The 115,343-nt window shown below is 43.3% G+C and carries 93 protein-coding genes (2 of these 93 running past the window's edge); 57 read left to right on the top strand and 36 right to left on the bottom strand.

Features of this window, described 5'->3' with window-relative positions:
• The 6 genes from RM544_RS11505 to RM544_RS11530 all read left to right on the top strand — a co-directional run.
• Window positions 1–42 carry the final stretch of a bifunctional helix-turn-helix transcriptional regulator/GNAT family N-acetyltransferase gene (locus RM544_RS11505; protein WP_311361934.1) on the top strand. The gene continues 945 nt to the left of window position 1, outside the view, so 42 of the gene's 987 nt are visible here — the last part of the coding sequence; the start codon falls outside the window, past its left edge; its stop codon occupies window positions 40–42.
• A 119-nt stretch (window positions 43–161) separates the two neighbouring features.
• A complete protein-coding gene (locus RM544_RS11510; RefSeq protein ID WP_311361935.1) occupies window positions 162–995 on the top strand; it encodes an AraC family transcriptional regulator in 834 nt (277 codons plus the stop codon).
• Window positions 996–1,042: 47 nt separating this feature from the next.
• Window positions 1,043–2,194 (top strand): 2-hydroxyacid dehydrogenase, encoded by a 1,152-nt coding sequence (locus tag RM544_RS11515; protein ID WP_311361936.1) that lies wholly within the window; start codon window positions 1,043–1,045, stop codon window positions 2,192–2,194.
• An 85-nt stretch (window positions 2,195–2,279) separates the two neighbouring features.
• The gene (locus RM544_RS11520; protein ID WP_311361937.1) at window positions 2,280–4,124 is read left to right on the top strand and encodes a GNAT family N-acetyltransferase; all 1,845 of its coding nucleotides are present in this window, start codon (window positions 2,280–2,282) and stop codon (window positions 4,122–4,124) included.
• Entirely contained in the window at window positions 4,125–5,042 is a 918-nt protein-coding gene (locus tag RM544_RS11525; RefSeq protein ID WP_311361938.1) for a histone deacetylase family protein, read from the top strand.
• Between the two features lie 123 nt (window positions 5,043–5,165).
• On the top strand, window positions 5,166–6,218 hold the full coding sequence (locus tag RM544_RS11530; protein WP_311361939.1) for an aldo/keto reductase: 1,053 nt from the start codon (window positions 5,166–5,168) through the stop codon (window positions 6,216–6,218).
• A gap of 85 nt (window positions 6,219–6,303) precedes the next feature.
• Here RM544_RS11530 and RM544_RS11535 read toward each other — a convergent pair whose 3' ends face one another.
• Window positions 6,304–7,461 carry an HDOD domain-containing protein gene (locus RM544_RS11535; protein WP_311361940.1) on the bottom strand — a complete coding sequence of 386 codons (1,158 nt, stop codon included), beginning with the start codon at window positions 7,459–7,461 and terminating at the stop codon, window positions 6,304–6,306.
• Between the two features lie 253 nt (window positions 7,462–7,714).
• Here RM544_RS11535 and RM544_RS11540 point away from each other — a divergent pair, with 253 nt between their 5' ends.
• The gene (locus RM544_RS11540) at window positions 7,715–8,875 is read left to right on the top strand and encodes a Na/Pi symporter (protein ID WP_311361941.1); all 1,161 of its coding nucleotides are present in this window, start codon (window positions 7,715–7,717) and stop codon (window positions 8,873–8,875) included.
• Window positions 8,876–9,086: 211 nt separating this feature from the next.
• On the opposite strand, the gene RM544_RS11545 is transcribed toward RM544_RS11540, so the two are convergent.
• A complete protein-coding gene (locus tag RM544_RS11545; RefSeq protein ID WP_311361942.1) occupies window positions 9,087–10,256 on the bottom strand; it encodes a DcaP family trimeric outer membrane transporter in 1,170 nt (389 codons plus the stop codon).
• Window positions 10,257–10,514: 258 nt separating this feature from the next.
• Here RM544_RS11545 and acs point away from each other — a divergent pair, with 258 nt between their 5' ends.
• The 3 genes from acs to RM544_RS11560 all read left to right on the top strand — a co-directional run bounded on the left by acs (window position 10,515) and on the right by RM544_RS11560 (window position 13,842).
• Window positions 10,515–12,458, top strand: a complete 1,944-nt coding sequence (acs, locus tag RM544_RS11550; protein WP_311361943.1) for an acetate--CoA ligase — start codon at window positions 10,515–10,517, stop codon at window positions 12,456–12,458.
• Window positions 12,459–12,469: 11 nt separating this feature from the next.
• A complete protein-coding gene (locus tag RM544_RS11555) occupies window positions 12,470–13,114 on the top strand; it encodes a response regulator transcription factor (protein WP_311361944.1) in 645 nt (214 codons plus the stop codon).
• A 98-nt stretch (window positions 13,115–13,212) separates the two neighbouring features.
• Complete coding sequence (locus RM544_RS11560; RefSeq protein ID WP_311361945.1) at window positions 13,213–13,842, top strand: hypothetical protein; 630 nt, start codon at window positions 13,213–13,215, stop codon at window positions 13,840–13,842.
• A gap of 17 nt (window positions 13,843–13,859) precedes the next feature.
• Here RM544_RS11560 and RM544_RS11565 read toward each other — a convergent pair whose 3' ends face one another.
• Window positions 13,860–17,291 (bottom strand): PAS domain-containing hybrid sensor histidine kinase/response regulator, encoded by a 3,432-nt coding sequence (locus RM544_RS11565; protein ID WP_311361946.1) that lies wholly within the window; start codon window positions 17,289–17,291, stop codon window positions 13,860–13,862.
• 256 nt (window positions 17,292–17,547) lie between these two features.
• On the opposite strand from RM544_RS11565, the gene RM544_RS11570 reads away from it, so the two are divergent.
• The 5 genes from RM544_RS11570 to RM544_RS11590 all read left to right on the top strand — a co-directional run bounded on the left by RM544_RS11570 (window position 17,548) and on the right by RM544_RS11590 (window position 23,569).
• Window positions 17,548–17,814, top strand: a complete 267-nt coding sequence (locus tag RM544_RS11570) for a DUF4212 domain-containing protein (protein ID WP_311361947.1) — start codon at window positions 17,548–17,550, stop codon at window positions 17,812–17,814.
• A gap of 3 nt (window positions 17,815–17,817) precedes the next feature.
• A complete protein-coding gene (locus RM544_RS11575) occupies window positions 17,818–19,521 on the top strand; it encodes a sodium:solute symporter family protein (RefSeq protein WP_311361948.1) in 1,704 nt (567 codons plus the stop codon).
• 206 nt (window positions 19,522–19,727) lie between these two features.
• The gene (locus RM544_RS11580; protein ID WP_311361949.1) at window positions 19,728–21,560 is read left to right on the top strand and encodes a DUF294 nucleotidyltransferase-like domain-containing protein; all 1,833 of its coding nucleotides are present in this window, start codon (window positions 19,728–19,730) and stop codon (window positions 21,558–21,560) included.
• Window positions 21,560–22,276, top strand: a complete 717-nt coding sequence (locus RM544_RS11585) for a 3'-5' exonuclease (RefSeq protein ID WP_311361950.1) — start codon at window positions 21,560–21,562, stop codon at window positions 22,274–22,276. Before RM544_RS11580 ends, RM544_RS11585 begins: the two co-directional genes overlap by 1 nt.
• Before the next feature lie 147 nt (window positions 22,277–22,423).
• Window positions 22,424–23,569, top strand: coding sequence for a tetratricopeptide repeat protein (locus RM544_RS11590; RefSeq protein ID WP_311361951.1), 1,146 nt, complete (start codon window positions 22,424–22,426; stop codon window positions 23,567–23,569).
• A 74-nt stretch (window positions 23,570–23,643) separates the two neighbouring features.
• Here RM544_RS11590 and RM544_RS11595 read toward each other — a convergent pair whose 3' ends face one another.
• The 3 genes from RM544_RS11595 to udk form a co-directional block, all read right to left on the bottom strand.
• Complete coding sequence (locus RM544_RS11595) at window positions 23,644–24,483, bottom strand: 2OG-Fe(II) oxygenase family protein (RefSeq protein WP_311361952.1); 840 nt, start codon at window positions 24,481–24,483, stop codon at window positions 23,644–23,646.
• A gap of 42 nt (window positions 24,484–24,525) precedes the next feature.
• On the bottom strand, window positions 24,526–25,743 hold the full coding sequence (locus tag RM544_RS11600) for a NupC/NupG family nucleoside CNT transporter (protein ID WP_311361953.1): 1,218 nt from the start codon (window positions 25,741–25,743) through the stop codon (window positions 24,526–24,528).
• An 81-nt stretch (window positions 25,744–25,824) separates the two neighbouring features.
• A complete protein-coding gene (udk, locus tag RM544_RS11605; RefSeq protein WP_311361954.1) occupies window positions 25,825–26,454 on the bottom strand; it encodes a uridine kinase in 630 nt (209 codons plus the stop codon).
• Between the two features lie 310 nt (window positions 26,455–26,764).
• Here udk and RM544_RS11610 point away from each other — a divergent pair, with 310 nt between their 5' ends.
• Entirely contained in the window at window positions 26,765–29,938 is a 3,174-nt protein-coding gene (locus RM544_RS11610; RefSeq protein WP_311361955.1) for a TonB-dependent receptor, read from the top strand.
• 132 nt (window positions 29,939–30,070) lie between these two features.
• On the opposite strand, the gene nspC is transcribed toward RM544_RS11610, so the two are convergent.
• The 4 genes from nspC to RM544_RS11630 all read right to left on the bottom strand — a co-directional run bounded on the left by nspC (window position 30,071) and on the right by RM544_RS11630 (window position 34,183).
• Window positions 30,071–31,210: a carboxynorspermidine decarboxylase gene (gene nspC, locus RM544_RS11615; protein ID WP_311361956.1), complete on the bottom strand. Its 1,140-nt coding sequence runs from the start codon at window positions 31,208–31,210 to the stop codon at window positions 30,071–30,073.
• 36 nt (window positions 31,211–31,246) lie between these two features.
• The gene (locus RM544_RS11620; RefSeq protein ID WP_311361957.1) at window positions 31,247–32,449 is read right to left on the bottom strand and encodes a saccharopine dehydrogenase family protein; all 1,203 of its coding nucleotides are present in this window, start codon (window positions 32,447–32,449) and stop codon (window positions 31,247–31,249) included.
• A gap of 202 nt (window positions 32,450–32,651) precedes the next feature.
• Entirely contained in the window at window positions 32,652–33,086 is a 435-nt protein-coding gene (locus tag RM544_RS11625; protein ID WP_311361958.1) for a hypothetical protein, read from the bottom strand.
• A 134-nt stretch (window positions 33,087–33,220) separates the two neighbouring features.
• The gene (locus RM544_RS11630; protein WP_311361959.1) at window positions 33,221–34,183 is read right to left on the bottom strand and encodes a 1-aminocyclopropane-1-carboxylate deaminase/D-cysteine desulfhydrase; all 963 of its coding nucleotides are present in this window, start codon (window positions 34,181–34,183) and stop codon (window positions 33,221–33,223) included.
• Window positions 34,184–34,624: 441 nt separating this feature from the next.
• Here RM544_RS11630 and RM544_RS11635 point away from each other — a divergent pair, with 441 nt between their 5' ends.
• The gene (locus tag RM544_RS11635; RefSeq protein WP_311361960.1) at window positions 34,625–35,266 is read left to right on the top strand and encodes a chalcone isomerase family protein; all 642 of its coding nucleotides are present in this window, start codon (window positions 34,625–34,627) and stop codon (window positions 35,264–35,266) included.
• Window positions 35,267–35,283: 17 nt separating this feature from the next.
• Window positions 35,284–35,829 carry a DUF3833 domain-containing protein gene (locus RM544_RS11640; protein ID WP_311361961.1) on the top strand — a complete coding sequence of 182 codons (546 nt, stop codon included), beginning with the start codon at window positions 35,284–35,286 and terminating at the stop codon, window positions 35,827–35,829.
• A gap of 39 nt (window positions 35,830–35,868) precedes the next feature.
• Here the strand turns inward: RM544_RS11640 and RM544_RS11645 are convergent, their stop codons facing one another.
• The 3 genes from RM544_RS11645 to RM544_RS11655 all read right to left on the bottom strand — a co-directional run bounded on the left by RM544_RS11645 (window position 35,869) and on the right by RM544_RS11655 (window position 38,977).
• Window positions 35,869–36,774: an SDR family NAD(P)-dependent oxidoreductase gene (locus RM544_RS11645; RefSeq protein ID WP_311361962.1), complete on the bottom strand. Its 906-nt coding sequence runs from the start codon at window positions 36,772–36,774 to the stop codon at window positions 35,869–35,871.
• Window positions 36,775–36,884: 110 nt separating this feature from the next.
• Window positions 36,885–38,282, bottom strand: a complete 1,398-nt coding sequence (locus RM544_RS11650) for a sensor histidine kinase (RefSeq protein ID WP_311361963.1) — start codon at window positions 38,280–38,282, stop codon at window positions 36,885–36,887.
• A gap of 8 nt (window positions 38,283–38,290) precedes the next feature.
• Window positions 38,291–38,977, bottom strand: a complete 687-nt coding sequence (locus RM544_RS11655; RefSeq protein WP_311361964.1) for a response regulator transcription factor — start codon at window positions 38,975–38,977, stop codon at window positions 38,291–38,293.
• Window positions 38,978–39,155: 178 nt separating this feature from the next.
• On the opposite strand from RM544_RS11655, the gene RM544_RS11660 reads away from it, so the two are divergent.
• The gene (locus RM544_RS11660; RefSeq protein ID WP_409220051.1) at window positions 39,156–39,503 is read left to right on the top strand and encodes an MAPEG family protein; all 348 of its coding nucleotides are present in this window, start codon (window positions 39,156–39,158) and stop codon (window positions 39,501–39,503) included.
• Window positions 39,504–39,532: 29 nt separating this feature from the next.
• Here RM544_RS11660 and aceK read toward each other — a convergent pair whose 3' ends face one another.
• Window positions 39,533–41,272, bottom strand: a complete 1,740-nt coding sequence (aceK, locus tag RM544_RS11665) for a bifunctional isocitrate dehydrogenase kinase/phosphatase (protein ID WP_311361966.1) — start codon at window positions 41,270–41,272, stop codon at window positions 39,533–39,535.
• Window positions 41,273–41,417: 145 nt separating this feature from the next.
• Between aceK and RM544_RS11670 the strand changes: the two genes are divergently transcribed.
• From RM544_RS11670 to ung, 5 genes are all read left to right on the top strand, one after another.
• Window positions 41,418–41,957, top strand: coding sequence for a DUF2937 family protein (locus tag RM544_RS11670; RefSeq protein WP_311361967.1), 540 nt, complete (start codon window positions 41,418–41,420; stop codon window positions 41,955–41,957).
• A gap of 331 nt (window positions 41,958–42,288) precedes the next feature.
• Window positions 42,289–44,754: a bifunctional aspartate kinase/homoserine dehydrogenase I gene (thrA, locus tag RM544_RS11675; protein ID WP_311361968.1), complete on the top strand. Its 2,466-nt coding sequence runs from the start codon at window positions 42,289–42,291 to the stop codon at window positions 44,752–44,754.
• The gene (gene thrB, locus RM544_RS11680; protein WP_311361969.1) at window positions 44,754–45,734 is read left to right on the top strand and encodes a homoserine kinase; all 981 of its coding nucleotides are present in this window, start codon (window positions 44,754–44,756) and stop codon (window positions 45,732–45,734) included. The genes thrA and thrB overlap by 1 nt, the downstream gene beginning before the upstream one ends.
• Window positions 45,735–45,750: 16 nt before the next feature.
• The gene (thrC, locus tag RM544_RS11685) at window positions 45,751–47,034 is read left to right on the top strand and encodes a threonine synthase (protein WP_311361970.1); all 1,284 of its coding nucleotides are present in this window, start codon (window positions 45,751–45,753) and stop codon (window positions 47,032–47,034) included.
• 20 nt (window positions 47,035–47,054) lie between these two features.
• Window positions 47,055–47,714, top strand: a complete 660-nt coding sequence (gene ung, locus RM544_RS11690) for a uracil-DNA glycosylase (protein WP_311361971.1) — start codon at window positions 47,055–47,057, stop codon at window positions 47,712–47,714.
• Window positions 47,715–48,193: 479 nt separating this feature from the next.
• Here ung and RM544_RS11695 read toward each other — a convergent pair whose 3' ends face one another.
• The 3 genes from RM544_RS11695 to tal form a co-directional block, all read right to left on the bottom strand.
• Window positions 48,194–48,370: a DUF3545 family protein gene (locus tag RM544_RS11695; protein WP_311361972.1), complete on the bottom strand. Its 177-nt coding sequence runs from the start codon at window positions 48,368–48,370 to the stop codon at window positions 48,194–48,196.
• 169 nt (window positions 48,371–48,539) lie between these two features.
• The gene (pgi, locus tag RM544_RS11700; RefSeq protein ID WP_311361973.1) at window positions 48,540–50,198 is read right to left on the bottom strand and encodes a glucose-6-phosphate isomerase; all 1,659 of its coding nucleotides are present in this window, start codon (window positions 50,196–50,198) and stop codon (window positions 48,540–48,542) included.
• Window positions 50,199–50,219: 21 nt separating this feature from the next.
• A complete protein-coding gene (gene tal, locus RM544_RS11705; protein ID WP_311361974.1) occupies window positions 50,220–51,173 on the bottom strand; it encodes a transaldolase in 954 nt (317 codons plus the stop codon).
• 602 nt (window positions 51,174–51,775) lie between these two features.
• Between tal and yaaA the strand changes: the two genes are divergently transcribed.
• Complete coding sequence (gene yaaA, locus RM544_RS11710) at window positions 51,776–52,552, top strand: peroxide stress protein YaaA (protein ID WP_311361975.1); 777 nt, start codon at window positions 51,776–51,778, stop codon at window positions 52,550–52,552.
• Between the two features lie 20 nt (window positions 52,553–52,572).
• Here yaaA and RM544_RS11715 read toward each other — a convergent pair whose 3' ends face one another.
• From RM544_RS11715 to RM544_RS11730, 4 genes are all read right to left on the bottom strand, one after another.
• Window positions 52,573–53,007 carry a DUF4426 domain-containing protein gene (locus tag RM544_RS11715; protein ID WP_311361976.1) on the bottom strand — a complete coding sequence of 145 codons (435 nt, stop codon included), beginning with the start codon at window positions 53,005–53,007 and terminating at the stop codon, window positions 52,573–52,575.
• A gap of 260 nt (window positions 53,008–53,267) precedes the next feature.
• The gene (locus tag RM544_RS11720) at window positions 53,268–53,807 is read right to left on the bottom strand and encodes a YggT family protein (protein WP_311361977.1); all 540 of its coding nucleotides are present in this window, start codon (window positions 53,805–53,807) and stop codon (window positions 53,268–53,270) included.
• A gap of 35 nt (window positions 53,808–53,842) precedes the next feature.
• Complete coding sequence (gene proC / locus RM544_RS11725; protein ID WP_311361978.1) at window positions 53,843–54,664, bottom strand: pyrroline-5-carboxylate reductase; 822 nt, start codon at window positions 54,662–54,664, stop codon at window positions 53,843–53,845.
• Window positions 54,665–54,699: 35 nt separating this feature from the next.
• Entirely contained in the window at window positions 54,700–55,389 is a 690-nt protein-coding gene (locus tag RM544_RS11730; RefSeq protein ID WP_311361979.1) for a YggS family pyridoxal phosphate-dependent enzyme, read from the bottom strand.
• Between the two features lie 82 nt (window positions 55,390–55,471).
• Between RM544_RS11730 and RM544_RS11735 the strand changes: the two genes are divergently transcribed.
• Both RM544_RS11735 and RM544_RS11740 read left to right on the top strand, forming a co-directional pair.
• Window positions 55,472–56,515, top strand: coding sequence for a type IV pilus twitching motility protein PilT (locus tag RM544_RS11735; RefSeq protein WP_311361980.1), 1,044 nt, complete (start codon window positions 55,472–55,474; stop codon window positions 56,513–56,515).
• A 24-nt stretch (window positions 56,516–56,539) separates the two neighbouring features.
• Window positions 56,540–57,652, top strand: a complete 1,113-nt coding sequence (locus RM544_RS11740) for a PilT/PilU family type 4a pilus ATPase (RefSeq protein WP_409220052.1) — start codon at window positions 56,540–56,542, stop codon at window positions 57,650–57,652.
• 43 nt (window positions 57,653–57,695) lie between these two features.
• Here the strand turns inward: RM544_RS11740 and RM544_RS11745 are convergent, their stop codons facing one another.
• Window positions 57,696–57,845: a hypothetical protein gene (locus RM544_RS11745; protein ID WP_311361982.1), complete on the bottom strand. Its 150-nt coding sequence runs from the start codon at window positions 57,843–57,845 to the stop codon at window positions 57,696–57,698.
• Window positions 57,846–58,063: 218 nt separating this feature from the next.
• On the opposite strand from RM544_RS11745, the gene RM544_RS11750 reads away from it, so the two are divergent.
• Together RM544_RS11750 and RM544_RS11755 are read left to right on the top strand one after the other, a co-directional pair.
• Window positions 58,064–60,139, top strand: coding sequence for a hypothetical protein (locus tag RM544_RS11750; protein WP_311361983.1), 2,076 nt, complete (start codon window positions 58,064–58,066; stop codon window positions 60,137–60,139).
• Window positions 60,140–60,154: 15 nt separating this feature from the next.
• Window positions 60,155–62,185, top strand: coding sequence for a TonB-dependent receptor plug domain-containing protein (locus RM544_RS11755; RefSeq protein WP_311361984.1), 2,031 nt, complete (start codon window positions 60,155–60,157; stop codon window positions 62,183–62,185).
• A 12-nt stretch (window positions 62,186–62,197) separates the two neighbouring features.
• Here RM544_RS11755 and RM544_RS11760 read toward each other — a convergent pair whose 3' ends face one another.
• From RM544_RS11760 to RM544_RS11785, 6 genes are all read right to left on the bottom strand, one after another.
• A complete protein-coding gene (locus RM544_RS11760) occupies window positions 62,198–64,888 on the bottom strand; it encodes an alpha-amylase family glycosyl hydrolase (RefSeq protein WP_311361985.1) in 2,691 nt (896 codons plus the stop codon).
• A 154-nt stretch (window positions 64,889–65,042) separates the two neighbouring features.
• On the bottom strand, window positions 65,043–65,945 hold the full coding sequence (locus RM544_RS11765; RefSeq protein ID WP_311361986.1) for a GGDEF domain-containing response regulator: 903 nt from the start codon (window positions 65,943–65,945) through the stop codon (window positions 65,043–65,045).
• A 207-nt stretch (window positions 65,946–66,152) separates the two neighbouring features.
• Complete coding sequence (ruvX, locus tag RM544_RS11770; RefSeq protein WP_311361987.1) at window positions 66,153–66,572, bottom strand: Holliday junction resolvase RuvX; 420 nt, start codon at window positions 66,570–66,572, stop codon at window positions 66,153–66,155.
• Window positions 66,573–67,139, bottom strand: a complete 567-nt coding sequence (locus tag RM544_RS11775; protein WP_311361988.1) for a YqgE/AlgH family protein — start codon at window positions 67,137–67,139, stop codon at window positions 66,573–66,575.
• Between the two features lie 16 nt (window positions 67,140–67,155).
• Window positions 67,156–68,118, bottom strand: coding sequence for a glutathione synthase (gshB, locus tag RM544_RS11780; RefSeq protein WP_311361989.1), 963 nt, complete (start codon window positions 68,116–68,118; stop codon window positions 67,156–67,158).
• A 59-nt stretch (window positions 68,119–68,177) separates the two neighbouring features.
• Window positions 68,178–68,906 (bottom strand): 16S rRNA (uracil(1498)-N(3))-methyltransferase, encoded by a 729-nt coding sequence (locus RM544_RS11785; RefSeq protein ID WP_311361990.1) that lies wholly within the window; start codon window positions 68,904–68,906, stop codon window positions 68,178–68,180.
• Between the two features lie 686 nt (window positions 68,907–69,592).
• Between RM544_RS11785 and RM544_RS11790 the strand changes: the two genes are divergently transcribed.
• Window positions 69,593–70,417, top strand: a complete 825-nt coding sequence (locus tag RM544_RS11790; RefSeq protein WP_311361991.1) for a mechanosensitive ion channel family protein — start codon at window positions 69,593–69,595, stop codon at window positions 70,415–70,417.
• A 101-nt stretch (window positions 70,418–70,518) separates the two neighbouring features.
• Here the strand turns inward: RM544_RS11790 and RM544_RS11795 are convergent, their stop codons facing one another.
• From RM544_RS11795 to metK, 3 genes are all read right to left on the bottom strand, one after another.
• Complete coding sequence (locus RM544_RS11795; protein ID WP_311361992.1) at window positions 70,519–71,466, bottom strand: chemotaxis protein CheV; 948 nt, start codon at window positions 71,464–71,466, stop codon at window positions 70,519–70,521.
• Window positions 71,467–71,621: 155 nt separating this feature from the next.
• Window positions 71,622–72,425, bottom strand: coding sequence for a M48 family metallopeptidase (locus RM544_RS11800; protein ID WP_311361993.1), 804 nt, complete (start codon window positions 72,423–72,425; stop codon window positions 71,622–71,624).
• A gap of 93 nt (window positions 72,426–72,518) precedes the next feature.
• Window positions 72,519–73,670: a methionine adenosyltransferase gene (gene metK, locus RM544_RS11805; RefSeq protein WP_311361994.1), complete on the bottom strand. Its 1,152-nt coding sequence runs from the start codon at window positions 73,668–73,670 to the stop codon at window positions 72,519–72,521.
• A 350-nt stretch (window positions 73,671–74,020) separates the two neighbouring features.
• On the opposite strand from metK, the gene tkt reads away from it, so the two are divergent.
• The 4 genes from tkt to RM544_RS11825 all read left to right on the top strand — a co-directional run bounded on the left by tkt (window position 74,021) and on the right by RM544_RS11825 (window position 79,392).
• A complete protein-coding gene (gene tkt, locus RM544_RS11810; protein ID WP_311361995.1) occupies window positions 74,021–76,015 on the top strand; it encodes a transketolase in 1,995 nt (664 codons plus the stop codon).
• 80 nt (window positions 76,016–76,095) lie between these two features.
• Window positions 76,096–77,115, top strand: a complete 1,020-nt coding sequence (epd, locus tag RM544_RS11815) for an erythrose-4-phosphate dehydrogenase (RefSeq protein WP_311361996.1) — start codon at window positions 76,096–76,098, stop codon at window positions 77,113–77,115.
• A gap of 64 nt (window positions 77,116–77,179) precedes the next feature.
• Window positions 77,180–78,349: a phosphoglycerate kinase gene (locus RM544_RS11820; protein WP_311362101.1), complete on the top strand. Its 1,170-nt coding sequence runs from the start codon at window positions 77,180–77,182 to the stop codon at window positions 78,347–78,349.
• A gap of 143 nt (window positions 78,350–78,492) precedes the next feature.
• Window positions 78,493–79,392, top strand: a complete 900-nt coding sequence (locus RM544_RS11825; protein ID WP_311361997.1) for a fructose bisphosphate aldolase — start codon at window positions 78,493–78,495, stop codon at window positions 79,390–79,392.
• Window positions 79,393–79,443: 51 nt separating this feature from the next.
• Here the strand turns inward: RM544_RS11825 and ppx are convergent, their stop codons facing one another.
• From ppx to RM544_RS11840, 3 genes are all read right to left on the bottom strand, one after another.
• On the bottom strand, window positions 79,444–80,973 hold the full coding sequence (ppx, locus tag RM544_RS11830) for an exopolyphosphatase (protein ID WP_311361998.1): 1,530 nt from the start codon (window positions 80,971–80,973) through the stop codon (window positions 79,444–79,446).
• Window position 80,974: 1 nt separating this feature from the next.
• A complete protein-coding gene (gene ppk1, locus RM544_RS11835) occupies window positions 80,975–83,044 on the bottom strand; it encodes a polyphosphate kinase 1 (RefSeq protein WP_311362102.1) in 2,070 nt (689 codons plus the stop codon).
• 106 nt (window positions 83,045–83,150) lie between these two features.
• Entirely contained in the window at window positions 83,151–83,675 is a 525-nt protein-coding gene (locus RM544_RS11840) for a glycine cleavage system transcriptional repressor (protein WP_311361999.1), read from the bottom strand.
• 93 nt (window positions 83,676–83,768) lie between these two features.
• On the opposite strand from RM544_RS11840, the gene RM544_RS11845 reads away from it, so the two are divergent.
• From RM544_RS11845 to prsR, 10 genes are all read left to right on the top strand, one after another.
• Window positions 83,769–85,979 (top strand): ABC transporter permease subunit, encoded by a 2,211-nt coding sequence (locus tag RM544_RS11845; protein WP_311362000.1) that lies wholly within the window; start codon window positions 83,769–83,771, stop codon window positions 85,977–85,979.
• A complete protein-coding gene (gene pstA / locus RM544_RS11850; protein ID WP_311362001.1) occupies window positions 85,972–87,522 on the top strand; it encodes a phosphate ABC transporter permease PstA in 1,551 nt (516 codons plus the stop codon). The genes RM544_RS11845 and pstA overlap by 8 nt, the downstream gene beginning before the upstream one ends.
• A gap of 40 nt (window positions 87,523–87,562) precedes the next feature.
• A complete protein-coding gene (pstB, locus tag RM544_RS11855) occupies window positions 87,563–88,369 on the top strand; it encodes a phosphate ABC transporter ATP-binding protein PstB (protein ID WP_311362002.1) in 807 nt (268 codons plus the stop codon).
• Between the two features lie 21 nt (window positions 88,370–88,390).
• Window positions 88,391–89,104 (top strand): phosphate signaling complex protein PhoU, encoded by a 714-nt coding sequence (gene phoU, locus RM544_RS11860; RefSeq protein ID WP_311362003.1) that lies wholly within the window; start codon window positions 88,391–88,393, stop codon window positions 89,102–89,104.
• 212 nt (window positions 89,105–89,316) lie between these two features.
• Window positions 89,317–90,585, top strand: a complete 1,269-nt coding sequence (locus RM544_RS11865) for an inorganic phosphate transporter (RefSeq protein ID WP_311362004.1) — start codon at window positions 89,317–89,319, stop codon at window positions 90,583–90,585.
• 17 nt (window positions 90,586–90,602) lie between these two features.
• Complete coding sequence (locus tag RM544_RS11870) at window positions 90,603–91,514, top strand: hydrogen peroxide-inducible genes activator (RefSeq protein WP_311362005.1); 912 nt, start codon at window positions 90,603–90,605, stop codon at window positions 91,512–91,514.
• Between the two features lie 367 nt (window positions 91,515–91,881).
• On the top strand, window positions 91,882–93,708 hold the full coding sequence (locus RM544_RS11875) for a choice-of-anchor I family protein (RefSeq protein WP_311362006.1): 1,827 nt from the start codon (window positions 91,882–91,884) through the stop codon (window positions 93,706–93,708).
• Window positions 93,709–93,934: 226 nt separating this feature from the next.
• On the top strand, window positions 93,935–95,059 hold the full coding sequence (locus RM544_RS11880) for a beta-ketoacyl-ACP synthase III (RefSeq protein WP_311362007.1): 1,125 nt from the start codon (window positions 93,935–93,937) through the stop codon (window positions 95,057–95,059).
• Between the two features lie 6 nt (window positions 95,060–95,065).
• Window positions 95,066–97,117 (top strand): XrtA/PEP-CTERM system histidine kinase PrsK, encoded by a 2,052-nt coding sequence (prsK, locus tag RM544_RS11885; protein ID WP_311362008.1) that lies wholly within the window; start codon window positions 95,066–95,068, stop codon window positions 97,115–97,117.
• Entirely contained in the window at window positions 97,117–98,475 is a 1,359-nt protein-coding gene (gene prsR, locus RM544_RS11890) for a PEP-CTERM-box response regulator transcription factor (RefSeq protein ID WP_311362009.1), read from the top strand. Before prsK ends, prsR begins: the two co-directional genes overlap by 1 nt.
• 28 nt (window positions 98,476–98,503) lie before the next feature.
• Here the strand turns inward: prsR and RM544_RS11895 are convergent, their stop codons facing one another.
• Complete coding sequence (locus RM544_RS11895) at window positions 98,504–99,184, bottom strand: AAA family ATPase (protein ID WP_311362010.1); 681 nt, start codon at window positions 99,182–99,184, stop codon at window positions 98,504–98,506.
• 179 nt (window positions 99,185–99,363) lie between these two features.
• Here RM544_RS11895 and RM544_RS11900 point away from each other — a divergent pair, with 179 nt between their 5' ends.
• On the top strand, window positions 99,364–100,110 hold the full coding sequence (locus RM544_RS11900; protein ID WP_311362011.1) for a glutathione peroxidase: 747 nt from the start codon (window positions 99,364–99,366) through the stop codon (window positions 100,108–100,110).
• A gap of 156 nt (window positions 100,111–100,266) precedes the next feature.
• Entirely contained in the window at window positions 100,267–101,412 is a 1,146-nt protein-coding gene (locus RM544_RS11905) for an alpha/beta hydrolase (protein WP_311362012.1), read from the top strand.
• An 18-nt stretch (window positions 101,413–101,430) separates the two neighbouring features.
• Here the strand turns inward: RM544_RS11905 and RM544_RS11910 are convergent, their stop codons facing one another.
• Window positions 101,431–102,639 carry a dipeptidase gene (locus RM544_RS11910; protein ID WP_432264484.1) on the bottom strand — a complete coding sequence of 403 codons (1,209 nt, stop codon included), beginning with the start codon at window positions 102,637–102,639 and terminating at the stop codon, window positions 101,431–101,433.
• A 373-nt stretch (window positions 102,640–103,012) separates the two neighbouring features.
• Between RM544_RS11910 and RM544_RS11915 the strand changes: the two genes are divergently transcribed.
• The 11 genes from RM544_RS11915 to murG form a co-directional block, all read left to right on the top strand.
• Entirely contained in the window at window positions 103,013–103,777 is a 765-nt protein-coding gene (locus RM544_RS11915) for a SapC family protein (protein ID WP_311362013.1), read from the top strand.
• 272 nt (window positions 103,778–104,049) lie between these two features.
• The gene (mraZ, locus tag RM544_RS11920) at window positions 104,050–104,508 is read left to right on the top strand and encodes a division/cell wall cluster transcriptional repressor MraZ (protein ID WP_311362014.1); all 459 of its coding nucleotides are present in this window, start codon (window positions 104,050–104,052) and stop codon (window positions 104,506–104,508) included.
• Complete coding sequence (gene rsmH / locus RM544_RS11925; protein ID WP_311362015.1) at window positions 104,505–105,443, top strand: 16S rRNA (cytosine(1402)-N(4))-methyltransferase RsmH; 939 nt, start codon at window positions 104,505–104,507, stop codon at window positions 105,441–105,443. The genes mraZ and rsmH overlap by 4 nt, the downstream gene beginning before the upstream one ends.
• Complete coding sequence (gene ftsL / locus RM544_RS11930) at window positions 105,440–105,772, top strand: cell division protein FtsL (RefSeq protein ID WP_311362016.1); 333 nt, start codon at window positions 105,440–105,442, stop codon at window positions 105,770–105,772. The genes rsmH and ftsL overlap by 4 nt, the downstream gene beginning before the upstream one ends.
• On the top strand, window positions 105,762–107,567 hold the full coding sequence (locus tag RM544_RS11935; RefSeq protein WP_311362017.1) for a peptidoglycan D,D-transpeptidase FtsI family protein: 1,806 nt from the start codon (window positions 105,762–105,764) through the stop codon (window positions 107,565–107,567). Before ftsL ends, RM544_RS11935 begins: the two co-directional genes overlap by 11 nt.
• A complete protein-coding gene (locus RM544_RS11940; protein ID WP_311362018.1) occupies window positions 107,554–109,149 on the top strand; it encodes a UDP-N-acetylmuramoyl-L-alanyl-D-glutamate--2,6-diaminopimelate ligase in 1,596 nt (531 codons plus the stop codon). The genes RM544_RS11935 and RM544_RS11940 overlap by 14 nt, the downstream gene beginning before the upstream one ends.
• Window positions 109,146–110,555, top strand: coding sequence for a UDP-N-acetylmuramoyl-tripeptide--D-alanyl-D-alanine ligase (locus RM544_RS11945; protein WP_311362019.1), 1,410 nt, complete (start codon window positions 109,146–109,148; stop codon window positions 110,553–110,555). The genes RM544_RS11940 and RM544_RS11945 overlap by 4 nt, the downstream gene beginning before the upstream one ends.
• Window positions 110,549–111,637, top strand: coding sequence for a phospho-N-acetylmuramoyl-pentapeptide-transferase (gene mraY / locus RM544_RS11950; RefSeq protein ID WP_311362020.1), 1,089 nt, complete (start codon window positions 110,549–110,551; stop codon window positions 111,635–111,637). The genes RM544_RS11945 and mraY overlap by 7 nt, the downstream gene beginning before the upstream one ends.
• Window positions 111,638–113,038 (top strand): UDP-N-acetylmuramoyl-L-alanine--D-glutamate ligase, encoded by a 1,401-nt coding sequence (gene murD, locus RM544_RS11955; RefSeq protein ID WP_311362021.1) that lies wholly within the window; start codon window positions 111,638–111,640, stop codon window positions 113,036–113,038.
• On the top strand, window positions 113,031–114,326 hold the full coding sequence (ftsW, locus tag RM544_RS11960; RefSeq protein WP_311362022.1) for a cell division protein FtsW: 1,296 nt from the start codon (window positions 113,031–113,033) through the stop codon (window positions 114,324–114,326). The genes murD and ftsW overlap by 8 nt, the downstream gene beginning before the upstream one ends.
• Window positions 114,319–115,343, top strand: the 5' portion of a protein-coding gene (gene murG / locus RM544_RS11965; protein ID WP_311362023.1) for an undecaprenyldiphospho-muramoylpentapeptide beta-N-acetylglucosaminyltransferase. 85 nt of this gene lie beyond the right edge of the window; only the first 1,025 of its 1,110 coding nucleotides appear in the window; it begins with the start codon at window positions 114,319–114,321; its stop codon lies beyond the right edge, outside the window. Before ftsW ends, murG begins: the two co-directional genes overlap by 8 nt.

Here is a 115,343-nt window from a genome sequence, read left to right on the forward strand (position 1 = left end):
GTGGCCATGCGCTATGTGAAAAAAACGCCGCAAGCAAATTGAGAAAGAAACCAAACAAACTCTGCTGCGGCAATAGTGAATAAATTCATAATAGAATACTTGTAGGCACGTTTTGATTGTTATAATCTGTATTTTCGTTCATATCGTCCAATTTGAAGTCTATGGATCGTTTGTCAGATATTTTAAATCGCTTCTCGATGGATGCTGGTGTGTTTTTTACCGGCAACCTTTGTGGCATGTCTTCTTTTGAATTAGACAAAGAAGAACCAGTACATGGACATTTGCATCTCTTACGTGCAGGTAAACTTAAAATTGTTCGTCCAGGCTTGGCACCGATTATTTTAGATGAACCGAGTGTGATGTACTTTCCTCGCGGCAATACTCATCGCTTCGAGACGGATCCAGAATTAGGGGCTGATTTGGTTTGCGCCACTATTCACTATCAAACGGTCGCCAGCAACCCTATCGTGAGTGCTTTACCTGAGTTAGTCCACTATCCTTTGTCTGAGCATCCCAGTTTGGGCCGCTCTGCTGCGTGGTTATTTGAAGAAGCCTTTGCAAGCAAGTGTGGTCGACAACCTATGATCAACCGTTTGTGTGACATTTTTATTATTCAAATTTTACGCGAAGTGCTGGCGCAAGATAGCGTATCACAAGGCTTATTATCGGGCTTGTCTCACCCCCAATTAAGTCGGGTATTAACCAAAATCCATGAAGCGCCAGAAGCCAATTGGACATTAGACAATATGGCATCAGATGCGGGCATGTCGCGTTCAAAATTTGCTGCTATATTTAAAGAATTACTGGGGCAAACACCCGGTGACTATGTCGCAGATTGGCGCATGAGCATTGCACAAACGCTGTTGAAGAAAGAGCAATCGGTTGGTATTGTGGCTCACACTTTAGGATATGAAAATGGCTCTGCATTTGCTCGTGTTTTCCGCAAACGCGTTGGGATGTCTCCAAAGGAATGGCTAAAATCCTTGGTCCAATAGGCCACTATGTAGCATCAGCCGATTCACATCAAAGCAAGGAAACGACAATGACTGACAAGCCATTTAACGGCAAACAACGACTTGAGTTTATTAACCGTTTGCTCGAACACCATCAGTCGATAACACCGGCAGCGTATCAGCAAATTCTTGATGCTTTGGAAACTCAAAAAGAGAACTTTGGCTATAATAACAAAGGAAAGCTTAAGGTTGCCTGTTTTGATACCCATTCTTACGATAAAGCCGCTTTTGAAGACTTAGGTGATACACCTGTCGACCTCATCTATATAAATACCTCATTGAATCTAGTGTCAGCAGCACAAGCGAAGGGCTGCCTGGCCATTTGTGTTTTTGTGAATGATGATTGTAGTGAAGCGGTCATTGAGCGACTCGCTGGCTTCGGCGTTAAAATAATCGCTTTGCGCTGTGCAGGATATAATAACGTTGATTTAGCCGCCTGTGAAAAACATCAGATCGACGTGGTGCGCGTGCCTGAATATAGTCCCTACGCTGTCGCCGAGCACAGCGTGGCATTGATGTTAATGCTAAACCGCAAGCTTCATCGGGCTTACATGCGCAATCGAAACGGACAGTTTGTACTCGATGGTTTAGTTGGTTTTGACATGCATGGCAGAACAGTCGGTATTGTTGGTGCTGGTAAAATTGGCAAAGTACTCATTGATATTCTGAGCGGATTTGGTTGCCAAATATTAGTTTATGATTTGAACATGGATGCTGAGTTGCAAGCGAAGAAAAATGTGAGTTATGTGGATTTGGAAACGCTATTGTCAAACAGCGATATTATAAGTTTGCATGCCCCGTTAAATAAAGATACCTACCATATGATTGGTATGGCTGCGATTGAGCTTATGAAATCAGGCGTCATGTTGATCAACACCGGCAGAGGCGCATTGATCGATACCAAAGCGCTAATCAAAGGGCTTAAATCTCAGAAAATTGGGGCCGCGGGTATTGATGTGTATGAAGAAGAAGCCGACATTTTCTTCAAAGATAGCAGTGGGGAAGTGCTCACAGATGATGTCTTTGCGCGTTTAACCACGTTTAGTAATGTCGTGATTACGTCACATCAGGGCTTTCTTACTCGCGAGGCACTGCATAATATTGCGCAAACGACTCTCGACAATTTAAATGAATTTCGGGCTGGCAAAAAAGGAGCGCAGTTAAGCAATTATGTAAGCTAGATCAATGTATAGGTGAACATAGTTGTCTATATTATGGTGAAGCTTTCAGTATTTTCCGTTTTCAACAACACCTCTTGGAGCGCGCATGCAATCGGTGGTTTCCCAGTTTAATAATAAAATAACGTGGCATGACTTACTACAATCCGGTAACCGGATTTTCTTAGGGTCGAATGCCGGTATTCCAAACGCATTAGTTGATAGCCTTATCCAAGATGGCAAAGGCATTAAGGATATTGAAGTTACCCATATTGGCACTCTATCAGATGAGCGCTGGGCGCTGCCAGAACATCAAGGCCAATTTAAAGTGAATACTTTCTTTATTCATGGAAAGGTTATTCGGCAAGCTGTGGACGAAGGTCGCGCCGACTATACGCCAGTTTTTTTATCAGAAATTTCGAGTTTGTTTTCGGATGATATTCTCCCTTTAGATGCAGCCTTAATTATGGTTAGTCCTCCTGATGAGCTGGGTTATTGTTCACTCGGCGTCTCGGTTGATGTGGTGATGTCAGCTGCTCGTTCTGCCAAAAAAATAATCGCCCAGATCAATCCAAAAATGCCGCGAACAGCGGGCCATTCTTTTCTGCATATTTCTGAGTTTGCTGCCTGTTTAACTCATGAGCAGGCTTTGCCTGAAGTGCATCAAGCCCCGAAAACCGATATCTATGAACGTATTGGTCAATATGTAGCGATGTTGGTTAACGATGGGGCAACCTTACAACTCGGCATCGGTAAAATTCCCGATGCTACTTTGCGATATTTGAGCAAACACAAGGATCTTGGGATCCATAGCGAGATGATCAGTGATGGAGTGATCGATCTAATCAAATCAGGGGTGATTAATAATCGTAAAAAAACCTTTCACCCGGGTAAGTCCGTGGTTAGTTTTTGCATGGGCACAGAGCGCTTATATGAGTTTGTGCATAACAACCCTCATATTGAATTCTACCCGTCAAGTTATGTCAACAAACCCACGAACATTGCCAAAAACGATAATCTGGTGTCAATCAACAGTGCGCTCGAGGTCGACTTAACAGGGCAAGTGGTCGCAGATTCGATTGGCCATGACTTTTATAGTGGCATTGGTGGGCAAGTCGATTTCGTGACTGGCGCAACAATTAGCAAAGGTGGGAAGCCTATTATCGCGTTACCTTCAACGGCGAAGAACGGCAGCGTATCGCGTATTGTTGCGAACATTACCGATGGCGCAGGTGTCGTTACTTCACGCGGTAATGTTCACTACGTGATTACCGAGTTTGGTGTGGCTAGCTTAAAAGGCAAAAGTATTCGTGAACGTGCGTTAGAGCTGATACGTGTCGCTCACCCTAAGTTTCGAGAAGAATTGCTCGCATCAGTACGTCAGCACTATTGGGTTCCTGATTATCAAACTAAATTCCCAACCGATGTGCCAGAATTGGGCGAGCTTCAACTGAAAGAAATTTCAATTCAAGGTGACACTTTTTACCTACGACCTTTAAACCCAGCAGATGAACGCCAGCTACAAGAGTTCTTTTATTCACATACCAAAGAAACGCTCCGCCTACGCTATAACTACATCCCTCAGGGCATGAGTAGACAAAATTCTTGTGATCTTGTGAGCGTTGATCAGACCAAAGATCTGGCATTAACCATTGTGAATCAGCAAGGATCTAAAATAGCCATTGAGGCAGTGGGTCGATATTACCTCAATCCAGACAATACCTGTGAAGTTGCTTTCGTGACACGCGAAAATCAACAAGGAAAGGGCATGGCATCACGCTTAATGAAGCAAATGATCGATATCGCTAAACAGCGACATATTTCTAAAATGGTCGCGTTTGTTCGCAGTGAGAATAAACCTATGATTTCTGTGTTTGAGCAGTTTGAATTTAAACGAGTGTTTAACCCAGATCCGGCAGAAGTCGAGCTAGTTCTGTTTTTGGAGGAGAAGTAAATGTCACTTACTTTTATCAGTAGTCCGAAATGTTTGTTACACGACATGGATCCAGAGCACCCTGAGCAGCCAGCTCGCTTGCATAGTATTAACGACCAATTAATCGCCTCTGGCGTTGAATTAGCACTTCAATTCATAGATGCACAACCAGCGTCGCTCGCGCAAATATGCCGCGCTCATGATCGAAAATTTGTGGATGATGTGATTCGAAAAGCACCGGAAGAGGGTCATCGTTGGCTAGATGATGACACTTTAATGATGCCACACTCACTGGATGCTGCATTATATGCCGCTGGCGCAGGAATTAATGCTGTAGATTTGGTGATGGGCGACGAAGCTGATGCTGTGTTTTGTGCAGTTAGGCCACCGGGCCATCATGCTGAATATGCAAAGTCGGGTGGCTTTTGTATTTTTAACAATGTGGCTGTCGCTGCTCGACATGCAATGGCTGAACATGGTTTGCAACGGGTCGCAATTATTGATTTTGATGTGCATCACGGGAATGGCACGGAAGATATCTTTAAAGACGATGAGCGAGTCATGTTTTGTTCGTCATTCCAGCACCCGTTCTATCCGTTTAGCGGTGACAAACCGACTAAAGCTCATATCGTCAATACACCTATTCCGGCAGGGACTAAGGGAGATGAATATCGTGAGTTAGTGCAACATTGGTTCGACAAGCTAGATAAATTTAAACCGGAATTAGTCCTTATTTCTGCTGGGTTTGACGCGCATGCAGAAGATGGACTGGGTCATTTACGGTTAGTCGAAGCAGATTACGAGTGGATTACTTTGCAAATAAAAGACATTGCTGATAAACACTGCAAGGGTCGCATTGTGTCGATGTTAGAAGGTGGATACGCCTTAAGTGCATTATCGCGCAGTGTGGTTATGCATTTAAAAGCATTATTGAATTAAGCGATTTTGGCATCATCTATATCCCTGTTACTATCGTATCCATCACATCGTCAGTGACAGATTGTCGAAGCGCTTAGAACTCAAAGCTTCAGCACATATAGAATAAAAAGGAAATGCTTAGCAATGAAATACTCACCATTAGGAAACTCGGGTTTGTCGGTTTCTCGCGTATGCTTGGGTAGCATGACGTGGGGCGTGCAAAATACTCAAGCCGATGCCGATCAACAAATTGGCTATGCACTAGACAAAGGCGTTAACTTCATTGATACCGCTGAAATGTATCCGGTACCACCTTCAGAAGCAACACATGGTGACACAGAGCGAGTCATTGGCAATTGGTTGTCACGTAATGAAAGCCAGCGAGAAAAACTGGTCATTGCGTCCAAGATTGCAGGTCCCGGTTTTCCCTATGTAAGAGATAACAGCATGATCAGTGGTGACTCAATCCAAGTCGCTCTTGATGATTCTCTCGCTCGACTACAAAGCGATTATATCGATGTGTACCAACTTCATTGGCCAAATAGAACCTCCCCTCACTTTGGTAAACACTGGCTTAATCAAGTGAAAGCAAGCACGCAAGACGTAGCGGCAGAGAAAGATAGAATGCGCGATATCGTGCTCGGTTTAGGCAAAGCCTTGTCGAGCGGCAAAATAAAACACTGGGGCTTATCTGATGATACGCCTTGGGGGATTCACACATACTTGCAATTATGTAATGAGCTGAATGTTGCTCGCCCAGTGTCGATCCAAAACGAATTTAATTTGTTGCATGTGAAAGATTGGCCCTACCTGATCGAATCTTGTGTATTTGAAGATATTGCCTACCTTCCTTGGTCACCGTTATCTGGCGGAATGTTGTCAGGTAAATATCTTGGAGGTGCACGTCCCGCAGGCAGTCGTTGGACAATGGAGCAACGACAAGGCTTATTTAGAAATACCGAGAACGCCGAGAAGGCTGTTGCCGCTTACTGCGATGTTGCGAAAAGGCACGGTATTACACCAAGCCAATTAGCGCTCGCTTGGTGCGATCAAGTTGACGGCGTGAGTTCAACTATTATTGGTGCAACAACCATGGCACAGCTTGAAGAGAATATTGCTGCGTTTGAGCTCGAGTTACCTGAGCAGTGCTTACATGAAATTGATGAGATCTTAAGGGATTATCCAATTCCGTTTTAGTCAATTAGGCAGACAATCGCGAGAATAAAAAGCCTGCTTTGTGCAGGCTTCTTTGTGCTGATTATACGTATCGCGCAGGCTGATTCTAACTATTGAGTGCTAGTCTATCCACGATGCTGGCTACGTCTTGTCTAAACTTAGCTTTTCGCAATGTACTGTTAATGCGTCCGAGACCATAGTGTTGAACTAAGGCTTCAGAGTGGAAGAATGATTCACAGCCAGTTTCAGCATAGCTAATTTCATCAATATTCACATTATCCATGGCACGTTCGAATACGATCATGTCGGTAATACGACAAATAATATAACTGAAAGCAACTACGCCTTGCTGTTCGAGACTGAGTTCAGAATCTTTTAATTTATCAACCAATGGCAGGGTATTGGCACCTAGGCTTTCAACAATCTCTTCAGGAAGTTGGGCATTTTTAGCGAATGCTTTCCCCATAATAGAAGCGTTGGTACCGAGTATGTTTTGAATATTCAGTACACGTTCAAAGAAGCTAGTGTTATTTAAATAAAATGTTGCAATTTCTGGCTTTGCTGTTAGCAAAGAAATATCGCCTAAGTAATCCAGCAAGCAACGAGTCGATAATTCTGCCGAGTTATCCATCTTCAAATCTTTGGCGATTAGTAATCCAATTGAGCTGGCCAAAAAGCTTGCTTTCCAAATGCGATGATAGGCTCTTTTTTGTTCTTGGCTAATAAATTCTGCACTGTGCTCAAGTGCAAACTGCATAGCGATATTCTTTGCCTGCAATACTCCTAAGTAAACGATAGCATGATTAATGGTGGTAATAGATTTACGTAAGGCGAACAGTGATGAGTTCGCAACCTTAATCACTTTCACAACTAACTCGGGGTCATTTTTAATAATGTCCATGAGTTCTTTGGGGTCATTTATATCGCGTGTTAATGACATTAACAAAGGATGTGGTTTTTTGAGGCTAGATGCGTTGTCTATAATTTTGCGTTGTTTATCATTTATCACGTCATCGAGCAGTTCAAAGCTTTTAAACTCATCGGACGGCTCAGGCACATCTTTTGGGTTACGCAGTTTGAGGCTCGGCTCTGAGTCTTCTTGAATACCACCAAACGTCGCAGTGTTGATCGTGCGTTTCTTTTTTGGGTCTTTTGTCGCAATAGTCGACTTCTTGCTGATGCGATATAAATACAGCACTAGCAAGAGGCCAGCAATTGCGATTGAATTAATGACAATGTCTAAGGGAATATCGTTTATCGACACGTAGTTACTCTGAAAATGATTGCGCTGAGCAAATAATACACTAGCTAAGAGTATATTTAATGCATAATATTTGATCTAAAGGTATGAATTACCGAACCCAATTTATTGTCCCTATTGTTGCAATACCATTTTAAAACGTCACTTTTTTACGTTGTTTACCATCGAGATAAACGACGAAAATTTCACTTTACTGTCATAGTTCTGTCATTAAATCGCTTTATCGTTTCTGTTCAAGAATTAGATAAGAAAGTGTATGCAAGAGAAAGTTGTCGTTACCGCTGTTTTACCTCCCGCAGGATTAGTGAAACTACCTAAAGCAATTAGGTGGACCCTATTGTTAGGTCTTGTTTACTGCATGCTTTTGGCTGTTGGTTTGATTGGGAATGGCTTTAAGCTAGCGACTGAAGCGCACGCAAGAGAGCTATTTGAGTATGCGGCGAATCCTGTAATGGGTTTAATCATAGGTATGGTTTGTACCGCCTTGATTCAATCATCCAGTACCGTTTCGTCAATCATTGTGGCCATGGTTGCAGGTGGTTTACCGATTAGTATTGCTATCCCTATGATGATGGGGGCGAATATCGGTACCAGTATCACTAATACGATCGTCAGCCTGGGTCATATAGGCAATAAAATAGAATTTCAACGCGCTTTCAATGCTGCAACAATCCATGATTTCTTCAATATCTTCGCTGTATTCATTTTCCTTCCCTTAGAGATAATGTTTGGCTTGTTCGAGCACATCAGTTCGGCCATGGTGAATATAGTGGCGTTAGGTGCGACGAGTGAAATGAGCTCGTTTAATCCAATAAAAGCAGTAACAAGCCCTATTGTGGACCTTGTGAAAGATGGTTTGAGTGGCATGCAGCCAACCTATAGTGGGATCATCAAAGTGCTGCTTGGTCTTGGTTTGATTATCTTTTCGATCACATGGATGGGAAAAATAATGAAGTCATTGATGATTGGAAGAGCACAAGAAGTATTAAAAAACGCTTTGGGCAGAGGTCCTATCACCGGGATCACGTCGGGCACAGTGATGACCTTACTGGTTCAATCATCCTCGACGACAACCTCATTGATGGTGCCTCTTGTGGGTAACGGTATTGTAAGTGCTCGGTCTATCTATCCATTTACGCTAGGTGCAAACATTGGAACGTGTATTACTGCGCTTATTGCGGCACTTGCAATTGTCGGCCCTAATGCGGCTTTGGCCTTGCAGATTGCCTTTGTGCATCTTAGTTACAATGTCTTGGCTGTCATTGTGATTTATGGCTTATGGTTTATTAGAGAGTGGCCACCAAGTTTATCTTATCGTCTGTCGTTAAAAGTAGCCGACCAAAAATTGTACGGCGTAGCCTACATTGCTGGCGTGTTCTTCCTCCTACCATTGGGTGCTGTGCTGCTGGTCTCCTAAATTAGTCCCAAATTGGACACACCTATTTAAATCGATAAATGGACACACCTGTTTTGAAGCGGCAAGAATGATTAGACCGATACAGTCATATCGCCGCGCACCTGAGAGCTAATAGTGAGAAATAGGTGTGTCCAATTTAGAGAAAAGGTGTGTCCAATTAAACAAAAAGGAGAGCCGAGGCTCTCCTTTTTTAGTTTGGTGCTTAAGCGGTTTAGAAAGCGTATTTCAGTGAGAACTGGAAGCGTGTCATGTCGCCATCTGCGCCTGATTCTACTTCACGAGTTGCTTGCTTAATTTCACCACCAACCGTGATTTTGCTAGTAGGTGAGTAAAGAAGGTTAGCTGTGATACTGTTCGTGCTTTCTGTTGCACCTAAGCCAGTTAGGGCAGAGTCGTTATCAACAGTCAGTTGTGAATACACAAAGCTCGAACGCATTTTACTGTTCCACACGTGGCGATAAGAGACGGCAAATGCCGTTGAATCGATGGTCTCTAAGTTACCATCAGCATCTAATACCGCGCCGTTAACGGCATTCAATGCAACATAGCGACCTAGGCCAGAGCCTGTTGTGAATGACAAACGTAAATCATCTGCATCACCCATCTTAATTTTCGAGTTAATGCTCACACCAGTTGCTGACACCGAGTCGTCAAGCGTATCGCCGATTTCAACACTTAGCTGACGAACAATACCTGCTACTGAAATGTGGCCCCAATCAGCGTTATGAGTATATCGCACTACCGCGTCAGGTATGGCGCCATCATCTGACACGATTCTACCACCGCCACCAAATGGTGTAATAGTCGATTCAGAGTTTTCTAATGCAAACTCCCATGAGCCGCTTTGGTACTTAACTAATGCTTGGCGGTTAAACGCAACACCGTCAGTTGCACCAACGAAATCTAATGTTTCTGGTAAGGTTTTCACATCTTGGAAGGTGGTCCAAGTTTGACCCACTGTCCAGCCTTTATATTTCACGAAAGCATGACGCATGCGTGGAACATAGGAATTACTCACTCTTTCGTTTCCGCCTGGTGTTACGAGAAAATCGAATTCTAATACCCCAGTGATACTATCGCCATCATCTGTTGCCGTGTTAGTTGTAAAGCGAAAGCGACTTTGTTTTACGTGAGCATCAAATTGTGTGCTTTCTTCAGTGCCACCAACCGGAGTTAAGCTTGGGATATAAAAGTCACGACCCAAGTTCTGAGCAGCAAGTGTGCCGTCAGAGTATGAGCTAAACATAGCATCTGCTTTTATATAGCCGGTAAATTTAACTTCGGTTCCTGCAAGCAGATCCGCGTGAGCATTGAGTGACAATGTCGATGCGCTAAGCGCAATAGATACCGCCAATGCAGATTTCAAGATTGAGTTTTTCATGTTCGCATCCATCTTAGTAACGTTAATTGTGTGTAAAGTTATGGTTAAGCTATGTTAATTTTACGTAAATTTGCTTGAAGTCAAATTAGCGCATGGTCTATCAGACTAAGGTCGTATATTATTTGCTGAGTCGAAAATTCGGGGGAAAGGAAGGCCAAATCGAAATGATACCAAAGTCTCATTTTTGTTTGCGCAGATAGGTCTATTGTAGATACACAGAAAGTATTTTTTCAGAATGTCAGTTACGGAGACAAGATTATGTCGGCCAAAAAATTATATCCAGTTCCAGAAGCCTTAAAACAAAATACCAATTTAACGCCTGAGCAATATAACGAGATGTACGAGCAGTCAGTGAATGACCCAGATGCGTTTTGGTCAGAGCAAATGACACAACTTGATTGGTACAAGACGCCGACGATTATCAAGAACACCACGTTTGACTCTAAAAACTTGTCAATCAAGTGGTTTGAAGATGGTGAGCTGAATGCTAGCTATAACTGTATCGACCGTCATTTAGCAACCAGAGCAAAGAAAACGGCTTTGTTGTGGGAAGGTGACTCACCTGAAGATAGCCAAGCTGTTTCTTATCAAGAGCTTCATTATGAAGTATGTAAGCTTGCAAACGGTTTGAAAAAATTAGGCGTTAAAAAGGGCGATCGTGTTGCGCTGTATATGCCAATGGTACCTCATGCCGCTTATGCAATGTTAGCGTGTGCCCGCATCGGTGCTGTCCACTCTGTTATTTTTGGCGGCTTTTCACCGAATGCGATCGCTGATCGTATTAATGATAGTCAAGCAAAGGTCGTGATCACTTGTGATGAAGGTCGCCGCGCTGGCCGTTCGGTTCCGCTGAAAGCGAATGTAGATCAAGCTTTATCAAATGACGCTTGCCCATCTATTGAAGCCGTGATTGTGCATAAATTGACGGGGGGTGATGTACCAATGAACCCTGTCGACAAATGGTGGCATGAATTAACCGAAGATTGTTCTGGTCAATGTGAACCAGAAGTCATGAATGCAGAAGACCCACTATTTATTCTCTATACCTCTGGTTCTACTGGGCAACCTAAAGGTGTTGTTCATACTACTGGCGGGTATTTGTTATGGACGACCATGACTTTCAAATATGCCTTCGACTATCGTGACGAAGATGTATTTTGGTGTTCTGCCGATGTTGGTTGGATTACTGGCCACAGTTACATTGCATATGGCCCGTTATCGAATGGCGCGACGCAAGTATTCTTCGAAGGTGTGCCGACTTACCCTGACGTTCGTCGTATTGCTCAAATAGTAGAAAAGTACAAAGTGACTTCTTTATATACCGCTCCAACGGCCATTCGTGCCTTGATGGCGCATGGTGACAAACCTGTAGAAGGCTGTGATTTATCTTCACTTCGCATCCTAGGTTCGGTAGGGGAGCCTATCAATCCAGAAGCATGGGATTGGTACTATCGCACTATCGGCCAGAGTCGCTGCCCAATTATTGATACTTGGTGGCAAACAGAAACGGGTGGCATGATGATTACCCCAATGCCGACCGTTCATGCGTTGAAACCAGGCTCAGCTACACGTCCTATGTTTGGTGTTCAGCCAGCGTTGTTTGATGCCGAAGGCAATGAACTAGAGGGTGCAGCTGAAGGTAACTTGGTGATTAAAGACAGCTGGCCGGCGCAAGCAAGAACGGTTTATGGCGATCATAAGCGTTTTATCGAAACCTATTTTAGCGCCTATGAAGGGGTGTACTTTACAGGTGACGGGTGTCGACGTGACGAAGATGATTACTTCTGGATCACAGGACGTGTGGATGATGTCCTTAATGTATCTGGCCACCGTTTAGGTACCGCTGAAATAGAAAGCGCCTTGGTTGCACATGCTCATGTAGCGGAAGCCGCAGTGGTAGGTTATCCTCACGATATCAAAGGCCAAGGCATCTATGTTTATGTCACACCGAATGAGGGTGTTGAGGCAAATGATGAGTTAACCGCAGAAATTCGTAAGTGGGTAAGAACAGAGCTAAGCCCAATCGCAACGCCTGATATGATCCAATGGACGAAGGGTTTACCGAAAACACGTTCGGGTAAAATCATGCGTCGAATTTTACGAAAAATAGCAGCGAATGAGCACGAGCATCTAGGTGATACTTCAACATTGGCAGATCCGTCAGTTGTTGATAAACTCATCGAGGAGCGATTGAACAAATAAAAGGAATTGGTATGGTAAACCTGCTAATTGCAGACGACCATCCTCTATACCGCGACGCCCTGAAAGGGGCGTTAGGTATGGCGTTTAGTGATCTGAATATACTTGAGTCTGGTGATTTAAATGCCACCGTAAAGACACTAGAAGAAAATGATGTAGACCTACTACTTCTCGACCTTCATATGCCAGGCAGCAGTGACTTGTTTGGTCTTTTACATATTCAAAAAACCTTTTCTGATTTACCCATTGCGGTTGTGTCAGGTACCGAAGATACCTCGTTAATTTCCAAAGTTGTTGGTGTTGGTGCTATGGGCTTTATTCCAAAAACCGCCAGCGCACAAGAAATCAGTGATGCCGTTAATGCCATGTTAGAGGGCGATGTTTGGGTTCCAGAGGCGCTTCGTCAGCAAATTGAACAGGTAGATGAAAACTTCTCGGTACTCGCTGAAAACGTTGCTAGCCTTACGCCTTCACAATACAAAGTCTTGTGTTACATGCGTGACGGTCTATTAAATAAACAAATTGGTTATAACCTTGAGATTGCAGAGGCGACAGTGAAAGCGCACGTGACAGCAATCTTTCGTAAGCTGGGCATTAATAATCGTACTCAAGCGGTATTGATTGCCAGCGAGCTTCAATTGGAGCCGCCCTCTAATTAATGCGGCTTAAATTTCATCGATTCATACGAAAAGCCCATAAGTGGCTTGGGCTTGTACTTGGCATTCAAATTTTGTTTTGGATTGCTGGTGGTGTTGTAATGAGCGCAATTCCATTGGAAAAAGTGCACGGAAAACACCTTGCTACCAAAATTTTACCATCCCATTTTAGCAATAGTGACTATACTTTTAGCGTTGAATCTTTGATTGCTCGAGTGCAAACTGAAAGCAGTAGCGCTGGCTCAATTAAACACTTGGCTTATACACAATTTGCTGGACAGCCAGCTTATTTAATCGAGACGAGTGTCAAACGACATATGTTTCATGCCAAGACAGGTGAACGTTTTGAACCCCTTACAGAAAACCAAGTAGTTGAGCTTGCCTACCAACACTACCTCGGTGATGCAGAGTTGGAAAAAGTAATACTATTAGAAAAGTCGCCAGCCGAAGCGAGCAGGGCGACAGGAAGTGTGTGGCAAGTGCGTTTTTATGATACTTGGTCCACGACCTTATATTTCTCACCAACAAGTGCTGAGTTAGTTTCTATTCGCAGTGATATCTGGCGTTTGTTTGATTTTGTTTGGATGCTTCATATTATGGATTATGATGAACGGGAGGACTTCAATAACCCCTTACTGATCTCATTTTCAATCAGCGCATTGTTGTTCACTATGACTGGCTTTTTGCTTTTATTTCGCAGCTTCGTGCGCAGAAAAAGACCCGCTGTGTAGCAGGTCTTAATTACACATTACTGCGTTTTAGCTGAACGTATAAACTTAGTCATACTTTGAATCAAGGTTCTTAGCTTCGCGGGTTTTAGTGGCTTGTTGAGGTAATTAACCCCTTGTTCTTTACACATTTTTATCAAGTCTTCCCCTCGTTTTGCAGTGACTAAGCAAGCGGGCAAGACAATATTCAACTCCATTCTGATTGACTCGATAATGGCCAAGCCATCCGGACCTTTACCTAATTGGTAGTCGACTAGTAAGATCTGTGGTTCAAACGCAATTGCTTTTTCTAAGGCTTGCTCAGCATTTAACGCGGTTTCAGTATTGACTCCCCATTTCGCCAATAGCGTTTCCATGGCATCAAGGTTTTCTTGTTGGTCGTCAACGCACAAAATTCTCAAGTCGGTAAATACAGATGTGGTTGCGGAAACAATTTTACCTACAGGCTCTGGTGGTGCCATGGCATCAAACATCACTGAGAAGCAACTTCCTTTGTTTTCAACAGAGTCAACTTTTACGGTGCAGTTGAGTTGCTGAGTGAGACGTTTTACCACACCCAAACCCAATCCAATGCCCTGTTCGTTAGAGTTTTCTACCCGATAAAAATCACTAAAAATGGCCGCTTGTTGCAGTGTAGGTATGCCGATACCTGTGTCTCGCACTTCAATAAGCATACGATTACCGCGTTTGCGAGCACTCAGCAACACCTTACCTGTTTGGGTATATTTCACAGCATTGGAAACTAAGTTTTGAATAATCCGATAAACATATGTGCGGTCTGCACTTATCCAGCCATCTTGTAGTTTGTAACGGAAGTCCAAGCCCTTTTCTTTGGCTTTCATGCCCATTTCGTTAATGATTGGCGTTAAGGTTTCGACAACATTAATGGTCTCAATAAAGGGTTTGAGCTCACCTTGATCCAAACGTGAAATGTCTAGGATTGTGCCTATTAAGGCTTCGCTGGAGACGACTGAGTCATTTAATTTACTGATGATTTTCGTAGTATCGCTATCTAGCTTCGTTTCTTGCAGCGCTGATAAATAAAGTTTCGCAGCGTTAAGGGGTTGAAGAACATCATGACTAGCTAGTGCTAAGAATCGAGATTTGCTTGCGTTCGCCTCTTCTGCTTCTTTTCTAGCTCGGATAAGCTCTTTTTCAGCTTCACCCCTTCGTTCTATTTCTAGGCGCAGTTCAGCATTAATAGAGTGCACTTCTTCGGTTCTTTTGCGCACACGCTGCTCAAGATTAATATTTGTTTCTTCTAAAGCTTGTTGAATTTCTACGTGATTAGTGATGTCTTGAAAGCTGGTAACAAAGCCGCCTGCTGGCATTGGATTGCCAATTACTTCAATCACTCTGCCATCATCTCGTTGACGAGTTAATTTATGTGGTTCACCGGACTTCAAGCGATCCATACGTTTTTGTACTCTGACTTCTAATTCCCCCGGAGGGCAATTGCTATGAGCAATATTGAAGCGAATCAGATCTTCAATGGGCATCCCGACTTGCACGAGACTATCGGGGAAATGGAATAGGTCTATATATCGTTTGTTCCACGCGACCAAATTAAAGTTCTTATCTACTACGCTGATGCCCTGATCTAGGTTTTCTATAGAGGTCATCAGTGCGCTGACATTGAAATCGACGGCTTGCGCAGACTCTTCGAAGAAATTCACAACTTCAGTAATGTCGAGCTTTTTGCCTCGAACTAAACTATCAATTAAGGCCTTTGCACTGGAAGAACCTACGACACCGCCCAAGGCTCTCTCACAAAAAGAGAGAAACTCATTGTCTACCGCATCTTGCATATTCAACTCAGTGCCATTGCGCGCCGCAAAATCATCAAATAACTGTTGGCTTCTCTCAGGGCCAGTAAACTTTGTAATGAGGGTATTTAAGTCATCTACTGTCACTGTGTGTGGCTGTACAGTGAGAATCGGTGAATTGGCATCTGCAGGTGACACAAAAGCCTCTGCTTGTATACGGTCGATAAGACGAGATTTGGTGATCAGTGAAAACGTAATATAAGCAATCACGTTGGCCAGCAGGCTAACCATCGCACCTTGACTAAGCGTTTCTGATTGGTCGACGCCTGGCGAACCACCACCTAGTACCGGTAGCATAAGCCACATGGTCCAAACAACAATGCCCGCGAGTAATCCTGCATACACGCCGTGCGCATGCCCTTGCTTCCAATAAAGACCGCCAACAATAGAGGGAAGCAAATGAATAACGAGAGAAAAGGCAAGTAAACCAATTGAAGCCAAGCTTGATTGATTTGTCATTTGTTGCTGATATAAAAACGCGAGCACCAAAATAAGAAATATAATCGCTCGGCGTAAAAGCTTTATTCTGCGAATTTTATTGGCTGGTACATAGGCTGTGAATTCGAGTAGTTTAGGCAGTACCACATCGTTTGTTATCATCGTGCTCAGAGTAAGTGTCGCAACAATGATCATAGCGGTAGCAGCAGATAGCCCACCGATGAAAACAATTATTTCTAAGACTAAAGAATCCGACATCATAGCTAAACCGAGGACATAGTTGTCTGCCTTGATTTCAGAGTCAGAAAAAATAGCGTCACCCGCTGCAGCAATAATCGGGATAGTAATCGCAATGATCAATAAATAGAGTGGGAAGACCCAGCGTGCTTGCTTGAGATGCTCTAGATTTAAGTTATCAACGACGGCCACATGAAACTGACGTGGTAAGCAAATGACAGCGGCTGCTGCCATCACAGTTTGCGCCCAAAAAGTAAAGGAATAGAACGTGTCTATTGCTGCATCACTTGCAAAACTCTGCAAGTGAGTTGCTGTGGGCGATGAGGAATAATATTGATAACCGACAATGGCAACCAATACCAAAGCTAACAATTTGATGCACGATTCAAATGATATAGCCAACATCAAGCCCCGTCGATACTCTGTTACATCTGTATTTTTTGTTCCAAAGTACATCGCGAAAACAGCGATAAATAAGGTCGCTATCATGATCACGATTTGAGAGTGCTGCTCTTCTGAAATAAGTATAAAGATGGAACCAATCGCTTTGAGTTGCAGGGCGATATAAGGGATTGTTGCTAATAGTGCAATAATAGTCACTAGCAAGGCGACAATTTGTCGCTTGCCATAGCGAGCACTAATGAAATCGGCAATCGTGCTTATATGTTGCTTTTTACTCACTAGCACGAGCTTACGAATGAAGCGATGGAATATCAGATAGACAATGACAGGACCTAAGAGGATCGGTAAATACAACCAATTGTCTCGACTCGCTTGGCCAACAGCGCCAAAAAAGGTCCAAGCGGTACAATAAATACCTAAAGCCAAAGAGTAGACTAAAGGATTAGACGTCAGCCAACGTGAGGTTGGTGTGTTTCTATCCCCCCATTTTGCTATCCAAAAAAGTAAGCAAAGATACGATAGAGCCAGTGCTAGCCATCCAAATGACATAAAAATTCCTAACAAGCTTTTAACATTTATTACTGTATCACAATCCACAAGTGCTCAACGAACACTAAGACCATGGTCTCATTTTACCTTTTTTTAACACCATATAGAGTATGTACAACACTGCTAATGTAACCTTTTGCAGAGATTTAGCTCCAACTTCTATAAGAATAAACGGCTCAAATCCACCGCAAGTTAGGCACTAAGTTAGCAAATTGTTAAACACCTACATCTTATTAACTTGCTGAGGAATGCAAAGATGGCTTTTAAAAATGAAGGGGATCAGAAGGCGTATTGGAAGGATAATTTATCCCTCCTATTCAAACTTCTCATTGTATGGTTCGTCGTCTCTTTTGGCGCCGGTATTATTTTCGTTGATGCACTGAACCAAGTCCAGTTTTTTGGATTTAAATTAGGTTTCTGGTTTGCACAACAGGGATCAATTTACGTATTTGTTGTGCTCATTTTCTACTACATGAAGAAAATGAATCAACTTGATAAGAAATACGGCGTGGACGAGGAGTAAGCCATGAGTGTACAACTATTAACGTTTTTAATTGTAGGTGCATCGTTCCTACTCTACATCGGTATCGCGATTTGGGCGCGCGCTGGAACTACGAATGACTTCTATGTTGCTGGTGGTGGTGTTCATCCTGTACTAAATGGTATGGCAACCGCAGCGGATTGGATGTCTGCAGCTTCTTTCATTTCGATGGCCGGTCTGATTTCTTTCATGGGATATGATGGTGCTGTGTACTTAATGGGTTGGACCGGTGGTTATGTGCTACTTGCTTTATGTTTAGCGCCATATCTACGGAAGTTCGGTAAGTTCACGGTTCCAGACTTTATCGGTGACCGCTATTATTCTCAAACTGCACGTACCGTTGCTGTTATTTGTGCAATCTTCGTATGTTTTACTTACGTAATTGGTCAAATGCGTGGTGTTGGTGTCGTATTCAGTCGCTTCTTAGAAGTTGAATTATGGTTAGGTGTTGTGATTGGTATGGGTGTGGTTTTCTTCTACACTGTATTGGGCGGCATGAAAGGTATCACTTATACTCAGGTAGCTCAGTACTGTGTGTTGATTTTTGCTTACCTTGTTCCAGCGGTATTTATCTCGATTCTAATGACAGGTCACGTGTTACCACAAACTGGTTTTGGTGCTACCTTAGCCGATGGCTCGGTATTCTTGCTTGATAAGCTTGACACACTATCTACTGATTTAGGATTCGCTGAATACACGACAAACAAAAAATCTCTACTAGATATCTTCTGTATCACATTCGCATTGATGGTGGGTACTGCGGGTTTGCCACATGTAATTGTACGTTTCTTCACCGTACCAAAAGTACGTGATGCTCGTAAGAGTGCGGGTTGGGCATTAGCATTCATCGCTATCCTGTATACTACCGCTCCTTCTTTAGCTGCTTTTGCTCGTGTGAACATGATTGAAACAATCAATGGTCCTCAAGCAACCGGTACATCATATGCCGAAGCACCTAGCTGGATTAAAAACTGGGAAAAAACCAACCTTATCAAGCATGACGATAAGAACGGTGACGGCAAAATGTTCTACTCGGGTGATGAACGCAACGAGATGACAATTGACCGTGACATTATGGTATTGGCTAACCCTGAAATTGCTAACCTGCCAGCATGGGTAATTGCTCTTGTTGCTGCTGGTGGTGTTGCAGCGGCCTTGTCAACGTCGGCTGGTTTACTCTTGGTTATTTCGTCCTCTGTCTCGCATGACTTGTTGAAGAAGAACTTAATGCCGGATATTTCCGACAAGCAAGAGTTACTCTCGGCGCGTGTTGCAGCAGCGGTGGCTATTCTGATAGCCGGTTACTTTGGAGTTCATCCGCCAGATTTTGTTGCCGCTATCGTTGCCTTTGCGTTCGGTTTAGCTGCATCAAGTTTCTTCCCAGTAATCATTATGGGTATCTTCAGCAAACGTATGAATGACAAAGGTGCAATTGCAGGGATGGTGACTGGTATTACTTTCACTGCGGCATATATTATTTACTTCAAGTTTGTTAGCCCTGAAATGAATAAAACTGAGAATTGGTTGTTCGGTATTTCACCAGAAGGTATTGGTACAGTGGGTATGGTGATTAACTTCGCCGTAGCATACGGTGTATTCAAAATGACTGATGAAGCCCCACAAGAAATTCAAGACCTTGTAGAAAGCATCCGCTTCCCGAAAGGGGCAGGTGAAGCATCAGGTCACTAAGTTTCACTAGAAGCTAAAACACAAAAGCCCAGCTATGCTGGGCTTTTTAATTTTACTCGTTGAAAATACTAAACAAGAAAGAAAATAAACACAGCTTAGCCGCAAGGCATCAGAGCTTAATGGATGCTTATTGATATTTATCAATAAGCTGTGAAGTATGTAGGGCATAATCAAATTAGCTATTTTTCTAGCATATAGGAGTTACCATGACGGCTGTACCGCAACAGGTCACTGACTTTTTGAAGGAATCAGGTCCATTTGATTTACTTGATGAAGAGCGCTTGAATCAAATCGCAAAGCAAAGTTCGATCATTTATCTAGCGGCTGAAAATCAAGATGAAATGTTGTCTACGCATAGTGACTCACTCTATCTTATACAAAGTGGTCAGTTTTCGGTAAAGGACAGCGATGGTGCCTTGAAGCACTTAAGCGATGGCGACTATTTTGGTTATGCAGCCTTACTCGATGAAGTCAGTTACAAGCTCGATTTAACTGTTGATAGTCCGGGTTTGGTTCTCTGTATACCTAAAGCAGCTTTCGATATTGCGATGTCACATCCTAAGATCAGCCAATTTTTCAATGCGGCAAAAGATGATGTATTGCAGCATGATGCCGTGAGTGATTCCAATTCTATGTGGTTGCATAAACCGCTTTATGAAGTAGCCGAAACTTTACCCATTACGGTGGGACAAACCGATTCTATACAAAGTGCTGCCGCCTTGATGAGTCAAATGCGGATTTCGTCAGTGCTGATCATTGAAGAAAACGATTTAATTGGTATCGTCACTGATAGAGATCTACGAAATCGTGTTGTTGCGGTTGGTATGAATATGCAACTTCCGGTTAAACAAATTATGACGGAAAAACCCGCTTATTTAACCAAAAATAAAACGCTATTCGACGCTGTTGCCTTGATGAATGAGAAGTCCATCAATCACTTACCTGTGCTAGATGAGGTCACCAATGCACCGGTTGGGATGATTACCGCAACAGATATTTTCAAGCAACAACGTAATAACGTACTTTTCGTTATTAGTGATATTTCGAAAGCGAACAACTTGTACGAGTTAACGCGCTGCTCATGGCAATTGCCACATTACTTTGCGTCGAGCGCAAAACGTCCCGGCGACTTTGATATTGTTGGTAAGGTGCTTTCCCAAGCCACTGATGTCATGACACGTAAACTCATTACTTTTTTTCAGCAGCAGCATGGGCAAGCACCAATGCCTTACTGTTGGTTAGTTTATGGTTCTCAAGCCCGTGAAGACCAAACCATGGGCTCGGACCAGGACAATGCTTTATTGTTAGCTCGAGAGCCCAATTCAGAAGAAGCTGAATACTTTGAGAAAATGGCTGAATATGTCTGTCTTGGCTTAGGCAAATGCGGCATTAAGCTATGCGATGGTAATATCATGGCGTCGAATCCTGAGTTACGCCAGTCTCTTGATGCTGCTATTGAGCAGTCTAAGATATGGGTGCGTCAACCGACGCCAGAAGCAATGTTAGCATTTAATATCTTCCTAGATGCAAGGGCTGCAGCAGGGGATAGTAGTCTATTTAAGCGCTTGCAGAGTGAGCGTAAGTCTCTGTTTAAACAGTCTATGTTTTTAGCTGCATTAGCCAGGCAAGCGAATGAAAGCTCGGTACCTTTGTCGATGTTTCAAAAGTTTGTTTACACTAAGAATAGGAAAGAGAAAGACAGTATTGACCTTAAGCATACAGCGATTGCGATTATAAATAACTTGGTCAGGATCCACGCCTTAGCAAATGAAATTACGCTGCCAGGGACGATCGCAAGACTAGAAAGTTTACCCAGTGATTGCGGTATTGCTAGCACTGATATTAAAAATCTAAAAGACATTTGGTTATTCTTGAATCGTTTACGATGGCGTCATCAATTGAACAATAAAGTACAAGATAACTTTATTCGTATTAGCGACCTGTCATCAATTGAGAAGCATCAACTAAAGGCCGCATTTCAGGCGATTCATCGGGCGCAGCAAGCGGCTGTATTAAAATATAGCGGGGGGATTGGTTAATGCCTTCTGCATTCGGTAAACTGTTTGGACGTCATTCTTTTGCATCTAAGATCTTGAAAAGCAAGCAAGCGGTACCTGAAGAATGGAAAAGCTGCGCTCTGGCAGACACTCCGTTTTTATCGATAGATCTAGAATTAACGAGTCTCGATACTCAGGTTGCCAAAATCACTTCGATTGGTTGGTTGCAAGGAAAGTCTCAGCAAGTTGATTTATCCACTGCTTTTTACAAGGTGATTCGAGCATCTGGTGACTTGGCACAGAGTCCGGTCATCCATGGCCTTACAGCGAAAGACTTAGCGCAAGGCGAGCATATTGCCTCTGCTGTCGAGCAACTGAAAACATTGGCTGAGTCGCACATTTGGGTCTTGCACAACGCGAGTTTAGATATGCAAGTTATCGCGCGAGTTGCAGATGCACTCAACTTACCGAAAACCCAAATAACGACCTTGGATACCATGTTGCTTGAAATGTATTTTTTAAATAAATCTCAGGATATGGTAAAGCAAAATGCCTTGACCTTAGAGCAATGTAGACTTCGCCATCAATTACCTTCAGCCCCAAACCATAATGCCTTGGATGATGCTTTAGCAACACTTACTCTAGCATTTTCTCAATTATATCAACTCGATAAAGTTAACTCGGTGACTATTCGTGATTTACTTCAAACTAAAGCGTTCAACGTTTTTACAATAGGGCATGCTGCCGTTTCCACCTAACAAAGCCCAGGTTTTCCGCTTTCTACTGCTTTTGCTTCTTTTTTAAGCTATTCTTAAAGGTGTTCATTGTGAACGACAATGGAAGAGAGGTGAAAGATGTTGATTATCTGCAAGCTCAAAAATTGTGTTAAGCACTTGCTTTGCCTTATGATGATTTCCATATTAAGCGCTTGTGCCACAACCCCAAGTAATTCATCCGCTGAGTTAATGCCGGCGACGTCATTATTGTCAGATGATTTATTCCCGTCATTTCAAGCGTATCCTATAGAAACCCGCGAACAAATTTTCTATCTTGATGAGGCTGCGATTGCGTTTATTGATAGGCAAGGACGTGGGCTAAGAACTGAAGAGGCGAAAATACGCCGTTTTATCAAAGCGGTATTTGAACGTACGGACCTGAGCATGAACTATGCGTCTGACGCGAATACGACCGCCAGTGTGACCTTCCAACGCGCGAAAGCGAATTGTTTGTCCTTATCCATTATGACCTATGCAATGGCCAAACATGCAGGCTTAGATAGCTATTTCCAAGTCGTTGATATACCAGAGTACTGGACCAGGCGCAGTGGCTATTCAATGCTTAATGGACATATCAATTTGCGCATAAAACCAAGCACAAAAGTGGGTATACAAACGCTTTTTAATAATACCTTTGTCGTGGACTTTGACTCTGAAATCAGCGTGAAAAAGTTTCCTGCTGAACCTGTAGATGAATCTGTTGTTTTATCGATGTTCTACAACAATAAGGGGGCAGACGCCCTATTAGAGAACGATCTCGATAAAGCTTATGCTTATTTTAGAGCCTCGGTAGTGAATAACCCTACTCATGCTGGCACTTGGGTTAATTTAGGCTATTTGTATCGGCTTACAAATGATTATGACAAAGCTGAAATGGCATACAGGCAAGCAATCAATATTAATGATGACCAGCTGACTGCTTGGGAAAACTTATCTATTTTGTACAAATTGCAGGGTAAAACGAAACGGGCATCTGATATTCGGCATGAGATAGAACGGAAAAGAAAAGAAAACCCGTTTTATCACCAAATGCTTGCTGAAATTGATCGTGATTATGGTGATTTTGAAAGTAGCATTTCACATTACCTAAATGCGATCAGCTTAGACCGCAATCAGCATCAATTTTATTTTGGTATTGCGTCGGCTTATTTCGAAAAAGGTGATTTAGATAATTCGGCTAGGTATCTGAAGGTGGCAAAAAGGAAAGCTGGACGCAGCGAATTGGCTGAAGTTTATGAGAGTAAATTGTCGGCATTATCGAACTTTATGCGTTAATGCTTGGCGAACAAATGACTTGTTGGCAAAGCAAAAACTTCCTTGCCAACAAGTATTATCAATCACGCTACTAACTAAATGACACCAAGTTCGGTGAGTCGTTCATGCAAGTAAGTGCCTGCAGTGTGGCGCTCTGATAGTTTCACATCGGGACGTGGGTGCAAGAATAAAGGAAGCGATATTCTTGCCTTACTCGCATCGGTGCCTTCTGGATTGATCACGCGATGGGTCGTTGACGGAAAGTGATGACCCGATGCTTCCTGAAGCATGTCACCAATGTTCACAATTAAATTACCGAAATCACAAGGGACATCTAACCAAGAGCCATCCATTGCTTTTACTTGAAGCCCCGGTTCATTGGCAGCTGGTAAGATAGTAATTAAATTAATGTCTTCATGAGCAGCCGCTCGAATGGCATCTAACTCTTCATCACCCGCTAGCGGCGGATAATGCAGGACGCGAAGCAAGGTCTGGTCGCTACCATTGATCATTTCTGACAAAGGCATGCTGTAGTGTTTACTCACCTCTTCTGGTGACTCTTGTTCAATCCAGTTGAGTAATTCGGCAGCCAAATCAGATGTATTCTTATAATAGCTATCTAATTCTTCCTTCAACGCACTTGGACACTGACCCCAAGGGTAGAAGTGATAGTATTCTTTGATATCTTTCTTTTTAAAGCCTTTTGCTACTTCCGACACACTTTGCGGAAAGAAACCATCTTGAGTGCCTTTGTTATAGAGGTAGTCTTGTTTCTCGTCTGAGTTGAAAAACGCTTCCCAATGTTTGTAGATATCAGCAACACTTTGTTGTTTGATTGGGTGGTTTTTAAGCACACCAAAGCCCGTTTGTCTCAAAGACTCAACAAACTTTTGCGGTGCGTCTGGTGCAGTAAAATCAACAGCTTCTAATTTCATTTACGTAGTAACCTATTTCTGTCGTGTATGATCGTTAGCGCTTTACAAGCTCAGCGAGATAAATATACCAGCTAAGCTCGCGCTCATTAAGTTGGCTAAGGTTGCAGCTAGCACTGCTTTTAAGCCTAATTGCGCAATTTCTTTGCGTCTCGTTGGGGCTAAGGCGCCAATTCCACCCATAAGAATGGCGATTGAAGACAAGTTTGCAAAACCACACAAAGCAAAGGTAATGATACCTTGCGATACAGGTGACAGTTGGTCAACGGCCCCCATAAAGTCGAGGTAAGCAACAAACTCGTTCACTACAATTTTTTGGCCAATGAAACTGCCCGCTAAATTTGCTTCGCTCCAAGGCACGCCAATTAACCATGCAACTGGCTGGAAGATATATCCCAGTATCAATTGGATCGTTAAATCTTCTTGATTGAACACCGCACCGATACCACCTAACATGCCATTTAATAAGGCGATAAGTGCGATGAAAGCGAGTAGCATAGCACCCACGTTAACGGCGAGTTTTAGGCCGGAAGCGGCGCCGCTAGCAGCAGCGTCGAACACATTAGCATATTCTTCGTTATCGGATTTGACGTCAGTCAAGGTTTCGTTGGTTTTGTCTGTTTCCGGCTCTAGTAACTTGGCCATCAACAATCCCCCAGGCGCAGCCATAAAGCTAGCTGCCAACAAGTATTTTAATTCTACACCTAAGCCGGCATAACCTGCCATGATTGAGCCTGCTATAGAGGCAAGTCCGCCTACCATAACTGCAAATAATTCTGAACGCGTCATTGTCGGTAGGAAGGGTTTTATAATAAGCGGAGCTTCAGTTTGGCCTACAAATATATTGGCTGCAGCCGACATTGATTCAGGGCGACTCGTACCCAGCACCTTCTGCAATGTGCCACCGATGATCCTGATGATGTAAGACATAATGCCGAGGTGATATAAAACCGCTATCAGTGATGAGAAGAATATGATGACTGGCAACACGTTTATTGCAAAGATAAACCCGAGCGAATCGTTTTCTGTTAGTCCACCGAATAAAAAACGAATGCCGTCCGCACTGTATGAAATGATATTGGCAACATATTGAGTGAGGTTGTTTAAGAACCTAATTCCCCAAGAAGAATATAATATGAAGGCACCCAAGGCAGCTTGTATGGCAAATGCACCACCCACCGTTCGCCAATTAATACTCTTTCTAGAAGAGGAGAAAAGTATTGCAATGCCTATTAAAAAGGCAATGCCGAGTAATCCTGTCATAATATTTTCACTTATTTTTATTCTTATTATTACTTAACAACAGCGTTTTTTTGTGCCATTGCTGCGAGATTCCATGCTCATTTAAATTGGGCTTTTGCCTTCAAGCAAATATGTGCTGAGTACATCAACAGCAAGGTGATTTTCACCTCCATGCGGCACAATGAGATCGGCAAAGGTTTTACTTGGCTCAATAAATTTATGATACATCGGTTTTACCGTATCTTCATATTGTTTTGCCACTGAATTGATAGTACGGCCCCGCTCCTGGGTGTCACGCAGCATTCGGCGCATAAGACATACATCTAAAGGAGTGTCGACAAAGACTTTAATGTCAAATTGATCAAACAGTTGAATTTGGGTCAACAGCATGATGCCTTCAATAATAATAATGGGTGACGGGCTAACTACGTCAAAATCGGGTAAACGGGTATGGGTCACATAACAATAGCTGGGATATTCGATGCTATTGCCTGCATTTAGCTCTTGGAGGTGTTGATTGAGCAAATCGTGTTCAAACGCATCAGGGTGATCGTAATTTGTTTTGGCTCTATCTTCGATAGGAATATGGTCTTGGGCTTTGTAGTAATGATCTTCTTGCAACACCAACACGTCGCGTTCGTGTTGACTGAGTTTTAGCGCAAGGTTTTGTGTAAACAAAGATTTACCAGAGCCAGAAGCTCCGGAGATTGCAAGGATAATAGGCTTTTGCATGAATCGAATTCGGACCGAAGATATAATTCTGCATAGAATACCTCTTCAAGCCCTCTCAATCAATTTCTATGAGGTTGAAAGCCGCTGTTTTCAACAACTTGTTGAGATAATGCATCTAACTGTCATAAAACTGGCGATATTTTATATAAATAGTTTATAATAAATCAGCAATTATTGCTTTTTTGCTTTGAAACGTGAAATTTTAGTAAAAATACGTCAAAGAAACGTACAGTGTCATAAAACTGAAACACAAGACTAAGACAATCACACCGCAAAAAATACTCAACTAAACCAACATAGGGATTAAAATATGTTTGCTAAGATGAAATTGAATCGCATTGCACTAGCAGTTGCGGTATCAGTTGGCTTATCAACCGCTGCTATGGCTCAAGAAACTTCATCAGCGTTACGTGGAACCGTAACGACTCAAACTGGTGAAATTTTGTCAGGCGCGACTGTAACACTGATCGACACACGTACTGGTGTTGCAAGAACACTTGAAACAACAGCTAACGGTACATTCAATGCTCGCGGTTTGAGCATCGGTGGTCCGTACACTTTGATTGTTGCTGAGAGCGAAGGTTCAAGAACAATTGAAGATATTTACCTAAACCTAGGTGAATCATCAGAAGTAACTATCAGCTTGGTACCAGCCTCTGATGTAGAAAGAATTGTTGTAACAGGCTCTGCGAGCGGTTTGATTACCGAGACAGTAGGTCCATCTTCAAACTATGGTTTTGACGATTTGCAATTCCAACCTTCTGTTGACCGTGACATCAAGGATGTTCTTCAGAACGATCCACGTATCACAATCGATTCAACGAACTCTAACGCTATCCAGTGTGCCGGTGGTAACAACCGCGGTAATACAATCACTGTAGACGGTGTTCAACAAAATGATAACTTTGGTTTGAATGGTAACGGTTACCCAACTGAGCGTTTACCTTTCCCATTCGACGCAATCAACCAGGTTGAAGTTCAACTTGCTCCGTTCGACGTAACTTATGGTGGCTTTACAGGTTGTGCAATCAATGCGGCAATCCTTGAAGGTGCAAACGACGTTTTCGGTTCAGTATTCGTTGATTACACTAATGAAGACTTACAAGGTAACACGATCGAAGGTGATTCTTTTGAAGTAGCACCATTTGATGAAATGCGTTATGGCTTCACTGTTGGTGCACCAATCATTAAAGATAAACTATTTATCTTCGGTGCTTTCGAAAAGCATGAACCAACTCAATTATTCAACAACGGTCCAGAAGGTGCTGGTTTTGCATCACCAATCCAAGGCCTAACTGTTGCTAACCTTGAAGAAGTTCGTCAAATTGCTCAAGACGTGTACGGTTACCAGGTTGGTGACATCCTTACGTCTGCAGACGAAAGTGAAGAAAAAGTACTTGTTAAGTTGTCTTGGTACATCAACGATGACCACCGTGCTACTTTGACTTACCAAAATACTGACGGTAACACGATTAGTTCTACAGGTGCTGGCAGATCTAGCTATGCATTTAACGACCGTTACTACCAAAGAGCAAACGAACTTACTACAATGGTAGCTTCTGTTTATAGTAACTGGACAAACGATTTCTCAACTGAAGTTCGTTTAGCAAGTTCAGAAGTGAAAAATGGTCAAAAGCCTTTCACTTCAGATGCTAGCTTTGGTGATGTTCAAATCGAAGACGCGTACAATGGTAACGACATCTTCTTAGGTGCTGACCGTTTCCGTCAAGCAAACATTTTGAACTACGATACGACTAATGCGAAAATTGCTGCTAAATACATCATGGGCGACCATGAATTTACAGCTGGTTTTGAATACCAAGCAACAGAAGTATTCAACTTATTCGTTCCTGGTAGCCAAGGTGTCTTCGTTTTTGATGGTATCGACAACTTCAGAAATCAATTAGCTAGCGAAATTGATTACGCTATCCCAGCGTCACTTGACGCAAATGATGGTGCAGCTGCATTTACATTCAAAAACACCACTGTTTATGCGCAAGACAAATGGTTTGTGACTGATGACCTAACGCTAACTTACGGCCTACGTTTAGACAGCTGGAGCTCTGGTGATACACCAATTGCTAACCCACGTTTTGAAGACCGTTACGGTTTCACTAACGCAGAAGCGCCTGATATGACTTTGCTACAGCCTCGTATCGGTTTCAACTACATCGTAAGCTCTGACACCTTCGTATATGGTGGCGGTGGTTTATTCGCTGGTGGTAATCCAAATGTATGGTTGTCTAACAACTATTCAAACAATGGTGTAAGCATCTTAGCATCATCTATTGAGCGTGAAAGTGGTAACACTGCTGCTGAATTAGCTGCATTAGACGGTTCTAACACTGCAAACTTCTTGTTTGAGCTACCTGCACTAAGTGTTGCTGGTCTAACAGGTGGTGACGGTGCGGTAAACGCATTGGATGCTGATTTTGACGTACCAGCAATCTGGAAATTTAACTTAGGTACTCAACATTCATTTGAAAATGACGTGTTAGTTGGCTTAGACGTGATTTACTCACGTTATAAAGACAGCGCTAAGACCATTCCATTGAACGTTGTACCAAATGGTCGTGCACCAGATGGTCGTCCAATCTACAGAGATTTCGATGCGTTTGATGCAGATTGTCAAACTGGCGGTGACATCAGTCGTTGTGGACGTTCTGGTACTGATTACTACCTAACAAATGCTGACGATAACGGCGATGCTTTGGTTGTTTCAACCTTCGCAACTAAGCGTTTCGACAATGGCTTCAAAGGTACTGTTGGTTATGCTTTCCAAAACATTAACGACGGTAGCCCAATGAACAGCTCAACAGCAAGTTCCAACTTCGGTAACTTGTCTGTTTCTGATTTGCTAGAGCCAGGTATTGCGACTTCAAACTATGAAACTGAGCACAGATTCACTTTGAATCTTAGCTACGTTACTCAGTTCATTGACGGTTTAGACACTCGTTTCACATTATTCGGTTCACGTCAGTCTGGTAGAGCATACAGCTATACCTTCGACAATGACCCTGGTTTTGGTGATGAAAGATCATTTGAAGACCGTAACTTGTTGTATATACCAACTGAAGATGATCAGTTCGTAAACTACGGCCCTGACTTCGACCTAGCTGCTTTCAATACCTTTATTGAAGAAGCTGGTTTAGAGAGCAAGCGTGGTTCTATTTTACCTCGTAACTCTCAGAACAGTGATTGGTGGAGCCGCGTAGATTTACGTGTTTCTCAACAAATTCCTGGTTTCATGGAAGGTCACAAAGGTGAAGTTTATGTTGCAATCCGTAACTTCGGTAACTTGTTGAACAGCAACTGGGGCGTGCTACGTCAAGTTCCTTTTGAATTCAACTCGCCAGTAGTTGATGCGGTTATCAATGACGATGGTACTTACACATACACCAACTTTGATGGTGACCGTGGACAGTCTATCTTCAGCAGTTCATCTACTTACTCTATCCGAGTCGGTGTGAAATACACTTTCTAATTTGAAGTAATTCAATAGCGATGTGACCTAATGCATCGCTTTAGAAAGACACAAAAAAACCTAGGTTGTTATGACCTAGGTTTTTTTTATGCTTAATGAACGAGAAGTGCCCTAACGAATGCGAAGGTCTTATTAGGAAAGTCTTGCTTTAAACTCTTCGTAAGTGAATTGTTTTATTAAATCGAAGTGACCATCTTTGCGTAAAATACCGATTGCTGGGTGTTCTACACCATTAAAGAAGGTTGTTTTTACCATGGTATAATGCAGCATGTCCTCAAAAACTAATTTATCACCCGCCTTAATAGCGTGATCAAAACTATACTCCTCAATGACGTCTCCAGCTAAACAAGAGTTCCCGCCGAGCTTGTAAGTGAAAGCCTTTTCGCCGGGTAAACCAGCGTCTGTAATAACAGGTCGATAAGGCATTTCCAATACATCTGGCATGTGCGCAGTTGCGCTGATATCCAAAATAAGGATCTGTTGTTCATTCTCAACGATATCAACTACTTCTGCCACTAAGGGCCCAGCTTGCCATGCGACGGCTGAACCTGGCTCCATTATGATGTGCAAATTTGGATACTTTTGTTTAAAGGCCTTCAAGGCACCGATTAAGTGCTCAACATCATAGCCTGCCTTGGTCATCAAATGACCGCCGCCGATGTTTAACCATTTTAAGTGGGGTAAGTACTGTCCAAACTTGATATCAATTGCGTTAAGAGTACGCTCAGTTGCAAAGGAATCGCATTCACATAAATTGTGTACATGAAACCCTTCAATACCGCTCAGGTCTTGTCCTTCAAGTTGGGAGGCTAAGATGCCTAAACGTGAGCCCGGAGCGCATGGGTCATACAAAGGGGTATCGGCCTCTTGATTCTCTGGATTGACTCGCAAACCACCAGAAACAGGTGACGCCAATACCTGATCCTTGAACTGACGCCATTGGTTTAGGCTATTAAATGACAAGTGATTGACCAAGCCTAGCAATTCATCCATATCTCTTTGCTTGTAAGCAGGAGAGAAGCAATGTACTTCACCACCCATCTCATATTTGGCTAATTTAGCCTCCCATACAGCGCTAGCCGTAGCGCCTTTAAGAAACTGCTTCACCAAAGGAAACGTTGACCACATGGAGAAGCCTTTGAGGGCCAAGATAATATCGACACCTGCGCGTGCTTGAACGTCGGCCATTAGCTTCAAGTTTGCCTCTAGCTTTGCCTCATCGCACACATAACAGGGTGATGGGATGTCATCGCGAATATATTTACTTGTCATTCACTCACCAATATACCTTTATTTATTATGTTCCATTTATTGACTAAATGGGCTTTGCTCACATTCAATCACATGCCAAGGTAAGCCATGTTGATTCAGCATGTCCATGAACGGATCTGGATCAAATTGCTCCATGTTCCATACACCAGGCTTCTTCCATGTATTATTCAACATAAGTGCAGCACCAATCATTGCGGGTACACCGGTAGTATAAGATACAGCTTGCGCACCCACTTCTTCATAACAAGCAGCGTGGTCGCAATTGTTATAGATAAAAATCGTTCGCTCTTTTCCGTCTTTCATTCCGGTAATATAGGTTCCGATACATGTTTTTCCTGTATATCCTTCAGCAAGAGAACCTGGGTTTGGAAGTACGGCTTTTAAGAACTCTAATGGAACAATTTGCTGACCTTGGAATTCAACGGGCTCGATACTTGTCATACCGATCCCTTCAAGTACTTTTAGGTGATTTAAATAAGCATCGCCAAAAGTCATCCAGAAGCGCGCGCGCTTCAAAGTTGGGAAATGCTTAACCAAAGACTCTAACTCTTCATGGAACATCAAATAAGACGCGCGTACACCAATGTTCTGATAGTCGAGGTCTTCTCTTACGCTAAGTGGTTCTGTTTCTTTCCACTCACCATTTTCCCAGAAACGACCACGTTGAGTAATTTCACGGATGTTGATTTCTGGATTGAAGTTTGTTGCAAACGCTTGACCGTGATCACCGCCATTACAATCAACGATATCGAGATAATGTACTTCGTCGAAATAGTGTTTAGCAGCGTAAGCTGTGTATACATTGGTTACGCCTGGATCAAAGCCACTGCCTAAAAGTGCCATAATGCCAGCATCTTGGAATTTTTGTTGATACGCCCACTGCCAAGAATATTCAAACTTCGCTACGTCCTTAGGTTCGTAGTTGGCTGTATCCAAATAATCTGTTTTAGTCGCTAAGCAGGCATCCATAATCGGTAAATCTTGATAAGGAAGTGCAAGGTTTACAACGAGATCAGGTTTCACCTGGTTGATAAGCTCAGCAACTGCATCAGCATCATCAGCATCAACGGCGAAAACCGCTTTTAATCGGTCAGCACCAACTTCTGCTTGTAACGCTTCACATTTCGATAATGTGCGAGATGCGAGATAAATTTCATCGAACATTTCAGGTAAACGAGCGCACTTTTTCACAGTGACTGATGAAACGCCGCCAGCGCCGATAATGAGTACACGAGACATATAAATTCCTTACTGTGGTTGAGCGCTGCATCGTAACAGCAATTTTTTAATTGGCAAGTCTAAAAATGTTGCCATGGTGAATCTAAGCCTAGCATGGTCAACAAAGAAAAGGCAGGGGCTTGAACGCTCGGTTTTTGTCGCAGACATAATTGGAAATTTGGCGTTTATAAAAGAGGTAAACGTAGAATATAATTGGACTTACTTAGTCGGAAAAGTCACAGGTAAATGGCTTACCTAATTTGATACTGTTTATCTCAAACTCATAAGGATAAAGAGTGAGGATGTTTTCGCCATTAGAATCGCTTAAGCTAAACATAAGCCCATCGGTCTCTCTGGCATCAGGGGTTTTCAATGTTGCAGCGTAGACTAATAAACTAACAGCGGATTTAGCTTGGATTTTTTGTATGGCGATTTGTCTCTCTAGCTTTTCAATCATGCCAAAGTGAGCGCCATTAGGGTGTGTGTTCTGACAGTCTTCATCTTCTAAAAAAATACACTGCATATCTTTATCTATTGAGATAACGGCGAAAGGATACAGCGTTTCTGAACGAGACAGCATAATCCGACACAAGTGCAAGGCCTTGTCGATGACGTCTGCATATTGGACCTGGTCTTTTAAAATCATATTCTGTTTCATTGTTAACCACCAAATCTTATTGTTCACATCGGCTTACTAGTTCGTACCGGCTCAAGCTACAAACTGATACTCGCGTTACTGTTTTCGCTTTATCACCATTGTTAACGACATATCTTACTTAATAGTTCAGTCGATTATTTCGAAACGTTTATACGCTTGTGTGCGCGATTACCTTGAAGCCCTCCGGTATGAAGCAATAACACACGGCTACCAGGTCGTATTTTTCCTGTTTTTATCATATCGTTGGCCGCCCAAAAGCATTTTCCTGAGTATACAGGTTCAATTTGCAATGAATTATTGGCGTTATAGTGCTCACAGAAAGCTAGCAAATCAGCACTGGTTTTCGCATATCCACCATGATGATACTCATGCTCAATATGCCATCGGGTATGCTGTTCTTGACCTAAAAATTGCCCAACCAGTTCTTCTAGGTAGCTTTTACCTTTTAGTACAGCAACGCCTACGAACGTATTAATACTAGTCGCTTGATGTTTATTCACCAGGCCTGCCAAGCTAGCGCCACTCGCGACAGGCAGAAGAGCAAGGTCGAACATGAGTTCAGGTTGTTGATAGCTTACTTCTTTATGTATTTCAGCGACGCCTTGCAAAGCAGCTGATTGCGAACCTCCCTCCGGAATGCAGAGATCCGCTTGAAGGTAATTTTTGAGCTCATCAATATACGCGGGGTCGGTGCGTCGCTGGTAATCTGTTTTGTTTACAAAGTGCAGTTGCCCCTGCCAGTGACAAATATCTTGGAGCGTAGGACTTAAGACTTGGTGTTGGAGGTACTTGCCTCGCACGACAGCTGTGAAGGCGATCCCAAGTTGAGCACAACAAAAGGCAAGCGCATGTAAATGATTGGAGTATGGCCCACCAAAGCTAATGACATGCGATGGCGGACTGCTATACCAACTCACCAAGGTTTGTTGTAGCTTTCGCCACTTATTGCCTGAAATAATCGGGTGGATTAAATCGTCTCGTTTACACCAAACTTCGACACCCTTTGCTGCGCTGTCAGGCAGTGAGATCTGTTCCAGTGGAGAGGGTAAATTTATCGCCAAGTCAGTCAGTAACTCAGATTCAGTCTTTACTCGCATTTTAAAATGTCACTTGTCTTAAAACGAAATTTTCACACTCGCACTGTAGGTAAGAGGATTATAGTCGAGATCACCCACTAGACCCACTGCATTTTCTTCGCTGGTGAGTTCAATGCCACCGCTAATTGCCTTGAGCACCGAGATACCATCCTGTTTGTTTTGCCTGACTAGTAAAACTGATTGAGACTCCTAAAAAGATCAGCGAGGTTATATGGTGGATACGTGTTTTCATGTTGAGCCTTTTTCAATGTATGTGCGCCTTCAAGAGGAATGTGACTGCTAGCGCAATGTGAGTATAAGTAAGGTGTAGCTTATCTTTACGCACAGAGCGAGCGAAAGTGCGTTATATTTGGATTAAATAAGTTTAATCGCGGGCAATGATCTATATGTACAACACAGATCGTTTAAGACCAGTGTAACCAATAACATAAAGGCAATAGAGTGAAGAGATTAAACCAACAAGGCGCATTAAAGCCGCTTATGTTTGCTAGCCTTTTGAGCTTAAGCACATTTACAAGTGCTGACATCAATGATGCAACAGTCAACGATGGTAAAGTGGTAGCAACCGAGACATCAAGCGTGTCGGCTAACAGCGCTGAAAATACATCACCACTGAATTTAAATCAGATAGCCGAGCGTTATATTCCAGAAGCTGAGGCAGTGGGTGAAGCAAGATTAAAAATCATGTTTTGGAAAATCTATGATGCCAAGCTAGTCGCGAGCAAGGGGCAGTGGCAAGCTAACTCTCCATTCGCGCTATCTTTAACTTATTTACGAGACTTTGACGGAGAAGATATTGCGAGTCGTTCGGTTGATGAGATGCGAGATATTGGGTACGAAGATGAAGTTGAATTGGCAAAATGGTACGAGCAGATGCGGTCTGTATTTCCGAATGTGAAGGAAGGGGAAAATATTACGGGTGTACTCGATACTAAAAAACACACTCATTTTTACTATCAAGGAAAATTGATAGGGAGTATCGATGATATTAGTTTTGGCCAATCTTTCTTTGACATCTGGCTGCATAAAAATACCTCTGAACCAGAAATGCGAAAGCAACTTCTGGGTATGACAAAAGACTGAATTAAAGGACGAACAACATGACACAGAAGCTATTTAGAACCACTACTTATCTCATTTTTTCCTTGATATTCTTAAGCGCATGTTCGGTGTCGATTGACGGTGAACAATATAAAGCCGTCGAGCCAGACTTTAACATTGAATCGTTTTTTGATGGCAAGGTGAAAGCGTGGGGTATCGTGCAGAATCGCGACGGAGATGTTGTGCAGCGGTTCGTTGTTAATATCGACGGTTATATGAAAGAAGGTAATTTAATTCTTGATGAAACTTTCGAGTACGGTGTCGGTGAAGGCCCGTTGACCCGAGTGTGGACTTTGAGTAAGAACGCTAATGGTACTTATACTGGTAATGCAGGTGATATAGCGGGTCCAGCCACAGGTACACCCTATGGAAATGCATTCAATTTCGTTTATGAAATGGATTTGGCGGTAGATGACAGTACATATCGGGTTAACTTTGATGACTGGTTCTGGGCTTTCGATGAAAATACCATGATGAATCGCTCGTATATCAAAAAGTTTGGCTTAGTCATGGCTGAAGTCACGATTTTTATGCAAAAGCAATAAACACGCCTTCGTTACTTATCTAATAAACGACAAAACAAACTAGTTGTCTGTTTTGTCGTTTTTGTTAGGTAGTTCGAAGCCTTCATGCTCGCGAATATAGTCACCCTCTAATCCTAAACCATCAATCTCTTTGCTTAGAATTTTACTCAACCAACTCAGCGGTAAAAGCCGAGACGCAAACGCTGTCCGCTTTGCTTGATTGCCAAAAACGATTCTGGCTTTATTGCGCATCACCCCTTTCGCAATTTGCAAGGCCAAGGCGCGAGGCTCAGTCGTGAGGAATCGTTGTTTAAATTTTTGACTGTGCTCAAGCCGCGTAATGTTGGTGTTAATCCCACCAGGGTGCACCAAGTGGACTTGAACCTGAGGGTGCACCAGTTCTAGTTCGGCACGCAAAGATTCGGTATACCCTCGAATTGCAAACTTACTGGCGCTGTAATCTGCTGTGTTTGGAGGGGCAACTAAACCGAAAATACTCGACACATTGACCAAAGCCGCCCAAGGGCGCTGAACAAGGTAGGGTAGGCTCGTTTTGCTGCCAAATACCATGCCATAGAAATTGACATCCATTACTCTTTCGAGAGTGTCATCAGAGGAGGCCCAGATAGGTTGGCTAGAACCTTCTATTCCTGCATTGTTGATAACAAGGTCAATATGTTCGTGAGTATCAATGCACTTGGCCAAAAAAGCAGACCATGCCTCTTTGCTGGCCACATCAACCACCTGACTTACGATAGGACTGCTGACATCAGCATGGGAACGATTCTTTTGCAGAGTCGCTTGAATACTCTCAACCACTTGCGCTAAAGCTGAACCGTCAATGTCACAAATGGCAATTTTGCAACCAAACTCGGCAAAGAGATGGGCTAGGGCCGAACCAATACCTGAAGCGGCGCCACTAATGACCACTGTTTTGCCTTGATAAAAGCGCTGATACTCCTGCATTGCTGTCTCCACTGCTTGATTTCGCAAGTTTCTACAAAGCTAGCATATGACCTTCTGAAGCAGAAAGCTAGTACGTCGACCGCAAGCAATATTGGCTTCTCCATGCCTCCTTATTCTGCTTGCTCACCTTGCAGTGTTCTTAATGGCAGCATTACTTCACAACCTAAGCCTGAGGCCTGAGATAATGGATTGTCGACAAATCGAAGTTGCCCTTCGTGTAAGTTAACAATGGCTTGGACTAGCGATAAGCCCAGACCATTGCCGGAGCGAGTTCTGCTTTTGTCTGCGCGATAGAAGCGTCTCGTTAGTTTATCAAAATCAGTTTTTGATGCACCCATGCCTGAATCGTAAACACGAAACGCTGCATGCTTTTGATCACCAAGCTTCGCAGCATCTAAGGTTATCAAAATACTGCCGCCAGCTTGGTTAAATTTAATTGCGTTATCGATGATATTGGCGAAGGTCTGAAATACTAAGTCTTTATCGCAGTATAAAGTAGCGTCCGTAATGCTAATCACGGTTTCTAAGTGTAGCTTGTGTTCTTCAATTATTGGTTCATACAGTTCGATGACATCGGCCAATACCAACGTTAGATCAACATTCGTAAACGCGCTGGTTTTCTGCTCTGTCTCCAAATCAGCAATACGCAGCAGAGAGTTAAATATGGATAATAAATTGTTGGATTCCTTTAGCAGTGACTCTTTTTCGCTACTATCTGACATACTTTCAATATGTGTTTGTAGGCGAGTGAGCGGTGTGCGAAGGTCATGCGCGATGTTATCAGATACCGATTTTATTCCTTGCACGGAAGTTTCAAATTGTTCCAGCATTTTGTTCAAGGCAATAGTCAGCTTGCTTAAATCGTCCCAATTACTATCTACCGGAAGACGTTCATGAAGCTTGCCGGTGGTGATAATGTTGTCCGCCTTGTCAGAAATCAAATTAATGCGATTCACTACGTAATATGCAACCCAAATACTCACAGCAGAAATTAAGCAAAGAATTAATATCATGACCCAGCCAAAGGTCTTACCAACCCATTGAACAATCTCAATGTCGTCTATGTTTCGACCAATCAATAGCTCTTGTCCGTTAGTGAACGTCATTATTTTCGCCATGACATCATATTGTTGGGCAGAGTCGTCTCCAATTTTGAGAGACAACATGCCGTTTTTCACAACTTTAGACCCTTTTTCGGGCCAGAACAGCATATTGCCGGCCACAAACTTGTCATTATTGTCCTTCAAGTGATAGAAAAAGTCGTTGCCATTTTCCGCAATCCTATCGTTTAGGGCTTTCTCGACCGCTCGGGCACCAGCAACACGGTATAGAGAATTAAAACCTCTAATATCAGCGTTAATCGCCGCTTCAGATTCTCGGATCAATAAATCATCGTTCGACAAGATTAAGAAATAGGTAATGAACACAACGCCCATCATAAGCAAGGAAGTGAAAACAATACTCAGTGTAAAGCTCGAACTTTTTTGAAAGGCAGCAATAGCTCGCATACAGACTCCTAGGGCCGTTTGGGCTCTGAGACGAGGTAACCCGCGCCACGTATGGTCTCGATGATGGGGTAACTAAAACCTTTATCTATTTTATTTCTTAAGCGACTAATATGCACATCGATGACATTGGTTTGAGGGTCAAAGTTATACTCCCATACTTTTTCCAGTAGCATGGTTCGCGTGACAATTTTTCCTGCGTTTTTCAGTAAATATTCGAGCAGCTTAAACTCTTTAGACTGTAAGTCGATGATTTGATTATCTCGGGTGACTCTGCGATTGATAAGGTCGAGGGTTAAGTCGCCAAGCTTGAGTTCTGTGATTGCAGGGCTTGCCGATTTATTTCGAGAAGCGGCAACTTCCGTTCTAGCTAACAGTTCTTCAAATGCAAAGGGCTTGGTCATATAGTCGTCAGCCCCTGAACGCAATCCTTTTACTTTGTCCTCGACTTTATTTTTAGCACTAAGAATCACTGCTGGCGTATTATCGTTGGCGGCTCTAATGGTGTTCAATAAAGTAATACCGTCAAGCTCTGGCAGCATTCTGTCGAGTATGATGACGTCATAGGAATTAGCAGTCGCGAGAGTAAGGCCTTTCTTACCATCTTGTGCAAGGTCAGCTAAATGTCCCAACTCTGTGAAACCTTTGTAGATAAAGTTCGCAACGGTTGGGTCATCTTCAACGATAAGTATCTTCATAATTTATGTACTTTTTCTTTAAGTTCTCACGTACAAAGCGACGCTCGAGAGGTTTAGGGCGTGCAGCCTTTGTTTTATTGTGTTTAGATACGCAGAATAGGTAAATTTAGACCGATATTCTGAAATTAGGAGAGAAATTTTGACCATAGTCGTTATTTGTTTAGCCATTGTAGTGTTTATGCCAATGCTGGCGAAAGTGCCCTTGGCAATTGCAATGAGCAAATCTGGAAAATATGATAACAAGTCGCCTCGTGCACAGCAAAAAGCATTAGATGGTTTTGGTGCTCGTGCCCATGCTGCACATGAAAATTGTTTTGAAGCGACAACGTATTTCGGACCAAGTATTTTACTGGTCATTGCGCTCAATGCTGTCACTCTTACCACGGCATATTTATGTCTTGCGTTCGTCGTATGCCGTTTACTCTATTTAATCTGCTATTGGATGAATTGGGATATTTTACGCAGCACAGTTTGGGTGATTGGCATGGGAACCATCGCTGCTCACTATTATTACCTCCTAAATTAACCATTATTATCTTCTGACTGAAACTGCGTTCAAGCGGGCCGAGGAAAGCAATAGTGTTCAGGGTAGGGTGTGAAGTTTGGAATAACACCGCTGCTGGTTAGGGCTTGAATACTCTGCCAATACTCGGCTGTCATAATGTCACCATGTAGCTCTTTAAGTATTTCTTTAAATTCTCTTTTGCCAACAATAAAGTGTTCGAACTGTTCTGGAAAAACATCACTTGGCCCCACTGATAGCGTGTCTATCGCATAAGGGTCATCGCTTTTCGGCAAGCTTCTAAAATGCCGCTCAGACATATAACAAATCTCATCATAATCATAGAAGATGACACGTCCGGTTTTCGTGACGCCGAAATTTTTGTGCAGCATATCACCCGGAAATACGTTAGCTAAGGCAATCTGTTTGATACACAGGCCAAGCTCATTCAGCACATTTCTTATCTTGATAGGATCTTGTTCCTGTTGAAGGTAAAGATTCAATGGCGTCATTTTTCGTTCAATGTATAAGTGCGAAATGACTATTTCAGTTTCTGTTATTGAAATACTGCTCTGGCAAGTTTCAAGTAAGTAATCGAGCAGCTCTTTGGACACTCTTTGCTTGGGAAAACGAAAGTTCATATACTCATGCGTGTCGGCCATACGGCCAACGCGGTCAGTGGTTTTGACCAATCGATAGCGATCCTTTACATAGTCGCGAGTAATTTTTTTACTTTCAGCAAATTCATCTTTAATCACTTTAAACACGACGCCATAGCTTGGCAAATGGAAAACTGCCATTACTAAACCTTTGATGCCGGGTGCCAACGCAAATTCATCATCGCTAGTATCTAGGTGCTGCAGATAGTTGCGATAAAAGACCGTTTTTCCATGCTTATAAAAACCCAAAGACATATATAGTTCGAAATGCTTCTTATGAGGCAGAAGCTCCTGAAGAAAGGCCACAACTTCAGCGGGATATTGCGTTTCTGCCATAAAGTAAGAACGAGCAAAACTAAAAATGACGCTTAAGTGATGACGTTCGGTGAGCAAAGCATCTACGACCAGCTTATGGTCGAGGGTCATTTTTAAGGCAATCACGAAGGGAAGCGTTTCATCAGGCATACAAATTCGACCGACCAGATATGCTGCTTTTCCACGATAAAAAACGGGCTTAAGTAATTCGACAGTGTGAACACTTGCTAACTGTTCACGGTCGAGTCGTGCTCGTAAGGCTTTATCCATATTTTGCAAATCGTGCTCAAGATTATCAAATGGGACTGCAAAGCGAAATGTATCGAAGATTGCTTCATGCATGGCTCTGACTGTGCCTGAGGTGTCAAAGCGGTAAATGACTTTTTCGCGGTCAGGCCCCGAAAGATAACAACGACTTGGCAGCACAAACATCATTGTTTCATCAATTTTTGCATGTTTGAAAATACGTCCAATTACAGAATTGTAAAAAGTTTCTGCAAGTTCAAACTGAGGGTGATTATTCAGTAGCTTGGTATATTGCGCTTTTGCCTCTTGCCAAAATTCACTTTCCTGTTGACGAGGGTGTACTTGTTCATACAAGTCAATAACAATCTCACTCAAGCTTTGTTCATACACGGCAATACGGTCTTTGATTGCTAATTGAGATTCACTCCATAAGGATTGCTCAAATCGCTCTTTTGCGCCAGCTGTGATGCGGCTATGACGCCGGTATGAACGGTCAAAACCGCTAATCACTTGGTAAGCGAAGTGGCGAGCAACTTTACTAGTATCTACCTCTGATGCTTGATTCTCGTTCATAAGGCGTATCTTTTTCTGCGCAGGTGTTTATTTGATAAAGTAAGAATATACTGTGTATGAAAAGAGATGTCGCATAATTGAAACCTATATTGGCTATCTGTTGACTAAGGTATAGGTTCTTAGCGCAAAAATGGAAGGAGCTTCCTTGATCTACAGCACTATCGACAAATTATTCTTTGGCCTAACCTTACTGTTTGCTTTGCAGGTACCACAGCTTGCTGACCAGTATCATCAATTCATTGCAGGCGCTTATGATGCAAACCAATGGCAAATTGACGGTTACCAGACGACGGCTGACAAATACGGTTATCCGTCAATCGACGATATGATCGAACACCATTTGAAAAATGATGTAGAAAGTGTGCGCGATGATGCAATACAAAAACAAAGTACACTACAGAGGCAGAATGACCTTGGAAAAGGTCTTCAAGTGTTTGCGGAGGGGAATCTGATAGAAAAGATTGGCTTTATGCTGTCGCCATCGGGTTGGCCATACCTTGATAAAACCCTGAAGCAATTCACTTTTGGCCTACCGATTAGCACTGAGGGCATTTTGTTCGGTGTGATCTTAGGGCTGTTGCTGAATCTTATTATTAGCGCTCCGACTCAAATAGTTGTACGAAAAAGAAGGGCGCGCAAAAAAGCAGCAAAAGAAGAGAATATTCCAAAAAAGCAGCCTCTTTGATGATGAAAATTCATTTAACATGATTTAATTGAGTGAATATCGCGTTTATGTCCAAAACGTGGTTGACATATAGACGTCTATACGGCAAATTGAGCCTATGAAAAGAACAATAAAAACTAACGACATTAACCTTAAAGTAGGGGTGGTTGCATCAGCTAAGTTGACGCTAACTATTTCTATGATGATTATGGGTATGATTACCATCCTTACCAGGGGCGGTCGTTAGCTTGCGCAAGATTTAAAGTTAACGAAAGCCCGCAAATAGCGGGCTTTTTTGTATGCGGCTAGTAAAAGAATGTAAACAGATAAAATGAGAGTACAGGAGTAATACATGAAGGTTTTAAAGTTTGGTGGGTCGAGTTTAGCTGATGCAACACGTTACATGCGCGTGTTGGAAATTAGCACCGATACACATCAAACAGAAGGGGCGGCAGTTGTATTGTCAGCACCTAAAGGCGTAACAAACGCCCTCTCATTGTTATGTGAACAAGCTGAGTCTAGCGCTGATTATGGCGAATTGTTTGCCAAATTGAATATGACCTTACATGGCATCGCAGACGATTTAAACGGCACCCTCGACAACTTTTCTTATCAGCCGCTTAGCGATTTCATCAAGCTAAAGCTGAGTGAGTTAGAACAGCAATTAAAAGGCATCGCCTTACTGAAAACCTGCCCTGAACAAGTTACTGCTTCAATATTGAGTTTGGGTGAGTATCTAAGCGTGCGCATCTTTAGCGAAATCTTGAATGCCAAAGGTATTGCCAATGAGATTATCGACCCCGTCGAATATGTTGTCGCAAATGGCAGCTACCTTGATAGTATCGCTGACCTAAGCGCGAGCAAAGCGCGTTTTAGTGAGGTCAATACAGATGGCTCAAAACTACTGATTATGCCCGGTTTTGTTGCGGTTAATGATCTGGGTGAAAAAGTCACTTTAGGGCGTAATGGCTCGGATTACTCTGCAGCAATACTCGCTGCGTGCATTGATGCTAGTTGTTGCGAAATTTGGACAGATGTGGATGGTGTTTATAACGCCGATCCTAACCAGGTTGATGGCGCTGTTTTGCTAGATAAGTTAACTTATCAAGAAGCGATGGAATTGTCTTACTTCGGCGCAAAAGTGCTTCATCCTAAAACAATTGGTCCAATTGCCCAGTACAGCATCCCTTGCCTTATTCGCAATACCTTAAACCCGGCCGCTCCAGGCACATTGATTTCTCATGAAGCGAGTGAAAAATGGACCAGTGTTAAAGGTATATCACACCTCGAAGACGTAGTGATGTTCAATATTGCAGGCCCCGGAATGAAAGGCATGGTGGGTATGGCAAGTCGCATTTTTGATGTGATCTCAACGGGCAATATTTCAATCAGCTTAATCACACAAAGTTCATCTGAATACAGCATCAGCTTTTGTATTCAGCAAAAAGATGCAGACCGGGCACTTGATTTATTAGATGAAAGCTTTGCATTAGAACTTAGCAATCAATTGTTAGAACCCATTGAAGTTCGTCGAGAACTCGCCATTGTCACCTTAGTGGGTGATGGTATGCGTCAATCTAAAGGCATGGCCGCGAAGTTTTTCAGTGCTTTAGCGCAGGCTAGGGTGAACAATGTTGCTATTGCTCAAGGCTCATCCGAGCGCTCAATTAGTACCGTGATTGAAAACGCGAAAGCGAAAAAAGCAGTAAAAGTCATCCATCAGAATTTCTTTACTAAGAAACATACTATCGATGCATTTTTAATTGGTTGCGGCACCGTCGGTGCTGAGTTGTTGAGGCAAATCGCACAACAGCAAGCATCTCTGTTGGGCAGAGACATCCGTCTCGAGGTCTTTGGTATCGCAAATAGTCGCAAATTACTTTTGAATAATAACGGTATTGATTTAAATGGCGACTGGAAGGGAGCATTAGACAATGTCGAGGAAGGTTTCTCGGTCGCTCGTATTCATAAATTTGCAAATGACAATAGCTTGGTAAATCCGGTCATTATTGATTGTACTAGCAATGAAACAATTGCCGATTTGTATTTAGAAATGATGAACAGTGGTTGTCACGTTGTTACGCCAAACAAGAAAGCAAATACGTCAACCATGGCGCAGTACAAAGCCTTGCAACGCACTGCGCAATCAACTAATCGTCAGTATTTATATGAAACAACGGTTGGGGCTGGCCTGCCGGTTATCGACAATTTACAAAAATTAGTTGCTGCGGGCGATGAGCTAGAGAGTTTTGAAGGTATTTTGTCGGGTTCACTATCTTATGTGTTTGGTAAGTTAGACGAGGGAATGAGCCTATCTGAAGCAACATTAGTGGCAAAATCGAATGGATTTACTGAGCCTGATCCAAGAGATGATTTATCTGGCATGGACGTGGCTAGAAAACTGTTGATCATGGCAAGAGAGTCAGGTTTAGAGTTAGAGCTATCAGATATTCAAATTGAATCGGTGTTGCCTGCTAGTTTCGACTCCTCGGGGTCCATTGAGCAGTTTCTCGAAAACTTGCCAAGCCTCGATGCAGAAATAAAGGAACGCGCGCAAAAAGCCAATGAGGACGGCAAAGTACTTCGCTATGTCGGTTCAATTAAGCAGAACAAATGTAAAGTATCTATACAAGAAGTGGCGCTGTCACATCCTTTAGCAGCAGTTAAAGACGGTGAAAATGCCTTAGCCATTCACAGTAAGTATTATCAGCCAATTCCTTTCGTTATTCGAGGGTACGGTGCGGGCGCTACAGTAACTGCTGCGGGTGTATTCGCAGACGTATTACGGACCATGCCTTGGACACAGGACTTTGCTTAATGAGTGATAATAAAGAAACAACTAGCGCTAAAGTAACAAGAGCCTTCGCACCCGCTTCAATAGGTAATGTCAGTTTAGGCTTTGATCTTCTCGGAGCCGCTCTCCAGCCTATTGACGGAAAGCGTTTAGGTGATTGGGTTGAAGTCAAAGATGCAGAGACATTTTCTCTTACGGTAGATGGTACATTTGCCGATAGATTACCTACGGGTAGTGACAATAATATCGTTACAAAGTGCTTCGAGTTCTTTCAAGCGGCGTTAGCTGATGCAAATAAAGCACCGTTAAACGTGGCCATGCACCTACATAAAGCACTACCAATTGGCAGTGGTCTTGGCTCTAGCGCAAGTTCTATCGTTGCGGCGTTTTACGCCTTGAACGAACATGCGAATAAGCCGTTTGATGAAGATCAGTTACTGACAATGATGGGCGAGCTTGAGGGGCAAATTAGCGGGAGTATACATTACGACAATGTTGCTCCGAGCTATTTAGGTGGCTTGGTTTTAATGACGGGCGAAGAGTCACCCGTGGCGGTGAAGTTGCCGTGTTTTGACAATTGGTATTGGGTTGTATGTTACTCTGGCATTTCGGTGTCAACTGCCGAGGCCAGAAGGTTGCTTCCGCAAGAGTACAGCCTATCGTCAACACTAGATTTTGGCCGACAACTCAGTGTCTTTGTGCATAGCTTATATGCGAAAGACGAAGCGTTGGCTGCTAAGATGATGACCGACGTTATAGCAGAAGAGCATCGGAAGGTATTATTACCTCGTTTTGATGATGCAAGAGAAGCCGCAAACGCAAATAACGCGCTTGCGTTTGGTATTTCTGGCTCCGGCCCGACCGTGTTTGCGGTGGCACGAGAGCTTGATGATGCTAATGCTATAAAAGCATGGCTAGAAAAAGAATATATACAAAACGAAGATGGCTTTAGCCATGTTTGTCAGTTAAGCACACAAGGCACCCAGGTGTTACCTAGTGCATAAAACAAAGGTTTAAGAAGTGAAACTAGTAAATTTAAAAGATGCCAGTGATGCCGTTAGCTTTTCTGAAGCGGTGAAGAAAGGCCTAGGGAAGCACCAAGGTTTATATTTTCCAACAGATATCATCCCTTTCGATAATATTGATGATGTTTTGGCTATGCCTTTCGTGGAAAGAAGCATTCACGTTTTAAAACACTTGATTGGTGATGAATTACCCGAAGCGTTGCTAAGTTCTATTGTGACAGCAGCCTTTCAGTTTGGCGCACCTTTGGCAAAAGTGAGTGATCAAATTCATTGCCTTGAGTTATTTCATGGTCCAACTTTGGCATTCAAAGATTTTGGTGGTCGATTTATGGCTCAATGCCTTGCGAATATCAGCAAAGGCGAACCAATCACTATTTTAACGGCTACCTCTGGTGATACCGGTGCGGCCGTCGCTCATGCATTCCATGGCATAGACAACATCCAAGTCGTGATTTTGTATCCGAAAGGTAAAATCAGTAAGTTACAAGAAAAACTCTTCACCACGTTAGGCGATAATATACATACGGTAGCGATTGAGAGTGACTTTGACGACTGCCAACAGCTAGTGAAAGCTGCTTTTGACGACCCTGACGTGCGTGATGGCTTGCACTTGAATTCTGCTAATTCAATTAACATTAGCCGTTTACTCGCACAGGTTTGTTATTATTTTGAAGCGGTAGCGCAATTACCAATAGAGGACAGAGCGAAAGTGGTATTTTCTGTGCCTAGTGGTAACTTTGGGAATCTGACCGCGGGTATCATTGCAAAAGCGCTAGGTGTGCCGATCAAGCGCTTTATCGCAGCAACAAACTCTAATGACACTGTGCCTCGTTATTTAAAGACCGGTGAATGGGCGCCTAAGCCAACCGTTGCCACAATTTCAAATGCAATGGATGTTAGCCAGCCAAATAACTGGCCTCGTATTGAGGCTCTTGTTGAGCAGGGTTATATATCGAAAGATATTTTAATGGGTGAGGGCGTCGACGAGGAGTATACGCAAGTTGCTATGCGTCAGCTAGCAAGCTTAGGTTACGTTTCTGAGCCGCATGCCGCTATTGGTTATCGTTCTTTGGCTCGCTCACTGACTGAAGACGAAGTGGGTATTTTCTTAGGCACTGCGCATCCTGCAAAATTTAGAGAAACCGTAGAGAATGTCTTGGGTCAGCCCATTAGTTTGCCACAAGCGTTGGCAGATAGTGTCGGTAAACCAGACTTTTCAGTGGACGTTGAAAATAGCTATGAGGCATTGAAAAAGCACCTTTTCGCTACTTTGCGTTAAATTTTAAATCGGAAAAAATAATGAAAGCATGGGAAGGCATTTTAGGTGACCAAAAACAACAAGCCTACTTCCAAGAAGCACTTGCTTATGTCGAAGCAAGGCGCGTTGAGGGCGTTACCGTTTATCCTGAAGCACAAGATGTTTTCAATGCTTTCAAATTAACGAGCCCGAATAATCTAAAAGTCGTGATACTTGGACAGGATCCCTATCACGGCCCTAATCAGGCGCACGGCTTGAGTTTTTCTGTATTGAAAGGTAACAAAATACCGCCATCGCTTCGTAATATTTATAAAGAGTTAAGCTCAGATATTGAAGGCTTTTTTACGCCAGTGCACGGTGACTTAAGTGAGTGGGCAAAGCAAGGGGTACTATTATTAAATACGGTACTCACTGTGGAACAGGGCGAAGCCCATTCGCACAAAAAGATAGGCTGGGAGCGATTTACGGACGAGGTCATTAAGAAAATAAATGAACACTTTGATAATATCGTGTTTTTACTGTGGGGCGCTCCAGCTCAAAAAAAGATGCAGTTAATCAGCGAAGAGCGTCAAAAAGTGCTCATAAGTGCACACCCGTCCCCGTTGTCTGCACATCGCGGATTCCTAGGGTGTAAGCACTTCAGCCAAACTAATGCGTTTCTAAAAGAGATAGGTAAAACACCCATTGACTGGCAAGTCTAAGTAATACCTTATACATAACCCAGTAGACTCGTCATCCCCGCGAACCTTGTCATCCCCGCGTAGGCGGGGACCCAGATTCCTGCCTGCGCAGGAATGACGAATTATAGCCGGTATGACAAACTAAAGGCGGGGCCAGATTTCTGCCTACTATCGTCATCCCCGCGAACCTTGTCATCCCCGCGTAGGCGGGGATCTAGATTCCTACATACTATCGTCATCCCCGCGCATGCGGGGACCTAGATTCCTGCCTGCGCAGGAATGACGAATTATAGCCGGTATGACAAACTAAAGGCGGGGCCAGATTTCTGCCTACTATCGTCATCCCCGCGCATGCGGGGACCTAGATTCCTGCCTGCGCAGGAATGACGAATTATAGCCGGTATGACGCACTGTAGCAGGAATGACAAACTATATGCGGCATGACGCACTATAGCAGAAACAAAAATGCCACTAAGAAAGTGGCATTTAAATTTATTTCGCTAGCGCATCATTTGGTCAAGTTCATACTCTAAACTCATATCCATTTCGGTGAGTTCTCGCTGTAATTTATACTTGTCTTGGATTGCTTCAATCTCTCGCCACTTTCGTTTTTTGCTTTTGGTTTTTACTGGGCGGGACTCGGTATCTACAATTGATAAAATATCGCTTCGTTCCACGGGCATCTCCTTATCGAAACCGCTTGCTACACAAACAGTCGGACTGCGGAGGTGCTGTCGACTGCTTACACTCAATATGTACCATAAGAATGAAAGAAATAAAACACATTTGTTAACCTTATATTAACAATGTGTTTCATTTCTATTACAGAAGACGTGGTCTTACACTTTATTTTTGCGCGTTTTTGAATTTTTCGACAAGTGAGGCGGTCGAGCTATCAACAGAGTCAAGCGGTTTAAGGTCCTTAATGACATCAAGAACGTCGTTACCTAATGCTTTACCTAATTCAACACCCCATTGGTCGAAGGAGTTTAGGTCCCATATAGCACCTTGAATTAACACTTTGTGTTCGTACATTGCAATCAATGCCCCCAAGGTTTTTGGGTCGAGTTGCTCGAACAAAAGAGTATTACTTGGCTTGTTTCCAGGCATCGTTTTGTGAGCAGCTAAACTAACACGTTCTTCGTCAGATAAGCCTTTTCCGTCAAGATCAGCGTAGCATTCTTCAAAGGTTTTACCTTGCATCAACGCTTGAGTTTGCCCAAAGCAATTAGACGCTAACATTGCATGGTGCGTATCATCTTGATTAGGCACATTTAAGGGAAGCATGAAATCTGCCGGTATAGGCAAGGTGCTTTGATGTATCAATTGATGGAACGAGTGTTGACCGTTGGTCCCTTCACTACCCCAAATGATTGGGCCAGTACCACAATCCACAGCTTGACCGCCAAGTGTCGTCGATTTACCGTTGCTTTCCATATCCAACTGTTGCACGTATGCAGGAAGGCCACGTAAATAATGGTAATAGGGGAGAAGTACATGAGACTGAGCGCCCATAAAATTACGATACCACACACCAAGCATTGCCAGAATGGCTGGTAAGTTTTCCGCGAGAGGCGCAGTTTGAACGTGCTCATCCATGGCATATGCGCCATCGAGAATGGCTCTGAAATTGTCATAACCTAAAGCAAGTGAAATGGGTAAACCAATTGCAGACCATAATGAATAGCGACCACCTACCCAATCAGCCATAGGGAAAACATTTTCGGCGGCCATGCCGAATTCAGTAGCAGCTTTTACATTTGATGAGACTGCAACAAAATGTTTGGCAATATCAGCTTCTGACACGCTATGCGTAGAGGACTTTTGAGCTAAAAACCACGCTTTTGCCGTGAGTGTGTTTTGCAAAGTCTCTTGAGTGCCAAATGATTTCGAAGACATCACAAACAAGGTTTCTTCAAAGTCACAGTCTGCTAGTACGTCTTGAATATGACAGCCATCTACGTTCGCGACAAACGTTACATCTACTCGACCATCACGATAAGGCTTTAGCGCTTCACTGACAATTTTGGGGCCCAAAAACGAACCGCCAATACCGATGCTAACCACCCGTTTGACAGGTTTTCCTGTGCAGCCGAGATGTTCACCCGATAAAACCTTGTTGGTAAAAGCTTCCACTTTATCGAGAGTAGCCATTACCTCTGGCATAACATCTTCACCGTCAACCATAACAGGCTTACCTGAGAAATTGCGTAATGCCGTATGTAAAACAGCTCGTTTCTCAGTGGTGTTGATGATGTCGCCTTTGAACATTGCTGTAATTTTGTCGTTAACGCCTCGTTGCTCAGCTAACGCGATGAGTTGCGAAAGCACATCATCAGTAATTAAGTTTTTGCTGTAATCAAGAGAGATACCGCAGGCAGCCAAAAAGTATTTTTCAGCCCGCGAAGGGTCAGTTTCGAACCAGTCTCTCATATGCTGACGTTTCACATTTGCGGCAAGTGATTCTAATTTGCCCCAGGCTTCAGTATTACGAATGCGTTCCACAGTATCTCTCCGATGTAATTGTTACAGCATGTCTCTTAATAAGGTTTCTAGTTTGACTTGGTCGGCGGCGAAATTTCTTATGCCTTCTGACAATTTTTCGGTTGCCATGGCATTTTCATTCATCTGCCAACGGAAGTCCGCTTCATTGATCAGTTCGCCTGGGTTTTTCACTTTGCCGTTATCAACTAAGTAAGGCTTGATTTCACCTTCTGTATTCGAAAGCTCTTCTAATAACTGAGGACTAATTGTTAGGCGATCACATCCAGCAAGGCATAAAATTTCATCGATATTTCGGAAACTTGCACCCATCACGACTGTTTTGTAACCGTGTGATTTGTAATAGTTGTAAATCTCAGTTACTGAGATAACGCCAGGATCTTCTGTTCCCGGAAACGCAGCTTTTCCTGTGCTAGCTTTGTACCAGTCGAGGATACGACCAACAAATGGAGAAATCAGAAACACGCCAGCCTCGGCGCAAGCGCGAGCTTGGGCAAAACCGAAGAGTAAAGTAAGGTTACAGTTGATACCTTCTTTCTCAAGTTGCTCGGCTGCTTTAATTCCTTCCCAAGTCGACGCGATCTTAATGAGAATTCTCGATTTATCGATGCCAGCATCGGCGTATAGTTTTATTAGTTTATGGGCCTTTTTCACTGTCGCAGCTGTGTCAAAACTTAATCGTGCATCAACTTCAGTTGAAATACGGCCAGGGATCACATCAACAATTTCTTTACCGATAGCAACTGCCAGTTTGTCACCCGCATCAATCACTTGCTGTTCAGTGTCAGACGATTGTTCGCTCGCCCATTTCACGGCATCTGCGATTAACTGCTTATATTGAGGCAAAGACGCAGCTTTCAGCAGTAGCGATGGGTTGGTTGTCGCATCTACAGGTTGGTATTTTTTGATTGCGTCGATATCGCCAGTGTCGGCAACAACGGTAGTTAACGTGCGTAATGATTCTAGTTGTGTTGTCATTATTTTCCCATTATTTGTGTCTAATTGGTGTTCGAGTTGATAATCTTTTGTCGGTAATATGAAACTATCTTATTCAAAATCACAAGTGGCTTGAATTTTTGAGTAAAATAGCGTCTGTATAAGGTGTTTAGTCAGGAACCATAGCCTTCCTATAGGGTACAGATTGTATGACATTCTGGCTAGTTGTGAATGATGATTTTTATATTATGAAAATATAGATTATGACCAAAAGAAAACGCTGCTTTATTTAGACGAGTCAGTTTGCAGCGTGTATTGCTGAAAAAGGTCAATGATAGTTTTACTTGAGGGCGTTTATCTTGCTTTTGACCTTGTAATTTCGAGGCTTCGTACCAACATCATTACTATCGTATTAAAACATTTCCGCCAACAAAATTAGGTATGGAATGAGCAATTATTGATATCACTACGTAGAAAAGAACAAGACAGGGCGAACATCAGGGCGTGCTTTATTGTAAGTAAGGTATTAGGTAGTGCGGTATTAGATAGTACGGTATTTGAAAATAAGCTATTGCTCAGTAAGCACAGATTGTCGAATTGTAAAAACACAGATTATTTAAATCAGTAAGGAAAGAAAAAGCACTATGTTAATGCTTGTATCACCCGCAAAAAACCTCGATTTTGATTCCCCTTTGCCAACAACAAAGTTCACTGAACCAAGTATGTTGAAAGATGCTGAAGAACTGGTAGAAACATGCCAGAAGCTAGCGCCCAGTGATTTGGCGAGCTTGATGCATATCAGCGATAAACTGTCTATTTTAAATGCCGAGCGCTTTGCTAGTTTTACCACCCCGTTTACGCCTGATAATGCGCGCCAAGCAGTGTTTGCGTTTAATGGTGATGTCTATGGGGGCTTAGATGCAGCTTCACTATCGGAAGCTGATATTGATTTCGCTCAAAAGCATCTGAGGATTCTCTCAGGGCTCTACGGTTTATTAAAACCACTGGACTTGATGCAGGCTTATCGTCTTGAAATGGGTACTAAACTTCAAAATAATCGTGGTAAATCACTCTATGAGTTTTGGGGTGAGAGTATCACTCATGCGTTGAATGAAGAACTTGCTGATGGTGAACAACAAGTATTAGTAAACTTAGCAAGTAATGAGTACTTCTCGTCTGTTAAAAAGAAGTTGCTGAATGCAAATATCGTTACGCCACAGTTCAAAGATGAGAAAAATGGCAAGTACAAAATAATCAGCTTCTATGCAAAAAAGGCTCGTGGTTTGATGGCGCGATACATTATTCAAAATCGCATCACCGATGTTGAGGGCTTAAAAGGGTTTGATTTGGCTGGATATCATTACAGTGAAGTAGACAGCTCGCCGAATGAACTCGTATTCAAGCGAGCTGAACAAAAATAGACAATACTGAGAAATGGCACTTAGTTAACGTAAAGTTCCTCTTGGAATTTGAGCACTTCTTGTTTATTGCCTTGCTGAACAGTCACTTCAAACCGAAACGTTTCTCTGTGATCATGTGACAGAACAGCAAGGTAATAGATAGCTTTACCGTCGACAACCTTCTTAAAGTTTAGGTCTATTTTGCTTCCCAATAAATTTCTAGCTGAGCCTGTGACTGATAGGTTTTGCGCTTCCTGGGTGTCTTTATCTAAGACTGAAATATTCACCAAAGCATTGTATTTGCTTCGCACGATTTGATTTGCTTTCGCAATTTCAGGCGTCAGGAAGGTAGTGTCTAATACAATGTAGTGAACATCCCATTGACCCAGCGTCTTTTTCTGCTCAGCATGACTTACACTGGGGAGCAGCAAACCTAAACACACTACCACCAGAAACGACCAATTCAATACTCGCATACTCTTCTCCTTTGTTGTCTATTTGACTGTCATCGCCGCAAAGGCCTCTGTCATCCCCGCGAAGGCGGGGACCTAGATTCCTGCCTGCGCAGGAATGACCAACCCTCTTTGTCATCCCCGCGAAGGCGGGGACCTAGATTCCTGCATACGCAGGAATGACGACCCCTCTTTGTCATCCCCGCGAAGGCGGGGACCTAGATTCCTGCCTGCGCAGGAATGACGACCCCTCGCTGTCATCCCTACTCATTCAATCCTACTAGTTATATACGCACATACTCGCCAATGAGATTGATTACGAACTGAGTCCCTAAAATGAGCACCAAGGGTGAAAAATCAAGGCCACCAATGACAGGAATAAAGCGACGGATAGGCGCTAGCATTGGCTCAGTGAGTTGGTGCAACACGTATTCCATCGGGTTATTTCCTTGGCTAACGAAGCTCAGAATCATTCTAATAATAAGAACAATGAAAAGCAGATTGAAGGCAACCTTTAGCAGCAAAAATAGGCTCGCAATAATGGCTGGAATAATAGGCGGCATGCCTGTGCCAAATATCAATTGCATAACGATAACTTTGAGTACAATCACTAAGTAAGCGAATAGCAGTGTCGCGCTGTCTATCCGGCTGATGGCAGGAATGAATCTGCGCATTGGACCAACTACAGGTTGCGTGACTTTCACTACAAATTGGCTCAGAGGATTGTAAAAATCCGCCCTGGCAAATTGTAACCACACTCTTGCAAGCACAATCATTGCGTAGGTGTTAAATAAAAAGTCCAATAAAGTATAGGTTGCTTGCATAGTTGCTTCTCTTTTCAGTTATCTATAATTGGCGTTTAAAAATCGTTCGCCATTTCGCCTGCGCGTCTTACGGCAGCTTGCATCGCTTTGCTCACAATGGATTCAAGTTGGTTGTCTTGAAAGGTACAGATCGCTTCATGGGTTGTACCACCCTTAGATGTAACTTGGGCCCGAAGTTCACTTAATTCAAGTTCTGGATTGTGACAAATCATTTCTGCGCTGCCTAACAGGGCCTGTTGGACTAACAAACGAGCGTCATCTTTGCTCATGCCCATTGCCATGGCTTCATCTTGCATGGCTTGCGCGAATAGGAACAGGTAAGCAGGGCTGCTGCCGGCGGCGGCAATAACCGTATTTATCTGTTCGTCAGTATCGACCCAAAGGGTTTTGCCAACGTGATTTAACACAAAAGCAATGAAATCTCGGTCTTCTAGGTCAACTGACTCTGGAGCGTATAAACCAGTCATGCCTAAGCTTAGAGACGAGGGAGTATTCGGCATGGTACGAACTACTTTGGCGTAATCACCCAGCATTTCCATTAAGCGACCGGTGGTGATACCAGCAGCAATGGACACCATTAGCTTGCCTTGAATGTCGCAATGTTCTATTAAGTCTTTGCAGGTGTCGGCCATGATTTGTGGTTTCACCGATAGGATAACAACGTCGCCCTTGTCGCATGCTTCATGATTCGATTGTGTTGTCACAATACCAAAGTCTTTTTCTAATGCGTCGAGTTTAGGTCGTGAGGGGTTGGAGGCAGTAATCAACTTGGGATCGTAGCCACCTTTTACCAAACCACTAATAATACTTCTGGGCATATTTCCCGCGCCAATAAAACTCAGTCTACGTGCTTGCATGGATCTCCTTTATTTCACTAAATAGCATGTTGAAACTAGTCGCGAGCGCCAAATATAGCAGTACCAATCCGGACCATTGTTGATCCGTTTTCGATTGCTGCACACAAATCGGCGCTCATACCAATCGATAGGGTATCAAATTGCGGGTACTTTTGCTGACAAGTCGCGAATAAGTCATGCATTTTTTGGAAACTGGCAAGTTGTTCTGATTTCACTTTGCTCGACTTTGGAATAGCCATCAGCCCCCGGACTTTAAGCTTAGACAAGGGCGCTAGCTGCTCTAGCAAAGGCATCAGTTCGCTTGGTAGTACACCTGCTTTACTTTCTTCTTCATCGATGTTTATTTGTACACAAATATTCAATGGCTCGGCGAAGGCTGGTCGTTGCTCATTCAAACGACTGGCAATTTTTAAACGGTCGAGTGAATGCATCCAATCGAAATTTTCTGCAACTAAACGACTCTTGTTTGACTGCAACGGGCCGATAAAATGCCATGAGATATCAGATAAATGCTTCAGTTCTGCAATTTTGTCGACACCTTCTTGCACATAATTTTCGCCAAATGAACGGTGTCCGGCTTCATACGCAAGAACAATATCCGATACCGGTTTGGTTTTACTTACGGCCAACAATTCAATATTGTTCGCAGCACGACCAGCCAGTCGCGCGCAATGCTGAATTTCGGCATGAATGGCCTCGAGGTTTTCGGCGATTTGATTTGTCATCGTTTGGTTCTCATAAGGTTTATGAAATTTTCAGTAATACAACACGCGCTCGAAGACGCAACTATTTTTGGAGTCACCCACAGTGGATATTAACGAACTATTAGCCTTCAGTGTAAGCAATAAAGCTTCAGACTTACATTTGACCGCAGGATTACCACCTATCATCCGTGTTGACGGAGAAATGCGGAGACTCAACGTCGACCCACTCGATCATAAACAAGTTCATACGCTTATATTCAGTATTATGAATGACATGCAGCGTAAAGAGTACGAAGAAAACCTAGAATGCGATTTCTCTTTTGAAATTAAAGATTTATCTCGCTTCCGGGTTAATGCTTTTGTACAAAACCGCGGTGCAGCAGCAGTACTACGTACGATCCCAAGTGAAATTTTAACACTTGATCAACTGGGTGCCCCAGAAATCTTCAAACAAATTATTGATCAGCCAACCGGCATTGTATTGGTAACAGGTGCGACAGGTTCGGGTAAAAGTACCACATTAGCGGCAATGGTAGACCATATTAATCAACACAAGCGTGAGCATATACTTACGATTGAAGATCCTATCGAATTCGTGCATCAAAACAAATTGTGCGTGATAAATCAACGTGAAGTCCATCGCGATACGAAAAGTTTTAATAACGCGCTGCGTTCTGCATTGCGGGAAGACCCAGACGTTATTCTAGTGGGTGAGCTACGTGACTTAGAAACTATCCGCTTAGCGATATCTGCCGCAGAAACCGGTCACTTAGTATTCGGTACGCTGCATACCAACTCGGCACCAAAAACCATAGATAGAATCATTGATGTATTCCCTGCAGAAGAAAAGCAAATGATACGTTCAATGCTGTCAGAGTCCTTACGAGCTGTTGTTTCTCAAACGCTACTTAAAAAAGTGGGCGGTGGGCGAGTTGCTGCTCATGAAATTATGGTTGGTATTCCTGCCATCAGAAACCTTATCCGTGAAGATAAAGTACCGCAAATGTATTCAGTAATCCAAACCGGGCAGCAACATGGTATGCAAACAATGGATCAGTGTTTACAGCGTTTGGTGGCAATGGGTGTAATCACGGCGAATGATGCTGCGTCTAAGTCTACGGACAAAGCGCCTTCTATTGGCATGTAGTTCGTTTAGGAGTATAGAGTTATGATGGGTTTACATCAGTGTTTGCAAGACATGGTAGCGAATGAAGCGTCAGATTTGTTCATCACCGTTGGTATGCCAGTCAGTGCTAAAATTAACGGTCGAATGACGCCGTTGACGGCAATGAATCTGACCGAAAGTGAAGCACTAGAACTGGTTCATGACGCGATGACGGACAAACAAAAAGCCGCATTTGCCGAAGAGAAAGAATGTAACTTTGCTATAGCTGTTGATGGTATTGGCCGTTTTCGTTGCAGCGCATTCTGGCAGCGAGACCAAGCTGGTATGGTAATACGCCGAATCGTCACTCAGATCCCACAAGCTGATGAGCTTGGCTTACCAACTGTATTGAAAGATATCATCATGGCTAAAAAAGGCCTGGTGTTGTTCGTTGGAGGCACAGGTACTGGTAAATCGACCTCATTAGCAGCACTTATTGGACATCGAAATCAGAATTCACATGGCCATATCTTAACAATAGAAGATCCGATTGAATTTGTTCATGATCACAATAATTGTGTCGTCACCCAGCGAGAAGTGGGTATTGATACACACACATTTGACGATGCATTGAAAAGCTCCCTGAGACAAGCGCCTGATGTTATTTTAATTGGTGAGATCCGTTCCATGGAAACCATGGAATATGCGATGTCTTTTGCCGATACTGGCCATTTGTGTGTAGCTACCTTGCACGCAAACAACGCAAACCAAGCAATAGAACGTATCATGCACTTGGCGCCACAAGAACTTCACCAAAAACTACGCTTTGACTTAAGCCAAAACATTCGTGCCATTGTTGCTCAACAATTGGTGCCCACGATTGATGGTAAGGGGCGTGTAGCCGCTATTGAAGTCTTGTTGAATTCGCCTTTGGTCGCTGACCTCATTCAACGCAATGAAATTGGCAGCTTAAAAGAAGCGATGATGAAAGGTAAAGAGCAAGGCATGCAAACTTTTGATATGGCACTGTTCGAACTCGTCAAACAGAATCGAATCAGTGAAGACCAAGCAATGCACAGTGCTGATTCGCCGAATGATCTACGCTTGATGTTTAAACTATCAAGTGATGAGGGTACAGGCTTAGGCAGCCTAAGTAACGTCTCAATAGATATGGGTTAAATAAAAAAAGGGCAGTGCAGAGAAATCTGACTGCTCTTTTGTATTATTGCGTAGGCTGTTTCAGTTTCACTTGGTCTACACTGCAACAGTGCTGATCTCCATAATAGTTATCTTTGTAATTGCAAACTTGGATTTTTTTGTTTTGTTTGATCAGTAATAGTCGTTGGTTAATTTCTAATATTATCTTTGTCATACTTGGCTCCTTTATTTGCCTTATCGTTTCAAGATGTCGTTAAGACAAAGATAGTGAAAATAATTGATTAAATAAAACGATTTTAATAGATTATAGTAATCGTTTTTTTAGATGGGTTATGCTTGTATCCAAATTAGCGCTGCAATGTCATATCACACATGATTGAGTAGGGATTAAAGCAATAAAAAACAATGCATTCAAAACCAAAAGGAGTTGTTATGAAAAGCAACTTGGTTGTTACTATAGGTGCAAGCGCACTGGTCATCATTGGCGTTGGCGCCTTTCTATATCCGTTTAATACTCCCGATTCTTCAGAATCAATTACACCATCGGCAGAAATAACTGCAAAGACAGTTGTTATCGAGCAGGTAAGTGACCAAGCGGCAGCCACTACTACAAAGCAAGCCTCAATCATTACTAAAATAGACTTTAGTGCAAGCGAGCTAAGCTCGATGTACGAAGCGAGTAGATTACATAATACCTGTCAGCAAGAACTTTTGAATATCGATTACAGGCAAAAAGTAGTGCGCCAGCGTTTTGATACGGCATTGACCAAAATTAATGATGAGAAACAATGGGCGTTGGCAGTCATGCATATGCATGAGTTAGGCATAGTAGATGCGCAAGAAGCCTTATCGCAAATTAATCTTTATCAGTTACGACGCTTGCGTAAAAATTATGAACATCATAATTCGAGCTCAGCTCCAAACCAATTCCAAAAAGACATGATGAAAAATCTACAAGAGATTTCTCTCGCGTTGAATAATGGTGACTTGAGTCTTTTATCTGAGTCAATGAAGGACTTCCGAGAGTTATCGGAAAAGAAAGGTTTGCTAACACGAGTTAGACAAAAAGAGACGCTACTTTCCCCTGAGACGATGGTAGGGCACGCCATAGCAACGAAGTCGAATATAAACATTGAAGCTATTCTTAATGTCGTGCCAGCCACACATGCGATGCTAAATCAGGCGATTCGCTCGGGCGCAGATACCGCTTCTGTCAGTCGCTTACTTACATCTATGGACTTTTCCAATAAGCCTGCTTATACCAAGTACAGAAAGCTTCAAACGGCACTTCAAGTTGCAATTGAAACTAACAGTATCGATGTGCTGCAACTGTTATTGGAACAAGATAGTTTGACCAATGTGCAATTTACGTTTTCTCCGGTGAATATTATTTTGATGCAAGCAATGATTGCCACAGAGCGCGCCGTTTTGAGCGATGAACAATTGGAAATGATATTGCTTTTGCGTAACTTCGAGCATGCTGCACATCTGTGGCCGAATGAACAATTGAAAAAAATGCAGCTGATGGGATATCCAGGGTCTATCATCAATGACGACCTGCGTGATCAAATGAAGGCTTTGGATATAAAGGCTCAAGTTTATCGAAAGCTAGTTAGCGCGCAGCCCAGTAATTTAAATACTGAAACTCGCACTTACTTTGATGATACGGCAGAAAAACTAAACCAGAGTCGACGCGAATATGCAGATAAAAAAAGCACTTGTGCGCCTTTAAAACAAGCGTGGAAAAACCAACTTCCTGGCTTGAACATGATCTCTGATATTACGCCATTCCTAAAGCCGAACCTATCTTTTGAGGCGCAGGTTGATCATTTAGCCCTGACCTCACCAACCTTAGTCGATGTCTATTACAAACAAAGTTTGAGCAACACCTCGAATACTGGCGATATCGAGGATGCAGTGGATAGCATTGATGATATTCGAGCTGACTTTTCTCAGCTCTCTCAAGCACTTTCCAAACTTGAAATGGATTTATTCCAACGCCAATTTTTAGTTGAAAAATTGTGTGAAGAATTTGACCTAGAGGGCGTTTATGCAAGCTTTCCTTTAGCCCAGTTTATCGACTATAACAATACAACGACGGGTAGTTGCTTGTTTGAAATTGCTGACTATTACGGCCAGGTAAAACAAGAGTTTTTCGCTCACCCAGATACTTTTCCGAGCGCTATCGTACACGAACTAAATAACTATTCGGTTGATGAAGCTATTCGTTTGTTGAACGAATTGGAGAGGCCCGAAGCGAAATATACAGCTGGTTTTCCGAAAGGCAGAGATGCGCTTATGCTAGCCCTCGATATGGCAAATAGCGCTGGTTTCGAGTATGATTATGGGTCACTTATTTTGGGCTTGCTTGCTCGGACAGAGTTGACCACTGCGCATTATCGTAGGCTTCATCGCTTAAAAGTAGTCGATATCTTATTATTCGAAAATTTAGCCAGTCAATTTCCAGCAATAGAACAAGCAAGCTCACAACCTTTTAATATTTTCTAATAGGATTTTATTGTAGTGCTTATTCCTCGCTTTCATGCTTTCAGCGCACTTTTGCTTGCTGCGTTCTGTTTTTCTTCTTTTTCAAGCGTTACTTTTGCACAGTCAAAGGAGGAACATGAGCATCATGACGCAGATGAGCATCACGATTCTCATAGCGATGAGCATGAACATGAGGTTGAAATAATACAAGTAAACTCAACGCGTTCTGGCAGAACAGTTGATAGTGAACCGATTCGAGTTGAAGTAATCAATCAAGAAGAACTGACCGAAAAAGCTATCATGCGCCCCGGCAATATTTCAATGCTGGTGGCTGAAACAGGCGGCGTCAGAGTGCAAACAACGTCACCTGCTTTGGGTAGCGCAAATATACGGCTACAGGGCCTATATGGGCGCTATACGCAACTGTTGAATGACGGTCTACCCTTATATGGCGGTCAGGCAGCTTCCATTGGTTTGTTGCAGATACCCCCGACAGACTTAGCAAGAGTAGAAATAATCAAGGGTTCGGCCTCTTCACTCTATGGCGGTTCAGCCATGGGCGGCGTGATAAACTTGATTTCGCGAGAGCCGGGCGATGAATTCGAAGCTGAATTATTGTTGAATAGCACAAGTCGTGATGGGCAAGACTTGACCACGTACCTAGCCAGCCCGCTGAATAATTCAAGCGGTGTTTCAATTACTGCAGGTGCTCACCATCAAGCTGAGCAAGACTTCGATAACGATGGCTGGATAGATATGGCGGGTTACGAACGCTATACCCTGCGCCCACGCTTGTTCTGGGAAAGTGACAATGGCGCCCGTGTATACGCGACGGTTGGCGCGATGACTGAGAATCGCGATGGCGGGACTCGCACAAACTTGCTGTTATCAGACGGTTTTGATTTTCAGCAAAACCAAGACAGCGAACGCTTCGATCTGGGCTTAACTGCCACCGGTCCACTTGCAGATACGTTAACATGGAATGTGCGTAGTTCTGCCATGACACAACGACATGCTAAACAATTTGGTATAAGAACTGAAGATGATCGCCATGAATCCTATTTGTTGGAAAGCTCAATCTCTGGCTATACTGTGGATATGCAATGGGTTGTAGGGGCTGCCTTACAATCGGAGCGCTTTGAGTCAGAAGACTTTCCAATGTTTGATTTTGATTACACCGCACCTGGTATTTTCGGTCAAGTTGATTATGATTTTAGCGATAACTTATCAAGTTCGGTGAGCGCCAGACTTGACGATCACAGTGAATTTGGTCAACAACTCAGTCCACGAGTGTCGTTCCTTTACCGCCCCGCATTGTGGACCATCAGAGCTTCATATGGTCAGGGTTATTTTGCGCCAACACCGTTTGTTGAGGAAATTGAAGCTGCCGGCTTGAGTCGCCTATCCTCGTTAAGCAATATTCAAGAAGAACGAGCCGAAACAGCATCGCTAGATATAGGTTATCAAATCGATAAACTTGAAACTAAACTCACCTTATTCTCTTCAAAGGTTGATGGCGTTACTGAATTAGTTGCCTTTTCTGCAGAAAATAACGGCGAGCTAGACCGTGTCCGATTGGTAAATGCTGAAGGAGAATCACGTATTTATGGCTCAGAGGTTTTACTGCGGTATAAGTGGAATGACTTCAAACTCACTGCCAGCTATCTGTTTTTAGATGCAACAGAATACGATCAAAATACCCAGAGTAGACAAAAGCTTGCTCTTACACCTAAGCACTCAGCGGGTTTAGTCGCTATGTGGGAAAGGCATGGCGAATTTCGTGTGGGATTTGAAGCGTACTATACTGGTACACAACGCTTAGACGATAACCCTTACCGAAATGACAGTGACACCTACTGGCACTTAGGCTTAATGGGCGAAAAAACGATTGGAAATATTAGTTGGTTTATTAACTTTGAAAACCTTTTAGATATTCGCCAAACCAAAGAAGATCCGCTCGTGCTGCCGTCTCGCTCAGCCGCTGGACAGTGGACCACAGACATCTGGTCACGCAACGATGGCTTTATTGTGAATGCTGGCTTGAGAATACGTTTCGGCGGACATTAATCCAGCGTAGCTTCAATTGTGCAATTGTAGAAAAGCATCATCGAGCACTTTGGGGGAAGTACTGTCGCCCCCACCAAACTCCCAGAGTCCGCCTTCTTTTGATATTTTTCGGTAGTGACCTTCACCTGCAATATCCCAAGTGCTAATGTAAATGCTCGTGTTTGACCAATCGCTTATCCCCATGGCTTTTCCTGAATAAGTAAATGTCACAGTGTTTTCGTCATGGTTGACGTGTATAGCCGGGGCGCTGCCTACGTTTTGTCCGCGACGTGCAGAATTCGCCGTTGACGCATCAAATAAGTAGTTTCCCCAACCGAAGGCAACATGTCCAATGTGCCAAGTGTTTGCGTCGAAGCCTTCAGGCATCGAAGCATTCATCATTGGCAAAACTGACGTTGCGCTAGCGTTTTTCTTTGCTAATTCAGGTACATGTAAAAAGAGGCTAAAACTGACATTATCAAAACCAAAAGCAGGTGCCCATACCTCACTGACTTCTTTCATCTTAACGGTGATTTGTAAGTTCGCGCCACCGGTCCTAGCTTGTAATTCAAGCATATCTCTTTGCTTGCCCGATTGCGTATGTTGCAAGTTCTGGTAAGTGCCTGTTGGGCCAACATCGTCATTTTGTGGATCGCTTACCCGAACTTCTTGTGTAGCACGGTTTTGCACTGCGGTAAAAGTAGCCGTTTCACTGAGCGCTTGACTTGCGGTGTCATAAATCATCAGCGTCTTAGTCATTCTTCCCAAATCTTTTATCTGCAAAGTGTAGTCCCAGTTCCCATTTTCGTCAGTGTTCACAGTGATACGTTCATCCCACATACCGTCGAGTATGAAAGCAAGTTGGGCATTGGGTCGATTACTGCTTCCTTGAATGCCGGTATCGTCGGTAAACGTGAGACCTGCGATGTTTTCGAGGCCATTGACTGAAAATGGCGCTAGCGTTTGTTTTGATGGTTCTCCATGACTTGTGGTACTAAAGGTTTGGCCACTCTCTAGAATCATGATCGCCCGCGCGGCCAGCACAAGTTGTAGGTCACCGTTGTTATTTGTGACAATAGACTGTGTTGGCTCGACCTTGTGTGCGAACAGAGTGTTTAATTGATTGTTTGCCCCAAAGGAAGTACTCATGTTACCGGTGACAACGGTGTGCTCTGCTGTATTCATAAGGACAAGCGCACTTTCACTCTTATCGCTATGCTCGTGCACTGACGTGAGCTGATAGGCAAGCACTCCCGGACCAAATGATTGGCTTTTTAAAATACGCAATTTACCCTCTGTAAAGGCACTTTGTTGCTCTCGAATTGCGGCTAACTTTTGGATATGCATATAAAAAGAAGAGTGGGTATTGAAATGTGACTGTTGAGATGCAAAACCGCCGGCAAACATACTTTGGCGAGTTTCTAGGAGGGCTTGCTCTGTACCTTGATACACCACTGGAATACCTGGGGTGGTATAAAGCAAGGCTAAACTCTGCAACATCGCGTCCTGACTACCTCCTGCAAGAAAGCGGGGAGTATCATGATTGTCGATAAAAGTAGGCGTAAATCTGGGGTGAGGAAACACCTCCATATGCTGCTGCAAACGGTAGGCAAGTTCTTCAGTGGCGATACCTTGGGCGAATACGCGAGAAATGTCCTTATACAATGGAAAGTTTATCACTGCGTTCAATTCGGGTTTCTCACCGGTACCTAGGTATTCTGCGATGGCTTTTTCACCGTCATTCTGCAGAGGCTCTGAAAACTGAAACACTTCGCCGAACGTTAGAAAGTGCTTCTTACCGAGAGACTCAGCAAAAGGATAAATACCATCTTCGTCATGCAAGAAGCGATGCCAAAAATCGTGTTCCACATACTTCACAGTGTCGATTCGAAAGGCGTCTACTCCCACTTCTTCTATCCAATATTTGTAACTCTCTTTCAATGCCGCAAGTACTGCTTCGTTGCTGGTATTGAGATCTGCTAAGCCTCCGAGTTGATAGGTATATTGCTGCTCAACACTATCGAAGTTTTCAAGCTCTGGCGTCCAGTGATAGATAGCGGCTTTTTCATGGCTAGGGTTTAGCAAATTAATTTGGTCGAAAGGGGACTGAGTTGGTGCGTCATATGTGTCTTCTTTTGGTGCACTAAGGTAGAAGTTAGTGAGGGGGGAGTTTGGATTAAATTCGTTTCCCTTGTAGCTAAAGAAAATTCCAGTATGGTTTACAACAATATCTTGAATTAAATACATTCCTCTTGAATGCAGCGCTTTAGCCAGTGCTTTATAGTCATCCAGATTTCCAAAATGGGGATCTATCTGTTTGAAGTTCTTAGCCCAGTAGCCATGATAGCCGCCATATTCAGCCTTTGGACTCCACCACTGATTCAACACCGGCGGGCTGACCCAAACGGCGGTAAAACCCATCCCTTGAATATAATCAAGCTTGTCGATTAAACCTTGTATATCGCCGCCGTTGAAATGGCTTTCTTGGGTTGGTGAGTATTCACCTTGCCCAAAATCATTATTCGAAGACTCGCCATCATTGAACCTGTCTAGCAACACAAAATACACCTTTTGCTCTCCCCAATCAGGCGAAGCAAGTTGCGACGTAGAGGCTTTATCAGATTGGCAAGCTGATAGGGCGCTGACGGATAATAAGCATACCAAAAATCGGCAAAATACAACGATGTGATGGAAAGGAGAATAAGTTGCTAATCTTGCTGTCATAAGCGCAGATCACTTTGATTAAAAACGAATCAGGTACGCCAGAGTGTGATTGATGTCCTTCAATGTTTCAATAAACTATGCAGAAAGAGGCCTATGAATACGATTGTAAACAGTTTGTTAGCGGAATAGCGTTGTGTCTTAGATACCGAAGATCTTAGCCATTGAAGACAATGGTATTGTGCTTGCCGCTAAGTTTCGTTTTTTGCAGTGCGTCTTTTGCGTCATCATACAGGGCAATAAAATCATTTGGACTTTCCGGAGTTAATGACGAAGCACCTATGGTGATTGTGAGCAGGTCATTACCGGCAATATCGAAGCTAACGGCTTCTTGGCTTAGGGTTTGTTTAATCCTGTTTGCTACTAGCACGGATCCTTGCAGGTCTGCTTCAGGTAATATAACAGCAAACTCATTCTCGCCAACGCGAACACACTGGTCGTATGGCCTTGCTGCGGCGCGGCTAACGGTATTCGTCATTTCTATTAAGACGGTTGTCATTTCTTCCGCTTCGTAATCGGCTAATTTATACTCAAAATCATCAACCTTGAAAACTAGCAAACCCAACGAACCCTTTGCTCGACGGGCTCTAGCGCATTCAAAGCGCAGTTGTTGATGAAATTTTTGATTGTTTTGGTTAAGTGTACTGGCATCGAATTGTACTTGATTTCGATAGTTCGCTAATTTGGTATGCGTTTGACAATGTGCTCTGATACGCGCTTTGAGTATTTCACCGATAAATGGCTTGGTAATATAATCTACAGCCCCTGCAGCGAATCCTTTTTCTTGAAAATCAGCCAGTGCAAATGCAGATAAGAAAATAACGGGAATGTCTTTAGTCTTTGGGTTTTGTTTAATTTCGTTACAAACAGAAAAGCCATCCATGCCAGGCATTTTCACATCCATTAAGATTAGGTCTGGCGCAAAGCTCTCTATTGCTTCTATCCCTTCTGGCGGCAAATGTGATGTTTTGACAGTGTACTCAGACTTCAATATCTGACTAACAATTTCTAGATTGGTTAAGTCATCATCGATGATAAGCACTTTACTTTTATTATTCACTATACACCTTTGTGAAACATCAATGTGACTCTTAGTTAAAATCTAGCGCTAGGAGCCTATAACGAAGCTTTATGCTTCAGACTGCACAGTATGAGTATGAAAGCGCTTAACTGTAAGGGAAAACTTATACGGTTAAGATAGTAATGTTTGCAATAAATAATGTAAAATTCAAACAAGAATTGAGTGTTTTTTAGACTCTAGTCGATGCTAGAAGGTGTTTTCTAACCAACTTTCATAGATAAGGCAGGCGGAAACACTGTCAACCTTGTCTTTACTCAGTTTTTTAAAGCCACCTAGGTCGAACAGCCTTGCTTTCGCATCAACGGTGCTCAAGCGCTCGTCATGTGTGACGACATTTAGGCCATAGCGACCATGTAATCGATTCGCAAACTTTTTGGCGCGTTGCGTAATTTCTTGCTCAGTACCATCCATATTTAACGGCAAACCAACTAATAAGCCATTAGGCTGCCATTGCTCAATGAGCTTTTCAATGGCCTCCCAGTTAGGAATGCCGTCGTTTGCTTTCAACGCTGATAAAGGAGCGGCAGTACCAGTAATACTCTGACCAATGGCAACACCGATACTTTTAGTACCAAAGTCAAATGCCAAGATCGTTTGATTTTGCATTTATGCGTGACCGACATCTTGAGTAAGTTGCCACACATCTACTCCTAGCTTATTTACTGCAGCTTGCCACTTCGCATGAATTGGCATGTTAAAAAGGATATCTTCATCAGCCTCAACCACTAACCATGAATTGTCTTGAATTTCTTGTTCTAACTGCTTCGCTTCCCAACCTGCGTAGCCCAAAGCCACGATTGATTTGTCAGGTCCTTTGTCATTGCCGAGTACCGCTAAAATATCCTTCGATGTTGTGACCATTAAATCTGGACTAACAGCAATGCTTGAGCCCCAGCCAGCCTGAGTTTGATGCAGAATGAATCCGCGGTCCTGATTGACGGGGCCGCCACAAACCACAATCTGTTCGCTCTTTGAGTCTTCAACCACGGCGTCTTGATCCGCTTGGTGAATTAGCTCTCGAAATGTCATGGTCGATGGCTGATTAATCACAATGCCCATTGCCCCTTCTTCAGAATGCTCACACATATAAATCACCGAACGTTCAAAATATCGGTCAGTCATCGATGGCATTGCGATAAGCAATTGATTTTGTAAACTACTTAAACTTTTCATTAACCTTGGTCTTGTCCTATATCACTCTTTTTTCAATGGCATCGAATAACATGCCACAAATATTAATATCGTAAGCCGCTTCTATCTCTTTGACGCAAGTTGGGCTGGTGATATTGATTTCCGTTACCTTATCGCCAATTACATCTAGGCCAACAAATAACAGACCTTTCTCACTCATATTGGCTGCAATCTTTTCCGCAATCTGCCAATCAGAGTCACTCAACTTCTGAGGTCTTCCAGTACCGCCAGCGGCTAAATTACCACGTGTTTCATTTTTGGCGGGTAACCTTGCTAACGCATAAGGAACAACTTGTCCGTCAACGATCAAAATGCGTTTATCACCCTCAGAAATTTGTGGCATGTAGGCTTGGAACATGGCATAACGCGTACCTAACTCTGTGAGTGTTTCGATAATAACACCAAGGTTGTTGCCGTCTTCTTTCACTCGAAATATCGAGGTTCCACCCATGCCATCTAAAGGTTTGCAAATAATATCTTTATGTTTTGCATGAAACTCTCGAATGAGCGCTTTGTTACTGGTGACGAGCGTGTCAGGGATCAGTTCAGGGAACCACGAAGTGAAAAGCTTTTCATTAAAATCCCGCAAGGCTTGTGCTTTATTAACGACTAAACATCCGCGATGCTCGGCAAGTTCAAAAATTTGAGTCGCGAACAAAAACTCACTATCAAAGGGAGGATCTTTGCGCATGAGTAAAGTGTCTAACTCGCCCAAACAGATATCTTTTTCAGCAAGAAACGTGAACCAATTATCACTGTCGTCTTTCACACTCAGTGTTTTTGTCTTGGCTCTCGGCTCACCATTGTTAATGTACAAATCACCCATTTCCATGTAATAAATTTCATAACCACGCGACTGTGCTTCAGTCAGCATGGCAAAACTCGTGTCCTTTTTGATATTAATGGCGTCGATAGGATCCATTACTATTCCGAGTTTGATTTGTTTTTTCTCAGCACTCATCGCTTTTCCACTTTATTCATGTCTAATTATTAAATGGTCATTAATGCCCATATTTCAAGTTACAGATCGCCAAAAGTCGCTTGTAAAATTGTGATACTAGCAAGCGCTGCGGTTTCTGTACGCAGTACTCGAGGGCCAATATTAGCGCTCAAAAAGCCGGTTTGTTCACAGGTATATACTTCTTGTTCAGAAAGCCCACCTTCAGGACCGATTAGTAGCCTAAAACCTTTCACCGAGCGAGGAAGTTGAGAAAGGTAAGTACTTGCCCCTGGGGATAAAATGACTTTACTTTGTTCGGTGCTTTGTCCTAGCCAACGTGAGAGGGCAATTGGCGGATGCAAGGTTGGCAAAACATTTCGACCAGACTGCTCGCATGCCGAGATAATAATTTTTTGCCACTGCTCATGCTTTTTCGCCCAACGTTCCTCATTGAGCTTCACCACGCAGCGTTCTGTAATCACTGGTGTAATTTCAGTGACGCCAAGCTCTACTGATTTCTGAAGAGCAAAATCCATTCGGTCGCCTTTTGACACGCCTTGGGCTAAGTGAATACTTAAGGGTGACTCGCTGCGTATACTCAATTGAGTATTCACTAATGCAACGAGCTGCTTTTTAGAAATGCTAAGTATTTCAGCACTATATTCATTGCCATCACCGTTAAACAGAACGATAGGATCGCCTTGCTTCAAACGTAACACAGTATTGATATAATGGCAGAGCTCTTGCGATAGGGGAATTTCATTGTCTACTGACAGTGAGCAATCAACGTAAAAGCGAGATATTCGCATGCGACTTTTCTTCTTTCCAATTAACTACAAAGTTAAACGTATATTATCACGTCCAGTAGATTGGGTCTCTGGATCTTCTAACGAATGTGCGGTGATTATTTGAAGGTTTGTTGCCGAGCAAGGCCGCGCAGCTTACTGCTCTGCGCGACTAAATATTTTGCCTTGACGTATTTTCTTGCCTCGAGCATGAGGACTATTGCGTCCTTTTGACTCACTCAAACAAAATAAAAACAAAGACACTACGGTTACTATAACGAGCGCAAAAATATATATAGCCATTGCCAAATCCTATGACGTAGAGCACTAAACAGTGCGGTTAAATGAATCCCATCCTTGGAGAGCTTACATACTTTAGCCATTATACGATTTATTCTGGGTAAAACGTGAATAAATTCTCTTGATGAAAGTGTCTGCTATTAGCGACAGTCATCGGGGTATGAAATCTGACCAGTTACAAAGTGTTTCTAAGTCTAGCCAAAATGAATTAAATTTCAACTGCTTTTTAGTACAAAAGTTGTGCAAATCTGTGCTGGATGTGTCATTTGGATCAGAAACTCACTCTTGTCGGTAGCGCTTTCATTGTGTCTTACTGCTTGTTTTATTTATCATTAATGATACTTTATATACAGTTTGTTCGGTAGTTAGGCAAACACACAAAAAATAATAAATTACATAGGATATGTACCATGTTTGATTTCACCCAAGACGATATGTCGAAATACTTAGACGATTATATCATTCCTTTTGCAATAGACCTGGCAATGGCAATCGTCATTTATGTCGTGGGTAAGTTTGTTGTGAAACTGTTAGTTGCCGCGTTTGGTAAGTTATTAGCCAAGTCAAAATACGACGAAATGCTAATCAATTTCCTCAAGTCAATCGTTAACGCGGTGTTGATGCTGTTTGTTATTATTGCGGCCTTGAATGAACTGGGTGTTGATACTACTTCCCTCGCTGCCATTATTGCTGCGGCCGGTTTAGCAATTGGTCTGTCTTTGCAAGGTTCTCTGCAAAACTTTGCAGCGGGTGTCATGCTACTTGTCTTCCGTCCTTTCAAGAAAGGTGACTTTGTTGATGCGGGTGGTGTAGCTGGTTCTGTAGTCAGTATCGGTGTTTTCTCTACCATCATGAATACACCAGATAACAAAGAAATTATTGTTCCTAACGGCAATATCTACGGCGGAAACATTATCAACTTCTCTGCTAAAGATACTCGTCGTGTAGACATGAAATTTGGTATCGGCTATGGCGACGACCTGCTTAAAGCGAAAAAAGTGTTGGAAGAAATGGTAGGTGCAGATGATCGTATCTTAGCTGATCCAGCGCCAACTGTTGCAGTTGCCGAGCTTGGTGATAGTAGTGTGAACTTTGTTGTTCGTCCTTGGGTCAAATCCGGTGATTATTGGGGCGTCATGTTTGATTTCACGGAAGCCGTCAAATTGCGTTTCGACAAAGAAGATATCTCTATTCCATTCCCACAAATGGATGTGCACGTCCAGAAGCAAGACTAAACTGGATTTGTATAACTAGAGCTGCTTTTTGATAAGCGAGTGTTAGCCGCTCTTATAGATTAAAAACCACCGTTCCTAGTTCATTTAGGACGGTGGTTTTTTTATGCTGAGAGAGCCTCTCTCATTCTATCTTGCACAACTTCGACGAGTAGGTCTGGTTGGAATTTAGATATAAAGCGATTACAGCCTACTTTTTTCACCATCGCTTCATTGAAGCTGCCACTGAGAGATGTGTTTAAAGCAATAAACAAGTTACTCATTCTGGGATCTTCTCGCACTTCCGCGGTGAGGCGATATCCGTCCATTTCTGGCATTTCAGCATCGGTAAACATCATCAGTATTTCGTCCGTTACTTTGATCCCGTCATCGGCCCATTGTTGTAATCTGCGCAGTGCTCGTAAGCCATTTTTTTCTTCGATAATTTCTAAACCTAGCTGTGTGAGCGTTTGTCTGATTTGCCACCTGGCGGTAGCAGAATCATCGACCACTAAAATCTTTTTGCCAACGAGGTGCTTGGCAATATCTTCATCTAAGAGTTCTTCGTTAATAGTAGTGTCGTAGTCGACAATTTCGGAAAGCACTTTTTCAACGTCAATAATCTCGACTAGCTCTGATTGCCCATCCTGCTCGTAGTGAGTGATTGCTGTAAGGTAATTGTTTTTACCTGCAGTGCTTGGTGGTGGTTGAATATCGCTCCAACTGGTGTTCACAATATTCATGATTTGGCCAATCAAAAAGCCTTGAACGCTTCTGTTGTATTCAGTAATGATGACGTTTTCAGGTTTATATGCGGTATTGTTGTTTGTCATCTGAATCGATGAGCGTAAATCAATAATAGGAATAGATTTACCACGGTAATTGGTCACGCCAACGATATGATAGTGTGAGCCTGGCATTTTATTCATTGCAGGTACGGTAATAACCTCCCTGACCTTGAATACATTTAATGCGAAGGTATGCCTAGACCCAAGTTTAAACATAAGTAGCTCAAGGCGATTTTCACCTACTAGCTTTGTTCTTTGGTCTATTGACGACATTAAGTTGGACATATTTTTACTCTATTTATCGCACCACGCTTAAACGTCAGCGAGGTGCGTATTTTAACACTGTATGCGTATGCAAAACCGAGTTGTAATTAATGCTAATTGCGATACAAGTATTGTCGGCCTATAGAGTTAACGGCCAAGTTCCTTTTGTCTTTACACTAAGGCCCACATTTCGGACGGTTTACTGCACTTTTATAAGTGACCAACGCTGCGTCCATTTTACTTTGTAAATCTTCGATACGTGTTGTAGGGCTTGGGTGAGTCGAGAAAAACTCTGCTTGGGATTCTCCACCACTCGCTTTGCTCATATTTTTCCATAACTCGACTGACTGTTTGGGATCAAAGCCCGCCTTGGCCATCAAGTCTAAACCAATTTCATCAGCTTCGCTTTCATGGGTGCGACTAAATGGCAAGGCGACAGCATATTGAGTAGTTAAACCCAGGCCCGACATAATCAAACCGCTATTGGACACTTCGTTTGCTTGCAGTACTTGGTTTACAATTTGTTGGCCCGTGCCAATCACGGCGTTTTGAGACACTCTTTCGTTACCGTGATGAGCGATTACATGACCTACCTCATGTCCGATAACAGCAGCAACTTGATGTTGGTTTACTGCTACATCTAATAAGCCTGTGTATACGCCTATTTTGCCGCCAGGTAAGGCGAAGGCATTTACCTGAGCATCATCAAAAACGACGACTTCCCATTCGCCATCAAATACCTCTTTAGACACGTGCTGAGTGATACTTTTAGCAATACATTGTACATATTCATTTTGCACCGCTTTATTAGATATTTTGATATCCGACTTCATCCCAGCGAATGCTTGTACGCCCATTTCGCTCAGCTGTGACTCTGGAAACAACAATAACTGAGAACGGCCTGTTGGCGACGTTGTGCAAGCGACAAGCGCTACACTCAGTAATGCAGCGGAACTGACCATGATAAATCTGCGAAGCATATTAATTCCTTATAAAAAAACGCCCCCATACAGGAGGCATTATTTGAATCTCAATGTACCGATTGGCACTCTGAACCTAAGCCTTGTGAACTATTATAGCCCAGCAGCTGCTCTCAGGTCATTGGCTTTGTCGGTTTTTTCCCATGGAAATTCATCTCTACCAAAGTGCCCATACGCTGCAGTTGCTTTATAGATAGGGCGCTCTAAGTCGAGCATAGTAATTAAACCATAGGGACGCAAATCAAAATGTTCACGCACTAAATTCGTTAACACATTATCACTGACTTTGCCTGTTCCGAAGGTTTCGACAGAAATAGAAGTCGGTTCAGCCACACCAATCGCATAGGAAACTTGAATTTCACAACGATCAGCAAGACCAGCGGCAACGATATTTTTAGCCACATAACGACCAGCATATGCCGCCGAGCGATCAACTTTTGACGGATCTTTACCTGAAAATGCACCGCCGCCATGACGTGCCATGCCACCGTAGGTATCGACGATGATTTTACGACCCGTCAAACCACAATCACCCATTGGACCACCTATAACAAAACGACCGGTCGGGTTAATGTGAAATTGCGTTTGTTTAGTAAGCCACTGAGCGGGAAGCACTGGCTTAATGATTTCTTCCATGACTGCTTCACGTAACACTTCATTACTGACTGAGTCACAGTGCTGGGTTGATAGAACCACTGCGTCGATGCCTACAGGTTTGTTATCTTCGTAAACAAAGGTGACTTGACTCTTAGCATCTGGACGCAACCAATTAAGCTTGCCGCTTTTTCTCATTTCCGCTTGCTTATGCACAAGACGGTGGGCGAAAGTGACTGGCGCTGGCATTAAGACGTCGGTTTCATTACTCGCGTAACCAAACATTAAACCTTGGTCACCCGCGCCTTGTTCCTCTGGTGAAGAGCGATCAACACCTTGATTAATATCGTTCGATTGTTTACCAATAGCATTCAATACCGCGCAAGAATCAGCATCAAAGCCCATATCAGAATGGGTATAACCGATTTCTTTTACCGTTTTTCTTGTTAACTCTTCTATATCGACCCAGGCTTTGGTGTTAATTTCACCGCCAACCAAAACCATCCCCGTTTTGACGAAGGTTTCACAAGCGACGCGCGCTTTTGGATCTATTTCTAAGATGGCATCTAAAACGGCATCTGAAATTTGGTCTGCAATTTTGTCAGGATGTCCTTCAGACACTGACTCTGATGTAAATAAATGGCTAGCCATGAATTATCCTATAGTTACAAACCAAGGGACGCGTTCTCAATAATGAACACGAATTGGCCCTTGGATTTTCGTTGCTTCAGTTCAATATCGACATTGTAGTCGAAAAAATGAATTTTACCAATCTTTACTTCTAGACGTCTAAAAGTCTAGTCGGGTTTAGGGCTGATACGGCTTGTCGAGAATTTTGGATGTTTAAAAATGCGATTAAAGCAAAAAAATCAACACAGAAACGCCGAATAATGATTGAACAAAGTCGCTCGGTGTATGAGAATACGCCCTCAGTTTGAGGAACCGCGGTCAAGCCCTCGGATTCTTACAGCATTATGTAATCGAAGTATCAAGGAGAGCTCATGCCATCACGTCGTCATTTAGCCAACGCCATTAGAGCGTTAAGTATGGACGCTGTTCAACAAGCCAAGTCAGGACACCCTGGCGCCCCGATGGGAATGGCCGATATTGCGCAAGTTTTGTGGACAGACTTTATGTCGCACAACCCGAACAATCCTAACTGGGCAAACCGTGATCGTTTTGTGCTTTCCAATGGGCATGGCTCGATGCTCTTATATTCTCTATTGCACCTCACAGGCTACGAACTGCCAATTGAGGAATTAAAGCAATTTCGTCAATTACACTCTAAAACCCCAGGTCACCCGGAATATGGTTATGCGCCAGGCGTCGAAACTACGACAGGTCCTTTAGGGCAGGGCATAACGAATGCGGTTGGTATGGCGATCGCAGAAAAAGTGCTTGCTGCGCAGTTTAATAGAGACTCATTCAATGTTGTTGATCACCAAACCTATGCTTTCTTAGGCGACGGCTGTTTAATGGAAGGCATTTCCCATGAGGCATGCTCTCTTGCTGGTACCTTAGGTTTAGGTAAATTGATCGCATTTTGGGATGACAATGGTATTTCTATCGATGGTGAAGTTGAAGGATGGTTTAGCGACGACACACCGAAACGGTTTGAGTCCTATGGCTGGCAAGTGATTGCAGGTGTTGATGGTCACGATCCTGAGCAAATCGCCGCTGCAATTGAAAAAGCGAAGGCAGAAACCTCTCGTCCAAGTTTGATTTGCTGTAAAACAGTGATCGGTTTTGGTTCGCCAAATAAGCAAGGTAAAGAAGATTGTCACGGTGCACCACTAGGTGACGATGAAATTGCATTGGTCAGAAAAGAATTGGATTGGCCGCATGCTGCGTTTGACGTACCTGCCGACGTTTATGCAGGGTGGGACGGCAAAGCCAAAGGTACTGAAGCCGAAGCGGCTTGGGATGCTATGTTTGCTGAATACCAACAAGCTCATCCTGAATTGGCACAAGAATTTATTCGTCGTAAAACCCATGGCTTGCCAGAAAACTGGGGGCATGACGCAAACAAATACATCAGAGGTTTGCAAGCAAACCCTGAAAACATCGCTACGCGCAAAGCGTCTCAAAATGCATTGAATGCTTTTGGTCCATTGCTACCTGAGCTCCTAGGTGGCTCAGCTGATTTGGCGGGTTCAAATCTGACTATTTGGTCTGGTAGCAAAGGTGTAAGTGCCGATGATGCTTCAGGTAACTATTTGTATTACGGTGTTCGTGAATTCGGCATGTCTGCCATGATGAATGGTATTGCACTTTACGGCGGGTTTAAGCCTTATGGTGCAACATTCCTGATGTTCATGGAGTATGCTCGAAATGCTGTGCGTATGGCAGCATTGATGAAGCAACCAGTCATATTTGTTTACACCCATGACTCGATTGGTCTAGGTGAAGATGGCCCAACACACCAACCAGTTGAGCAAGTTGTGGCTTTGCGTGCAACACCTAACTTAGACAACTGGCGCCCTTGTGACCAAGTTGAATCAGCCATTTCGTGGAAAGCTGCAATTGAACGCACCGACGGCCCAACGAGTTTGATTTTCACTCGCCAAGGTTTGCCTCAGCAGGCGCGTGATGCACAGCAGTTAGCCGATGTTGAACGTGGTGGATACATATTGGTTGATAGTGAGGGCACGCCTGACACTATTCTTATTGCGACCGGTTCAGAAGTTCAACTTGCTGTTGAAGCCGCTGCGAAGCTAAATGCAGAGGGCATTGCAACGCGTGTTGTCTCAATGCCATGTACAGATGTTTTTGATCGTCAATCTGCAGAGTACAAAGAGACAGTCCTTCCATCGTCTATTTCTAAGCGAGTTGCAGTAGAAGCGTTGGCGAAAGATACTTGGTATAAATACGTTGGTCTTAATGGCGCTGTTATTGGTATGGACACTTTCGGTGAGTCTGCACCAGCAGGCCAGTTATTCGAACACTTTGGTATTACTGCAGAAGCGGTTTATGCTGCGGCAAAAGGATTAAACTAAGGTTTGAATATCAGCACTAGCTGCTTGCTCATTGTTTTTAACGATGGGCAGCAGCCTGTCTTCTCTCGAGGTACATGCTAATGTTGCGTGTTGCCATCAACGGTTTTGGCCGCATTGGCCGCAATGTTCTGCGCGCTCTATATGAGTCGGGTAGACAATCCCACATCAAAGTCGTTGCTATTAACGAAGTCGCCTCTGCCGAGGGGGTCGCACACTTATTAAAGTATGACACTGCACATGGCCGTTTCAAAGGCACAGTAGATTACACTGATCAATGTCTAATCGTGAACGGTGACAAAATTCCACTTTATCAACAAAGCGATATCCAACAATTAAATTGGGCAGAACAAGCTGTTGATATTGTGTTGGAATGCACAGGGGTTTACAGCGCCAGAGAAGATGCACAACAACATATAAAGAACGGTGCCAAGAAGGTCTTGTTTTCACAGCCTTGTGGGCAAGATATGGATGCTACTATTGTTTACGGCATTAACCATCAGAGTCTTCAGCCGAGCGATAAGATCGTATCCAATGGCTCCTGCACTACCAATTGTATCGTCCCCATTATTCAAGTATTGGACGAAGCGTATGGTGTCGAGAGTGGTACAATTACAACAATCCATTCCTCAATGCATGACCAACAAGTTATCGATGCTTATCACCCTGATCTGCGCCGTACTAGGGCTGCTAGCCAGTCTATCATTCCGGTGGATACGCGTTTGGCTGCTGGCATTGAACGCATATTACCGCGCTTTGCAGGCAAGTTCGAAGCGATTGCAGTTAGGGTGCCCACCATTAACGTAACCGCTATGGATTTGAGTGTCACTTTACGAGAAAAAGTCAGCGTAAATGATGTAAACACTGTCTTGAAGCATGCGGCTCGTGGCGCATTGAAACAGATAATTGATTATACTGAAGAGCCACTAGTATCTGTGGACTTTAACCATGATCCACATTCTTCGATTGTGGATGGTACGCAAACAAGAGTGAGTCATAAGCAATTAGTGAAAACACTTGTTTGGTGTGACAATGAGTGGGGATTTGCAAACAGAATGCTCGATACTGCATTGTATATGCACCAGTTGGAAGAGCAGGTGTAGTTCGCAAACAGCAGGTACAACTTTTAAAAATGAACAACTAAGTGATCGTCTGAAGGAGAAAATGATGCCTATTCGCGAAATGAAAGAGTTAGATTTACACGGGAAGCGAGTCCTGATCAGACAAGACTTAAATGTGCCTATTAAAGAGGGGGTTGTTAGCTCTGACGCACGCATTCGTGCATCGCTACCCACGATTAAACTTGCTCTTGAAAAAGGGGCAACAGTATTGATTATGTCTCACCTAGGCCGACCCACTGAAGGTCAAGCCGAAGCTGAATTCTCACTTCAACCCGTAGTGAATTACTTAAACGACGCTTTAGATGGTGGTGTTGAGTTAGCCAGCGATTATTTAAATGGCCTTGCATCAACAGGTGCAAAAGTCACGGTATTAGAAAACGTTCGCTTTAATGTTGGTGAGAAGAAAGATGATGATGCATTAGCGAAGCAGTATGCTGCTTTGTGTGATGTGTTTGTTATGGATGCATTCGGCACCGCACATAGAGCGCAAGCCTCTACTCACGGTGTTGCTAAATACGCAGATCAAGTCTGCGCCGGACCTTTACTCGCAGCTGAACTTGATGCTCTTGGAAAAGCGCTAGATAATCCGAAGCGTCCATTAGTTGCGATAGTGGGTGGTTCGAAAGTGTCGACTAAACTCACTGTACTAGAGTCCTTGGCGAGTAAGGTTGACCAACTTATTGTTGGTGGCGGCATTGCCAATACATTTATTGCGGCTCAAGGACACCAGGTTGGAAAGTCCTTAGTTGAAGAAAGTTTAATTCCAGAGGCAAAACGCTTAATGCAAGCGGCGAAAGACAATAATGGTGAAATTCCAGTGCCTACCGATGTTGTCACGGGTACTGAGTTTTCAGAGACCACCCCAGCGAGTATCAAGCCAGTTGATCGGGTTTCTGATGAAGACATGATCTTCGATATCGGTCCTGAAACTGCTCAGAAACTTGCGGGTATACTGAAGGATGCAGGCACAATAGTCTGGAACGGACCTGTTGGCGTATTCGAATTTGATCAGTTTGGTGAGGGAACGAAAGCCCTAGCAATGGCTATTGCGGATAGCGATGCCTTCTCAATTGCGGGTGGTGGTGATACTTTAGCCGCAGTAGATAAATATAATATCGAGAATAAGGTATCCTATATATCAACGGGTGGCGGCGCGTTCTTAGAATTCTTAGAAGGTAAGACTTTACCTGCTGTTGCAATACTCGATAGACCATAATGTTTGGTTTTCGATACCAAAAATAATACAAAACGACGTGTGGGATGCACAACTCACCCAAACGGCGGGATATAAAGTTGGACACAAAACATAGCTTATATGAGCAGAAACTCTGCTCTTTAATACGAAAAAAGGAGCGTTGAATGACAACTCAAGCACAGCAAGACATGTTGGCGAAAGTCAAAAATGAAGTAGGCTTTATTGCCGCATTGGATCAAAGTGGTGGTAGTACACCTAAGGCACTGAAGCTATATGGTGTTGATGAGTCCGCTTATACCAATGATGAAGAAATGTTTACTTGTGTTCATCAAATGCGTACACGAATTATGACGAGCCCAGCCTTCAACGGCGAACGTGTGTTAGGTGCTATTTTGTTTGAAAATACGCTTGATCGTGACGTTAATGGCCTTTCTAGTGCTGCTTATTTGTGGCAAGAGAAAAATGTCGTTCCTTTCCTAAAAGTTGACAAAGGTTTAGCTGATGAGGTGAATGGCGCACAGTTGATGAAGCCTATGCCAGGCTTGGATGAGTTGTTAGCAAAAGCGAATGCACAAAACGTTTTTGGCACTAAAATGCGCTCTGTTGTTAAGCTAGCGAACAAAGAAGGCATTGATGCGGTTGTTGCGCAACAATTTGAAGTGGGTAAGCAAATCATTGCTGCGGGTTTAGTTCCCATTATCGAGCCAGAAGTGGATATCCATAGCCCAGAAAAAGCGGAAGCAGAAGCATTATTAAGGGCTGCGATGATGGCAGAACTCAATGCCTTGTCTGCTGACCAATTCGTGATGCTGAAATTAACACTTCCTGAAGAAGCTAATTTCTACTTAGATTGCATTAATCACCCTCAAGTTTTAAAAGTTGTGGCTTTGTCGGGCGGTTACAATCGTGATACTGCGAATCAACGCTTAAGCGAGAATAATGGCATGATAGCGAGCTTTTCACGTGCATTAACCGAAGGTGTCAGTGCGCAACAGTCAGATGACGAGTTTAATGCAACACTCGATAGCGCTATTGAAGGCATTTATCAAGCATCCGCAAGCTAAAGCTAAGCGTATTTGATACCCCAAAAAAAAAAGCGCCTTTAGGCGCTTTTTTTAACGTATTTTTATGCTGTAAGGTGTACTTTCTAGGTACGCATTTTCCTGTTCCAAGTCAGCCAATAACAGAGGCGATAAATCAAACCAATTGTCCGGAAAATTTAACACAATTTTATCACTCGACAAACTGACGCTAAATTCAGGCAGTTGTGTCTCTTGACGGTTAATATTCAACAAAATACCCAAGCGTAAAATAACCAATAGTTTCATCACGGTGGCTTCGTCATAATTCACGAAATTGGGCAGTTCAGCCTGTTTGATCTTTTTACGGTGATAACGGACTAGCGTCGATAAGAGTTTTTGTTGTTCTTGGTTGAACCCGGGCAAATCAGTTTGTTCAATAATATAGCTAGAATGGCGCTGCACGCCTCGCGAGTTTATTTGTAAACCCACTTCATGCAATAGCGCAGACCAAGCCAGTAGATGGCGTAAATCCCAAGTGTTGATGCCCCAGTTTTCAGCGGTGCTTTCAAAAATTTGAATGCATGTTGCCCACACTTTTTTGGCATAGTGCGTATCGACATCATAGCGAGTGGCTAAACTCTGCGCTGTACGTTCACGAATACTCTTGTTATTTTGTAAATCTTGGATTTCATATAGCACACCCTCACGCAGGGCAGCGCTGCTTGTTTCCAGTTGAGGAATATTAAGACTTCTAAATATGGCGATTAAAATACTTAGGCCCGCTGCAAACACAGGTCTGCGATCTTCACTCAAGCCGGGCAGGTTAATTAAATCAGTGTGACCAGCATCAACACAATGTTGCATCAATTCATTCAAACCTGCTTTGGTGATTGGCACATCGTTTTCACTTTCGGCAACGGCACTTAATACTGCGCATATAGCCCGAATAGTGCCCGAAGCACCTATACTTGTGTCCCATGAAAAGCGCTTTAAGTTTCCAACAACCAACTCAATTTCTTGACGCGCGGCGGTAATGGCTCGTTGAAATGCTCGCTTACTGAGTTTGCCTTCGGGGAAATAGCGTTGCTGATAACTGACACACCCCATTTGTACGCTTTTGCATATACTAGGTTGTAAGTCCTCACCAACAGCAAACTCTGTAGAGCCACCGCCAATATCAATAATTAAACGATGACCTTGGGTTTCGGTAGTATGAGCAATGCCAGCATAGATTAAACGCGCTTCTTCTGGGCCAGAAATCACTTCAATAGGAAACGGAAATACTATTCTGGCCTTGGCCAAAAAGGCCCGAGCATTTCTAGCTCTGCGCAATGTATGAGTTGCCACGACACGAACATGCGAAGGGCTTAAGCCTTGCATACTCTCAGCCATGCTCTCAAGTGTGTTCAAGCCACGTTCCATGGCTTCGTCAGACAACATGTTTTTGTCATTGAGGCCGTCGGCAAGACGCACTTTATGCTTAATTTTTTGCACTGTCTGTAAGGAGCCAGCAACAACTCTTGCAATGACTAGGTGAAAGCTATTGGAACCTATGTCCAAAGCCGCGTAAGAGTTAACGTCGCGACTTTCGACATCTTCGAAAACATGTTCTAAGGTTTGCAAGCTACAATGCTTCCTTTTTAGTGAGGTAATTGTAAGTTTCAATTTGTGAACGCAGCTTCTTTCTATTGCCACGCTTAACATAATTGTTTACTTGATGTTCGTCGATGATACGCGCCTTTAAGGTATCTTTAAACTGCAGGTCGAGTAAATCCTCTATCATCTTGATCGCATCGGGATCATAGACAGGGCAACCAACCTCTACGCGGTGGTCCATGTTCCGTGTCATCCAATCTGCTGAAGACAAAAATACTCGCTTATCACCACCGTTTTCAAACATCATAATACGTGGATGTTCTAAAAAGCGGTCGACAATACTGATGACTTCGATGTTTTCACTGAGCCCTTTTACGCCGGGGATCAGCGAGCACATACCACGAATAATCGCTTTGATTTGTACACCGGATTGACTCGCATGGTAGAGGTTATCGATAAGCTCCTTGTCGACTAGATTGTTTATTTTCAGTGTGATCAAGCCTTTGTGACCTTCTGTCACGCGCTGGATTTCTTGGCGGATCAAAGACTGGATCTTACTACGCGCATTAATCGGCGAAAGCTGTAAGTGCTGGAACTTAAGCTTTCTAAAAGGATTCTGGATCATGTCGAAAACTTGAATACATTCAAGCGCAAGCTCTTGATTACACGTAAATAAACTTAAATCAGTGTAAATTTTCGCGGTCTTTTCATTGAAGTTACCGGTACCGAAGTGAGCATAATGCTTGGTCACACCTCGTTCATCACGAGACACGACACAAAGTTTACTGTGGATTTTCACATTAGGGTTACCCAGCACCACTTTGATCCCTGCGTCAGTCATACGTTTGGACCATGCAATATTGGCTTCTTCGTCAAAGCGAGCGCGCAGTTCAACCACCACGGTCACCGACTTACCATTATCAACGGCATCGATAAGTGAATTGATGATGCGTGACTGTGACGCAACGCGATAAATATTCAGCCTGATGTGTTTCACTTGTGGGTCAAACGCAGCTTGACGCACAAACTCGGTAAAATGCAAAAACTCATGGTAGGGGTAATACAACAAGATATCTTTTGCTGCAATTGCCTGAAAAACGGTATCATGAGTGGCAAAATCTTTGTTGGTAATCTCTTGCAGTGCCTCGTTTTCAAGATAGTTTCTACCCACATTTGGAAAGCCAATAAAGTCTTTAAAGTTACGGTAATGACCGGCTGATTGAATCGTATCTTCAGACGAAATTCTCAAGCGTTTACGTAAATCTTGGATCATGTCGCTAGGCATGCCGTCATCGTGAATGATACGCACAGGCTCCGCAATAAGTCGTTGCTTCATACCTTCAGACATTTTTTCTACGTAACTTTCATCGATTTCATCGTTAATCGAATACTCAGCATCCCGAGTGATTTTGAAAGAATAAGCATCGGCGGAATCGAATTTTACGAAGCCTTTGAAAATGTCGGCAAGACATAACTTAATCAGATCATCTATCAGGATGATTTGCTTTTTCTTTTTGGTCTTTTCAGGGGGTAATACAATGAAGCGGCTAATAGAACTCGTCGGTATTTCTACCACTGCATATTTTGTATTTCGACCTTCGCGTCTTAAGGCGACATCTAAATAGACAGAACTATCATTCAAACGCTGTATCAGTTGGACTTTACTATCCAACAGTATCGGTGCAACGTGCAACAGGACTTTACTATTAAAATAACGGCGTGCCCAAACAAGCTGCGATTCGCTGAGTTCATTGTGCTGTAAAATATGAATGTTGTAGCGGCGCAGCGTTTTAGTCACGTTTTTGTGAATTCGGTCAAAATGCTGTGATAAGTCGTGTACTTTTTCTTGAATACGTTTTAGTAATTCTTCAAAGACAATAGCTTGCGCTTCATTGCCATCATTATGAGAAATAGTAATTTGACGTTTTACATCAGCAAAGCGAACACGATAAAACTCATCTAGGTTATTAGAGTATATCCCGAGGAAACGAATTCTCTCGATAATTGGGTTATTTTCATCGGCGGCTTCTTGCAGCACTCGCTCATTGAATGAGAGCCAACTCAACTCTTTTGGGTAGTACAATTCAGTTTCATTTATCATGACAATATATTTTCAATTTTCTCAGTATTAACAAACAGTGACGAAAGGCGTCTTTATGCGACCTTAAATCATTGCATTCATCCATGACAATCGTATGACTATCTTATTGCGATGGTAAGACGGCAATTTCAACCATCACATCATCAGTAATTTCCTCTATGGCGTCCTGAACTTTGTCTAGGTCCAATTCGGGTGCTGCAGCAATGGTGACTCTCGCTGTGAATAACAAATTCCCCCAATTCGGTGCGCTTTCACACGTCGTGGCCATCTCTGTAATATTGATATCAAAGGTTTTTAAGGTTGAGGTAATATCGCTGACAATCCCGCGTCGATCGTTCCCAGTCACTGTAATAATGGCTGATTTCTGCGCAGATTTGTCGGCTTGGCTATGCAAATCAGCTGAGGGAACAAGCGTGATTTTTAGATTAGCCAGCTTGTGGCAAGACGCGACAAGCTCATTGTGCATTTCCTGTGGTAGCATCACTTCTATAAAGCCCGCAAACTGTCCAGATAGCTGACAAAAACTGCTACGCAGCCAATTACCCTGGGCATCAGTAATGCACTTTGCAATTGCGTCCACCAAACCCGGTTGGTCATCACCCACAATTGTTAATACCATTGCTTGCATAATAGATTCTTCCTTAGCTATTGATTTGTTTTGAGTATAGTGCTTTAGTAGCGCCAAGTCATTCGGTGTTTTCATCCCAAATTTATAAGCTAAATGAATAATCAACAAAGAGAATTTAATCAAGAGCGATTTCGTAAAGATTGGATTGCTCGACAAGTCGTTACCGTTTTTGGCTGGCTTGTCTTGGCTACCTTTTTGTTAATTATTTGGCATATTTTTAGTAACGCCTTCCCTTTATTCAAAACCCCACAAGCCGCGCTCAGTGAAACTTATATCTCGGATACCCAAGCGACCAGCTCTCGTTCTGCGCCCCAAGAAACGACACTGAGCTTTCATAGCATGTTGGAGTTATCCAATGGCTACCATACTTTGGCGGTAGATAGTTGCGACTTAGTTGTTTATGCCAATGCACGGCAAGCGACACCGACTTTTCTGTCTGCTGCCCGTATCGCTGAAGCGACTGCATATCGCAGCTTGCAGGAAGTGAAGCGAGTTCCCTTCTCCTGCCAGCATCAATTTGTCTTCCCAAGCAGTGGTAATTTCGATTATACCGGAGTGATTACGCCCAGTGGTCTATTTGAATTATATAAGTTGAGATATACCGGTTCTGCCTATGAGTTTACCCTGGAAAGCTCTATCGCTTTGCGTAAAGAACATGCTTTTGGCAAAGTGTTTTCACTTTCCATCTCGAACAACTACGTGATGCTAGGGTCACTTGATAAGACTCAATTGCATACCTATTGGTTTGATAAGCTGCACCCTGAACGCTTTGAGTATCGGACATTTGACAATGTTCAGCACTTTCAGTTGATATCCCGTTCTAGGCAGTTGGTGACCATAAATGAGAACGTTTGGACCTTATATGATAAAGACAAGCAACAGCTTGATCTTCAAATATTACGCGCTCCTATTCAGCAATTAATCATGGCGCCGAGTCAACGAGCAATGTTCACCTTGAATTCAAGAGGCGAATTCAGTAAGTGGCTGATGCAAAACCAAGGTGGCAAGTTTGTCTTTACTGAGAATGTGAGTGATGTAGCAGACTTGGATAAACGGATCGCAAGTATTGCATTTGATAGTAACTCAAATGCCGCATTGGTCTTTTTTGAAGACCGATCGCATGCCTTTTTGAATCGAGTCACCAATCAATTATTCGGTGAACAAAACTTGGGCGTCAATGCGGATACAAGCTATTGGTTCAATGAGTCGGTCTATGTCGTCGTTTCAGATCGCGTGTACGAGCTTACTATCCGCGATTTGCAAGGAATTACCACAGCCAAAAGCTTATTCGCAGAAGTGTGGTATGAAGGTCATGCATCGCCAGAATTTGTTTGGCAAACCAGTAGCGCGACGGCGCATTACGAGACCAAAATGAGTATTGTGCCACTCATCATTGGTAGCTTAAAAGCATCGTTTTTAGCATTGTTCGTGGCTATCCCCTTGGCTCTGGGGGCTGCTGTTTATACGTCCTTTTTTGCTGACCCAAAAATAAGACACTATATTAAACCTGCCATTGAAATGTTAGAAGCCGTGCCGTCAGTCGTCATTGGTTTTATTGCTGCCGTTTGGTTGGTGCCGATAGCTGAAGAGTTTCTTTTGTCCGTTATCTTGTTCCTTATTTTACTTCCAATTGCATTAGTATCTAGTGCAATGTTACACACTAAAATAAGCAATCTGATAAAAGACAGAGTAGGGCAGCAATGGGAGCTAGCCTTTATAGCTTCGGGCGTTATTCTACTTGGATTGTTTTGCTTCTCTTTAAGTGATGTTTGGCGTTTGCTGCTGTTTGGCACAGAGGCCTTAGCTGAATCGGGCTCAAACTCGGCGCAAGTACTGAATATTTCGAAAACAACTATAGTGGTTGCGATTGCACTTGGCGTTGCAATATCACCCAGTATTTATTCTTTGGCCGAAGATGCTTTGTTTGAAGTCCCGGATAGCATTAAACAAGCATCATATGCGCTTGGGGCGACCAAATTGCAGACCTTGCGAAATGTTATTATTGCTGTGGCGTTTCCCAGCATACTATCGGCAATTATGCTCGGCTTTGGTCGTGCCTTTGGCGAGACGATGATCGTGCTTATGGTCACTGGCAATACAGCTATTAGTGATTGGAACATATTAGAAGGCTTGCGCTCGATGACAGCGAATTTAGCCATCGAGCTGTCGGAAGCCAGTAGTGATAGTAGTCACTTTAATATTCTATTCTTGACCGCAGGTATCTTGTTTATTTTTACCTTTATCGTCAATACAGCGGCTGAAATTCTCCGCAATCGACTCAGGCTGTTGTACAACTATGCTTAAGTTTACACCCCAACAGAAGCAAAATATTACCAGCTTTGGCACTGGTTTAAGTGCTGCTGTATTGCTCATTGTTTTGTTCAGTTTAGTATTTTTTATTGTACTTAAGGGAAGTGCCTACTTCTGGCCTTCTCAAGTGTTTAAAGTGACCACTTACGAAAGTGACGCTGAACTAGGAAAGCCTGTTGATACTGGTCGTTTTGTGCGAAGTGCTAGTGATATTGACGTCTTTAGCCAAAGCATTGTTGATAAACTAGATGTTCAGTTCGCCAATGCCACATTAGCCATGCCTCAGGTCGTAGTGGAGAAGGTGGAAGATGTGTATCAAATTAATATGTATTCTGGCGCCGCTATGCATGGATTTTTTGAGTACATATCGACCAATGAAAATACCTATTTTTCTTTAGATGCGCTGAATGATGTGCAGACTGATGTGGAACTCTTACAGGAGGAGCTGAGCGGTATTCAAAATAATCATTTAATTCAATTGCATCGCAATATTGCAAGCTTAAACCAAAATCAGGTCTCTCAAGATGCACCAGCACGCATAAAAGAACAGGCGGACTTCGACTATTGGCAGAGTCGAGCTGATATTTTGAATGAAAAAATTAATGCTTATCGACTTGTGTTTACCGATGCTATGGGGCAGCGTTTTTCGCTCTATCTGAAAGACATTGAGCGCTTGTTTAAACCCAATCAACTGACTTGGGTGGATAAATTTTCCTACGCTGCGGAAAAAATGGTGGCATTTGTTAGCGAGTCACCCAAACAAGCATCCACCAGTGGCGGTGTATTTCCTGCGCTATTTGGCACTGTACTGATGGTCATATTGATGGCGATCATCGTCGCGCCTTTTGGCGCGATGGCTGCCATTTACTTGCATGAATATGCACCAAATAACAAGACAACATCGGTCATCCGTATTTGTGTTAGCAATATGGCCGGTGTCCCATCCGTAGTATATGGCGTGTTTGGTCTAGGCTTCTTTGTGTATACTTTGGGCGGTTCAATTGACGAATTATTTTATAGTAGTGCCTTGCCTTCCCCCACCTTTGGTACACCTGGCTTGTTTTGGGCTGCACTTACCATGGCGTTGTTAACCTTGCCCGTGGTAATCGTGTCCACTGAAGAGGGCTTACGCAGAGTGCCAAAAGGTCTGCGCTCTGGCAGTTATGCACTTGGAGCAACAAAAATTGAGACAATCTGGAAAACCGTATTGCCCATTGCTAGCCCAGGTATTATGACCGGTGTCATTCTCGCCGTTGCAAGAGCGGCCGGTGAAGTTGCCCCCTTGATTTTGGTTGGCGCGGTGAAATTTGCGCCAAGCTTACCGATAGATGGAGAATTTCCTTTTATCCATTTTGAAAGACAATTTATGCATTTAGGTGTCTTTGTTTATGACGGCGCATTTCACAATCAAACGAATACACAGGGTTCTTCTATGATGTTTGCTAGTTGTATGCTCTTACTATTGATTGTTTTTGTGTTAAATTTATCGGCGATAATTGTGCGTAACAAACTACGTGATCGCTACCTTAGAATATAGTGGAAAGGCACCCATTGACTATCAGAATTAAGATGTACGCATGTTGAAATTATTTGAAAAAGAAACGCTCTCATTAGATAAGTTGAGCGATGAGCAAACAGCTCTAGATGTCAGGGACCTATCGGTTTGGCTGAATAATAGTCGCGTTCTGAACAACATCAATATGCGCATTCCTAAAAATAAAATCACAGCGATGATTGGTCAGAGTGGCTGTGGCAAGTCGACTTTACTGAGTAGTTTCAACCGCATGAACGAGCTGAATCAGAACTATGCCTACTCGGGTGAAGTACACATGGATGGGCGCAACATATATAATAAAAAAGAGAACGTTGCTAAGTTACGAACGCAAGTGGGGATGGTTTTCCAACGTCCAAACCCCTTTCCAATGAGCATATATGAGAACGTTTGTTTTGGCTTACGCATTCAGGGTAAAACCGAACGTCGCTCGTTAGATGATATCGTCGAACGATCGCTACGAAATGCAGCGCTTTGGGATGAGGTAAAGGATCGTTTATTTGATTCGGCCCTATTACTCTCAGGTGGGCAACAGCAGCGCCTTGTTATTGCCCGAGCCTTGGCCTTACAACCAGATGTGTTGTTACTAGATGAACCAACATCGGCATTAGATCCGTTGACCACTTTGCATATAGAAGAGCTTATTAATCAGCTCAAGCGCACGTGTACTGTCGTTATTGTTACTCATAACATGCAACAAGCTGCGCGAGTGTCGGACTATTCAGCATTTTTACATCAAGGTGAATTGATAGAGTATTCAGACAGTGACTCCTTGTTTACGATGCCTGAAAAGAAGCAAACAGAAGATTACATTACCGGTCGTTACGGATAATAAGCGCTCACTGAGAAGACTATGAAACGCAATATCGAATTAAATACACATATCTCCGGCAAGTTTAACCAAGAGTTAGAAAAGCTTACCAACTCAGTGTTAACGATGGGCGGTGAGGTAGAACAGCAGTTAATCAACACCATCACTGCTGTTAGAGAGAACAACCCAAGTTTGGCTGAACGGGTATTGTTGAACGATCTAAAAATTAACTCGATGGAAGTTCAGATTGACGATGAGTGTATGCGGATAATAGCTAAGCGTAATCCAACCGCCAGTGACTTGCGATTGATTATGACTGTGTCGCGAGCGACAACAGATATAGAGCGTATAGGCGATGAAATATGCAGAATTGCAAAACTAGTGACAAAAGATCGTCTTCCTCCTTCAGATATTGTGCTCAGTGGTATGTTAATGATCGCTGAAAAAGTCGTGTTTATGATGCGAGGTACCTTTGATGCCTTTGCGAGACAGGATGAGCGTTCAGCGGTGGCAGTCTATGAGCAAGACAATAGTATTGATAAAAAACACAAAGAGTTGCTCAAACAAACCGCAAAAGAAATGTCAGAGCAAAAGCACGATATGCAGGCTTGGTTCGACGTACTGTGGGCTATTCGCTCGCTTGAAAGGATAGGTGATCGCTGTAAAAACCTGTGTGAATACGTACTATTTTTAACCTATGGTAAAGATGTTCGCCATAGTTCGATGAAAAAGACAGTAAAAAAGCTCATGAAATAAGCGGCCAATAAAAAAATCTGCTTTTCTGCTATTGCGATCATACTCTCATGTTGTACCATACTGTCGTCTCAATAATGAAGCTCGGCCATGATTATAAGTTTGAAAACCCAATTCTTCTGCAATCATCACTTTGCTCATTTCATAGGCACGGAGCGCATATTCCATGCTTTCAATGAACTAACCCGTTTTTCAGCTCTAGGCAAAATACAAATATGGATTTAATTCAAAGTTACGGCTTTTTACTTGTAGTAATGGCCGCTGTTGTAGGTTTTGTGATGGCCTGGGGTATTGGTGCAAATGACGTTGCGAACGCAATGGGCACCTCAGTAGGCTCCAAAGCAATCACCTTGAAGCAAGCCATCATCATTGCAATGATTTTCGAGTTCGCCGGTGCCTATCTTGCCGGTGGCGAAGTTACATCAACTATTCGTAAAGGCATCATTGATGTCTCCTATTTTACCAACATTCCTGAGTACTTAGTGCTTGGCATGATTGCGTCATTGCTAGCCGCGGGCATCTGGTTGGCGGTTGCTTCCTACTTTGGTTGGCCAGTGTCAACGACGCACTCTATTATTGGTGCGATTGTCGGTTTTACAGCAATTGGCGTAAGTCCTGACGCAGTAGAGTGGAGCAAAGTCGGCGGTATTGTAGGCAGTTGGGTAGTGACGCCTGCAATCTCGGGCATGATAGCGATACTCATATTCTTAAGTGCTAAAAAGCTCATTTTTGACCGCGCCACTCCACTTATCTACGCTGTAAAGTACGTGCCAATTTATATGGGTATGGCCGGTTTTATTATGTCCCTCGTTACCATTAAAAAGGGCTTAAAGCATGTTGGACTTGGTCTTCCTACTGAGCAAGGTTATTTGCTAGCCATTGCTATTGGTGTCTTGGTTGGCATTATTGGTATGGTTTTGATTAGACGTTTACATGTTGAAACATCGTCAACACAAGAAGAGCAGTCTGCAAGCGTAGAGAAAATTTTTGCTATTTTAATGGTATTGACCGCTTGTTGTATGGCCTTCGCTCATGGTTCAAATGATGTTGCCAATGCTATCGGTCCGTTGGCTGCAGTTGTCAGTGTCGTCAGTAACGACGGTCTGATTTTAGACAACTCGCCGCTAGCGTGGTGGATTTTGCCACTGGGTGGTGTTGGTATTGTGGCGGGATTGGCATTGTTTGGCCATCGCGTAATGAAAACAATAGGCCAAGGTATCACTCACCTAACGCCGAGTAAGGGCTTTGCCGCTGAACTAGCTGCAGCGACGACCGTATTGATAGCGTCTGGCACAGGTTTACCTATTTCTACCACACAAACACTCGTGGGTGCCGTATTGGGTGTTGGTATTGTCCAAGGCGTTGCCGCATTGAACATGAAAATAATTCGTACAATAGTCGTGTCTTGGGTTGTTACCTTACCGGCAGGTGCGACACTCTCAATTATCTTCTTCTTCATCCTAAAATTTGCATTTGGGGTATAGTGGAATCGAAGGCGTAAATGAAATTACCTAATTTAAAACATTTACATTACCTCACGGTCTTGCATAAAGAGCAGCACTTTCATCGTGCTGCTGATAAGTGCAATGTCAGCCAATCTACCTTAAGTGCGGCAGTACAAAACCTCGAAGATAGCTTGGGCCAGCAACTCCTAGAGCGCGAACATAAAAACTTCGTGTTTACAGACTTTGGTGAAGCATTAGTCGAAAAAAGCAAAGCCTTACTGAGCCATACTCATGAGTGGATCGAGTTCGCCGAATCAGCTGGAGATTGGAAGTCGGGGACTTTACGAATTGGTGTTATTCCCACAATTGCGCCTTTTTTATTCGAAGGTCTAATAAGAACGATTAACCAGTCCTTACCCGACATCACATTACAGTTACATGAGGATACTACGGATAACTTGCTAGCCAGACTAGAAGAGGGCGAGCTAAATCTCCTTATTTTAGCTTTACCAATGCAAACGCCTGGCTGTCGACAATTACTGTTAGGCCACGATCCATTTCATTTGATTGCGCATAGAAATACTGCAATGGGTTTAGAGCTTGCGCCAGACGTTGATTCCTTACCCAAAGATAGTATTTTTTTGTTGCAGAAAGAGCACTGTCTCACTGAGCATGCGGTAAGTGCCTGCGGCTTGAAGCATAAGGAACAAGTGAGTTCTCTTACTGCCAATAGTTTGCATACACTGGTTTCTTTAGTGAACAGTGAGATGGGTTATACCTTTTTGCCGGAAATGGCTTTGCAAAAAAATATACTGGCAGGTACCGATGTTGTGAGCTTACCCGCAGAGGATAATGCATTCAGGGATATTGGCTTAGTTTGGCGAAGCGGCACGACCCGTGTACAGTTATTTCGACATTTGGCAAAAGTGATTGCTCCCTTGATTCCCCAAGCTGCAGAAATACGGTAGTTAAAGGGGGGGAGAGTACATATCTACTGCGTTCAATGCATTTCATCGAGCCCAATTCTCACGATATAACACATATAGGGTTCATAACACGATCCCCACAGTTTGAGAAAGCAGGCAGAGGTAAGGGTTTGCGTTGACATTTTCTGGCCCGTTTAATGGTGAGTATTCGTTGATTACTATTTGAAGCAAAATGCTTCAAGCCAGACTTTCATAAATATGTCACAGTATTTTGTCACCATTTAGTGAGAATAAATCCAAAAATTCGATGAAAATCGGCTAATATGGTGTTAATTTAGGCACATCAGGTTGGCGACACGAATCGTTAACTCTAACAATCATAAATAATAAAAATTTGAGGGAACAAGTAATGTTACAGTCAAAGTTTAAAATCAGTCTTTTGGCAATCGCCTTGGGCTTCGTTTTAAGTGGTTGTGGTCTTGACGGCGACGACGGCGACACCGGCGAAACAGGTACTCAGGGGCCACAAGGCGATCCGGGCGATGACGGTAACGACGGTCAAGATGGCGCCGATGGTGAAGATGGCAGTGATGGTACTGATGCCTCCACTGGCGTATCGATGTCATTGGTTGCACGCGCGGCGTTGGGTGCACAAGGCTCGGCTGAAATTGTGCAATACCACAAAGCAAGTCAAACCATTTACGCGACCAATTCAGCAAATAATACAATCGCCATTATTGCGGCTGATAGCATTACGTCAACTGAACTCTCTAACCCAACCAGTTCAGTGAACTTAACTGTATCGAGTATCACATTACCCACCACTGCAAGTGGAGTGGATTTAGGTGGTTTGACCAGCATTGCTATTTCCAATGACTTACTCGCCGTAGCAATGCCTGCAGCTAATAAGACAGATAATGGTTTCATTCTTTTCTACACTGGCTTAGACAATAGCTCGCCTGCTTTCCTTGATAGTGTCGAAGTTGGTGCATTACCAGACTCAATCGCTTTCACTCCGGATGGAGGGAAATTAGTTGTTGCCAACGAAGGTGAACCAAATGATGATTACTCGGTTGACCCTGAAGGTACCATATCAGTGATTGATATCCTTGCCAGTGGCGAACCTGAAGAAACTGCTGAGACGGTCACATTTACGGATTTGAATGGCACCCAAGCTGCTTTAGAAGCGCAAGGCATGCACTTCCCGAATCCAGATGGTCGCACCATCAATGGCAACGCGATTACAACGACAGTGGCTCAAGACCTTGAGCCAGAGTATGTGACTACTAAAAATGGTACCGCTTATATCACTCTGCAAGAAAACAATGGCCTAGCTATTCTTGATCTTGAAGACCTTTCCATTCAGGTTGTTGGCCTTGGCAGCAAAAACTGGTCAGGACTCGATTTTGATGGTCAAGAAAATGCGGCCGTTAGCTTTGGTCAGTATGAAGGCCTACGTGGTGTGTACATGCCGGATACAATCGCTAATTATGATTGGAAAGGCGCTACATTCTTGGTGACCGCTAATGAAGGTGATGCGAGAGAGTATTTCTTTGACGTAGCTGACGAAGCGGCGTGTACTGCTGCTAATGGCCAGGCATATGACGCAGATGATGGTTGTTTAGCATATAGCGACGAAGTGAAAGTAGAAGACTTAACAGCAGAAGCGGGTTCTGCACTTGAAGCGCTCCAGGCTGATGGGCGTTTGAATGATTTGCGAGTGACCAATGTCCTAGGCGACAGCGACGGCAATGGCGAATATGAAACAGCCTACACCTATGGTGGCCGTTCATTTACCATTTGGGATCAAAATGGACTTGTCGTGTTTGATTCAGGCGATGACCTTGAGAGAATCACAGCATCTATCCATGGTGCGCAATTCAATAATGGCGATGATGAGAACGAAGGTGATTCTCGCTCAGAGAACAAAGGTCCGGAGCCAGAAGCGTTAACCGTGGGTCAAATTGGCGACCGTAACTATGCCTTTGTTGGGACGGAGCGAATGGGCGGCATTTTTGTTTATGATGTGACTAACCCATTTGACGCTTTCTTCGCTGATTACGTCATTAACCGTGATTTAACCGAAGGAAGCACCGTAATTGATGGGATTGGTGATTTAGCACCAGAAAGCCTGCTATTTGTCGATGCCGTCGATAGTGCTACAGGTCAAGCCTTAGTCATTGTTGGTAATGAAGTGAGTGGCACGGTGAGTGTGTACGAAGTGACACCAAATTAATCACACAAAAAATAATAGTAGGCTTTATTGAAATATTGTCACAATATTTTAGCTTGAGTATCTAATGAAGAAGCGCAATCATTGATTTGATTGCGCTTTTTATGTTTTTACCGCCCTGTTATTTTTTCTTCATCGTCGCTTTTCGTATAATGACAAAATTGTAATAAAGCGCTAAGCTTGGTTCAGCAAAGAGCAACACGCTCTAATAAAAAATAAGGCTACACACATGACACAAAACGTCGTTTTGAGCGGCACTGGCTTATTTACGCCGGAGCACAGCATTAGCAATCAAGAATTGATTGCTAGTTACAATGCATATGCAGATAAATTTAATCAAGAAAATGCGGCTGAGATTGAAGCCGGTACAATCATCGCAAAACCTCACTCTAGCGCAGAGTTTGTAGAAAAAGCATCCGGTATTAAAAGCCGTTATATATACGAAAAAAACGGTGTTTTAGATATCAACCGCATGCGTCCGATTATTGCAGAAAGAAGCGATGATCAAATCTCTAATCAAGCTGAAATGGCAGTTGCCGCAGCAAAGGAAGCCATGCTCGCTGCGAATAAAACAGCGCAAGATATAGATGCAGTCATCGTTTCTTGCGCTTATGTTCAGCGCTCTTATCCGGCGATTGCTATCGAAGTGCAAGCAGAGTTAGGTATCCAAGGTTTTGGCTTTGATATGTTGGTGGCTTGTTCAGCTGCTACCTTCGGTATGCATCGCGCATATGAGATGATAAAAGCTGAAACGGCTCGCTGTGTGCTAGTGATTAACCCTGAGCTCGTTTCTCCGCAAATTAATTATACTGACCGTGACAGTCATTTCATTTTTGGTGATGTGGCTACCGCTGTTGTGCTTGAAGCCGAAGAGACGGTCACAAGTGATAACGCCTATAATGTACTGAGTACAAAAGCATTCACTCAGTTTTCTAGTAATATTCGTTCAAATCACGGCTATCTAAACTACGCGAATGATACTGACCCGTATGGACCCGATAAGCTTTTTCACCAAGAAGGTCGGAAGGTTTTCAAAGATGTCTGCCCACTAGCTGCCGAGCATATTCGTGAACATTTGAGTAAGCACGACCTAGGCCCAGATAATTTGCGTCGTTGGTGGTTACATCAAGCCAATATCAATATGAACACGCTGATCAGCAAACGCTTGCTAGGCAGAGAAGCAAGCCTTGAAGAAGCGCCTATTGTGCTCGATCGATATGCTAATACAGCGTCTGCGGGTTCTGTGATTGCGTTTCATCTTTACAATACTGACTTGGTTAGTGGGGATTTCGGTATTCTGTGTTCATTTGGCGCGGGTTATTCAATTGGTAGTTTATTAGTACAAAAAAGATAAATACGGATGTTTGGAAGTTTAGGATATGCCTTAGCTGCCTTCGGATATTTCGCGCTTATACTGCTCCTACTGACAGGGCGAAAGTCGGGGATAGCAAAATATTTACTTATTGCTGCGAGTTTAGTGACCTGTTTATGGGCGGCTAGCCATATTGGGGGCCTAGGTTGGCAAAAGAGTATTGCTCACTTTTTTGCGGCAGATGCTAGTCGGCAGTGGGTTTGGATGCTGTTCCTCGCAGCTTGCTTACGTTCTGACTTCCATTCATTCAAACAAATCGTGTTGCGGCCGATTACGCTGTCACTCTTGGTTTTACCTACCGCGGCATTGATTGCTGCTATTACGTCTTCTTTGCCTAGTTTATGGCAATTCTCATTACATACCATTGTCGCTCTGCAGATGCTAATTGTACTGGAGCTTGTTTACCGCCAGGCTGGCGAGCAGAAGTGGGCGTATAAGCCGCTAGTACTTTTCTTAGGTTCCATGAGTTTATTTGACTTTGTAACCTATGCTAACGCGACCATGATCAACCAAATTGGTGAAAACTATATTTATGCTCGAGGGTATATTTATTTCTGCTTATTACCTTTCTTAGTGCTAGCAATTAGACGAATATCCTATTGGGGTGTTGCTATTTTTGTTAGCCGTGACGTGGTCTTGCACAGTACACTTTTATTGGTTGCTGGTGGCTATCTGTTCTTTATGGCCTTGATTGGCTATTTGGTGAAGTTTCTTGGTGGCTCTTGGAGTTACCCTCTTCAGTTGGTCTTAGTCGCGGTGTCTTTGGTCTTATTGATCAGCTTGTTTTTATCGCATAATTTCAGGACTCGTATAAAAGTCTTTATTACCAAACACTTTTATGCAAACCAGTTTGATTATCGTGTGCAATGGGTAAAGTTGACTGAAAGCATTAGTGGGCAAGACCAATCTTTACATGATGTCTATCAAGCCTCTTTGCGTGGTATCTTAGATGCAATGGAGTATGAGAAAGGCGTTCTACTGAAGCACAGCAAGTCTGGCTTAAGTGCGGTTGCCTCTGTTAACACTAGCGTTGAGAATGACCTCGACTTTGGAAAGTTAGCTTATCTTACCCAGTACTTTCAGCATAAAGAGTGGATTGTCGATATTTCTGAGCTGCGTGTTAAGCCTCACCAATATGAGGAATTAGACGATAAAGACTACTTCATGAATCATTTCGGTTTTCAGCTCATCATTCCTTTGTTTCGTCAGGATGAGTTCTGGGGGATGGCAATTATTGATGCAGATAATGAACATGGTAAATCTCTCAATTGGGAACTACGTGATTATATTAACGCGGTAAAAGCGCAAGTTGCGAACTATATTCTGCAATTTGAAGGTGCTTATGCCTTGGCCGAGAATGCACAATTTGCGGCCTTCAGTAGGATGTCGGCATTTGTATTACATGATTTGAAGAATGTCATGGCACAGATTGATTTGATACTTGCGAATGCTCAGCAGCATAAATCAAATCCAGAATTTATTGATGATACTTTCGAGACGCTAGAGCACACCAAGTCACGCATGGACAAAATGCTGAAACAGCTAACAGAGAAGAAAGTCGCTGAAACCCAACGAAGTCGGGAAATTGACCTTTGTGCTCTAAGTGAAGAAGTACTTCGCCAACGTTGTCAATCCATTCTGCCTTTGCCGATGTTGAAGGCCGAACACACACTGTTGCTAGAAATAGATGCCGATAAATTTAGCAATGTCATGTATCATTTAGTGAGTAATGCGCAACAAGCCACCTCGGAAAGTGGTAAAGTTGTGGTAGAAATTGAAAAAGAATTTGACGGACAGAGTCATTGGGCCGTCATTAAAATTATTGACGATGGCCAAGGTATGAGCCAAGATTTTATCAATACTCGCTTGTTCAAGCCTTTTGATACCACTAAAGGCAATGCGGGAATGGGCATTGGCGCATACGATGCGAAGAATTTTATTGAAGAGCTCGGCGGTACTATCGACGTTGATAGTGCACCTGATGAAGGAACGGTATTTACTTTAAGAATACCCATGATGGAACAATACAAGGCAGAGTAATGGACAAAGTACTAGTAGTCGACGACGATCTCGGGATCCAAAAACAACTGAAGTGGGCATTATCGGAATTTGATACTGTCTTCGCAGACGATAGAGCTTCGGCTATTGTGCAGTTGCGTCGATTTGAACCGACAGTTGTCACTCTCGACCTTGGTTTGCCGCCTGACCCTGCTAATGCATCAGAAGGCTTAAAAACACTGCAAGAGATTATGGCCTTGCTGCCACGCACTAAAGTCATCGTGGTTACCGGAAACAACGAAAAAGAAAACGCATTGAAAGCAATCAGCATGGGTGCCTATGATTTCTACCAAAAGCCCATTGATTCAGAAACTATCAATATTCTGATTAAACGTGCTTTGAATTTAGCCGCCTTAGAGCATGAAAATCACCTATTGAGTTTATCGAACCCGTCAATGGGGCGAATTATTGGAAATAGTGAAGCGATTCAGTCGATCAGTCGCAAGGCTGAAAAAATTGCCTTAACTGATATATCGGCACTGCTGCTTGGTGAAAGTGGTACGGGTAAAGAAGTGTTTGCTCGCAGTATTCACGAACATAGTCACCGTAAAGCCAAACCCTTTGTTGCGATCAATTGTGCTTCTATTCCAGAAAACCTACTTGAGAGTGAGTTATTCGGTTATGAAAAAGGCGCGTTTACTGGGGCAAACAAAACCACCTTAGGTAAAATTGAAACAGCACAAGGCGGTACCTTGTTCCTTGACGAAATTGGCGATATGCCAGTTGGTTTGCAAGCCAAAATGCTTCGTTTCCTGCAAGAACGTGTTATCGAAAGGGTAGGCGGGCGCAGTGAAATCCCCGTTGATATTCGTGTTGTATGTGCAACGCACCGTAATCTTCAAGATATGGTGCAACAAGAAACGTTTAGAGAAGATCTATTCTACAGGGTGGGTGAAATTGTTATTAGTATTCCGCCATTGCGAGATAGAGATGAAGATGTTGTGTTGCTCGCGCGGACTTTCTTAAATCAATATAAAGAAGAATATGGCAACAAGATAAAAGGCTTCAGTGAAGACGCAATAGAAGCCATGCTATCGCATCCATGGCCTGGCAATATACGCGAGCTACAGAATAAATTGAAATCGGCTGTGGTGCTCGCTGAGGGTAATGTAATCACCGCCGATGACCTAAGCCTGTTAGCCAAGAAAACTGAAGAAGAAACATTAGTACTGAATTTACGGGAAGTCAGAGAACAAGCTGAAAGTAAGGCGATAAGACGTGCTTACCATCAGTCGGAACAAAATATCTCGAAAACTGCAGAGCTCTTAGGGGTCACGAGACCAACTCTATACTCACTGATTGATAAATATCATTTAGAGGATCTTAAGAGCAATGCATAAGCCCAATTGTTACTGCTAACATTAAGGCCTATGCGAAACTGACCACGTTGTCCGTCATTCCGCTGTTTGGTTTATTGACAAGTGTCGAAAAAAGCGCGCGCAGTTCTTCCGCCGCTTTTCCCTTAGGCTCTTTCTCAATAACCGACAATCCGCCTTCCTCACTGTCGTCATAAATATGCCTTTCATGCAAAATTTGTTCAGCGACAGAGATGTCATATAAATCAGCCATTGTTTTTGCTTCATTGACTCTAGACTGTTGGTTTGGTTGTGAGGGGCATTGGGTAAACACAATATGTGCAGACAGTTGTTGGTTCACCATTTTACAACTGTGTACCATTTCATCGAGATGAGATAAGGTTTTTAAATCGCGTCTTTTTGGACGCATGGGCAGCAGCGCAACATCAGCGGTGGATAAGGTTGATCGCAAAGCAAGGGTATCTTGAGCGCCACAATCGACGATCACGTATTCATACTGGCTACTGTATCCCAAAAGTTGGTTTCGAATTTTGCCATTCAATTGAACGCAATCGATGGTTGTTGCATCTGGGTTGTTGTTGCGAGATTGGATCCAGTCCACTGTCGTACCTTGAACATCACAGTCCACAATTAATACGCTCGCATTTTCTTCCACTGTCAACATTGCTGCTAAATTTTGTGCAATACAACTTTTGCCGCTTCCGCCTTTTTCACCGCCGACTAAAACTATCATTTACTCACCTTTATTATTAAATTTAGTATCTTCTGATATATGTAAGCGAAACCACTTTAAAGCGTATAATCTTCACTAACTTGCCCCAACCCAATTAAAATTACTCCTATTGCTAGTAATCTTGTGAATATCTATTAATATTTAAGCATACTTCTAAATACGTTAAATTAAGGAACAACATGGCACAACCAAGCGCTTTACCTAATCAAGAAGGCAAGAGAGTCCCCGAAGTTACTTGGCCAGTGAGAGTTGGCGAAGACTGGCAGCGTATGTCGTCTAAAGAACTCTTTGCAGGAAAGAAGGTGGTGTTATTTTCACTTCCTGGGGCATTCACTCCAACCTGTTCGTCTACTCATTTGCCAAGATACAATCAGCTAGCGGGTGTGTTTAAGAAATTGGGTGTTGATGAAATCTGTTGTATGTCAGTAAATGATACCTTTGTAATGAATGCGTGGTTAGCAGACCAAGAAGCCGAAAATATCACCGTGATCCCAGATGGAAACGGTGAGTTTACAGCTGGCATGGAGATGCTCGTTGATAAAGATGATTTGGGCTTTGGCAAGCGTAGTTGGCGTTACTCGATGTTGGTGAATGATGGCGTTGTCGAAAAAATGTTTATCGAACCCAATGTACCAGGCGACCCTTTTGAAGTGTCCGATGCTGATACGATGCTAGCTTATTTAGCGCCAGGTACGAAAGCACCGCAAGAAGTGTCGTTATTTACCAAACCAGGCTGCCCTTTCTGCTCGAAAGCGAAAACATTGTTAAGCGATGCTGGCTATGAATATGAAGAGATTGTGTTAGGTACTCAAGCATCCTTGGCATCATTAAAAGCGATTTCTGGCCGCGATTCCGTACCTCAAGTTTTCATTGGCGGTAAACATATTGGTGGTAGTGACGATTTGGAAGCTTTCCTGCAATCGTAAACCAACAGGATACTCTGTAGAAAGCTCACTTCGGTGGGCTTTTTTTATACATATATTCTAAGCGATGATGATAGCAAGAGATAGAGATACTAATGTTTGCAGATTTCGTCACAATATTACGTTATTCTTTGGTTTTACAGATTGAGTTAGGCAAGTATGAACGTCATGGAACGCGACACCTTTGGGTATCACACTCGTACCGAAACAAAAAGTAAGGGCTGGCAGGCATTCCCTTACCTAATGGTTTTAACAGTCTGTTGTGCCTTTTCCCTTCCCGCTTTTTCTGCTATGCAAAAAGGGTCAGAAAACGCCCTAGGTATACCGATCAGTTTGTTCGAAGGGTTTTCCGATCTTTACCGTCAGGAATTAGGCAGCATCCAAGGTTGTGAGGGTAATGTTGCAGCTTTAGAACATAAGGTGTGTTCTGAGCACCTGCGCAACGAGGGGAATGCCCCCTACATTTTGTACGTTAGAGGCTCGTCTGAACCGGCGCCGATAGTCGTACTTTTCCATGGTCTCACTGATAGCCCTTTTTACCTGCGCGGCATCGCCGAACATTTGCAATCTAGAGGTTATACAGTTGTCGTCCCGCTAACCCCCGGGCACGGCAAAAAGTTTGCTGATGCAGACATGGAAGATCCAAAATTAAAACAACGTTGGTATCAGCATGTGGATGATGTCATGGCACTAGTGAACCCTTATTCAACACAGCGCTTTATTGGCGGATTTTCAACAGGTGGCACATTGGCAACACGTTATATGCTGCTGCATTCTGAAGAGGTAGACGGATTACTTCTCTTTTCTGGGGCGCTAGCGCTATCTAATAGTGCTGAGAATCTCGCTAGAATATGGGGGATGAAGTCTTTGGCAAAACTGTTTGATGGCGATTTTGAAACAGGTGGGCCGTATCCTTATCGCTATCCCGATGTTGCGGGTTACGCCGGTCTTACCCTCGCAGATGTGATTTTTGAAATTCGCGATATATTAGACGAAGGTAACTACACAAAACCTATATTTGTTGCTCATTCTATGGCGGATATCATTACGCCATTTCGTGGCGTCGAAGATTTAATTCAGCGAATCAATGGGAATCATCAGGTCTTTACGATTGATAAAAGCTATGACACATGTCATCAAGACCTTGTCATGTCCTCATTTATGATGATTGATTTTAAAGTGGACAAGCGTCAACTCCGCTTGGATGAGCGTTGCGCAATACCGAAGCCAAACCCCTTATTTGGAAGCATGACATTAATGTTGGATTATTATATGAAGGGCTTGCAGAAAAAAGAGCGCGAGTAAACTCACGCTCTTTGATTGTTACGACTCTCTAGCTACTTTTTCAACTTCGCGCCAAACTCTTAATACGTTTTCATTAAGGATTTTCTTAATGTCACTCTCGCTATAGCCTCTATCTAGTAAACCTTCTACCAAATTAGGGAAGTCTGACACGTCTTTGAGGTTGACTGGCAATGAGTCGCCCACGCCATCATAGTCAGAGCCTATGCCGACATAGTCGATACCCACTAAGTTAACAACGTGATCAATGTGATCTAAAACGATCTCAAGCGTCGCGAAAGGGTACGGACTGTTGGTATTATACTTCTCAATAAAATCAGCTAGTTCTTGACTGTCTTGACCAAAGGTTGCCGCTATCTTCTTAGTTTGTTCTGTGCGGTTGTCGCGCCAAGCTCTCGCAACGGGGCTGACAAAGCCTGATCCGAAGTTAATCATGATAACGCCCTGATTTTCAGCTAATGCCTTCACCATTTGGTCATCCATGTTTCTTTCAAACCCTGGCGTAAACTGACGTAGCGATGAGTGAGAGGCAATTACTGGCGCATTGCTTAATTCAACCACTTGATAAAAGGCATCATCTGACACATGCGAAATATCGATGATAATACCAAGCTTATTCATCTCACCCACGAGCTCTTTGCCAAATGGACTCAAGCCTTTCCATTGGCGACGCAAATCATATGACGAATCACTAATATGATTGCTTTGGCTATGTGCTAGGGTGATATAGCGAATGCCGCGCTCGTAAAAGGTGTTGAGGTTGTCTAGCGAACCCTGAACCGGTGAGCCGTTTTCCATGCCCATCGGCAATGAAATTTTATTAGCGAGGAAGTTTTTTTCGACATCTTCAACGCTGTAAGCCAATGCAAACTTGTCTGGTGCGCGACCCACTATAGCTTCAACATAGTCGATTAGTCGGTGAGCTAAGGCGGTGGACTCAGGTGAGTCATCTAAGCTGGCAGGGACATAGATAGACATAAACGGGGCATTTAACCCGCCCTCAACTGCACGAGGATAGTCGAAATCGCCACCTGAAGTACTTTTTGTCACATCTACCCATTGATTTTGTATGCGATAGGGCACATCTATATGTCCATCGACAATAATATTTTGTTGTGTAATTCGTTTCGCAGCCTCAGCATGATTCTCTGTTGGTGTTTGTGTCGCGTTACAAGCACTAAGGCTGAACATCGAAAGTAACATGGCGATGGTAGTTGGTTTGAAATGCATCTTGAGTCCCTTATTGAATAAATGAGATTAGCCTTGGCGTATCGTTGTTTAATTTATCATCGTTGGCAAGTTTGAGCTACTCAATGATGAACAAATTTCGCCGGCTTACTCACGCGTAAATTATTGATTCACATAGCGTTGATTCTAATCATGCGATTGTGTTTTGTAAAACCAAGTTACACAGTGACATCGAGCGCCGTTTACGCAATAATGCTTGTTTTGCTGTTGCCGCTCACCGGCTTTTGTGAGTGTGTCGGTAAATACGAATTTTCATCGTTATGAATGCAGTCGTTCTGCTTTCATAACCCAAACGTGCAGCGCTACTTTATAAAATTGGCCGCATAAAAAACTTAAGTAAGAGAAATATAACAACATGGCTATTAACTACATTCCTTTAGATAAAGATAAACACCAAGATATAAAGATCCTTCCTCAGTTGGACCTTGGTTTTTCAAAAGAAACACATTTGGCAGCAGCGACAATTCGTGAATTTGCTCAACTAGCGTCAACGATGCCAGTGGTTTTCATTGAAGATCCTAGCAACAAAAACGTTCACACAGTTGCCATGCTGGGTCTTGACCAGAACAAAAATTTGTTTTGGGCAGAAGACAAGTGGCAGGGACCTCATGTTCCTTTGAATATTCAACGTTACCCATTTGACATTCGTCCTGACGGCGAACACTTAGGTGTTTTCTTTGATGAAAACAGCCACTTAGTTGCTGAGCAAGGTGAAGCTTTATTTACCGAAGCCGGTGAGCCGACTGATTTCTTGAAGAATCGTCAGCAGTTCTTAGCAGAACTAGCAAACAGCGAAATGCTGAACCAGCGCTTTATTAAGCGCGTTGTAGAGCTTGATTTGTTAGAACAGATCCAAATTGGTATTCAGTACCAAGACGGCACTGCTCGTAACGTAACTGGTATCATGAGCATTGATGAGAAGAAGTTAAATGGCTTAGATGATGCTGTTGTAGTAGAACTTCATAAAGCAGGCTTCCTTGGCGCAATGTACGCTTTGATGATGTCTCTTGCTCAATTGAATCGTTTAGTTGAACTATCGAACAAAAGTGACAAACCTATTCGTACTGTGCAAATTCGTCCAGTGCCGAAGGAAGGTGAAGAAGCTAAAGCAGATGCTTAAAATGTAAGCAACTAATAAGCATAGTAAAAACCACCTTAGGGTGGTTTTTTTGTGTCTGTATTCTGGCCTAGGCCTGTGTTTATGTACAGTTATGGCAAAAGGACTAATTGTCATTTTTACACGAAATTAGCTTGACAGGGGGGCATGGTGGTACATAAACTGTCAAAAGTGGGTCAAAGTGGCGAAAAATGGTTTTTTCAGTCAAGTGCAACCAGCTAATAAAAATAAAAATAATAAATATGAGCTAACAATAAAAATAAAAGGCTAGGGGAATGTTCCGCGGCGCTAACGCAATTAATCTGGACAGCAAAGGTCGGCTAACGATACCTACACGGTATCGTCAGTCGCTGTTGGATGATTGCCAGGGACAGCTGGTCTGTACGATTGATACTTCCCAAAACTGTTTGCTACTTTACCCACTTCCCGAATGGGAAGAAATTGAGCTTAAACTGAGTAAGCTTTCTAGTACTAATCCTCAAGAACGTCGTCTTCAACGCCTACTTTTAGGGTATGCGATGGAAGGTGAGATGGACAAAAGCGGTCGAATACTGATCGCACCAACTTTACGCCAGCACGCTGCGCTCGATAAACAAATCATGTTGGTAGGTCAATTGAATAAGTTCGAAATATGGGATGCCGACGTTTGGCAGAAACAAATCTCTGAAGACATTGAAACGGAAAAGCAAGGTCAATTCGAGCTTACGGAACGTCTTCAGGATTTCTCACTATGACCCAAGAGACTTTTGTCCACCGTTCGGTACTTTTACAAGAATCCATATCTGGCCTAAACATTCAGCCAGACGGCATTTATATCGATGCGACCTTCGGGCGTGGCGGTCACAGCGCCGAGATTTTAAAGCATTTATCTAGCAAAGGACGCCTAATTGCGCTTGACCGCGACGATACAGCGATAGAGTCTGCTTTGCGTTTTCGCGATGATCCCAGATTCAGTATTCACCATGTAGCATTTTCAAACATTATAGACGTGGTCAACGAACTTGAGTTGATGTGCAAGATAGATGGTGTGTTAATGGATATTGGGGTCTCGTCTCCACAACTAGATGATGCCTCTCGAGGCTTCAGCTTTCAAAAAGATGGTCCTCTCGATATGCGGATGGACCGTTCATGCGGTATCAGTGCCGCTGATTGGCTTAACACAGCTGATTTAGATGAAATCACGACGGTACTTAAAACTTACGGTGAAGAGAAGTTTGGTAAAAGAATTGCCCATGCAGTGCTTGAGCAACGAGTTATAAAGCCACTTGAAACCACCGCAGAGTTTGCCGCGTTAATTGATAAAGCAGTACCCGTTAAAGATAAGTTTAAACATCCTGCAACAAGAAGTTTCCAGGGTGTACGCATATTTATTAATGGTGAGCTAGATCAATTGAACCAAGGTTTAGAAGGTGCTGTCAAAGTGTTAAAGAGCGGTGGAAGGTTAGCTGTCATTAGCTTTCACTCTTTGGAAGATCGCGTCGTTAAGCGATTTATACGAGGCCTGAGCAAAGGCAAAGTCGTTCCGCATGGTTTACCTATTTCGCAAGCCGAAATCGACGCTGATAAAGTGGTGAAAGGCGTAGGCAAAGCAATGAAACCCTCCGCCGAGGAAATTGCACAAAATGTGCGATCTCGTAGCTCGGTATTAAGAGTGGCGGAAAAATTATGAAGATGCCTAGTACCAACTTCAATCTATTGCTATTGATGACCGCCGACTTAGGACGCAACCTGCTTAAGTTGGTGCTATTTATTGCTGTCATCGCATCTGCGATCGCAGTTGTTTTGAGTGCCCATCATAATCGCCAGCTTTCCATTGCTCACGAACAACTCATTCAAGAAAAAGACTTTTTAGATGTGGAATGGCGTCACTTAGTGATAGAGCAAAGTGCGCTAACTGAACACAACCGCATTGAGCAACTGGTCAGTGAAAAACTAAACATGCGCCGACCTGGCCCTGAAGATGAAGTTCTAGTACGAGGAAAACCGAATGGCAGCTAACGCGAATAGGCGTTCGACTGTGAAAAGAGGTTCCAGTAAAGATCGCCAAGCGAAACAAAATATCTCTCCCATGTTAATGCAATGGCGTTTTTTAACGGTATTGTTTAGCGTATTCTTGGTGTTTTTTGCACTTGCCACAAGAGCTGCATATATACAGGTGATTGAGCCTGACGTGCTTATTCAGCAAGGTGACAACCGTACTATTCGGGTTCGAGATAATCCAAGTTATCGAGGCTTAATTACCGATCGCCATGGTGAACAACTCGCAGTCAGCGTGCCTTCTAAAGCAATCTGGGCTGATCCTAAGGTTGTTAACGCCTATGACAGTGAGACTGATACAACAGAACCCTTAGACGAGAGACGTTTCCAAGCGTTAGCAAAGGTACTCGGAAGGGATGTAGAAAGCCTTTACAAAAAGGTCAGTAACCCGAAAAGACGCTTTGTATATATCCAGCGCCAGGTGACACCGGCTATGGCAAAGTATGTTGAAGAGCTTGCTATCCCAGGTGTTTATTTGCGTAACGAATCAAAACGTTATTACCCAACCGGTGAAGTGTCCGCTCATGTCATTGGCTTTACTAATGTTGATGACAAGGGCATTGAAGGCATAGAAAAGCTATATAATGACTGGTTAACGGGCACACCGGATAAACGTAAGATTCGTCGTGACGCGAAAGGTCGGCAAGTTGAAATCATTGAGCAACAAGAAGGTGAAAAAGCGGGAGATTTAACGCTGACCATCGATCAGCGTATTCAAGCTCTTGCTTACCGTGAAATCAAAGAAGCGACCTTATACTACAAAGCTGCTTCGGCGTCAGTGGTGGTGGTTGATGTGCATACGGGTGAAATACTCGCCATTGCTAATACGCCATCGTACAACCCTAATAATCGAAAAACAGTGTCGAACCATCGTTTGCGTAATCGCGCGATTACTGATGCATTCGAGCCCGGCTCATCACTTAAGCCTCTCGCAGTGCTAGCCGCTCTTGAATATGGTACGGCGCAAACCGACACAATTATTGATACCTCACCAGGCTGGATGCGTTTAGGTGGCAGCAGAGTTGAAGATCCGCGTAACTATGGAAAGCTCAGTTTGCAAGAAATCATTAAAAAATCGAGCAATATGGGTACGTCAAAACTTGCGTTGTCGGTTGATAAAAATTTCCTGATGGATATTTATTACAACATGGGCTTAATGAGCGACACCGGCACGAATATGGTTGGCGAATCGAACGGTATTTTTCACGAGCGTTCGCGCTGGTCTGAGCATGAGTTATCCTCATTATCGTTCGGTTATAATATTTCCGTCACAACTATCCAACTAGCAAGAATGTACGCCACCATCGCTAATGGCGGCGTGAAAATGCCCTTATCGATTATAAAAAGTGATGAGCAGGCTCTGGAACTACCAGAACGAGTGATCAGCCCTGTGAATGCGCAAGCTATTATCGAGATGATGGAAAGCGTGACGCAAGAGGGCGGTTCAGGTATCAAAGCACGCGTACCTGGATATCGAGTGGCAGGTAAAACCGGCACAAGTCGAAAAGCTGTTGCGGGTGGCTATGGCGAAGAGTACGTGAATATTTTCGCAGGTATCGCGCCGGTCTCTGATCCCCAGATTGCAGTCGTTGTATTAATTAACGAGCCTGGTGGAGATTTATATCACTCTGGCGATACCGCAGCACCAACGTTTTCAGCGATTATGTCAGGTACTCTGCAAATGTTGAATGTGCCGCCTGACGATGACAGTACCATCGCGAATATGTTTGTTGGAGGTCCAGATGACGTTCAATAATCCATTAACGACCCGCCCAATCGCCGAAGTACTGGCGATTTTTGACATTGCGGCGGATGATCAGCACAACGACCTAAAACTCGCTGACCTGCATATCTCCAATATCGTGCTGGATAGTCGAGAAGTCAATGAGCATTCATTATTCATCGCTCAAGCTGGTACTCAAGAAGATGGTAGAAAGTATATTCGTGATGCCGTTGAGAGAGGCGCCAAGCTAGTTCTAGCGAATACCGATAAAACAGAAATGCACGGTGAGATTGATGCGATGGGCGAAGCCCTGATCATCCATTTCTTTGAGCTACCTAGACAATCTGGGTTTATTTGCAGCGCTTTCCATCGGCACGTCTCAAGTAAGTTACAAACGATTGCAGTAACCGGTACCAATGGCAAAACATCGGTAACCCATTTGTGCGCGCAGTTATCGGCAGCATGTGAAGAGGCGGCTGGCACTATCGGTACTATGGGCGTCAGTCTATATACAAAAGAGTCTCAACATACCGGCAGAAAACTGGCAGAAACAATAAATACGACTCCGGATGTTGCTTCTCTGCACCACTTTACACATCTCGTAAAACATCATGGTGGCCAACGAATTTGCATAGAAGCATCATCTCATGGTCTTGATCAAAATCGCTTAAGTGGATTTAAAGTCGATACTGCAGTGTTTACAAATTTGACCCAAGATCACTTGGATTATCATGAAACACTAGAAGCCTATGCCAAAGCTAAACGCAAACTATTAAAACAAGAAAGTTTGCGCTGTGTCGTTCTCAATGCAGATGACAACGAAAGTCAACAGTGGGCTGCTGAACTACCTGAGCATTTATCGGTATGTTTATGTTCTATCAAAGCAAGTGATAAAGCCTCTTTGTTTGCTGAGTTTTCATCACATCCTCACCATTATAAGTATTGCATCGCGAAAACTTTAAGATTTACACCCAACGGATGCGCTTTCGAAATTGAATCCAGTTGGGGAGAAGCATCAATCAGCTTGCCTCTGATTGGTATGTTCAATATTGCTAACTTGTTGTCAGCTTTAACAGCCCTGCTCATGCAAGGTTTGAATTTCGAACAGTTGGTTTCTGCCATTGCGCATTTGCGCGGTATTCCGGGCAGAATGGAAGTGTTTGAGTCACGTAAACATGCAAATATCATCGTCGACTATGCACATACCCCAGATGCATTACAGCAAGCTTTAATGGCTGCGCGACAGCATGCCTTAGGAAACCTGACTGTGATTTTTGGTTGTGGTGGTGACCGCGACAACTCTAAGCGAGAGCAGATGGGGCGCATTGCTGAAAAGTGGGCAGATGAAATAGTACTGACTCAAGACAATAGCCGCAGTGAATCACCAGAGAATATTGTTGCCGACATCATGCAAGGCATGCAGGGCAAATCAAATTTAAAAATAGAACTAGATAGAAAAACCGCAATAAGGGAAGCCTTTTTGAACAGCCAAAATGATGCCTTGGTTTTGGTAGCGGGTAAGGGCCATGAAGAATACCTCGAGTTAAACTCAGTGCGCGAGTATTACAACGAGAGGGAATACGTTAACCAATTAACCTTGGAGTTAAAAGGATGATTTCCGTTTCATTATCTTGGATTGCTGAAAAAGTAGAAGGCACGTTAAATACAAAAAGTGTCGAAGAGCTAGATATCAAAGGTGTGAGTACTGATACAAGAGAGCTCAAGCCCGGTGATTTATTCATCGCACTTGTTGGGCCTAATCATAATGCTCATGACCATTTATTCAAAGCCCTTGAAAAAGGGGCTGCGGCCGTCATTGTGAGTCAAGCTGTGGATTGTCCTTTACCCACCATTATGGTTGACGACACAAAGACCGCACTTGGAAAACTAGGCGCTGCAGTAAAAGAGATGGTTGCCCCGAAAACGGTGGGTATCACTGGTAGTAGTGGGAAGACAACAGTAAAAGAAATGGTTGCTTCCATTTTATCAGTAAAGGGCAAAGTATTAGCTACCAAGGGTAATTTTAACAATGATATCGGCGTTCCTCTCACTCTATTACGCTTAGAGAAACAACACGAATATGCTGTCATTGAAATGGGCGCAAACCATTTAGGGGAAATCGCTTATACCACCAACTTAGTCAAGCCCGACGTTGCTACGATTGTAAATGCTGCAGCTTCTCACCTCGAGGGTTTTGGCAGTTTATTTGGTGTCGCTAGAGCAAAAAGTGAAATTTTTAAAGGCTTAGGAACAAGCGGTACGGCACTGTTGAACAAAGATAGCCAATTCTATGCATTCTGGGAAGGCAAAACCTCTCACCTTAACTGTCAGACATTTTCTCCTGAATCAGATGAAGGCGACTATCGCGCTGAAGACATTGCTATGGGGATGGATGGTTGTGCTGAATTTGAACTGGTTTGTCCAACCGGCAGAGCAGCTATCCGTTTGAGCATTCCGGGTACACACAATGTGGGTAATGCACTACTTGCTGCTGCTCTAGCGATAAATGTAGGTGCAAACTTAGAAGATGTGCAGTTGGGTTTATTTAATATGCGTGAAGTTGGTGGTCGCTTAAATGTGAAACAACTGACCAATCAAATTCGCTTATTGGATGATACTTACAATGCCAATGTTGCGTCGGTGAATGCTGCAATTGATTTATTGGCAACGTTTCCAGGTAACAGAGTTTTGGTACTAGGGGATATGGCTGAGCTCGGAGACAAAGCCCGTTACTATCATGAACAAGTGGGAGAGTATGCTAAATCAAAGGGGATTACATCGATTTATTCTCTTGGTGTATTGAGCCAGTGCGCAAGTTCAGTCTATGACGAAAATGGCTTCCACTTCGATGACAAAGAAGCGTTAGTGAACATGCTTAATGAAAATTTATTCTACGAGCAACGTGATATCAGTATTTTAGTGAAAGGCTCAAGAAGTTCAAAAATGGAATTAGTCGTGAAAGCAATCGAGGAAAGCCCTGTGGGAAAGTTCGAAAGGCGTAGGGAGCGCATAGCATGTTAATTTGGCTAGCCGATTGGCTAATGCAATTTGATGCTAGTTTTGGTGTATTCAAATATCTCACCCTGCGCGCAATTCTCAGCACCTTAACCGCGCTATTGATCGCAATTCTGATTGGACCAAAGATGATTCGATGGCTCCAGAATATGCAGATTGGTCAAACGGTACGTGATGATGGTCCGCAAAGTCACCTTTCCAAAGCGGGTACACCTACCATGGGTGGCTTACTGATTTTGGCAGCAATAGTGACAAGCGTTATTCTATGGGCTGACTTAAGCAATAAGTATGTGTTGGTAACACTAGTTGTCATCGTTTCCTATGGTTTAGTTGGCTTTGTTGATGACTATCGAAAAGTTGTGCGTAAAGACCCGAAAGGTTTGATTGCGCGCTGGAAATACTTCTGGCAATCCGCTATTGCTATCTGTGTTGCCTTCTTTTTGTACTATACGGCTAATCCAGATATCCCAGCAGAGACATCATTGTTGGTGCCTTTTTTCAAAGATGTCATGCCACAGCTAGGTGTGTTTTACATCATTATTTCTTATTTTGCTTTGGTCGGTACAAGTAATGCAGTGAATTTAACCGATGGGTTGGATGGCTTGGCGATTGTGCCTGTTATTTTAGTCGCGGGGGCATTTGCTATCTTTGCTTACGTTACCGGCAATATTAATTTCTCTGCTTATTTGAATATTCCCTTTATCCCCATGACCAGTGAACTGGTGATTGTATCAACAGCCATTGTTGGTGCAGGTTTGGGTTTCCTATGGTTTAACACGTATCCAGCACAAGTTTTTATGGGTGATGTTGGCTCCTTATCTCTTGGTGCAACCTTAGGATTGTTGGCAATTTTAGTTAGGCAAGAAATTGTATTTATTATCATGGGCGGCGTTTTTGTGGTTGAGGCCTTGTCGGTGATTCTGCAGGTGGGATCGTTCAAAATGCGTGGCAAACGTATTTTCAGAATGGCACCTATCCATCATCATTATGAATTGAAGGGATGGCCTGAACCAAGGGTGATAGTGCGCTTCTGGATCGTTTCATTAATTCTTGTCCTGATCGGACTGGCAACATTGAAGTTACGTTAAATGAATCCTCATCTCGCACATCAGTCTATCGCTGTTGTGGGCTATGGCATCACCGGACGCGCTTGCGTCCGTTTTTTGCTTTCTAAAACAGCAAATGTCACGGTGATTGATAAACGTGAAGATCTTGCCAATCAAATCTTGGCAGATATGCCGGATAGCGCTGGAAGCATTTCAATTCTTGGCTTCCGCGATGATATGGATTTATCTTCGTTTGATTGGGTGATCCTTAGCCCCGGTGTCAGTCCACATCAGATCTGTTTCGAACGCTACAAAAGCAAGCAAGGTCGACTGATTGGTGATATTGAGCTGTTTGCCTTATTTAACAAAACGCCATTAATCGGCATAACCGGTTCAAATGGAAAGACCACTGTTACCGATATGCTCGGTGAATGTTTACGCGCAGCTGGTTTGCATATTGAGTTAGCAGGGAATTATGGTAAATGTGCCCTCGATTTGCTACTTGATTACCCAAAAGAGAATGGCGATACACTCGACTTCATCGTTCTTGAGCTCTCTAGTTTTCAGTTGGAAGTCTGTCAAAGTTTGCGTTTAGAAGTGGCGACCATCTTAAATATTACCGAAGATCATATTGATCGTCATGGTAGTTTCGAAAACTACAAAGTAGCAAAACAAACGATCTTTGATATGACAGAAGCTATCGTGGTCAATCTTGGTGAAGATACCAGTATGCCTGCGAATCAAAAAAAGATTAGTGCTTCAGTGAGTCTTGATAATCCAGTGGCCAATTTTTACCTAGACCAAGAGACCGGTGCTGTCTTACACCATTCCAATAGTGAGCAAGCGGCACAGGCTTTGTTTAACGTGAATGATATGAAGTTGGTGGGTGCTCACAACTACATTAATGCAATGACGGTGTTGGCAATTTGTCATCATCTCCACATTGACCTCTGCAACCCTATCGAAGCATTAAAAACATACGGAGGCCTTGCCCATCGTTTTGAGCTAGTCTCTCAAAATAGTAAAATCACGTGGATAAATGACTCCAAGGCTACCAACGTTGGCGCTTGTCTAGCGGCCTTGAAATGCTTTGAGAATACGCATGATGAACTTATTTTGGTGGCAGGTGGCGATGCCAAAGGGACTGATTTACATCCCTTGAAAGAAGCACTAAATAATCGAGTCAATCAGCTGATTGTATTTGGTAAAGACGCCAAACAGTTTATTCTTTTGTGCCCGTCAGCGATTGTAGTTAACACGCTAGAAGCTGCGGTATCTATAGCGGCAAGCCATGCCAGTCAGTCATCTGCAGAAAAGGTTACGGTGCTTTTGTCTCCCGCTTGTGCAAGCTTGGATATGTTTGCGAATTATCAGCAGCGTGGTGACGTTTTCAGAAAGGCGGTATTGGAGCAAGAAGCACAGAGGAATGTGGCAAATGGCTAATGCAGAATTTAAACAAGATAATCGCCTGTCAGCGTTGTTCGCCGCCAAGCATGATGAAACGACACAGATACGTCCCTACGATCTTACATTAGTACTGATTGCACTCACGCTTTTTGCTATTGGTTTTGTCATCGTGACTTCAGCATCAATGCCTATTGCGGAACGCCTGCACGATAATCCTTTTTATTTCGCGATTCGACATGCTATCTACATTGGCTTAGCAGTGATTGCCGCAATGATCGTACTGAACTTGCCTATGAATTTCTGGCGGGTTGCAAACCCTTACTTACTCCTGTTTGCCATTGGCCTGCTGATTGCGGTGCTGATTATTGGGCGCACCGTTAACGGCAGTACACGTTGGATTGTCATTGGACCAATTACTATCCAGGCTGCCGAACCTGCAAAATTATTTTTCTTCTGTTACTTGGCCGGTTATTTAGTGCGGCGCTATGAGGAAATAACGGAAAATTTCAAAGGTTTTATCAAGCCCTTGGCGGTGTTCTTTTTGCTTGCGCTTTTATTGTTAAATCAGCCTGACCTCGGCACGGTGATTGTGATGTTTGCTACCACAATTGGTCTGTTGTTTTTGGGCGGTGCAAAGTTATGGCAGTTTTTTGGTTTGGTATTCACTGGCGTGCTAGCGGTTGTGGCGCTTATCTTGTTTGAACCTTATCGAGTAAAGCGTGTTACGGCTTTTCTTGATCCATGGGCAGACCCGTTTGGATCTGGGTATCAGCTCACGCAATCTTTGATGGCTTACGGGCGCGGTTCGTGGTTTGGCCAAGGTTTGGGAAATAGTCTACAAAAACTCGAGTTTCTCCCAGAAGCACATACCGATTTTATCATGGCAATACTGGCTGAAGAAATGGGTTATGTTGGCGTGTTAGTGGTGCTAGCACTGATTTTAAGCTTGGTTGCCATTGCTTTAAAGATTGGCAACAAAGCGATGTCTCAAGATCGGCCTTTCGATGCGTTCTTAGCGTATGGTATTGGTATTTGGTTTAGTTTCCAAACCGCAGTGAACGTGGGGGCGAGCTCTGGAATATTGCCAACTAAAGGCTTAACACTGCCTTTGGTCAGCTATGGTGGTTCTTCACTGATAGTGATGTCTATAGCGGTTGCCATCTTATTGAGAATTGATTTTGAACTTCGTGTTGATGGTGTTCAAGCACTAAAGCGAGGAAACAAAGCAAAAGGCAGTAGTAAAGCCACACAACAAAAAGCGACCTTAAGTGATGGCAGTAAAACCAGAAAAACCCGAAGAACCAAGGTCGTCGACGATGAATAGGCCCTTACTCGTTATCATGGCCGGCGGTACAGGAGGACACGTCTTTCCGGGTTTAGCGCTTGCTCATGAAATGCAATCTCAAGGTTGGCAAGTTGCTTGGTTCGGCACAGCCGAGAAAATTGAAGCAACTCTGGTTCCTCAGCATGGCTTTCCAATTCATTTTATCGATGTAAAGGGCGTTCGTGGTAAAGGCTTAATAACCAAGTTAAGCGCGCCTTTCATGCTTTTATCTGCGGTGCTCCAAGCGCGTTCACATCTGCGTAAACTTCAACCCAGAGCCGTATTGGGCATGGGTGGCTTTGCCAGTGGTCCCGGTGGTATTGCCGCCTGGACACTAGGAATACCAGTGTTGGTGCACGAACAAAATGCGGTATTTGGCATGACCAACAGATGGTTAGCAAAAATTGCTAAGCGGGTGTTTTGTGGGTTTGATTTTAAATCAAAAGCACCCAACAACAGCGTGTTTGTTGGCAATCCGGTTCGCGCTGAATTTTTCGATATTAACAAGCAAAATGCAACGTCGCCGTTTCGTATTCTGATAGTGGGTGGCAGTCTAGGTGCCTTAGCTTTGAACCAAATTGTACCTGCAGTACTCGGCAATTTGGCGAATCGATATCCATTGCAAGTTATTCATCAAGCTGGCAAAGGCAAAGCTGAGCCAGTACGTATTGCTTATGATTCAATTCAACATAGCGCAGGCAATGAGAGCGAATTAACCGCATCTAGTTTTGAGGTGCAGGAATTCATTGATGATATTCCAAGCGCTTTTGCGAGTGCGGATATTATCATTTGCCGAGCGGGCGCATTAACCGTTGCAGAGGTTGCAGCGTCTGCTTCGTGTGCCATTTTTGTCCCTTTACCAATTGCTGTCGATGATCATCAAACTTACAATGCGAGATCTCTTAGTGACAATGACGCGGCCATTTTAATTCAACAGAAATCGCTCTCTACAAAACTTGAAGATAGCCTAGAGAATTTGCTATCGGATCCGAGCAAAATTGAAACGATAGGTCGCAA

This window comes from Brumicola blandensis, assembly GCF_031846165.1.
GTDB classification, from domain to species: domain Bacteria; phylum Pseudomonadota; class Gammaproteobacteria; order Enterobacterales; family Alteromonadaceae; genus Glaciecola; species Glaciecola blandensis.

Bases quoted from the DNA above. Each gene is read 5' to 3' on its own strand.
- RM544_RS11510 (WP_311361935.1), top strand. From the start codon at position 162: ATGGATCGTTTGTCAGATATTTTAAATCGCTTCTCGATGGATGCTGGT.
- RM544_RS11515 (WP_311361936.1), top strand. From the start codon at position 1,043: ATGACTGACAAGCCATTTAACGGCAAACAACGACTTGAGTTTATTAAC.
- RM544_RS11520 (WP_311361937.1), top strand. From the start codon at position 2,280: ATGCAATCGGTGGTTTCCCAGTTTAATAATAAAATAACGTGGCATGAC.
- RM544_RS11525 (WP_311361938.1), top strand. From the start codon at position 4,125: ATGTCACTTACTTTTATCAGTAGTCCGAAATGTTTGTTACACGACATG.
- RM544_RS11530 (WP_311361939.1), top strand. From the start codon at position 5,166: ATGAAATACTCACCATTAGGAAACTCGGGTTTGTCGGTTTCTCGCGTA.
- RM544_RS11540 (WP_311361941.1), top strand. From the start codon at position 7,715: ATGCAAGAGAAAGTTGTCGTTACCGCTGTTTTACCTCCCGCAGGATTA.
- RM544_RS11545 (WP_311361942.1), bottom strand. From the start codon at position 10,256: ATGAAAAACTCAATCTTGAAATCTGCATTGGCGGTATCTATTGCGCTT.
- acs (WP_311361943.1), top strand. From the start codon at position 10,515: ATGTCGGCCAAAAAATTATATCCAGTTCCAGAAGCCTTAAAACAAAAT.
- RM544_RS11555 (WP_311361944.1), top strand. From the start codon at position 12,470: ATGGTAAACCTGCTAATTGCAGACGACCATCCTCTATACCGCGACGCC.
- RM544_RS11560 (WP_311361945.1), top strand. From the start codon at position 13,213: ATGAGCGCAATTCCATTGGAAAAAGTGCACGGAAAACACCTTGCTACC.
- RM544_RS11565 (WP_311361946.1), bottom strand. From the start codon at position 17,291: ATGTCATTTGGATGGCTAGCACTGGCTCTATCGTATCTTTGCTTACTT.
- RM544_RS11570 (WP_311361947.1), top strand. From the start codon at position 17,548: ATGGCTTTTAAAAATGAAGGGGATCAGAAGGCGTATTGGAAGGATAAT.
- RM544_RS11575 (WP_311361948.1), top strand. From the start codon at position 17,818: ATGAGTGTACAACTATTAACGTTTTTAATTGTAGGTGCATCGTTCCTA.
- RM544_RS11580 (WP_311361949.1), top strand. From the start codon at position 19,728: ATGACGGCTGTACCGCAACAGGTCACTGACTTTTTGAAGGAATCAGGT.
- RM544_RS11585 (WP_311361950.1), top strand. From the start codon at position 21,560: ATGCCTTCTGCATTCGGTAAACTGTTTGGACGTCATTCTTTTGCATCT.
- RM544_RS11590 (WP_311361951.1), top strand. From the start codon at position 22,424: ATGATGATTTCCATATTAAGCGCTTGTGCCACAACCCCAAGTAATTCA.
- RM544_RS11595 (WP_311361952.1), bottom strand. From the start codon at position 24,483: ATGAAATTAGAAGCTGTTGATTTTACTGCACCAGACGCACCGCAAAAG.
- RM544_RS11600 (WP_311361953.1), bottom strand. From the start codon at position 25,743: ATGACAGGATTACTCGGCATTGCCTTTTTAATAGGCATTGCAATACTT.
- udk (WP_311361954.1), bottom strand. From the start codon at position 26,454: ATGCAAAAGCCTATTATCCTTGCAATCTCCGGAGCTTCTGGCTCTGGT.
- RM544_RS11610 (WP_311361955.1), top strand. From the start codon at position 26,765: ATGTTTGCTAAGATGAAATTGAATCGCATTGCACTAGCAGTTGCGGTA.
- nspC (WP_311361956.1), bottom strand. From the start codon at position 31,210: ATGACAAGTAAATATATTCGCGATGACATCCCATCACCCTGTTATGTG.
- RM544_RS11620 (WP_311361957.1), bottom strand. From the start codon at position 32,449: ATGTCTCGTGTACTCATTATCGGCGCTGGCGGCGTTTCATCAGTCACT.
- RM544_RS11625 (WP_311361958.1), bottom strand. From the start codon at position 33,086: ATGAAACAGAATATGATTTTAAAAGACCAGGTCCAATATGCAGACGTC.
- RM544_RS11630 (WP_311361959.1), bottom strand. From the start codon at position 34,183: ATGCGAGTAAAGACTGAATCTGAGTTACTGACTGACTTGGCGATAAAT.
- RM544_RS11640 (WP_311361961.1), top strand. From the start codon at position 35,284: ATGACACAGAAGCTATTTAGAACCACTACTTATCTCATTTTTTCCTTG.
- RM544_RS11645 (WP_311361962.1), bottom strand. From the start codon at position 36,774: ATGCAGGAGTATCAGCGCTTTTATCAAGGCAAAACAGTGGTCATTAGT.
- RM544_RS11650 (WP_311361963.1), bottom strand. From the start codon at position 38,282: ATGCGAGCTATTGCTGCCTTTCAAAAAAGTTCGAGCTTTACACTGAGT.
- RM544_RS11655 (WP_311361964.1), bottom strand. From the start codon at position 38,977: ATGAAGATACTTATCGTTGAAGATGACCCAACCGTTGCGAACTTTATC.
- RM544_RS11660 (WP_409220051.1), top strand. From the start codon at position 39,156: ATGCCAATGCTGGCGAAAGTGCCCTTGGCAATTGCAATGAGCAAATCT.
- aceK (WP_311361966.1), bottom strand. From the start codon at position 41,272: ATGAACGAGAATCAAGCATCAGAGGTAGATACTAGTAAAGTTGCTCGC.
- thrA (WP_311361968.1), top strand. From the start codon at position 42,289: ATGAAGGTTTTAAAGTTTGGTGGGTCGAGTTTAGCTGATGCAACACGT.
- thrB (WP_311361969.1), top strand. From the start codon at position 44,754: ATGAGTGATAATAAAGAAACAACTAGCGCTAAAGTAACAAGAGCCTTC.
- ung (WP_311361971.1), top strand. From the start codon at position 47,055: ATGAAAGCATGGGAAGGCATTTTAGGTGACCAAAAACAACAAGCCTAC.
- tal (WP_311361974.1), bottom strand. From the start codon at position 51,173: ATGACAACACAACTAGAATCATTACGCACGTTAACTACCGTTGTTGCC.
- yaaA (WP_311361975.1), top strand. From the start codon at position 51,776: ATGTTAATGCTTGTATCACCCGCAAAAAACCTCGATTTTGATTCCCCT.
- RM544_RS11715 (WP_311361976.1), bottom strand. From the start codon at position 53,007: ATGCGAGTATTGAATTGGTCGTTTCTGGTGGTAGTGTGTTTAGGTTTG.
- RM544_RS11720 (WP_311361977.1), bottom strand. From the start codon at position 53,807: ATGCAAGCAACCTATACTTTATTGGACTTTTTATTTAACACCTACGCA.
- proC (WP_311361978.1), bottom strand. From the start codon at position 54,664: ATGCAAGCACGTAGACTGAGTTTTATTGGCGCGGGAAATATGCCCAGA.
- RM544_RS11730 (WP_311361979.1), bottom strand. From the start codon at position 55,389: ATGACAAATCAAATCGCCGAAAACCTCGAGGCCATTCATGCCGAAATT.
- RM544_RS11740 (WP_409220052.1), top strand. From the start codon at position 56,540: ATGGGTTTACATCAGTGTTTGCAAGACATGGTAGCGAATGAAGCGTCA.
- RM544_RS11745 (WP_311361982.1), bottom strand. From the start codon at position 57,845: ATGACAAAGATAATATTAGAAATTAACCAACGACTATTACTGATCAAA.
- RM544_RS11750 (WP_311361983.1), top strand. From the start codon at position 58,064: ATGAAAAGCAACTTGGTTGTTACTATAGGTGCAAGCGCACTGGTCATC.
- RM544_RS11760 (WP_311361985.1), bottom strand. From the start codon at position 64,888: ATGACAGCAAGATTAGCAACTTATTCTCCTTTCCATCACATCGTTGTA.
- ruvX (WP_311361987.1), bottom strand. From the start codon at position 66,572: ATGCAAAATCAAACGATCTTGGCATTTGACTTTGGTACTAAAAGTATC.
- RM544_RS11775 (WP_311361988.1), bottom strand. From the start codon at position 67,139: ATGAAAAGTTTAAGTAGTTTACAAAATCAATTGCTTATCGCAATGCCA.
- gshB (WP_311361989.1), bottom strand. From the start codon at position 68,118: ATGAGTGCTGAGAAAAAACAAATCAAACTCGGAATAGTAATGGATCCT.
- RM544_RS11785 (WP_311361990.1), bottom strand. From the start codon at position 68,906: ATGCGAATATCTCGCTTTTACGTTGATTGCTCACTGTCAGTAGACAAT.
- RM544_RS11790 (WP_311361991.1), top strand. From the start codon at position 69,593: ATGTTTGATTTCACCCAAGACGATATGTCGAAATACTTAGACGATTAT.
- RM544_RS11795 (WP_311361992.1), bottom strand. From the start codon at position 71,466: ATGTCCAACTTAATGTCGTCAATAGACCAAAGAACAAAGCTAGTAGGT.
- RM544_RS11800 (WP_311361993.1), bottom strand. From the start codon at position 72,425: ATGCTTCGCAGATTTATCATGGTCAGTTCCGCTGCATTACTGAGTGTA.
- metK (WP_311361994.1), bottom strand. From the start codon at position 73,670: ATGGCTAGCCATTTATTTACATCAGAGTCAGTGTCTGAAGGACATCCT.
- tkt (WP_311361995.1), top strand. From the start codon at position 74,021: ATGCCATCACGTCGTCATTTAGCCAACGCCATTAGAGCGTTAAGTATG.
- epd (WP_311361996.1), top strand. From the start codon at position 76,096: ATGTTGCGTGTTGCCATCAACGGTTTTGGCCGCATTGGCCGCAATGTT.
- RM544_RS11820 (WP_311362101.1), top strand. From the start codon at position 77,180: ATGCCTATTCGCGAAATGAAAGAGTTAGATTTACACGGGAAGCGAGTC.
- RM544_RS11825 (WP_311361997.1), top strand. From the start codon at position 78,493: ATGACAACTCAAGCACAGCAAGACATGTTGGCGAAAGTCAAAAATGAA.
- RM544_RS11840 (WP_311361999.1), bottom strand. From the start codon at position 83,675: ATGCAAGCAATGGTATTAACAATTGTGGGTGATGACCAACCGGGTTTG.
- RM544_RS11845 (WP_311362000.1), top strand. From the start codon at position 83,769: ATGAATAATCAACAAAGAGAATTTAATCAAGAGCGATTTCGTAAAGAT.
- pstA (WP_311362001.1), top strand. From the start codon at position 85,972: ATGCTTAAGTTTACACCCCAACAGAAGCAAAATATTACCAGCTTTGGC.
- pstB (WP_311362002.1), top strand. From the start codon at position 87,563: ATGTTGAAATTATTTGAAAAAGAAACGCTCTCATTAGATAAGTTGAGC.
- phoU (WP_311362003.1), top strand. From the start codon at position 88,391: ATGAAACGCAATATCGAATTAAATACACATATCTCCGGCAAGTTTAAC.
- RM544_RS11865 (WP_311362004.1), top strand. From the start codon at position 89,317: ATGGATTTAATTCAAAGTTACGGCTTTTTACTTGTAGTAATGGCCGCT.
- RM544_RS11870 (WP_311362005.1), top strand. From the start codon at position 90,603: ATGAAATTACCTAATTTAAAACATTTACATTACCTCACGGTCTTGCAT.
- RM544_RS11875 (WP_311362006.1), top strand. From the start codon at position 91,882: ATGTTACAGTCAAAGTTTAAAATCAGTCTTTTGGCAATCGCCTTGGGC.
- RM544_RS11880 (WP_311362007.1), top strand. From the start codon at position 93,935: ATGACACAAAACGTCGTTTTGAGCGGCACTGGCTTATTTACGCCGGAG.
- prsK (WP_311362008.1), top strand. From the start codon at position 95,066: ATGTTTGGAAGTTTAGGATATGCCTTAGCTGCCTTCGGATATTTCGCG.
- prsR (WP_311362009.1), top strand. From the start codon at position 97,117: ATGGACAAAGTACTAGTAGTCGACGACGATCTCGGGATCCAAAAACAA.
- RM544_RS11895 (WP_311362010.1), bottom strand. From the start codon at position 99,184: ATGATAGTTTTAGTCGGCGGTGAAAAAGGCGGAAGCGGCAAAAGTTGT.
- RM544_RS11900 (WP_311362011.1), top strand. From the start codon at position 99,364: ATGGCACAACCAAGCGCTTTACCTAATCAAGAAGGCAAGAGAGTCCCC.
- RM544_RS11905 (WP_311362012.1), top strand. From the start codon at position 100,267: ATGAACGTCATGGAACGCGACACCTTTGGGTATCACACTCGTACCGAA.
- RM544_RS11910 (WP_432264484.1), bottom strand. From the start codon at position 102,639: ATGCATTTCAAACCAACTACCATCGCCATGTTACTTTCGATGTTCAGC.
- RM544_RS11915 (WP_311362013.1), top strand. From the start codon at position 103,013: ATGGCTATTAACTACATTCCTTTAGATAAAGATAAACACCAAGATATA.
- mraZ (WP_311362014.1), top strand. From the start codon at position 104,050: ATGTTCCGCGGCGCTAACGCAATTAATCTGGACAGCAAAGGTCGGCTA.
- rsmH (WP_311362015.1), top strand. From the start codon at position 104,505: ATGACCCAAGAGACTTTTGTCCACCGTTCGGTACTTTTACAAGAATCC.
- ftsL (WP_311362016.1), top strand. From the start codon at position 105,440: ATGAAGATGCCTAGTACCAACTTCAATCTATTGCTATTGATGACCGCC.
- RM544_RS11935 (WP_311362017.1), top strand. From the start codon at position 105,762: ATGGCAGCTAACGCGAATAGGCGTTCGACTGTGAAAAGAGGTTCCAGT.
- RM544_RS11940 (WP_311362018.1), top strand. From the start codon at position 107,554: ATGACGTTCAATAATCCATTAACGACCCGCCCAATCGCCGAAGTACTG.
- RM544_RS11945 (WP_311362019.1), top strand. From the start codon at position 109,146: ATGATTTCCGTTTCATTATCTTGGATTGCTGAAAAAGTAGAAGGCACG.
- mraY (WP_311362020.1), top strand. From the start codon at position 110,549: ATGTTAATTTGGCTAGCCGATTGGCTAATGCAATTTGATGCTAGTTTT.
- murD (WP_311362021.1), top strand. From the start codon at position 111,638: ATGAATCCTCATCTCGCACATCAGTCTATCGCTGTTGTGGGCTATGGC.
- ftsW (WP_311362022.1), top strand. From the start codon at position 113,031: ATGGCTAATGCAGAATTTAAACAAGATAATCGCCTGTCAGCGTTGTTC.